Genomic DNA, 114,476 nt, shown 5'->3' on the forward strand with positions numbered 1-114,476 from the left:
GACACGAACATGTCGGTTCCGCCTGAACCATTCCGCGCTCCATGGCGTCGTATCCGGTAGCGCCGGCCTCCGAGTTGGGCTGGCTCGAGTCTAGGAGCAGCAAATGAAGAAGCACCTCAGCATTGGCTTGTCCGCGTTCGCTCTGGCCGTGCTGCTGTCCGGCTGCGGCGGCGGAACGACCACGACGCCGACGTCGGCGGCACCGGCCACGTCCGCCCCCGCAGAGACCGCCACCAGCGCGCCGGCCAGTTCCGCGCCGGCGTCCACGTCTGCCGCGGAGCTCTCGGTGGCCGAGTCCAAGGCGGGCCAGATCGTGGTGGGCGCCCAGGGACTGAGCGTCTATTACTTCACCAAGAACACGAAGGATTCCGGGAACAGCGTCTGCACCGGCGCGTGCCTGACGTCGTGGCCCCCTGTCACGTCGACGACAGCCACTCCCACAGTCAATGGCGTCACCGGCAAGGTCGGAACCATCCCAACGGCTGACGGAAAGATGCAGGTGACCATCAACGGGATGCCGATCTACTACTACTCCAAAGACCAGACCGCAGGGGACATCACCGGCCAGGGCGTCGGCGGCGTCTGGTACCTCGTGTCACCCTCCGGGGAAATGATCACCGCACCGCCGGCCGGGTAGGCTCGCCGGCCGCGGATCCGCCCGGTCCGGGTCGCCGGGCAGGAAAACTAAGCGCGGCGGGGCCGGGCCAGGTGTAGTAGGCACGGGTTATTAAGCACGGGCTATAAGCACGGTACGGCCGGCGCCTGCATTTGGGGGGCAGACGCCGGCCGTACCGGAAAAAACTGTCGGGTAGGGCCGCCTACGCGCGGGCCTCTTCGAACTCCGCTGACCCCTCGAACTCCTGATTCCCGAAGTCCTCGGCCTCCTCGAACTCCACAGCCGCGAGGATTTCCTGGGTCCGCGGATTGAGCATGAAGGCCTCGTCGTTGTCCTCCAGCATGAGGAATTCGCCCTGTTCCGTGGTGAAGTGCCAGGCCAGGGTGGTCTCCCCGTTGTGCTCGTAGTTGGGATCGCCCATGGTGATCCGTTCCAGGCTGTGGCCGGCAATCTCGCACAGCTCCCGGATGATCTGTTCGAACTCCGGCGCGTCACGGAGCGCTTCCTCGGCGGCTGCCGCCTGGCGTTCGGCGAGGTCGGAAAGCCGGGCCACCCGCCCGGCAATGTGGTCGTCGAGGTCGTCGTCGGAAAGGACCAGCAAGTCCTCTTGGCCGCGCAGCCAGGCGGCGTTCAGCGCCGCGATGTCCTCCGTTGCGAGGATCGACTCGAATTCCCCGTCCAGTTCTTCAATGTGCCGAACGGCGTCGGAGACTCCGTCCCCGGGTTCGCCTTCCTCTGCGCCGGCTCCGGCGGCCCAGCCGCTGCCGCCGTCGAGGTAGGCGTCGACGTCGGTGTCGGTCAGGGCGCCGAAGGCGGCCACCGTGCGGTTGAAGAGGTCCAGGTGCGCGCCGGCGCCCATGGCCGCCAGGCCTTCCCGGACATAGGGGTCGACTTCCTCGCGTTCGGGCGCGGTGAACACGTACTGCGCGAAGCCGCCGGCCAGCGCCTGCGTCAGGTAGAAGTCCACGTAATAACTGCGCAGCGCGGCCGGGGAGATCTCTTCCGTGTCCAGCAACTCCTCGAACATGGCGTTGACCACGTTCACGTTCGCGTCGACGACGTCGTCGTTTCCGCCTTTGAGGCTTTCCGTGGTCAGTACGGTGGGGTAGCTGTGGGCGGACTGGGTGGTGGGCTCGCCGTTGGTCATGCGGGATCCTTACTGCTGGCACTGCTGGTTCTCCGGACCCCTCCACGGTAGGTCCGTCTTCACGGCGGGCGGCCGAGCCCCAGTTGAACGTCAGGCGAAGTTTGAGTGGCGGTTGCGCGGGCGGCGGCGAAGTTCCTGGGGCCGGGCAGGCTCGGTAAGATGGGTCAGATGACCACCTGCCGAAAGTAGCGCGCACATGCCATCCCATCCGGACGAGAGTGCGGCACTGGCAATACAGACTCCCGCGATCAACGACCGTTCCCTCGCGGCCGGGCTCGCTTACGCCATGGGGAGCCGCGTTTCCGGGATCTCCTTCGACGCGGCCACAGGCCTGCTGCTGGGCAAGGTGCGGGGCGGTTCCGACGTGCCGTATTCCACGACGGCGAAGCTGGTCCGGAAGGCGGGCGGCTGGAGCTGCACGGTGGGCGTCTGCAGCTGCCCGGTCCGCAAGGACTGCAAGCACGTGGCGGCCCTGCTCTTCGCGGCCGAGGACAACCCGGCTACCCGGATGCAGCTGCTGGCCCCCGCCGAGGGCACCCGGCTCTCCCGCCAGAGCGCGCCGCCGGAAATGGCCGACTGGGAGCAGGCCCTCAGCCCCCTGATCGCCCATCCGGGGATCACGCCGTCCGCCAACGGCACCCCGCTGGCGCTCCAGTTCGACGTCGAGGAACCAGCCCCGCACTTTTCCTACACGGGCCGCCGCGATCCGCTCCGCAGCGTCCGCCAGCTCAAGGCACGCCCCGTCATCATGGGGGCCAAGGGCAAGTGGATCCGCGGCGACGTCTCCTGGAGCACGCTGAGCTACCTGAACTACCGGCGCGAATGCAACGAGGCGCACGTCGAGTGGATGCAGGAATTCCTCGCCTCGCACACCGCCGTGGCGAACCGCCAGCACTCCGGCACCGGACTGTGGCTGGGACTGAACACCTACGCCGGCAAGAACCTGTGGAGCCTGCTGTCCCAGGCCCAGAAAATCGGCGTCGCCCTGGTGCACAGCCGGGGCACGGAGCCGGTGCGGCTGGTCGAGCAGCCTGCCGCCGTCGGGCTGAACCTGGCGCGGTTCGGCACCGGCGGGGACGACGGCGGCCTCGAGCTCGCGCCGACCATCACGGTCGAAGGCGAGGTGGTGGATCCGGCGTCGGTCGGGACCATCGGCCGCCCGGCGCACGGAATCTTCCTGGCTTCCGACGGCGACGCCCTGCCCGGTATCGCCCCCACCGACCCCGTCATCACCCTTGCCCCGCTGGAGAGCGGTCTCAGCGAGGAACTGCTGACCTTCGTCACGGGCGGGACCACCCTGCACATCCCGGCCCGGGACGAAAGCCGCTTCCTGACCGGCTTTTACCCGAAGCTCAAGCAAACCGCCCGGGTTACCGCCTCCGACGAGTCGGTGGAACTGCCCACGCTGGCCGTCCCCACCCTGTCCCTGCTGGCCAACTACGGGGCGGACCACCGGGTCCGGCTGCATTGGGAATGGCACTACACCTCCGGAAACCTCGTCACGGCGCAGCCGCTGTGGCGGCACCCGGGCGATCACGGCTATCGGGACGACCCGGCAGAGGCCCGCATCCTTGAGGCGGTCGGGCAGCCCTGGGACGTCGTACCGGCCCTGGGCGAGTCTGCGACCGGCGGCTGGGGAACGCCGCGCCTGGCAGCCACGGCAGAACTGTCCGGGCTGGACACCCTCGCCTTCACCGAGGACGTGCTCCCGCGGCTCCGCGATCTCCCCGACGTCTCCGTGGATACCTCCGGCGAGATTGCGGACTACCGTGAAGCCGAAGAAGCCCCGGTGGTGGCGATCTCCACAAAGGCGACGGACAGCCGCGACTGGTTCGATCTGGGCATCGTCATCACCCTGGAGGGCCAGCCGGTTTCCTTTGCGGCATTGTTTTCCGCCCTCGCCGCAGGCCAGACCCGCATGCTGCTCCCCAGCGGGGCGTACTTCGCGCTGGACCTGCCGGAGCTGCACCAGCTGCGGGCGCTGATCGACGAGGCCCGCTCCCTGCAGGACAACCCCGGCGACAAAGATGCCCCGCTGCAGATCAGCCGCTTCCAGGCCGGGCTGTGGGACGAGCTGGCGCACCTGGGCATCGTGGATGAACAGGCCGCGGCGTGGCGCGAGTCCGTTGGCGGCCTGCTCGAAGGCGGCATCAAGGGCCTGCCCCTGCCCGGGTCGCTGAACGCCGAGCTGCGCCCGTACCAGCTGGAGGGCTTCAACTGGCTGAGCTTCCTGTACCGCCACGGCCTCGGCGGGGTGCTGGCCGACGACATGGGCCTGGGCAAGACCGTGCAGGCCCTGGCGCTGATCTGTGCCGCGAAGGACGCCGCCGCAGGCGATGAAGCCGGGACCGCCCCGTTCCTCGTCGTCGCCCCCACTTCAGTGGTGGGCAACTGGGAGGCGGAGACGGCACGGTTCGCGCCCGGGCTCAGCGTGCGCGCCATCGGCGAGACCTTCGCCAAGAGCGGCTCGCATCCGGCCGAGGCGATGGCCGGTGCGGACATCATCATCACCTCCTACGCCCTGTTCCGGATCGACTACGAGGCCTACGCCTCCCAGACGTGGGCCGGGCTGGTCCTGGACGAGGCGCAGTTCGTCAAGAACCACCAGTCCAAGGCCTACCAGTGCGCCCGCAAACTGCCCGCCGCCTTCAAGCTCGCCATCACCGGCACGCCGCTGGAGAACAACCTGATGGAATTCTGGGCACTGACCTCGATCGTGGCTCCCGGCCTCTTTTCCAGCCCCAAACGGTTCGCCGAGTATTACCAGAAGCCGGTGGAGAAGAACGGCGACAAGGGGCAGCTGGACAAGCTCCGGCGGCGCGTCCGGCCGCTCATGATGCGGCGCACCAAGGAACAGGTCATCAGTGACCTGCCGCCCAAGCAGGAGCAGATCCTGGAAGTCGTGCTGAACCCGCGGCACCAGAAGGTCTACCAGACCCACCTGCAGCGGGAGCGCCAGAAGATCCTTGGCCTGATCGAGGACGTCAACAAGAACCGGTTCACCATCTTCCAGTCGCTGACCCTGCTCCGGCAGCTGAGCCTGGATCCCTCGCTGATCGATCCCTCCCTGTCCGGGGTGCGTTCCAGCAAGCTCGATGTCCTGTTCGAGCAGCTCGCGGACCTGGTGGCCGAAGGGCACCGGGCCCTGATCTTCAGCCAGTTCACCGGTTTCCTGGGCAAGGTCCGGGAGCGGCTGGTCGAGGAGAACATCGAGTTCTGCTACCTCGACGGCGGCACACGCAACCGCACCGACGTCGTGAACGAGTTCAAGAACGGCGCCGCGCCGGTGTTCCTCATCAGCCTCAAGGCCGGCGGCTTCGGCCTGAACCTGACCGAGGCCGACTACGTGTTCCTGCTGGACCCGTGGTGGAACCCTGCATCTGAGGCCCAGGCCGTGGACCGGACCCACAGGATCGGCCAGGCCCGGAACGTCATGGTCTACCGGCTGGTCGCCAAGGACACGATCGAGGAGAAGGTCATGGCGCTCAAAGCGAAGAAGTCCCAGCTCTTCGCGGACGTCATGGAAGGCGACGCGCTCACCGGCGGCGCCCTGACGGCGGAGGACCTGGCGGGGCTGTTCAACGACTGACGCTGTCCCGGCCGGACTGATGCGTCAGCCGCGGGGCTGCGCGCGGAGCCGGGCCAGGAGCGTCGCGGCGAGCAGCGCCGTCGTCATTTCCAGCGCCATGACCGCCAGCAGCGCCCCGGAGCCCGACGGTGCCGCGCCGGCCGAAGCGGCGGCAGCGGTTCCATGGTGGCTGTGGCCCGCGCCGTCGGCCCCGGCGCCGAGAAGCAGGACCGCGTGCACGCCGGTCATCGCCAGCGCCGCGGCCATCACCTGGCGAAGGGCGCTGATGCGGCCGTGACGCAGGATGTGCACGGCGCACGGCAGGCATACCGCCACCATGGTGAGCATGAGCAGGTTCAGCCACGTCCCGTGCTGGTTCCCGGCGACCAGCCACAGATGCGCCAGGCACGACGCCGCCGTCACGGCCGCGCAGGTCCGGGAATGGAAGACGATGCCGGTGATGCCGGCCCGGCGGCCCAAGCTGGCGGCGACACTCACGACGTCGGCCTAGCTGTGGCAGTGTGCGCCGGGGTCGCCATCGCCATGGCAACCGGCGGACGGTTGAGCGTTGGCCGGCACATCCAGCACGGGGCTGCGGTCGAAGAAGCCCTCGGGACGGAGCTTGAAGCCGACCGTGTCCACCGGCATGATGGGCCAGTCCTCGATCCGGGGGAAGTGCGTCAGCCCGAACGTGTGCCACACCACGATGTCCCGGCCGTCGATGTCGCGGTCCTGGGCAATGTAGGCCGGCAGGCCTGCTCCCCCGGCGTGCTGGTTGACGAAGTCCCCGGTGGGGTACCGCTCCTCCTCCGCGAACCGGGTGACCCACAGGTCCTTCGTGGCAAAGGCCGCGCGCCGGGCGATGGAGGACTCCGGGTCTGCCAACAGAGTGGGCTGGCCCTGGGCATGCAGCTTGTAGCCCACGGGTTCGCCCAAGCGGTTGCGTGATTCCGGATTGGAAATGATCCAGGTCCGGCCGCTGCGCGCGTCGGCTTCCCGGACGGCTTCCGACTCGCGCGCCAGGACAGTCCGCTTCCGCGAGAAGGCGTTGCCGCGTTCGTTGCCCTCGCCCATTCCCTGGCGGACCACGTCCTCCTCCTCCACCCGGTTGGTGAGGCCGTCGATCGCCATGTCCAGGCGGGCGCTGAACAGGTGCTGATGGAACGGAGCGCCCAGGCCCGGGGCGAGCTGGGAGATGTTGGCCGAGCCGCCCTCCGGGTAGGCGCAGGTGAAGACGACGCCGGTGGCCTTGGCCTCGAACTCGATGGTGCCGTCGAGGTAGAGGTACCAGTAGAAGCCGTAGTCGTAGTTGCCGATCGTGGTGAAGAAGGAAATCACCAGGCGGCGGTTGCGGCGGGTGTAGTTGATGCCCGTCCAGAGGTCGCTGTGCTTGGCCAGGATGCCCCAGTCTTCCTCGTGCATGCAGATGCCGTTGCGGATCTCCCGGGGGTTGCCGAAGGCATCGCTGATGACGGGGCTGAGGTAGGTGATCTCGCCGAGGCAGTCGCAGCCCAGTTCCAGGGAGTTGGCGTACTGGCCCACGAGGTATTCGCCGGTGTCGAAGTAGTTCTGCCAGGACCGGATCGGCGACGGGTCCCCGTACGGGACCACCATTTCGGCGATGGATGCCCGGTTGATGATGGGACGCAAGCGGTCGCCGTCCTGGAAGGCAAGGTTGTGCAGCACCACCCCCTCGCGGACGTCGAAGCCGACGTCGACGCTCCACTTTTCCCATTCGACGTGGTTGCCGCCGGTGACCGTGAAGCTGGGTCCCTCGGGCTGGGTGATGGTGATGGGCTTCTGCGTGGTCCGCAGCGGGCCGGTGAGTTCCGGGTCGGTGTAGTTGCCGTGCTCCGCGGGAATCGGGACGACGCCGGTGTCCAGCACCTGCGTGACTTCCTTGCTGACGACGTCGACGTACGCCACGAGGCCGTCCACGGGGTGCGCCCAGGCGCTGTCCTCGGGGAAATTCTGCACGAAGGCCAGGCCGCGGAGGATCCGGTGGCCCTTTTCCTCCGGGTACTCGAACACCCCGGCAGACAGCGGGGCAACGCGGACCTTGCTCACGTCCAGGTCACGGTTGGCCAGCGCCTTAAGCCACCGCTCGTCCGTGGCCAGGAGCTCCTCGACGACCTCGAACTCCTCTTCCAGGACAGGAAGCTCGCCGGTCACCGCCGTGTCCAGTTCGACGACGGAAATCACCGCGCCGCTGGACACGGAGACGGTCACGTCGGCCGGTTTCCCCCCGGAGACGCCGTGCACGAAGACCCGGAACCGGCGGTCCACGGTTCCCGCCGGCGCGTTCCTGGCAGGGTCCACCAGGCCCAGGTACGCGATGCGCCTGGTCTCGCCCAGCAGGCCGGCCGCGCGCAGGATGCCCTGGACTGCGGTGATTTCGGCGTCCGCGGCCAGACTGTACGGGCTGTACGGACTCAACGAGGTGCGGGTCTCAGTGTGTGCGGTCATCATGACGGCCTTCGTTCGGGGACCCTGGCGGGTCAGAACTTTATTTTCTATAGTTGTAGAGAATACGGAAATGTAAGCTGTGCCACAAGAGTCCGACGCAAAATATTTGGGGAGCTGCCCGGTGCCAAAGATTGTCGACCACGACCAGCGGCGGCTTGAACTCGTCGACGCCACGTGGCGGATCATCGCCCGGCTCGGGATTGAAAGTGCCACCATGCGGGAAATCGCCCTCGAGGCAGGCTTTGCGAACGGCGCCCTCAAGCCCTACTTCCCCACCAAGGATGACCTGCTGACGTTCGCGTTCGGGCACGTCTTCAACCGCACCAACGAGCGCATCGCGGAAGTCACCGCCGGGCAGTCCGGCCTCGCGGCCCTGCGGTCCTTTTGCGTCGAGGTGTTGCCGCTGGATGAGGAGCGGATCAACGAGGCCCGGATTGTCATCCCGTTCTGGCAGAAAGCCATCAACGACCCCGGCAAGGCCCGGATCCACCGGGATTCGATGGAGCAGTGGCTCGCAGCGATGCGGCAGTACCTTGCCGAGGCGCGGCGGGCCGGCGCCGTCACCACCGCCGTCGACGACGCCGCCCTGTCCGGGCAACTGCTCAATCTTCTCCTCGGCGCGCAGATCGCGGCGGCACTCGCCCCGGAAGGCCAGGTGGAACTCGGGCTGAACGAGCAGCTGGAGGGGTTCCTGACCCTGCTGGCCTGCTAGGCCCGCTGGGCCTCAGGCAATCTTTTTTCGCCGAGTGTCGAAAAAAGATGACATCGGCGGGCTGCGGCGCTACCCTGAGAGGACTGTGTCCCATGACACAGTCCCAGAAGTACGACGGCGTCAGGATCTTCTATGACCGCAGTTGCAGCCCGCCCATCGCCCAGTCCCGCCGGACAGGATGTCCTCACCAGCACCGCGGAATCCTTCGACCACTGGCGGCACCTCGTCGCGGAGTCCTTCGTTCCCCTGGCCGCCTCGAGCGCCGATGCGGACAACTTCCGCGGCCGCATGCGGGCCCGCAGGCTGGACCGTGTGGCACTCGTCGAGGTCTCCTCAACGAGCCATGAGGTCCACCGCACGCCGGCGCTGATTGCACAGTCCAACCAGCGTTATTTCAAGCTCAATCTCCAGCTCCAGGGCACCGGGCTCCTCATCCAGGACAACCGCGAGGCAGTCCTGCATCCGGGTGATCTCTCCATCTATGACACCAGCCGCCCTTACACCCTTGCCTTCGAGGGCGACGCCCGGCTCATGGTGATGATGTTTCCATGGGACGCGCTGTCCCTGCCGCCGGACTGCATCGCGCAGCTTTCGGCCGTGCGGATGGCCTCCGACGGCGGCCTCGCCGCGATTGTCGGGCCGTTCATTGCCCACCTCGCGGAGAACCTGGATGCGCTGAGCGGCCCCAGCGGGTCCCGCCTCGCCACCAATGCCCTCGATCTCGTCTCCACGATGCTGCATTCGGAACTGGACATGTCCCCCGACCGCATGAGGCCGCAGGCCCTGCTGGCGGCCTCCGTCCGCGAGTATATCGACGCCCATCTGGCCGACCCCCTGCTCTCCCCGGCGTCCATCGCGGCGGCCCATTTCATTTCCACACGGCACCTGCACAACGTCTTCCATGAATCCGGAACCACCGTGGCGAGCTGGATCCGGACCCAGCGGCTGGAGGGGGCGCGCCGCGAACTGCGGGATCCGCTCCTGGCCGGAATGCCGGTGGGAACCGTTGCCGCGCGCTGGGGCTTCCTGGATGCGGCCCATTTCAGCCGCACCTTCCGTGATGCCTTCGGCGAATCCCCCAGCGACTGGCGGCGCGGCGCCTGAGCGTGGCCGGCGTCAGTTCGTGATGAGATCCGCGTGGTGGGCTGCGGCGACGTTCGGGTGGGCCCGGAGCCGGTAGCGAAGGGCGTTGTCCCCGTAGGTCTCCAGGATCGGGCTGTTGGTCGGGTCAACCGACAGTCCGCGGGCCTTGGACTGAAACTCCTGGCTCACCGCGAGCTGGGGCATCGTCGCGTCCAGCGCCGGGTTGTAGAAGAAGGGAAGCGAGATCCTGTCAGTGCCGCGAAGGGGCGAGATCACGCGGTGCAGAGTCGCCTTGAGGTAGCCGTTCGTGGCCAGCTCGAGCATCTCGCCGATGTTGACCACGAATGTTCCGGGCACCTGGGGTGCGTCGATCCACTTCCCCTGGTACTCGACCTGGAGTCCGCCCTTTCCGGGTTCGACCAGGAGGAGCGTCAGGACGCCGCCGTCGCGGTGGGACCCGACACCCTGCTTCGGCTCCGGATTGGACTCCCCTGGATAACGCACAATCTTGAGCAGTGGGAAAGCCCGTGCGGCAAACGCCGCGTCGAAGGTGTCCTCTGGCGCCCCGAGGGACACGGCAAGCGCCCGCAGGAGAGCGAGGGAAATGGCGCTCAGCCGCTCGGTCCACTCAGAGACAATCGCCCGCATTTCGGGCAGTGCATCCGGCCACAGATTGGCCCCCTCCAGGCGCCAGTAGTCAGCGACGCCGGCACCCGGCTCCACAGTGTCACGCTCGACGCCGATGTCGATCTGCTCGCGCCAGTCGACCGCGCCGTCCGTGAGTTCGCCGCCGACGCGGGTGTAGCCGCGGAACTGCGGGCTGTGAACGTTCTCGACGGCGAGTTTCTGCTCGTCGGGCAATTCGAAGAAGCGGCGTGAGACGTCGAGCATGGCGTCTATGAGCTCCTGCGGGATGCCATGGCCCGCCAGATAAAGGAACCCGACTTCATGCATGGCGTTACGCAGTTCGTTCCGAAACCGGGAGGCCTCCTCCGGCCCTGCGGTCAATCGAGAGAAGTCCAGGACGGGCAATGATTCGAGTGACAATGCGCTTAGTCCTTTACAGCGAATTTGGCAAGCCGAAGCCTCTATTGGCTCTAATGTTACGGACCGAACTGCCCCGAGGAAGATAAACGTGTCGAAATAAGACATCCGGAGCAGCGCAGCGCCCTCAGGCGGGCGCCCGTCGCCCGGCCCTCAGGCCGTGGCCCCTGCGCGCGCGGCCCTGCGTTCCACGGCAATTTCCACCAGCACACCGGCGGCAAACACAATGGGTACGGTCAGCAGCAGGCCCACGGCCGTTTCGGCACTGCCGCCGATCAGTGCGGTGAAGTTGCTGATGACGAGGGACAGGACCCAGCCGAGCAGCAGGGTGGCGAGCACCGGTGCCACCGCGGTCTGCCAGAGCTGGCCGGGCACCTTTTCCCGCCGGAAGTACGCGACGACGGCCAGCGAGCAGAGCATGTAGAGCACCAGGAGCGCCGCCACGGCCAGCCCGCTGAACCAGGAAAAGAGGGTCAGGACAGGATCCAGGGACAGCACCGCGAACGGCGCCACGAGCAGGAAGGCGACCACGGTCTGGATCCGCGCGGCGACGGCGGGTGCCTTGTGCCGGTTGGTCCGGGCCACTATGCGGGGCATCGACCCGCGCAGGGCCAGCGAATGGAGGTAGCGGTTGATGCCGTTGTGGAAGGCGATGATGCCGGCCAGCAGGGAGGTCACGAGCAGCATGCCGGTGACTGTTCCGGCCCACGGCCCGAACAGCTCCACCATCGGGGTCAGCACGAAGGAGGTGGAATCGCCCGATTCGAGGGCCGCGCCCGCGGCGTCGATGACGTGCGAGGGTCCGTAGTAGCTGACCAGCATCCAAGATATGAAGGAGAAGAAGACCGCGATGACGCCTACCGAAAGGTACGTGGCCCGGGCGACCGTGCGGTGGGCGTCCTTGGCCTCGGCCGAATAGATGGCCGTTGATTCGAAGCCAAACATGGAGGCGACGGCGAACATGATGGCAACGCCCGGGGCGCCCGCGCCGATCGCCGCGGGAGAGAAGGACGCCGCCAGGCTGATCCCCTCCGGTCCGCCGCCCCGCAACAGCACGGCGAACCCGAACATGAGCAGGATGGCGACCTCCAGGCCCACGAGCACCGCCAGGACCCGGGCCCCGAGTTCGATATTGAGGGAGCCCAGCACCTGCACGCCCGCCATGGTGATGACGGCCAGAAGCCACCAGGGGACCACGATCCCGGCGGATCCGAGGAGCCCCGAGAACGCCGCGCCGTACAGCCCGTACATCGCGGCCTGGACCGTGCTGTACGCGAGAAGCGCGAGCCACGCCGCTCCCGCGCCGACCCTCCGCCCGAAGGCGGCGGTGACATAGGCGTAGAAGGCGCCGTTGGCCTGGATCTTGCGGCTCATCGCGACGAACCCGACGGCAAAGATCACGATCACGATGCCCACCACCAGATACGCGCCGGGCGCACCGGGACCGTTGCCGAGGGCCGCCGCCAGCGGTGATGCCCCGACGATTCCAGTCAACGGCGCCTGGGCTGACAAGACAAAGAAGAGAATGCCCATGACGCCGACGCTGCCGGCACGCAGCGCGGTGGAGTGCTCCGTGCGGGGGCTGGATTCTGCGGTCCGGGAATCGGAATTTGAAATACTCATCGGATCCTTCTTAACGGTCATGAGTCTGGGAAATGGGGGTGCGTTGCACCGTGAAATCCAGCATGGCAGGTGGCGCTCGTCACGCTTTTGTCGATTAGCGACCGGTTGTTGTTCCTGAGCGTAGTCAGCACGTGCGCCGCCTGCATGGCGGGGAGGACGTCCGCCGGTCCGCAGCCTTGGGAATGCTTCCGGCGTTCCGTTCGCTCCCGCACAACAGCTCTTCGCGGATAGACAAGCCCCTCGGACCCTCGGCGGAGCACGCTTGAAGCAGCACTCTTAGGCCGCACCGGCCGCGTTCTCTGACCTACTCGATGTGGAGTACCCCTATGGAAACCTACGACGCCCTTCTCGCCGCGATCACGCCGGTGTCCGGTGAAACCCGCACGATCTTTGACCCGGCCACCGGCCAGCCGGTGGGCGAAGCGCCGGTCCACACGGTCCAGGACCTCGAAGCCGCCATCGCCGCCGCAGCCGCCGCGCAGCCGGCGTGGGCTGCGCTGGGCCACGACGCCCGGTCCGCCGCGCTGCTCAAGGCCGCCGACGCCGTCGAACGCTCCGCCGAGGAACTCGCCCGCCTGCTCTCCCGCGAGCAGGGCAAGCCGCTGAACGGCCCGAACGCCCGCTTTGAGGTCGGCGCCTGCGCCGCCTGGCTCCGCGTCGCCGCCGGCACTCCGCTGGCCGCCGAAACCGTGGTGGACGACGGCGAAACCCGCGCCGAACTGCACTACCGGCCCATCGGCGTCGTCGGCGCGATCGGCCCCTGGAACTGGCCCATGATGATCACCGTCTGGCAGCTCGCCCCCGCCCTGCGCATGGGCAACGCCGTCGTCATCAAGCCCTCCGAATACACCCCGCTGTCCGTCCTGGCCCTCGTCGAAATCCTCAACCAGGAACTCCCTGAGGGCCTCCTCACGGCGGTCGCCGGCGGCCGCGACGTCGGCGAGGCCCTGGCCGGACACCCCGCGATCGGCAAGATCATGTTCACCGGCTCCACCGCCACCGGCAAGGCCATCATCAAATCCTCCGCCGACACCGTCAAACGCCTCACCCTGGAACTCGGCGGCAACGACGCCGGCATCGTCCTGCCCGACGCCGACCCGAGGGCGATCGCCGAGGGCCTGTTCTGGGGCGCCTTCATCAACACCGGCCAGACCTGCGCGGCACTCAAACGCCTCTACGTCCACGACTCCATCTACGATGCCGTCTGCGAGGAACTCACCAATGTCGCCGCCGCCATGCCCATGGGCAACGGCCTGGACGAGGCCAACGTGCTCGGCCCGCTGCAGAACCGCCAGCAGTTCGACATTGTCGCGGCACTGGTCGACGCCGCCCGCGAATCCGGGGCCAGGATCCTCCTCGGCGGCAACCCGGAGAACGACCAGCCCGGGAACTTCTACCCCACCACCCTCGTCGCGGACATCGCCGACAGCAACCCCCTCGTCGCCGAGGAACAGTTCGGCCCCGCCCTGCCGATCATCCGGTACGGCACCGTGGACGAGGCAGTCGCCATGGCCAACGCCCTCGACGTCGGACTCGGCGCCTCGGTCTGGTCCTCCGACCCCGCCGAAGCCCGCAAGGTGGCGGCCCGGCTCGAGGCCGGCACCGTCTGGATCAACAAGCACGGGGCCGTGGACCCCCGCATCCCGTTCGGCGGCGCGAAGCAGTCCGGCTACGGACTCGAATTCGGCGTCGAAGGCCTCAAGGCCCTCGGCGTCCCGCAGGTCATCAACGGCTGACGCTGATCCCAGCAGGGGCCATCAGTGCAGCGCCTGCGGCACGGGTTCGTGCCGCAGGTAGCTGCGCCGGAACCGGCCGCTGCCGGCGGTCAGGGCCCGCAACTCCACCGCGTACCTCAACAGTTCCTGGTCCGGAACCTCGGCGCTGATCTCGGTGCCGTCGGCGCCGGCGGAGGTGGTCCCGGTCAGGCGTGCCCGCCGGGAGGACAAGTCGCTCATCACAGCACCCACGTGGTCCTCCGAAACGGAGATGGTCACGGACGAGACCGGTTCCAGGAACTGGATGCGGGTTGCCCCGGCCGCCTCCCGGAGGGCCAGCGCGCCGGCAGCCTGGAAGGCCGCATCGGAGGAATCCACGCTGTGCGTCTTGCCGCCGATCAGCGTCACCTTGATATCCACCACCGGGAACCCGGCCGAGACGCCCTTCTGCATCTGCGCCCGCACGCCCTTTTCCACCGAGGTGATGAACGGCCCGGGAATCACCCCGCCCACGGTCTTGTCGACAAACTCGAACCCTGCGCCGCGGTCGAGCGGTTCCACCTCGATGTCGCACACCGCGTACTGGCCGTGGCCGCCGGATTGTTTGACATAGCGCCCGTGCCCGGCGGCCGGGGCGGCAAACGTCTCCCGCAGCGGCGTGATCACCGGGACGCTCTGCAGGTTCACGCCCTGATCCCGCAGCCTGCCCAGGACGACGTCGGCGTGCGCCTCGCCCATGCACCACAGGATGAGCTGGTGGGTTTCGGAGTTGCGTTCCACCCGCAGCGTCGGGTCCCCGGCCGTGACCTTCCCCAGGTTCCTGGCCAGGGCATCCTCGTCGCCGTGCGTGGCGGCCTCGATGGCAACCGGCATGAGCGGGTCCGGCATGTCCCAGGCGGCCACCAGCAGCGGCAGCTCCTTGGCCGAAATCGTGTCGCCGGTCTCGGCGTTGCCCAGCTTGGTCAGCGCGCAGATATCCCCCGCAACGCAGAACGGCACCGGCCGCAGTCCTGATCCCAGCGGGGAGTACAGGTGGGTGACCCGCTCGTCGCTGTCGTGGTCCTCGTGGCCGCGGTCCGCCATTCCGCGGCCGCCAACATGGATCGCGGCGTCCTCCCGCACCGCGCCGGAGAAGACGCGCACCAGGCAGACGCGGCCAAGGAACGGGTCGATCGTCGTACGGACCACTTCACCGAGCAGCGGGCCGTCGGGGTGGCAGCCGAGCTCGCCGGCTGCCACCCCGTCGAGGTCCGTCGCTGCGGGGACGCCGCGCTCCGCCGGCGTCGGAAACGCGCGCACCAGGACCTCGAGCAGTTCCGCGAGGCCGAGCCCGGACTCCGCCGACGTTGGCAGCACCGGGTGGAACGACCCGCGGGCCACGGCCGTCTCAAGATCGGCGATCAGGACATCGGGGGCGATTTCCTCGCCTCCGAGGTAGCGGTCCATGAGTGACTCGTCTTCGCTCTCGGCAATGATCCCCTCGATAAGCGCGCCGCGTGCGGACTCCGCCGCGGCAAGTTCGACGCCGGTCGCGGCCCGGGTGGCCGGAACCGGTTCCCCCGTACCGTAGTCGGAGACCATCCCGGACAACAGTCCCAGCAGCCCGGTGGCGGCACCGTCCGCGGGGACCGGCAAATACAGCGGAACAATGGCGTCGCCAAATGCCAGGCGGCAGCGGGCGACGGCGGCGTCAAAATCCGCGCGCGGATGGTCCAGGCGGCTGATGACCACAGCCCGGGGCATCCCGAGCCGCTGGCACTCGCTCCAGAGCGCAGTGGTCGCTGCATCGACGTCGTCGGTGGCCGAGACGACAAACAGCACCGCATCCGCCGCACGGAGCCCTGCCCGCAGTTCGCCGATGAAATCCGTATAGCCCGGAGTGTCCAGCAGGTTCACCTTGATGTCCCCCACCATCACCGGCACGACCGCCAGCGCCACAGAGCGCTGCTGCGCGATGGCGGAAGGATCCGAGTCGCTCACCGTGGTGCCTTCGGCGATGGAGCCCTTGCGGGTGATGGCTCCGGTTGCGGCAAGCAGCGCCTCGGTGAGCATCGTTTTTCCGGAACCGGAATGCCCCACGAGTGCCACATTGCGGACCTTGTCCGGCTGCTCCGGCGGCGCGACGCCGTTGGCGTCCGCCCGCCGGAGGTCAGATGTACCCCGGACCGGTCCCCTTGACGGCGTCTTGGCGCCTTTCGACGGCATGAGAACCTCCCGGCGTCGCATCCACTCGTGCCCCGCAGGGCCTTGTGTTAAGGATTGGACACCCTGGGACGCCCGGACAGCAAGGCCTTTTTCAGGCCGTGGCCGGAGCAACCAGGGACCCGGAGGCTGCCCGGTTCCGGAGCCATCGGCCCAGGGCCTTGCCTTTGCCCTTCCACCAGCTGTCTTCGTCGCTGCCATGGTGCCACCGGAAGATCACAGCGACCAAGATGAACATCCCGGCGGCGACCTCGGGCCAAGAGCCGGAGGCGGCGTCGAGGAGCACGCTGAACGCCATGACCAGGATGGAAGGCAGCGCAAGTGTCCGGAACCAGGTGTTGGCGACGTACCGGCTGCGGGACCGCGGCACGGAGACCGCGCGGACGAAGTCGAAGCACAGGCAGACGACCACGAGGGCCTGCCCCAGGGACATCAGGATGTGCCCTGGCAGGGAGCCGGCAAACAGGGCGGCGGCCTGGAGCCCCGGGCTCACGGCGCGCGCCTCAGAGTAGCCGGCCGCGAAGAATCGGCAGTGGACGGATCTAGCTCGGCTGAATCATGCATGCGATGCCCCCCGGCGTCTACGCTGCTCCTGCGCTGGCTCAGCGCTCTGGCTTCCCGTGGGAGCTGTGAGCGTGTCACGCCAACCTTTTCTGACATTCCAATTCAACGCGCGACCCGGGCATGAAGTCACGCAAATCAGGTACCCGACTATCGAATGGCCGGTTACCTGTTTGCGTTCCGGTGTACTCAGTTCGCTCCTGTGGCTACTTGCCGGGCGTATTCGCCCTACAGCCTGCCGGCGGGCTGTTCGCGCAAAAAGCAGACTACTTGCTCCGTCGTTCCTGGCCTGGCCCGACTGCCCGGCACCAGCCGCAGGCAGGTAGTTTCGCCCCAATAACTACTCCGAAGTGCTTCCGGGCGGGTGTTTTCCGGCCGGATTCCAGAGGCTCTCCGCGCCGGAACACGAGTACTTTCCTCCGAGGCACGTAGTTCGGGAGCCAAAAGACGAGTACAACTACGCGTTGTCCCGTCCGCAGTTCGCCGCAACGATTGGGCCATCGATTCAGCGCGGCAACCGCAGGATTGGGGGAATGCGGCTCCGGCCTGATGACTCCTGTCCGGGTGCCACCCACACAAGGAGTCTCACAAATGCGCAAGCTCACCAAGAAGAGCAAGGTCATCGCCGTTGCAGCCTCGGTCGCCCTCGTGGCCGTCGGCGGCGGCACTGCCTACGCCTACTGGACCACCACAGGCAGCGGCACCGGTACGGCTGCCAACTCCGCCGGTGGCGGCACCGTGACCCTGCACGCCAGCTTCGCGGCCGGCCTGGCCCCGGGCAACTCGGTGCCCGTGACGTACACGGCCGACAACAGCACCACCACCGGCACGGTCGTCGGCGCCCTCAGTGCAAGCGTGACCACCAGCGTGCCCGAATGCCTGCCGGCATGGTTCACGGTCAGCGCCGCAACAACGAACACGCCCGTGGCAGCGAACAGCACGGGCACCCAGGTGGGGTCGGGAACGTTGGAGTTCCTCAACAGCACCGCCAACCAGGATGCCTGCAAGTCGGCCGTCGTCACGGTCACCGTCGGCAGCGTGTAGCTGGTGCCCCCGGGGGCCGGACGCACGGCCCCCGGGGCGGCCTTCGGGCCATCACGACAAACACCGCGCAACAACGCATCAGCAACCGTCGACACCCACCACCCGGGCAAAGCTGCCGGGTCCAAGGAGGATAGGGAATGCAGCATCCACTGCGGTTCGTCCGGCTCGCCAGGGAGAATGCGGGCCTCGCCGGCCGCGTCCTCATCATTGGCCTGTTGGCCATCTTCCTGCCCGCGGGCACGCTCTACGCGGCGGGGCAGCAGTCGGCCCCGCAAAAGCCAGGAATCCTGGTGCAGATCACACCGTCCACCAGGAACGTGGACCAGGGGCAGGCCACGAGCTATTCCGCGACCGTCAGCTCCACCGGCGGGTTTGCCGGCACGGTCGTGCTGGCTGTCACCGGCCTCCCCTCGGGGGCAACATCCGGTGTGGCGCCGTCGTCCGTCAAGCTGACGGCCGGGAGCACCGCCCAGCTGAGCATGAACGTATCCACGGCATCCAGCACCGCCGCTGGAGACTACGAGCTGACCCTGACGGGCCAGAGCGGGGCGGTCCAGTCGGCCGCCGTAAAGACCCAGTTGCGGGTCAAGGCGCCCCTGCGCGTGTTCGGACTCTCGGGCGATGTGTCCGGCTTGCTGGCGCCGGGTACGAGCCGGTCCATGGACTTAGGATTCACCAACCCGGACAAGGGCATCGACGTCAGCAACCTGACTGTCTCGATCACGGGTGTGATCCGCACGGCGAAGGCGATCGCGGCCAACCTGCCCTGCACGGCGCAGGACTATGCCGTGGTGCAGTACAGCGGGCGCTATCCGTTGACGGTTCCGTCCGGCAGCAGCTCGCTCTCACAACTTGGTGTCCCGTCCGCCCAATGGCCCCGGATCGCCATGCTCGACACTCCTCGCCTGCAGGACGGCTGCAAGGGCGCAGTCCTCCAGTTGGCCTACTCGGGATCAGGGCAGGGAAACTGACATGCACTCCACACGCTCCATGCTGCGCGGCACCAGAGTCGCCGGAACCGCCTCCGCCGCTGCCGCCGCGCTCTGCCTGCTGGCCGGCGGGGGCACGGCCTACGCCTATTGGGCCACCGCCGGCGCAGGTTCCGGCGCCGCAGCCGCCGCAACGATGAATGCTGTCACTGTCGATGCGTTTGTAGCGGGCGACTCGAACCGGACCAGCCTGGTCCCGGGCGGCACGGCGGACGTGATCCTCCGGAGCAGCAACCCCAACGCGTTCGCGGTCAGGATCCACGCGGTGGTCTCCGCCGGGCCGGTCACGGCCGATGCCGCCCATGCCGGATGCACCACCACCGGGGTTTCCTTCACGGCCCCCGCTGCCCCACTGGCACCAGCCGTCACCATTCCGGCGAACTCTTCCCTGCTGGTGACCCTGCCCGGCGCGGCAAGCATGTCCAGCCAGTCCCAGTCCGCCTGCCAGGGCGCGACCTTCAGGGTTCCCGTCACTGTGGAGGCACGACGATGAGTCACCGCAACAACCGCCGGGCTGGCGGGCGCATCCGGAGCCGCGTTGCCGTCATCGTTGCCGGCGCCGCCCTCCTCTCATGGGCCGGTCCGGGAGCCAACGCCTTCTGGACTGCTTCCTCCATTGGGGGCACCGCGGCGGCCGCCGCAGACGCCGTGGCCGCCGGCGCAACGCCGTCGACGTCGGTGTCCGCGGGCAATGTCACGCTGGCGTGGAACGCGAGCACCACCCTGGCCGGCCGTCCCGTCACCGGTTACACGGTGGCGCGCTATTCCTCCGCCTCGGGAGGCACGAAGATCCCCGCCGGGGGAAGCTGCGCGGCCCAACCTATCGCCGGGCTGGGCTGCACGGACCAGGGCGTCCCGACCGGCACCTGGTACTACACGGTCACCCCGGTGCTCGCACAGTGGACAGGAACCGAAAGCGCCCGGAGCGCCGGAGCCGCCGTAGACACCACCCCGCCGGGCGCCCCTGGGATCAGCGTCCCCCCCTTCGTCAACACGGGCAACGTCACTGCGGTCCCGGTCAGCGGCACCACCGAGCCCGGGGCATCCATTGCCCTGACCATCACGGACGCCGGCGCCGCGCACACCGTCACGAAAACAGTGACCGCGAACAGCTCCGGGGCCTGGAACACCACCCTCAGCCTGACAGGGCTGGACGCCGGAACGATAACCTACCGCGCCGTCGCCACCGACACCGCGGGCAACCCGGGCACGGTGCCTGGCATCGCGACCTCGACCAAGGACGTCACCGCCCCCACGGTGACAGCGGTAGCGCTGGCCGACAGCGCGGGCCCCGGAAAAGATGACGGCTTGATGGAGCCCAATGACACTGCCACCATTACGTTCTCGGAAGCCCTGGACGCCTCAACAATCTGCAGCGACTGGGCTGCCGGTGCCAGCGGCACCCTGAAGGGGAACAACGACGTGACGGTCACCATCAGCTCCCGCAACGTCCTGACGGTCGCAGTGAATAGCTCGGCCTGCGCGACGTCGAGAATCGGCACGGTCGGGCTGGGGGCTGGCACCGCCTACGGACCGGCGACGGGGACGGCAACGTACAAAGGCAACGGATCGAACGCCTCCACAGTCAGCTGGGATGCGAGCACCAAAAAGCTCACCATCACGCTCGGAGCCCTGGTCCAGGGCACACCCAACGGAACGGAACAGCTCGCGGCGGCCCCGTCCTACACGCCGCCGGACGGGATGAAGGACCGCGCCGGCAACTCTCTCGCCATAACCCCATTCACCAGCCCCACCACGTCACGCTTCTAACGGCCCCCACGGCAGCACCGCCGGACGCAACAACAGCCGTGCCCGGGACCAGTGGTCCCGGGCACAGCTGTATGTACTAGCCGATGAGTCTTAGCCGATGAGTTTTAGTCCATGCCCCGCGGCCGCCACACCACCAGCGCCTGCGACCGCGCCTGCGGACGCTTGCCGCGGGCCAAGCTGACGACGTCGCCGGCAGTTCCTGCGGCGAAGATCCGCGAATCGGCCCCCTGGCGACGCCGGCCCAGTTCCTCAGTCAGTTCGCTGACCCGGCGCTGCAGGGCGGCCACCTGGTTCTCCAGCTGCAGGATCCGCTTGATGCCCTCCAGCGATACCCCCTCCTGGGAGAGCCGCTGGACTTCGCGGAGCATGTTCACATCCCGCTGCGAGTAACGCCTCGACTTGCCCGGGGCACGGCTGGGCGAGACGATGCCCAGCCGGTCGTACTGGCGCAGTGTCTGCGGGTGCATGTCCGCCAGCTCCGCGGCAACGGAGATGACGAAGATCGGCTGGTCGAAGTCGATGGCCATGGCTGGATCCCGTTCCTAGAGCCGGGCCTTGGCTGCCAGGCCCGCGCGGACGTCCTCATTGGCGGTGGCCGCGGCGAAGGCCTTCACGGCCTCCTCCGCTTCCTTGTTCAGCTTCCGCGGAACAGCGACGTCGATTGTCACCAGCAGATCGCCCGTTGCCTTGGCGTGTTTGACGCCGCGGCCCTTGACGCGCAGCGTCCTGCCCGAGGGCGTGCCCGCGGGGACCCTGACCTTGACCTTGTCACCGTCGATCGTCGGAACCTCGATGTCCGCGCCCAGGGCCGCCTCGGGGAAGGAGACCGGAACGTGGATCCGGAGGTTGTCGCCGTCGCGGATGTAGAACTCGTGCGGCTTCACCGAGACGGTGACCATGAGGTCGCCGTTGCCGGCGGGAGCGTGCTGGCCCTTGCCGCGGACGCGGACCTTCTGTCCGTCCTTGATGCCGGCCGGGATACGGACGTCGATGACCTCGCCGTCCGGTTCGCGCAGGCCGATCGTGGTGCCGCGGATTGACCCGGCGAATGAGATCGAGGTGGACGCGGTCCGGTCGGCCCCCTTCTGCGGAGCCCGCTGGAAGGACTGGCCGCCGCCACCGAATCCGCCGCCGCCGAAGAGATCAGCGAACTCGGGCGGAATGCCGCCCGCCGTGCTGTAGCCGCCGGAATGGCGGCCCCCACCGCCGGTAAAGAGTCCGCCGAAGAGGTCCTCGAAGCCTGCTCCGCCGGCAGCCCCGCCGCTTCCGCCGGGGGCAAAGCGTGCGCCGCCGCCCATGGCCCGGATGGCGTCGTACTGCTGGCGCTCATCGGGATCCGAGAGCACGGAATAGGCCTCAGAGATGTCCTTGAACTTCTTCTCCGAGGCGACGTTCCCCGCGTTGGTGTCCGGGTGGTGCTGCCGGGCAAGTTTGCGGTAGGCCTTCTTGATGTCGGCGTCGGAAGCGTCCTTGGCAACACCAAGGATCTTATAGAAGTCCTTGTCCACCCAGTCCTGGCTAGCCAATGGCGTTTCCTTTCAAAAGTCGTGCAGAGTGCGCTTCGCAGATGATGGGCCCCCGCCCCTTCGCGTGGTGGCTTGGTCCTGACGGACCAAGCCACCACGCTCCGGCAGGCCCGATGCCACTCCCGGGGCCCATCATCTGCTTCGCGCTGTTTCTCAACTCACTTTAGGCGAGCAACACGCTGGCGCGGAGGCCGGATAGGGGGCGGCGGTGTGGAGGGCACCGCGAAGCGGGCACCGCCCCCTATCCGGCGGAGCGCCAGAGGCAACCTACGCCGGTACCGCCACGATCACCTGGGCCGCGCGGAGGACGCGGTCGCCGGACTTGTAGCCCGAGCGGAGCACCTGGCTGACGGTGTCGATTTCGATGTCCGTGCCCGGCTGCTGGATGAGGGCCTCGTGGATGGTCGGATCGAACTCCACGCCGGTCTCGTCGATGCGGACCAGTCCGTACGTCTTCAGCGCAGCCTCCAGCTTGGCGGCGATCGCGGCGAACGGGCCGTCCGCGAGGTCGCCGTGCTGGCGGGCGGCGTCGACGTCGTCCAGTACCGGCAGCAGTGCGTTCAGGACGCCGATGACGGCCATCTCCCCCGCCACGGCCCGGTCGCGCTCGACCCGCTTGCGGTAGTTGACGTACTCGGCCTGCAGGCGGCGGAGGTCATTCCTGAGCTCCTCCGCCTCGGCGGCGGGAGCGCCCTGGGCTACAGATTCCGCGGCGGGCACCTCAACACTGTTGAGGATGTCCTCCGCCTGGGACAGGGCATCCCCGGAGCCGGAGTCCGCCGGGGCGGCAGCGCGCTCCTGGTCAGGGTGGCGGGCCTGGCCGGTCTTCGGATCAACCTTGCGGTTGTCGTGGATCACCGGCTTCTGCGGGTCGTTCTCTTGCTCGTTTCCGCGGCTCGGGTTCCCGGAAGAACCGTGCTCTTCTTCGTTACCGTGGTGCGGCATGATTACTTCTTCTCGTCTTCGTCAACGATTTCGGCGTCGACGATGTCCTCGTCGGAGCCGGCTGCCGGCTCGCCTGCGGGGGCACCCTGAGCACCGGCGTGGCCGTCGGGGGAACCGGCCTGGGCGTAGATGGCTTCGCCGAGCTTGGTCTGGGAAGCCTGCAGCTTCTCGAACGCGGTCTTCACGGCGGCGTCATCGGTGCCTTCGAGGGCCTTCTTGAGGGCGTCGACGTCGGCCTTGACCTCGGTCTTGACCTCTTCGGGCAGCTTGTCGGCGTTGTCAGCGATCAGCTTGTCCACGGAGTAGGCGAGCTGCTCGGCCGTGTTGCGGGTGTCGGTTGCCTCGCGGCGGGCCTTGTCCTCGGCTGCGTGCTCTTCGGCGTCGCGGACCATGCGGTCGATGTCTTCCTTGGACAGCGCGGTGCCGCCGGTGATGGTCATGGACTGTTCCTTGCCGGTGCCCTTGTCCTTCGCCGAAACGTGCACGATGCCGTTGGCGTCGATGTCGAAGGTGACCTCGACCTGCGGAACGCCGCGGGGGGCCGGCGCGATGCCGGTCAGCTCGAACGTGCCCAGCGGCTTGTTGTCGCGGGTGAACTCACGCTCGCCCTGGAAGACCTGGATGGCCACGGACGGCTGGTTGTCATCCGCGGTGGTGAAGGTCTCGCTCCGCTTGGTGGGGATGGCGGTGTTGCGCTCGATCAGGTGCGTCATGATGCCGCCCTTGGTTTCGATGCCAAGGGACAACGGGGTGACGTCGATCAGGAGCACGTCCTTGCGCTCACCCTTGAGGACACCGGCCTGCAGGGCTGCGCCGACGGCGACGACCTCATCGGGGTTGACGCCCTTGTTGGGCTCCTTGCCGCCGGCCAGTTCCTTGACGAGGTCGTAGACGGCCGGCATGCGGGTGGAGCCGCCGACGAGCACGATGTGGTCAATCTCGGAGAGCTTGATGCCGGCTTCCTTGATGACGTCCTGGAACGGCTTCTTGGTGCGGTCCAGCAGGTCCTTGGTGAGGTCCTGGAACTTGGCGCGGGTCAGCTGCTCGTCCAGGTGGACCGGGCCGTCGGGGGTGACGGACAGGTACTGGAGGGAAACGTTGGTGCTGGAGGAGGAGGAGAGTTCCTTCTTGGCCTGCTCCGCGGCTTCGCGGAGACGCTGCAGGGCAATCTTGTCCTTCGTGAGGTCGATGCCCTTGACCTTGAGCTGGTTCAGCAGGTATTCCACGACGCGCTGGTCCCAGTCGTCGCCGCCGAGGTGGTTGTCACCGGCGGTGGCGCGGACCTGGATGGTGGAGAAGTTGTCCTCATCCTTGCCGACCTCGAGGAGGGAGACGTCGAAGGTTCCGCCACCCAGGTCGAAGACCAGGATGAGTTCGTCTTCCTTGCCCTTATCCAGGCCGTAGGCCAGGGCGGCCGCGGTGGGCTCGTTGACGATGCGCAGGACGTTCAGGCCGGCGATTTCTCCGGCTTCCTTGGTGGCCTGGCGCTGTGCGTCGTTGAAGTAGGCCGGCACGGTGACGACGGCGTCGGTGACCTTTTCACCAAGGTAGGACTCGGCGTCGTTCTTGAGCTTCATGAGGATACGGGCGGAAATTTCCTGCGCCGTGTACTTCTTGTCGTCAATGGCGACGGTCCAGTCAGTGCCCATGTGGCGCTTGACGGACGCGATGGTGCGGTCAATGTTGTTGACGGCCTGGCGCTTGGCGATCTCGCCGACCAGGACCTCGCCGGACTTGGAGAAGGCAACAACCGACGGCGTGGTGCGGCCACCCTCGGCGTTGGCAATTACGGTGGGCTCGCCACCTTCGAGAACGGAGACGACGGAGTTAGTGGTTCCGAGGTCGATACCTACTGCACGTGACATGGATTGCTTCCTTACTTCCTTGGAATCTTGCGGAGATGGCCGCGGACCCGCAGTGGCTCTCACCGCAACCGGTCCGACCGTTATTGAGCGATCTACACTCAACTTTACCCAGAGGCGGACATAAGTCAATTCAAAGTTGAGCGAGGTTGACTCAACTTTGTTTTCCCGCCCGGGCCGCGGCGACTCATCGCCGCCTAAATCCCCCGGATTCCAGCCCTTCCAGCGCCTCCCGGGCAGCGTTTCGCCCTGCGCGAACCTGCACCGTGGGCACCGGCGCGCAGACCCGGGCAGGGGACCAGCCGGCGCCCGCGCCGGCTGGTCCCGCCGTTTTCCTAGGCGTTAGTTGTCGTCCCGAGCGGCGTCGCCGTCGGCAGGCTCTCCCGTAGCCGGCCGGGCGGATCCCTCGGGACGGGACGTACCGGCGCTCCCGTAGTCGCCTTCGGGGTATTCACCTTCCTCGGCGACGTCGGCCGACTCACCGGCGACGCTGGCGGGCTCACCGGCGACGCTGGCGGGCTCAGCGGAGACCCCGCCCTCGCCGTAGTCGCCCTCGGGATAGTCGCCTTCCACGTCGCCGACGACGGCTGCTCCGGCCACGCCGGCCTCGCCGTAGTCCCCCGCCGCGTACTCCCCCTCGACGGCCGTGGGCGGGACTTGGCCCGCCGCGCCGGCGGAGCCGTAGTCGCCCTCGACATACTGCCCCTCGGGCGCCGCGGCCTCTGCTTCACGTTCCGCGGGACCGGCATCGACGTTCCGGGGCGCTGCTTTTCCGGGGACGTTCTCTTCAGGCGTGCTCTCAGCAGGCCTGTTCTCTTCAGGCCTGTTCTCTTCAGACATGGATGGATCCTTCCTGGACGCATCTGGCGCGCCCGTGCGGGCGCAGGGGCAGTCTATCGAGCGCCACGGCGGGGCAACAGGGGAAGCTCGCTTACGGGGCAGTACCGGCCGCCGGCAGCCCCGCGACGTCGGCCAGCACCGCGAGATGGTGACCGAAGAGCTCCTCCGGGGCAGTGAATGTGCCGGCGCCGTACTGGCCGAAAACTTCGAAGCTGACGGCGCCGAAGAGTGCGGTCCAGGCGAGCGCGCCGCGGGCCAGGAGGTCATCCGGCACCGCCAGGCCGAACTCGGCGCGGATCTTCGCCAGGTCCCCGGCCAGTCCGGCGGCCACGGCAGGGCCCGGCCGGCCGGCCGCGGCCAGCCGCCCGGCCCGGAAGGCGCCGTCGAGGATGCCGATGAGGGCCGTAATCACCCTGGTTCCCGGGCCGGTGGTCCGCTCCGCCGGGGCCTGGTAACCGGGCACCGGACTGCCAAAGAGCAGGGCGTAGCGCGATGGCTCGTGCAGCGCCCAGTCCCGCACCGCGCCCCCCAGCGCCGCGAAGCGCCCGCCGAAGTCATCCTCCGGCACGGCCCCGACGGCGGCATCCACCGCGTCGCCGAGGTCGTTGTACGCATCAATCAGCAGAAGGGTCAGCAGCTCCTCGCGGCTCTCCACGTAACGGTATACCGCCGACGAGACGACGCCGAGATCACGGGCCACGGCACGGAGGGACAGCGCGGCGGCCCCGTGCAGCGCCAGATGCTCCCGGCCCAGCCGGACAATATCGGCGACGGTCTGCGCCCGGGCACGCTCGCGTGGGGTGCGCGGCCGCATAGCCGCGGCGGCCGCTCCGGCCTGGCTGGCTGCAGCGCCCGCGCCTATCGCGCCCGCAGTCCTGTCCTCTGGCATGAGTCCAGCATTCCACATACAAGAGCACTGTCAACAAATGTGAGCACCGCTCTTGACTTGTTGGACCCGGCGTCACATCCTGAATGGGAGAGCACTGCTCTCGATAGTTCAAAGGAGATCGGAATGTCCCAACCTGCAGCCTCCGGGCACCAATCGTCCAGGCTCTATGTCGTCACAGGGGCCGGCCCGGTGGGCTGGACCGTCACGGAACAGCTGGCTGCGGCGGGCCACCGGGTGCGCCTCCTGACGAGGTCCGGCAGCGGACCAGCCCACCCGCTGGTGGAAAAACTGTCCATCGACGTTTCCGACCCCGCCCGGCTCGGCGAGGCCTTCCGGGGCGCCGCGGCCGTTTTTCACTGCATCCACGGCTCGCGGTACAACGCCGAAGTGTGGGCCAGGGAACTGCCGGACGCCGAGCTGAACGTGCTCGCTGCGGCGGGCGCGGCGGGCGCCGTCGTGGTCTTTCCGGAAAGCCTGTACTCCTACAGCACCCCGGAAAACATCATGACCGAGGACAGCCCCCGGCAGGCGCAGGGCGGCAAGCGCGGCGTCCGGACCGCGCTGCTCGCTGCCCGCGCGGCGTCCCCCACCGCTACCGTGAGCATGGTGGCCGGCGACTTCTTCGGCCCGCGGGTCCGCAACTCGCACGCCGGCGAGCGCATGGTCCGGCCCGTCGCGGCCGGCAAGCCAATGCAGGTGATCGGGCGGACGGACCAGCCGCATTCCTTCACGTACGTCCCGGACCTCGCGGCCGCCATGATTGCCGCGGCAGGCAGGGCTGAGGTGTGGAACCGGGTGTGGCATGCGCCCACCGGACCTGCGCTTACCCAGCGCGAGATCGCGGGGGCATTCGCCAAGGCGGCCGGCGCCCGGGCACCGCGGGTCACCGGCGTACCCGGGTGGGCAGTGAAGGCAATGGGCTTCTTTTCCCCGGATATGCGGGAACTGGCCGAGACCATGTACCAGTTCGAGCGCCCCTTCGTCATGGATTCCACGGCGAGCCAGGCCGCCCTGGGGCTGACACCAACCCCGCTGCATGAGGCAGCTGCCGCCACCGTCGCCTGGTGGGGTGACAGTGGACGGTGACCGGGGGACAGTGACGGCGGCCGCGGTGTTCGGTCCCGCCTAGCGGACCCCTGCCTCCTCATTTTCTGTCGGGTTTTCGGCGGACAGAGAGGACCGGTCGCCGTCGCGGGCCGCGGCTCCGCTCCCGGGCCGGCCGAGCTTGCCGGGCCACCAGAGCCGCGGGCCGATGTCGTAGGCCAGCGCGGGCACCAGCAGGGAGCGGACCAGCACCGTGTCCAGCAAGACGCCGAATGCGACGATGAAGGCGAGCTGGACCAGGAACATGATCGGAATGACGCCGAGGGCCGCGAAGGTGGCAGCCAGGACCACCCCGGCAGAGGTGATGACCCCGCCCGTCACGCCGAGGCCGCGCAGGATGCCGGCCCGGGTGCCGTGCTTGAGGGATTCCTCCCGGACCCGGCTCATCAGGAAGATGTTGTAGTCGACGCCGAGCGCCACGAGGAACACGAAGCCGAACAAGGGCACTGTTGCGTCCGCTCCGGGGAAGCCGAAGACGTTGTTGAACACGAAGGCGGAGACGCCCATCGCCGCGGCGTAGGACAGGACCACGGAGGCGACCAGCAGGACCGGCGCGAGCACCGAGCGCAGCAGCAGCATGAGGATGACCAGGATGACACCCAGGACCACCGGGATGATGGTGACGAGGTCACGCTGGGCCGTGGTGTTCGTATCCAGGGCCGTGGCTGTCACTCCGCCGACCAAAACCCCGGCGTCGATCTTCTTCAGTTCCTGGCGGAGCGATACCACGGCGTTTTCGGCGTCGGCGGAGTCGGCGGCGTGGTCCAGTGTCGCGTTGATCAGGACTTTCCCGTCCCTGACGGCCGGGGCAGCCGGCGCGCCCGGGGCGCCGGTGATGACTGGGGCGCCGCCGTCGGCCAGCAGATAGGCGTCCCCGACGCCGTCGCTGGCCTTGACCTTCGCCAGCACGTTCTGGGCCTTTGCCTCGTCGGCCACGATCACCGCTGGGCTGCCGGACCCGGCGTCGAAGTGCCGGCCCAGGGCTTCCTGGCCGTCCACGGCGTTGGAGGCGGTAAGGATGACGTCAGTCTGGGCCACGCCGTTGGCCTTGAGCTGCAGGAGGCCGGCACCGGCCACAAGGAGCAACAGGACGGAGGCGACCCAGACCGTGCGCGGCCGGCGGGCAACGAGCGATCCGGTGGCCCGCCACAGCCCCTTCTGGCCCTCCAGCCCGGTGACCAGTTCCGGCTCCCGCTGGGTTTCCGGCAGCAGCTTGGGCCGGAACGGCCAGAACGCCGCCCGGCCCAGCAGCGCCATCAGGGCCGGCAGCAGGGTCAGAGCCGCGAACAGCGCGCACAGGATGCCGGCCGCCGCCACCGGGCCGAGGGCCTTGTTGGAGTTGAGGTCGGAGAAGAGCAGGCAGAGCAGTGCGATGATCACGGTGGCGCCGGAGGCCAGGATCGGTTCCCAGGCGGCCTTCCACGCGGTGAGCGCAGCGGCCGTCCGGTCGGTGGTGTGGGTCAGGGCTTCGCGGAACCGTGCCACGTACAGCAGGGCGTAGTCGGTGGCGGCGCCGATCACCAGGATGGACAGGATGCCCTGGCTTTGGCCGTTCAGCTGGATCCAGCCGGCCTTGGCCATGCCGAATACCAGCAGGATCGCGGCGCACAGCGCGAAGACCGAGGTGAAGAGCACCATGACGGGCAGCAGCAGCGACCGGTAGACGATCAGCAGGATCAGGAACACGGCGCCGAGGGCCACGAGCAGCAGGATGCCGTCAATGCCGGCGAAGGCACTCACCAGGTCCGCTGTGAGCCCGGCCGGCCCGGTCACGAAGGTCCGCATTCCTGCCGGCGCGGACGCCTGGACCTCGTTCCGCAGTTCCTTAACTACCGTCTTCACTTCCGCCGAGGAATCGATGGGCACGACGAACTGGACCGCCTTGGCGTCCTCGGACGGGATGGGTCCGATCACCGTACTGCCGGCTTGCAGGGCCTCCAGCGTGCCCTTGAGGGCCGCGGCCTCGCGGAGCTGGGCCGGGGTGAAGGCGGAGTCGCTTTCCACCACGATCACGGCGGGGATCTCCTTGGAGTCCCTGAATTTGGCCTGCCAGTCCGCGGCTTCGGTGGCCTCGGCACCGGCGGGAAGGAATGATGCCTGGTCGTTGGATGACACCTCGCTCAGGCGGCCGAATGTCGGGCCGCCGATGCCGGCGATCGCCAGCCAGGCCAGGACGAGCACTGCGGGAACCAGCCAGCGCAGCCAGAGCGGGGCGCGCGTCGTAGCGGGCGAAGTGGTTTTCATGTTTCCTTCCAAGGGTGCGCTTCGGAGTAGGACCTGAGATAAACTCCATAGTAGACTATCTCCATCATAGAGATAAGACGGCGGCACGCGCTACCGGAGGAGAATGGGAGGACAACCGGCGTCGGGCCGCTCCGCAGACCCTGCAGTAGACTCCCGAAGGCGCCGTCGATAGCGCCGACCTGCCGCGGTCAGACCGCCGGGGCAGAATCAAGGGACGAAGGAGGTCTGCCGTGTCAGCCGAATCCCCGCACCTATCCGATAACGCAGGCCCATCCGAAGACGCGGTCCCGCCCAAGAACACAGTCCCGCCCGAAGCCGCCGGCCCGCCGCCCCTGGTCCGGCTCCTGCAGGAATTCACCCTCGAAGCCAACCGCTATGTGGACTCCGCCGGCGGCCGCAATGACATGCATCGCACAGATCTCAACGCCCTCGCCGTCATCATGCGGCACGCGGCGCGGGACCAGATTGTCACTCCAGGTGTGCTGAGGAAAGAGCTGAACCTCAGCTCCCCGGCCACTACGGCCCTGATCGACCGGCTCTACAGTTCCGGCCACGTGGTCCGTGAGCGCGAGGGCGCGGACCGCCGCCAGGTACAGCTGCGCATGACCCCCAAGGCCTACCGGGACGGCGGCGCAATGTTCCTCCCGCTGGCCCGCCACATGGGCGCAGCCATGGCGAACTTCACGCCGGAAGAACTGGAGATCGTCACCCGGTTCATGAACTCCATGATCGATGCCACCGTCCGGGCCGGAGAGGAAGCGGCCCGCGGGCCCGGGCCGGAGCAGGAGCCGGGGCAGCGCCCCGGCTGATTCGCGGCCCGTTGCGCCACGGATGGACGGCAGCGCGTTGCGTCACGGATGGGCGGCGGCCTGCGGCCGGCCACCGGGGACCGCCGCCAGTACGGGAGGCGCCGTCTCCGGCGTCGTCTCCGGTTCCGGGGTCCGGCCAAAGCGCCTGCCGACGCCGACGGCGGCCGCTGCCAGTGCCAGCGGGACCCCCAGCGCCCAGCCGCTGAAAAGCAGCACCGCCACCATGACCCCGGCCGCCACGATCACGCCGTACCAGGCCGCCGTGCGCGGCTGCAGCAGCCGGATGCCGGCAGCGAGCCCAAACGCGGTGACGGCCGTGAAACACGCCGAGGCGGCGCCGATCTGGAATTGCATGTCGGTGAGTCCGGCGATGGCCGCGGCGAAGGACAGCAGCGTCAGGACGGCCAGGGTTGCCAGGCTTCCGGCGGGCACCTGTCCCCGCCCGGCGCCGCGGGCAAGGGCGGGCGGCAGCACGCCGTCGGACGCCAGGGCGGCCCCAAGCCGGCTGGCTCCGGCCACAAAGGTGTTGATGGGGCCGAACGTCAACACGGCGGCGGCAACCGCGGTGAGCGGGGCCGCCAGTGAGCCCAACCCCTTCTCCAGCAACGCCGCGACGGGCACCGCCGTAGCGGGCAGCTCCGGGCCAAGGACGGCCACCGAGGCGGCCACAACGCCGATGTAGACCGCACCCACCACAATCAGCGTGAGCCACGTGGCCCGCCGGAGATCGCGCCCGGGATTCCGGAACTCCCCGGCAAGGTGGGAGACGGCTTCCCAGCCGGCGAAGCAGAAGAACAGCAGGCTCGCGGCGCCGCCGACCGACCAGTAGCCGTGCGGGGCGAAGGGCTGGAAATTCTCGGCTTTTGCGTGGGGCGCCGCGAGCACGACGGCGAGCGCGAGCAGTCCCACCAGCAGCACCATGAGCGCCAGCTGCACGCGGCTGGAAACCCTGATGCCGACGGCGTTGCTCGCGAATGCGGCCAACAGGATCACTGCCGCCGCGAGGACCGCGGTGTTCCTGCCGCCGCCGACCGCGTAGGCGATGTAGTTGCCGCCGATCACTGCCGTTGCCGGGGCGCCGAAGGGGATCGAAAAGTAGAAGAGGTACCCGGCCACCACCGAGGCGCGGCGCCCAAAGGCACGCTTGACGAAGTGGGCGATCCCCCCGGCGTCGGGCTGCTGGCGGCTCATCTCGGCGAAGCTGAAGGCAACCGGTATGCAGAACACCAGCAGGACGGCCCAGGCCAGGAGCGACGCCGGGCCGGCCTCCTTGGCTGCGATGGCGGGGAGCACCAGGACGCCCGAGCCGAGGATCGCCCCGACATAGATTCCGGTGGCCCGGAACAGGCCCAGTCCCTTGCCGGCGGCGCTGTTGCTGTTGCTGTTGCTGTTGTTGATCTCCACCCCTCCATTCATCCGCAGAATCCCCGGCACCGGAAGCGGCAAAACTGACGGCCAGCCGCAAAAAACTGCCTGCCGGCGCGAGCCTGCTGACCCGCAGTGGAGGGGTCCGCCCTTTTCCGGGCGCGGGAGGGTAGCGTTCCATTATGAGTGCGCAGCAGCCTGACGATGTGTACACGCACGGCCACCACGAGTCGGTGGTCCGTGCCCATGCCTCCCGTACGGCGGAAAACTCGGCAGCGTTCGTGATCCCGCATCTCACGCCCGGGACGTCCGTCCTCGACGTCGGCTGCGGGCCGGGAAGCATCACATGCGACTTCGCGGAGCTGGTGGCGCCGGGCAGGGTCACGGGCCTGGACCGCTCCCCCGACATCATCGCCCAGGCCGCGGCCCTCGCCGTCGAGCGCGGCGTGGACAATGTCAGCTTTGCCGCCGGCAACATCTACGACCTCGACTTCCCGGACGAATCCTTCGACGTCGTCCACGCCCATCAGGTCCTCCAGCACCTCACGGACCCGGTCGCGGCCCTGCGGGAGATGCGCCGGGCGGCCAAGGCCGGCGGGATCGTGGCGGTGCGCGACGCCGACTTCCACGGCATGAGCTGGTACCCGGCCATCCCCGAGCTCGACGACTGGATGGAGCTCTACCAGCGGATCGCCCGCCGCAACGGCGCCGAGCCCGACGCCGGCCGCCGCCTCGTGTCCTGGGCGCAGGCCGCCGGGTTCACGGACGTGGCGCCGTCCAGCAGCAACTGGCTCTACGCCACCGGACATGAGCGGCGCTGGCAGGCCCGGGTGTGGGGTGAGCGGGTACTGCATTCATCCTTTGCCGACCAGGCGCTCGAGTACGGCCTGGCCAGCGAGGCGGACCTGGCCCGGATATCCGCGGGCTGGCACCGGTGGGGCTCCACCGACGACGGCTGGTTCCTGATTCCCAACGGCGAGGTCATCGCCCGGGCGTGAGCGGCGGCCAGCGGTCACAGCACCGGCACAGCCTGCCGAAAGTGCAGCCATAACTCCGCGCCGGAGGCTGGGTACAGGCCGAAACCTCGGCCGGCCCGGAAGCCCGGGCCCCAGCAAAGGAGTTTCACCATGGCAAAGATCAACAAGACCACCGCGGGCATCATGCTCGCTGCGGTGATCGGCGGCGGCGCCATTGGCGCGTCGGCCATCCCCGCGATGGCTGCCGATTCCACCGGCAGCTCGTCCTCCGCCCAGGCCACCGACGGCTATGGCACCGGGGGCCAGCGCGGCCCGCACCAGGCCAACGGAAAGACGGAGGAGGTCCTCACCGGCGACACCGCCACGAAGGTCGAGGCGGCGGTAAAGGCCGCCCAGCCGGATGCGACGATCGAGCGGATGGAGACCGACGCCGACGGCGCCACCTACGAAGCCCACATCACGAAGGCGGACGGCACGCGCGCCACCGTCCTGCTGGATGCCAACTTCACGGTGACCGCAACCGAGGAAGGCCAGGGCGGACCCGGCGGCGGCCATGGCGGCCCCGGCGACACCGCCACGGATGGCTACACGTCCAACGGCTGACCCTTAGCGGGTCTTGGGCGCGCCCCGGGCACGCCCAAGACCCGTATCCTCGCGGCACAGCCGGCCTCCGGGGCGTTCGCCGTCGCGTTGCCGGCAGCCATTCCCTGCGGCCGGGTCTGCGGATAGGGTGCATTAGATACCTGCACCGGAGACCCACGGCAAGGAGAACCCCATGCGCAAATTGACGGCCGGCCTTTTCTGCTCTGTAGACGGCGTGGTTGAAGACCCGTTCAAGTGGCAATTCGACAGCTTCGACGAAGAACTGGGTGCCGGGATGGGCGAGATGATGGGCCGGATCGACACCGCACTCCTCGGCCGCGTGGGCTACCAGCAATGGGCAGACTACTGGCCCAACGCCGAAAGCGACGCCGACTTCGCCGGATTCATCAATCCGCTGCCGAAATTTGTCGCGTCCCGGACCCTGACCGGTGAGCTGGAATGGCAAAATTCGCGCCTGATCGAGGGCCCGCTGGAGGACTTCGTCGCGGCCCTGAAGAACAGCGACGGCGGAGAAATAGGGATCTTCAGCAGCATTTCCCTGGTCCACCAATTGCTGTTCGCCGGGCTGCTCGACACCCTGATGCTGATCGTTCATCCCGTAATCGCGGGCAGCGGGCGGCGGCTGTTCAACGACGGCGATCCCCTCACCCGGCTGGAGCTGCAGCGGTCCCAGCAGACCAGCAAAGGCAACATGATTCTCAGCTACGGCCTCCGCGGCGACTGACTCCCGTCATCAAACCGGGCCAGCCACGGCCGGGACCGTAAACTTACCTGGTGCAACCTTCCCTTTGGCTCGCCCTGGCCGGCGCCGGCGTCCTGATCAGCTTCACTCCCGGCGCGGGCGCCATCAACACCATGAGCAACTCCCTGAACTCGGGATTCCGCCGGTCCCTCTGGGGCATCCTGGGCCAGCAGGCCGCCCTCGTGGTGCACATCCTGATCGTGGCCCTCGGCGTCGGCGTGCTCGTGGCGAGCTCACCGGTCGCCTTCAACGTGATCCGCTACGCCGGCGCCGCCTACCTGGTCTACCTGGGCATCCGGCAGTTCCTGCACAAGCCGGACCTGGACCAGGAGAAGGCCGCCGCCCTGCGCAACGAGCCGGGCCTGTCCATGTTCCGCCGTGGCCTCTGGGTCAATCTGCTCAACCCCAAAGCCGTGGTCTTCTTCCTGGCCTTCATGCCGCAGTTCATCCGCCCGGAGCAGCCGCTGCTGCCGCAATACGTGGTCCTGGCTGCCACAGTGATCGTGATCGACATCCTGGTCATGTGGTTCTTCTTCGCGGCAGCGGCCAGGTCCTTCCAGCGCTTCACGCACGACGCCCGTGGACAAAAGGTCCTGAACCGGACGTTTGGCGGGCTCTTCGTCGGCGTCGGCGTCCTGCTGGCCGCAATCCACTAAGCGCCGCGGCCCCCGGCGTCCCGGCACCGGCGGCCGGCACCGGCGGCCGGCACCGGCAGCCGGTCAGAGCCCGGACGTCACCGAGAGGGCCTGCGCTGTTCCCGCCAGTTCGGGAGCTTCCCGGGCCACGATTTCCTCGACGTAGGCGGTGGCCGCGTCCGCGAGCCCGTCGTAGAGGCGGACAAGGAGTTCCCTGGCCTCCGTCCGCGGCCAGGCTTCCGGCAGGAGCTCGGCGGGAAGATCCGGGTCGCTCCACGGGAACGCCCGCCAGGCGTCCATCAGCTCGGTCCTGATCCTGAAGGCCTCAGCCGCGCTGACCGTTCCGGCGTCGAACCGTTCGGCCCAGGGCATGAATTTTTCGGTAAAGGGCCGGTATTGTTCCCTGAACTCCTGCGGTGACCAGGCGTCGACGAGCCGCTTGCCGCGGAGGCTCGATTCCGCGGTGCGGAAGATGACATAGTCGTCCACGCCGTAGCCCTTGCAGGTTTCTTCGAGTTCCTCGGAGTGGTCACGCGGAGAGACCCACAGCGCCCCGAACAGCGGCGCGAACCCGCGCCAACGCAAACGTGACCGGAACATTTCGCGGACATCCCGTGACGTCTCCGGAATGGAGAACGCGATGACGGTCCAGTTGCCGTCCCATTGACGGGACTGTTCGCCGAAGACGGAGACCTGCTCCAGGCCGTGGCGGAGCCGGTTGCGCGCTCCCGGAGAGATGCGGTAGCGCGACGTTCGCCCGGCACTGGACTGTTCGAGTACGCCCCGGGACGCCAGTCGGCTCAACGCCGTCGCTGACGCTGAGGCAGTGATTCCCAAGCCCGCGGCCAGGGCGGCGATGAGCCGGGACGGCAGCCATTCCTCGGTCTTGAACCAGTAGTCAACCAGCAAAGTGAGTAGCTGATGCTGGGTGGACGGCCCCTTCAAAGGCCGCGGAAAGTCGATGGCCAGGTCCGGGTCCATGCCGGGCAGGGAGGCCGGCCGCTCGCTCATCACGCCTCCATCATGCCAGTCACATCCGCCACTATTTTATTTTGCACTTAGATTGACGAGCGCCAATTTAAGTGCATACTATTGCACCAGAGTGACGGAGGCCACAGCCGACCCCGCCCGCCCTGCTCAGCATGCGAGCCCAAGATCTTCCCCCAGCCTCACCTTTCCCCTGCTAAATCCCTGCCCAACTAGGAGATCCGCAATGACCGCTGGTCCCATCGTTCCGCCGACGCCGTTGACGCCGCCCGCGGACCAGGCCCGCCCCGTTTCCCCCGAGGGAACCAATCATGCCCGCCGCGCCGCCACCGCCAGCTTTATCGGCAGCACCCTGGAGTACTACGGCTTCTTCATTTACGGCTCGGCATCCGCCCTGATCTTCAACAGGATCTTTTTCCCCGGCATCGATCCCGCCCTCGGCACCATCCTGTCCATGGCCACCATCGGCATCGGCTACGTCATCCGTCCCCTCGCGGCCAGCGTGATCGGCCATTTTGGCGACCGCATCGGACGGCGCCAGATGCTGGTCCTGACGCTTGTGGTGATGGGCGTTGCCACCTTCCTCATCGGCTGCCTGCCGCCGGCTTCCGCCATCGGCGCGGCCGCCCCGGTCCTCCTGGTCGTCCTGCGCGCACTCCAGGGCGCCTCCGCCGCAGGCGAATCCGTCGGCGCCGTCACCATGACTATGGAACACGCCCCCAGCAATAAGCGGGCCTTCTACAGCAGCTGGGTCAACACCGGAGCCGTCGCCGGGATCATGCTCGCCTCTTTGGCCTTCCTCGCGGTGTCCCTCCTCCCGCAGGAGGACCTGCTCAGCTGGGGATGGCGGCTGCCGTTCCTCGCCAGCATCCTGGTGGTCGCCGTCGGCCTCTACATCCGTCTCCGGCTGCCCGAATCCGAGGTCTTCGAAGCCGCGAAGGAAGCGGAATCCGAGAAGGAACTGCCCATCAAGGTGGTTCTCCGCGACCACTGGCGCACTATCGTCAAAGTCATCTTCTTTGGGCTCTGGAGCGTGGTGTCGTCAGTCTTCGCGGCCTTCGGGCTGGCCTACGCAACCGGAAAATTCGGAATCCCATCCGCTGCCATGCTCGGGGTCACCATCGCCACTGCCGCCTTGGGCATCATCGCCCAGCCCTACGCCGGCATCCTGGCCGACCGGATCGGCCGCAAGCCGGTCTTCATCACCGGCAACATCATTTGCTCCGTGGCCGCCTTCGCCTACTTCTGGTCCATCAGCACCGCATCCATACCGCTGATCTTCGCCAGCGGCATCCTGTTCATGACCGTGGGCTACGGGATGGTCAACCCGCTGGGCCCGGCCATGACGGCCGAAATGTTCCCGACGAAGATCCGCTACTCCGGCGCAGCCACAGCCTCGCAACTGGGCCTCGTTGTCACCGGCTTCGCCCCGGCCATCGCCGCGGCCATCGTCCAACCCGGCCCCACCGGGTGGATTCCCGTGGCCGCCTTCACCGCGGCCTGCTGCCTTGCTTCGGCAGCGGTGACCGCAATCTGGGTCAAGGAAACCTACAACGTCCCCACCGAGGCGCTGGGGACCAGGGAATCCGCCAACGCCTAAATCCTGAGTCCCGGACAGTGCGGAGGGGGCGGCCGGGCAGCATCTGGCCGCCCCCTTCCGCGCCGTCCTGATCAACCCACAGTCCTCAGACAAACCACACGCCCTGACCCACCAGTGAGGAACCTCCCATGACACCGAGCCCCGCGCTAAAACCCGTACTCATTGAACAAGACGTCGAAACCCGGATGCCGGATGGCGCCATCCTGCGGTCCACGGTGTACCGCCCTGCGGACGGGGAACCGTGCCCGGTGCTGCTGACCAGGACGCCCTACGGACGTGATCTCTCCGTCAACTCCGCCTACTTCAACCCCGCAACCGTCGCGGCTGCGGGTTACGTGGTCATCATGCAGGACTGCCGCGGGCGCTTCGGCTCCGAGGGGGTCTTCGACCCTTCCGCCAACGAAGCGGCCGACGGCGCCGCGACCGTCGAGTGGGCCGCACGGCTGCCGTACTGCAACGGTGCCGTGGGGATGTGGGGCCGGTCCTACTTCGCGGAGACCCAGTGGCGGGCGGCGGCCCTGGCCCCGAAGGGGCTCGCTGCCCTCTCCCCCGGCATTTCCGCCGGAGCCAATGCAAACAATGGCTCCCTTTACCGCGGCGGCGCCTACGAGCTCGGCAGCCGGCTGAGCTGGGGCCATGCCTCTATCTCAGCCAGCGAGCTCCTCCGCGAATATGCGGGCGACCCGGAACTGCAGGGCAAGGAATTCCAGGCGTGGCTGGATCTGGACCGCTCATTTTCCGACGGCAGCGCCTTCGACACCCTGCCGCTGCGGGAAATCTCGGCACAGCTTGGCACATTCATGAACCGTCATGTCCTTCCTTCGGCCGGAGAATCGCCGGGCAACAGCTTCACGTGCCTGTGGGACGAAGCATCCGTCAAGCCGGTGCCGTTGCCGACGCTGCACATCGGCGGCTGGTTCGACATCTTCTGCCCCAGCACCCTCTCCCAATACGCGATGCAGCTCGCACACAGCAAAACGGGAGCCGCGCCTGCGCCCCGGCTTATCGTGGGGCCCTGGGCCCACACGAACTTTTCCGCCGGTTACCCCGGTGTGAACTTCGGGCTGAATGCTGCCGGGGGCATGATGAACGGTCTCGGCGACCTTTCCGGGCTCCAGACGGCCTGGTTCGACGCCGTGCTCAAGGACGAGCCCGAACGTCTCCGCAAAGTCCCTGCCGTGCTGCTCTATTTCATGGGCGAAAACCAGTGGCGCGGTTTTGAGGAGCTGCCTTCGCCGGGCAGCCGCCGCTCCTGGTTCCTCGGCGCGGACGGGACGCTGCGGGACACGCCCGGATCCGGCGGTTCCGCCGGCTACGACTACGACCCCCTGGACCCGGTCCCCACCGCGGGCGGCGCAACCATGATCCACGGGGTGTACCCCGCGGGGCCAGCCGTGCAGCATGCCGTGGAGGCCCGAGCCGACGTCCTGACCTTTACGGCAGAGGCGTTCGAGGAGCCGGTCACGCTGTTCGGCGAGGTCAGCGCCACGTTCTTCGCGGCCTCCACCGCTGTGGACACAGACTTCGTGGTGCGGCTCTGCCGGGTCGCCCCGGATGGAACGTCCCTGGGCATTGCCGACGGCATAGTCCGCGCGTCCTGGCGGGACAGCTATGCGGGCACGGGGCTGTGGGAGGCCGGCCACGAGCCCACCCCGATCGAACCCGGCCGGCCGTACGAATACACCGTCAGTCTCTGGCAGACGGCCTGCACCTTCGCCCCCGGCGAGCGGCTCCGCGTCCAGGTCACTTCCAGCTGCCACCCGCGCTGGGACCGAAACCTCAACACGGGCAAGCTGGCCTATGACTCCGCCGAGACACTCGTAGCCCGGCAGTCCATCCTGTTCGGCGAGGACCACCCCAGCCGGCTGACGGCTGGAATTCTGTGAGCGCGCCCTCGCCTGATGCCCCGGCAGCACCGGGGCTGACCTACCTTGCGGAACTCTCCGTCACCGTCGCCGAGCCGATCGACATCGGGCCAACACCGGAGGGCCACCGGCGCGTCGTCCCGATCACCGGCGGAACGTTCAGCGGGCCGGTTCTGAACGGGCGGGTCCTCCCGGGCGGCGCGGACTACCAGCTCCTCCGGAGCGCCACGCTGACGGAGCTGGACGCCCGCTACGTCCTGGAAACCGACGACGGCGACCGGATCTTCGTGCACAATTCAGCACTGCGCCACGGAAGTGCCCGGGACATCGAACTGCTGAACTCCGGCGCCGCCGTCGACGGTTCACGGATCTATTTCCGCTGCTGGCCCCGGCTCACCACCGCGTCCCCCGCCCTGGACTGGCTGAACACCCGCCTCATGCTCGGGACGGGCGTTCGGCAGCCCGGCCGGGTGGTCATCAGGATCTTCACGGTCGATTAGCGGTGGCCCGGCCAGCCGGTCACAGGCAAGACCGGAGGCTGCTTCACCGCAGCCCCGGCCTCCTTGCGCTTCCTACGCTCGTCCCAAGGGCGTCCCCGCTCCCCCGTCAGACGTGGCCGGGCGTGAGCTTCCGCAGATCGGCCTTCCGGATCTTGCCGCTCGCGGTCCGGGGCATCTCGTCCACGAAGACGACGGATTTGGGGATCTTGTACCGCGCCAGCCGGCCCTCCAGGTGGGAGCGCAGCTGCTCTTCCGTGAGCCTGGCACCGTCCCGCAGCAGCACTACGGCGCGCGGCACCTCGCCCCACTTCTCGTCCGGCACGCCGATCACTGCGACGCTTCCGACGGCGTCGAGCTCGGCGACCGCCTGCTCCACCTCGGCCGGGTAGATATTCTCCCCGCCGGAGATGATCATGTCCTTGAGCCGGTCGGAGATGAACACGAAGCCGTCCGGGTCCTTGTAGCCCATGTCACCGGACTTGAACCAGCCGTCCCCTGTGTAGGAGTCCGCGGAGGCCTCGGGCCGGTTCCAGTACTGGTGTATGACGTTGGGACCCTTGATCTGGATCTCCCCCACCGTTCCGGGCGCGGCGGGCCCGGACGCCGGGTCGAGGGGATCGGCCACCCGGACATCGGTGAAGAAATGCGGCAGTCCCGAGGACCCGGCCTTGTCCCGGGACCGGGCCGCCGGCAGCGTCGTGGCGCCCGGGGCCGTCTCGGTCATGCCGTAGCCGTTGGAGAAGCGCAGCCCGCGGCGTTCGTAGGCTTCCAGGACCCGCATCGGCACCGCGGACCCGCCGCACGTCAGTTTGTTCAACGAACTCAGGTCCGTGGCGTCCCAGTCCGGGTGCTCGCACAGCATCTGGTAGGTGGTAGGCACCCCGCTGATGGTGGTTGCGCGGTGCTGCTGGATCAGCTCGAGCGTCCGGCGGGGATCGAACTTGGCCTCCAGCACCACGGTGCCGCCTTTGAGGAGCGTGGGCAGCACGCCCATGTCCAGGGAGGCGACATGGAACATCGGAGAGATCATGAGGGCCACGTCGGTGGAGGCGAAGTCGAAGTCGACCAGCACGTTGATGCAGTTCCACGTGATGTTGCCGTGGGTCAGGAGCGCGCCTTTGGGGTTTCCGGTGGTTCCGGAGGTGTAGAGGATCATGGCGCCGTCGTCCAGGCCCACGGGTTCGTCCGGCGGCAGGGCCGCGCCGGAGGCGATCACGGCCTCAAACGCCTCCACGGCGCTTCCCCGGCCGGCACCGCCGCCGTCGGGCACTGTTTTGGCTGGCGCTTGTGCTGTCGAATCGTCGACGACGATCCGCGACCCCACGGAGGTCTCCACCGAGCCGTGTTCGGCGAGCACCGCGAGCGCCGCCGAGTGGACCAGCACGACCGCGCCGCTGTCCCGGAGCTGGAACTGGATTTCGGGCGGGGCGAGCCGGGTGTTCAGTGGGACGAAGACCGCCCCGGCCAGGCCGGCGGCGAAGAGGGTCTCCAGGAAGGAGGGATCGTTTTCGCCCAGGTAGGCCACCCTGTCGCCTTTGACTACGCCGCGGTCCCGGAGGGCGTTGGCGAGCCGGGCGGAACGTTCCGAGAGCTCAATGTAGCTGAGCTCCTTCTCCCCTGCGATCACGGCGGTCTTGGTGCCCGACTTCGGGCGGCGCCGTTGCAGCCACGAGCCGATGCCAAAATTCTCCACGGAAAATCCTTTCTACTTAGACGGTAGCGCCAGCGGGCCGGGTTAGGACCCGACAGTCTGCAGATCGTTGTTCTTGGGCTCTCGGGTCAGCAGGATGAAGACGATCGACACGACGGACATGATGGCCAGGTACCAGACCACGGCGGCGGTGTCCTGTCCGGAGTCCTTGAAGATCTGCGCCACGATGCCCGGGGTGAACCCCGCGCCGAGAAGGGTGGCGAGCTGGTAGCCCAGTGAGGCGCCGGTGTAGCGCGAGGTGGTGCCGAACTGCTCGGACACGAACGCAGCGAGCGGGCCGAACAGGGTGGAGTGGATCATGAGGCCGATTGCGAAGGCCACGAAGATCAGCCCGATGTTGTTGGAGGACAGGAGCTGGAACATCGGCGTGAGGTAAAGGATGAAGAGCACGAGGCCGCCGATCATGACGGGCCGCCGGCCCAGCTTGTCGGAGAGCCGGCCGCCCATGATCACGAAGGCGATGGACACGAAGGAGGCTGCCGCGAAGGCGTAGAGCACGCCCTGCCGGTCCGCACCCTTGGACACGGCGTAGGTCACGGAGAACGTGGCCAGCACCACCTGGAGCGCAAACCCGGCCGCGCCGGCCAGCATGGTGAAGATCAGGGTCTTGGGCCGGCGCAGGACCTGCAGGAGGGGAATCCCGCGGCGCGCCGGCGCACTGCCCGGCACCGTCCGCCGGGTGTTGTCCCGTTCGGCCTGTTCCCGCTCGGCTTGCTCTTGTTCCAGTGCCGCCTTGAAGATGGGGCTTTCGGAGACCTTGAGCCGGACGAACATGCCGATGCCCAGGAGGACGAAGGACAGCAGGAAGGGCACGCGCCAGCCCCAGGCCAGGAACTGGTCGTTGGGCAGGGCCGCGAACGCGCCCATGACCAGGGTGCCCAGCACCGCTCCGGTGGGGGCGCCGGCGTTGACGAACGAGGCCGCGAAGCCGCGCTTGCCCGATTCGGAGTGTTCAAGCGCCATGAGGGCGGCGCCGCCCCACTCCCCGCCCACGGCAATGCCCTGGCAGACGCGAAGGGTCACCAGCATCACGGCGCCCCAGGCTCCGGCCACCGCGGCGCCGGGCACCAGCCCGATCAGGGTGGAGGCGATGCCCATGACCAGCATCGAGACAATCAGCATGTTCTTGCGTCCAAGCCTGTCGCCGAAGTGGCCGAAGATGATGCCGCCGAGGGGCCGCGCCACATAGCCGGCGGCGAATGTCCCGTACGCGGCCACCACCCCCACCCACTCGTCCGCGCCGGAGAAGAACACCTTGGGAAAGACCACGGCGGCGGCCGTTGCATAGAGCAGGAAGTCGTAATACTCGATGGTGCTGCCGAGATAGCTGGAGGCAATGACGGTCCGTGCTTCACGGCGACGCGTACCCGCGTCCATGGCCTGCAACTGCGAAATTTGGGACATCGTTGTTCCTTATGGCAGAAGGGATGGTGAAGGGGCTGTGGCGGTTTACTTGTAGAAGCGGGCGAGGAACTCGGCCACGACGGCGGGGCGTTCCTGGCCTTCGATCTCGATCGTGTTGGCCACCTTGATCTGGGCGCCGCCCTTGACCTCGGTGACCTCTGCAATGGTGGCCCGCATGCGGATGCGCGAACCCACTTTCACCGGGGACGTGAAACGGACCTTGTCGAGGCCGTAGTTGACCTTGGTGGTGACCCCGTCGACGTCGAACAGCTCGCCCCAGAACGGGATGATGAGCGAGAGGGTCAGGAAGCCGTGGGCGATCGGGGCGCCGAAAGGGCCGTCCTTGGCCCGTTCCGGGTCCACGTGGATCCACTGGTCATCGCCCGTGGCATCGGCGAATTTGTTGATCTGCTCCTGGGTGATTTCGCGGTAGTCGGTGACACCGAGATCGGTGCCCGCGAAGGTAAGCAGTTTGTCGAAGTCGACGACGAGGTTGGGCATCTTTGGCTCCTGGAGTGGTTGTGTTGGGTTGAACGACGACGGCGGCGCGCCGTTGTCAGTGGGTGAAGGGCGTCAGCGGGTGAAGGCGCTGTGGCCAGTGAGGTCCCGGCCGACGATCAGGGCATTGATCTCATGGGTGCCCTCGTAGGAGTAGACGGCCTCGGCATCGGCGTGGAACCGGGCGACGTCGGTGTCCAGCGTGATCCCGTTGCCGCCCACCACTTCGCGGGCCAGTGCGACGGTCTCGCGCATCAGCAGGGACGTCTGCATCTTGGCCAGGGCCGAGTCCTGGTCCCGGTAGATGCCCTTCTCCTGCTGCTCTGTCAGCCGGACCACCAGGGACAGCGCCGAGGTGACGTTCCCGAGCATCCGGGCCAGCTTTTCCTGGACAAGCTGGAAGGACGCGAGCGGGCGGCCGAACTGCTGCCGCCCGGTGACATACTTCAGCGCCGCCTCAAAGGCCCCGGCCGCGATGCCCGTGGCGATCCACGCGACGTCCGAGCGCATGGCCCGCAGCATCGCGGCCACGTCCCGGAACGAGTTCACGTTGTGGAGCCGCCGGGATTCCGGCACCCGGACGGCGTCGAGCGTGATGTGGGCATTCTGCATCATCCGCAGGGCCGTCTTGCCGTGGATCTTCGCCAGGGTCACGCCCGCGGCCTCACGGTCCACGAGGAAGGCCTTGACCTGCCCGTCGGCCGTGTCTCGGGCGAAGACGGCCAGGACGTCGGCCGTTGCCGCGCCGCCGATCCAGCGCTTTTCGCCGTCCAGGACCCAGGTGCCGCCGTCCGGGCCACCCTCACGCCCCTTTTCCCTGCGGGCGGTGGTGGACAGGCCGCCGGCGATGTCCGAGCCGGACTCGGGTTCGGTCAGCGAAAAAACGCCCTTGAGTGAGAAGTCGATGACCCTGGGCATCCACTCGGCCCGCTGTTCCGCGGAGGCCCCGACCCGGATGGCGGTCCGGAACAGTCCGGCCTGGGCCGTGTACCAGGTGGCCAGCGAGGCGTCCGTGCGGGCGAGTTCGAAGATCCGGAACCCCTGGTAGATGCCCCGGGCCGGCGCCTGGCCCGCACCCGGGAAGCCGGTCAGTTCCGCCGGTTCCATGAGGTCCAGATCGATCAGCGGCCGGGCGAGCTGGTCCGGGAACTCGCCACGCTCCCAGTAGTCGGCCAGGAGCGGGCGGGCCCGGGTGTCCAGGAACTCCCGCAGCCGCCCCAGCACCCTCCGCTCCCCGCCGGTGAGGAGGGACTCGGCGTCGTAGTAGTCGCAGACGCTGTAGAGGCGCTCCTGCGCTGCTTTTTGGGTCGCGGTTTCAACGCTCACCTCAGCCACCGAGCCCGAGCAGGCGGACGGCGTTGTCCTTGAGGATCTTGGGCCGGACTTCGTCCTTCAGCGGCAGGTCCGCGAAGGCGCCCAGCCATTTCTGCGGGGTGATGAGCGGGAAGTCCGTGCCGAACAGCACCTTGTCCTGCAGCACCGAGTTGGCCATCCGGACCAGGGACTCCGGGAAGTACTTCGGGGACCAGCCGGAGAGATCGATGAACACGTTGGACTTGTGCGTGGCGATCGAATTCGCCTCGTCCTGCCAGGGCACCGAGGGGTGGGCCATGATGATCTGCAGCTCCGGGAAGTCCGCGGCCACGGCGTCAAGCAGGAGCGGGTTGGAGTAGGCCAGCTTGATGCCGTACCCGCCGGGGAGCCCTGCCCCCATGCCGTTCTGTCCCGTGTGGAAGATGGCCGGCAGACCCAGGTCCTGCAGGGTTTCCCAGAGCGGGTAGAACTGCTCGCTGGAGGGGTCGAAGCCCTGCAGCGAGGGGTGGAACTTGAACCCGCGCGCGCCGAGGTCGATCGCCTGGTGCTTGGCCCCCTGGATGGCGTCGGCACCGGTGCGGGGGTCCACGCTCCCGAAGGGGATCAGTACGTCGTTGTTTCGCGCCGCCCCGGCAATGAGTTCCGGGATGCTGTTGGGCTCGTGCTTGAGCTGGGTCCGGGCGTCGACTGTGAAGACGACGGCGGCCATGTTCAGCTCCCGGTAGATCCCGGCGATCCGGTCCAGCGACGGGCGGCGGTCCTCGGCCTTGAAGTACTTGGCTGAGGCCTCGGTCAGCGCCGCCGGAAGGGACTCATGGCCGTGGCCGTCCACTTCGAGGTGGACGTGCATGTCGATCGCATCGAGCGAGGCGACGTCGATGCCGAGTTCGTAGCGCTGCGCGGACATGTCAGCGAACCTCCGCCGGTTCGGGCTGCAGTTCTTCCGGCAGCGGCAGGAAGTCCTCGCCTACACTTTGCAGCTTCTCCCCGAAGAGCGCGCCGAAGCCGTCCACGAGATCCTGGTAGCCCCAGCCGCCCTCGCGGTATTCGGTGGCGGCGGCCTCGGGGTGGGTCCAGAGCTGCAGCCGGTCACCGCCCGCGCCGATGGCCTGGCCGGTGACGCCGGCGGCAGCGTCGGAGGCGAGGAAGGCCACCAGTCCGGCGACGTCGCCGGCCGTACCAAAGCCGAGGTCGTGGCGGAAGAAGGCCGGCATGGCCTCGCCGCGCTCGTCGGCCTCGACGGCCTTCTGGAAGTACGGGACGGTCTTGGTCATGGCGGTGGCGGCCACGGGAATGACGGCGTTGGCGGTGACGCCGGCCTTCTTCATTTCCAGCGCCCAGGTGCGGACCATGCCCACGATTCCGGCCTTCGCGGCGGCGTAGTTGGTCTGGCCGAAGTTGCCGCGCTGGCCGGTCGGGGAGCCGATGGTGATGATGCGGCCGGCAATGCCGTGCTCCTTGAAGTAGCCGAAGGCCTCCCGTGCACAGGTGAAGGTGCCGCGCAGGTGGACGTTGATCACGGCGTCGAAGTCCTCGTCCGTCATCTTCAGCAGGCTCTTGTCCCGCAGGATGCCGGCGTTGGTGACCAGAATGTCCAGCCGGCCAAACTCCGTGACGGCTGCCTGCACGAGCTGCTTGGCGACGTCGGAGCTGCCCACCGGGGCAACGACGGCGGCTGCGCGGCCGCCGTCGGACTCAATCGTCCGGACGGCGTCTGCGGCGACCTCCGCGTCCACATCGTTGACGACGACGGCGGCGCCCTGCCGGGCCAGTTCCCGGGCGTAGGCCAGGCCGAGGCCCCGGCCGCTTCCAGTGACGATTGCTACTTTTCCTGACAGGCTCATTGCCGCTCCTTTGCTAGCTGCCGTGTGCATCCGTCCTTGCGGCATGGGATGCTGTTCTGCATCCATGAAAATATGGATAGTTGAAAAAGTCAATGATTTATTTTTCGGACTATTGGAGTTGGGCATGCCGACCGAAGCAGACGAACAGCTGGACATCGCGCCGACCGAGAAGCTTATGGCGGCGACCATCAGCCAGGACGCGGGCTTCCTGCTGGCCAAACTTCACGCCTCCGGCTCGGTCCTGAACAACCGCGCGCTGGCCGACTTTGGCCTCAAGGAGCGCTCCTATTCGGTGCTGGCCCTGGCCAACAGCGAGCTGGAGCCCACCCAGCGGGAGATGGCTGAATTCCTCAGCCTGGACCCCAGCCAGATCGTCGCCCTTATTGACGAGCTCGAGAAGCGCGGACTGGTGATCCGCGCGCCCGGGAAGCTGGATCGTCGCGCCAAGATCGTCTCGGCGACCGCCGAAGGGGCAGCCGTCTTCCGGCAGGCCGAGGCCGCGGCGCGGGAAGCGGAATCCACAGCGCTGGCAGGCCTTAACGGCACCGAAATCGCGGCCCTCAAAGGACTGCTGCGCAAGGCACTGTGGGGACCGGCGGCCTGAATGCGGGCCAGCCTGGCAATGGCCGTGGAATGGCCGCGGGAATTGGAGAAGGAGGAAGCGTGACCGTTCGGAGCGCCGGCATTCTGCTGTACCGCCTGGGGAGCGCATCCCCGCCCGACGGGGCGCCCCAGTCGGGCAGCACACCGCAGCTTGAGGTCTGGATAGCCCACATGGGCGGACCGTTCTGGGCCCGCAAGGACGCCCACGGCTGGTCCATCCCCAAGGGTGAATACGCCGCCGACGAGGACCCCCTGGCGGCCGCGCACCGGGAGTTCGCGGAGGAAATCGGCACGCCGGCACCGGCCGCCGAGTACCACCGGCTCGGCGACTTCCGCCAGCCCTCCGGGAAGATCATCACGGTCTTCACGGCCGAAGCGGACTTTCAGCCCGAACGAATCCTGAGCAACACCTTCGAGCTGGAGTGGCCGAGGGGATCCGGTGCGGTCAGCAGCTTCCCCGAGATCGACCGCGCCGAATGGACCGCCGAGCCCGCAGCCCGGTCCAGGCTGGTCAAGGGCCAGCTGCCCGTCCTCGACGCGCTGGTCCGGCACCTTGGGCTGGACCCGGCCGCACCCGAGCCCGGGCATGACAATAACTAAAAAACGGTTGACATCTTTTGTCATGCATCGCGGGGGTCAGCTAGCCAAGAGGCCCCGGATCGTTCATGCTTAGCTATGACCTCAATGTCGAGCCAGTACCGGATCATCGCGGTCTGCACCGGAAACATCTGCCGGTCGCCGATGGCCGAACTCATGCTGGCGGAGGCATTCCGGGCCGAGCGCCTGACCGGGGCCGTGATCGATTCCGCCGGCACCACCGCCTATGAGGCCGGCCGGCCCATCGATCCCCGGGCCGCGCGCAAACTCACGGCGCAGAACATCGCTTCGGACCGCCACGTGGCGCGCGAATGGCGGCCCGAATGGTTCGCCAGCCGGGAACTGATCCTGGCCCTCGACGTGGACCACTACGGCTGGCTCCGGCAGGCAGCACCGGACCGGGAATCCCTGGCCAAGATCCGCATGCTCCGCAGCTTCGACCCCGCCGTGGCGGACAAAGACCCGCTGGAGCAGGGCATCGAGGACCCGTGGTACGGCGGCCACACCGACTTCGACACCACCTGGAACCTCATCCGGGCCTCCCTTCCGGGGATTGTGCAGCACGTGCGCACCGAGCTTGAGCGGCAGGACGGGCAACATCACGGCAGTGACCAACCCAAGGCAGAGCAGCCGGTACGCTCTATTTCATGAGCCCCGCACCCGTCATCATCGCAATCGACGGGCGCTCCGGCTCCGGCAAGACCACCCTGGCCATCGAACTGGCGGCGCGGCTGAGGGAGCACCACAAAGTCTCGCTCTTCCACCTTGAGGACATCTATCCCGGCTGGAACGGGCTGGCGGCGGGGATCGAACGCTACGTCACCACCGTGCTTTCACCCTTGCGGCGCGGGGAGAATGCAGAATGGGTCAGCTGGGACTGGGAACGGCACTACGACGGCGAGGCCCGCACCACACGCCCGGCCGAAATCGTTCTGGTGGAGGGCGTCGGTGCCGCCGCGGCGGCCGCGGCACCCCTGCTGGACGCCGTGATCTGGGCGGACTCCTCCGACGCGGACCGCCGGGCCCGGGCGCTGGCCCGGGACGGCGACACCTACGAACCGTTTTGGGACCAGTGGGCTGCCCAGGAAGCGGAGTGGCTGGCGGCCGATGACGTCCCGGCCCGCGCGGATGTGCACGTGCTCAACCTGGCGGACGGCACCGCCCCGGACGACGTCCTGCAGGCCCTTCAGTACCTTCCCGCCGTCGCCCCGGCCCTGCTGCCCGAACTCGCCGCCCGGCGCGGGCTGCAATTGCTGGCAGAACGGATCCAGGCCCAGCCCGAGCCCGCGCAACTGTTTGCGGCGCTCTTTGGCGGTTCACCCAACGCTGTGTGGCTCGACTCCTCCCTGGACCCGGCAGGCCTGGCCCCGGAGGCTGCGGAGCGCAGCCGCTTCAGCATCCTGGCCGACGACGGCGGCCGCTTCGGCCAGGCCGTCCGGCACAGTTCCGGCCGGACCCGCGTCAGTACCGGCCAGGCCACTGTGACCACCGATGGGCCGTTCTTCCGCTGGCTCGACGGCGTGTGGGGCCGCCGCGCGCTCCGTGCACCCGAGGCCTACCCGTGCGAGTTCACCCTGGGCTGGCTCGGCTACCTCGGCTACGAACTCAAACGCGAAACCGGCGGCACCGACGTCACCGCCGCCACCCCGGACGCCTGCCTGATCTTCGCCGGCCGCGCCGTGGTCCTCGACCATGCCGAGGGCACAGCCTGGCTGCTGACCCTGGACGCGCCCGACGCCGGGGACTGGCTTGGGGCGGCCCGCACGGCCGTCACCGCGGCCGCGCCCGGGGCCGCGCCCGCTGCCCCGGCCCGGCGTGTCAGTGCCCCGCAGCCCGCCGCTCCGCGCTTCGCCGCCCGGGACACGGAAGCCGGCTACAAGGCCAAAGTCACCGAGGCGCAGCGTGAGATCGCGGAAGGAAACACCTATGAGGTCTGCCTGACCACGGTGCTCACGGCTGCCCCGCCCGCGGGGCCTCAGGGCATGGATCCGTGGCCGGCCTACCTGGACCTGCGGCGCCGCAACCCGGCCCCCTTCGCCAGTTTTCTGCGGTTCGGCGAGCTCGCCGTGGCGAGCACGTCGCCGGAGCGGTTCCTGCAGATTGCCGCGGACGGCAGGATGCGGGCAGAGCCGATCAAGGGCACCCGCCGCCGCGATCCGGAACCGGGGACGGATGCCGCCCTGCGGGAGGAGCTGGAATCGTCGGCCAAGGACCGCGCGGAAAACATCATGATCGTGGACCTGTTGCGCAATGACTTGAGCCATTTCGCCGTCCCGGGTTCGGTGGCCGTCAGCCGGCTGTGCGCGATCGAGAGCTACGCCACCGTGCACCAAATGGTGAGCACCATCGATGCCCGGTTGCGGCCCGGGATGCCGCGGGCCGAGGCCGTCGCGGCCTGCTTCCCCGCCGGTTCGATGACCGGCGCCCCAAAGGTCAGCACCATGGCCATCCTGGACCGGCTGGAGGCCGCACCGCGCGGCGTGTACTCCGGGGCGATCGGCTACTTCTCCCTGAACGGGGCCGCCGACCTCGCCGTGGCAATCCGGACCCTCGTGGTCAGGGCCCTGGGCGAGGGGGCCGCGGAGCTGAGCCTCGGCGTCGGCGGCGCCGTCACCGCCGACTCGACCCCGCAGGAGGAGTATGAGGAAATCCGGACCAAAGCGTTCGGCGTCCTCTCGGCGCTCGGCGCCGAGTTTCCCCAAGGCTGAGTTGGCTCCCCCGCCGGTGCCCCCGGCTACTGCAGGGTGGCCGTCAGCCGTGCGACGTTGTCCACGTATTTGACGCCCATCGGACGTTTCATCCAGTCCTCGAGCGTAAGTTCGCGCGAAATGCCCCGGTAGGTGTCTTCCACGGCGCTGATCCGCCGCACGATGTCCTCCCCCAGGAGCATCACCGAGACCTCCAGGTTCAGCGAGAAGGAGCGCATGTCCATGTTGCTGGAACCCAGCACGGCAACGTCGTCGTCGATCGTGAAGTGCTTGGCGTGCAGCACGAAGGGGGCCTTGTAGAGGTAGATCCGCACCCCGGCTTCAAGCAGAGCCTCATAGTAGGACTGCTGGGCGTGGTGGACCAGGAACTGGTCGCCCTTTTCCGAGACGAAGAGTTCGACGTCGACGCCGCGCTGCGCCGCCGTCGTCACCGCATACAGCAGCGAGTCGTCCGGGACGAAGTACGGGCTGCAGATCGAGATCTTGCGCTGCGCCGAGTAGATCAGCGTGTTGAAGAGCCGCAGATTGTTTTCGGTGATGAAGCCGGGGCCGCTGGGCACCACCTGGGCGGTGATGTTGCCGGCGTGCAGTTCGGGCCGGTGCGCGAGCTGTTCCTCAATGGATTCGTCGGTCTCGCTGAGCCAGTCGGTGGCGAACACGACGTTGAGCGTGGTGACGATCGGTCCACGCAGGCAGGCCATCAGCTCGACCCATTCGCGGCCGATCTTGCGGTGCTTGGGGTTGTTGTAGGAGGGCTCGATCAGGTTCTGCGATCCGGTGAAGGCGATCTCGCCGTCGATCACCATGATCTTTCGGTGGTTGCGCAGGTCCGGCCGGCGCCACTGCCCCTGCATCGGGTTGAGCGGCAGCATGGGCCGCCAGCGGATCTTGCTGGCCTTGAGCCGGGCGATCAGCTTGCGATAGCCCTTGATGCGAAGGGTGCCCAGGTGATCGAACAGGACGCGGACCTCGACGCCGCGCTCGGCGGCCTCTTCCAGCGCGGTCAGCAGATCGTCCGTGACGTGGTCCGAGCTCATGATGTAGAACTCGGCGTTGACGAAGGACTTTGCGCCGCGGACCGCCTTGGCCATCGCCTTGATGGAGTCGGGGTAGCCGGGCAGCAGTTCCACTTGGTTGCCGTCCACCATCGGCAGCGAGCCGAGTGTCTTGTTCAGTTCCGCGGCGGAAGCCACCCATTCGGGTCCGGCGTAGCGGCTCTCCAGCATCGCCAGTTCCGAGGTCCCGGCGCGAACCCGGGTATTGACCGCGTCCTGCTGCGCGCGGCGCTTGCGGGAGAGCCGGAAATTGCCGAACAGCAGGAACAAGGCCAGGCCGATGATGGGCACAATGAAGATGCCCAGCAGCCACGCCATCGCGGTGGTGGGCCGCCGGTTTCCGGGGATGATGCCCAGGGCCAGCACGCGGATGGCGAAGTCGATCACGGTCAAAATCAGAATCGCCCAGGACGGTAAAGTGTCCGCCAGCGGAAATGGCCACAGCACAGGCGAACCCCTCAAGCTACAGGCCCGCGGAACAGTTCCGGAACGGGCAACGTGCAAATCCTATCCCGGGACCGCCGAGACTAAGCTGTAGCCATGACCACTCCTGCCCCCGTTCCTGCGCCCGCGACCGTGCTGGTCTTCCTCGACCCGGCGTTCGACGGCGGCCGCGTTGCCGACGCGTCGCAGCCGCAACTGATGGCCACGGACCTGGGCGCCACCCGCGGCGACGGCGTATTCGAGTCCCTGCTGGCCGTCGGCGGCCGGCCCCGCAAGATCCAGGCGCACCTGACCCGGCTGGCCGGCTCGGCCCGGCTGCTGGAGCTGGACATCCCGGCCGAGGACGCATGGCGCCGGGCGGTGGAAACCGCCATTCGCGAGTTCCGGGGGCAGGAACTTGCCGAGGGTGCAGCGGGCGGCACGGGGCAGGATGAGGTGGTGGTGAAGCTGATTGTCACCCGCGGGCCGGAGGGCGCGGCTGCCCCCACGTGCTGGGTCCAGGCCTCCGCGCCGGCGGCCGCGGGCCGCCGGCAGCGCGAGACCGGGATCGACGTCATCCTGCTGGACCGCGGCTACGACAGTGAAGTCGGCGAGCGCGCCCCGTGGCTCCTGCTCGGCGCCAAGACCCTTTCGTACGCCGTGAACATGGCGGCGTTGCGCTACGCCCACCGGCAGGGCGCCGACGACGTCATCTTCACGTCCGCGGACGGCCGGGTGCTGGAGGGTCCGACGTCGACCGTTCTGCTGGCCCACCTGGAAACCTCGGACGACGGCGCCGGCGGCGTCCGCACCGTCCGGCGGCTCATCACTCCCCAGCTGGACAGCGGCATCCTGCCCGGCACGTCACAGGGCGCCCTGTTCACCGCCGCCAAGGCTGCCGGCTGGGAGCTGGGCTACGGCCCGCTGGAGCCGAAGGACCTGCTGGACGCCGACGCGGTCTGGCTGATCTCCAGCATCCGGCTCCTGGCCCCGGTGAACCACATCGACGGCCAGGAAATCGGCACCCCGGAACTGCGGCGCCAACTCACGGCCGAACTCAACGCCCTCTTCGCCACCATCGAATAGCAGCGCGGGATCACCCCAGGGCGTCCGCGGGCACTGCCGGGCACCGGCGGAACGAGGCTGGGTTGAACGCCGGGAGCGTGAACGTTGCCAGCACGGCGTCGAGCATTTCCGGGGCCCACGTGCTGTTCTCCCCCAGGGTCGCGCAGACACCCAGCACCACGGGCGTTCCGTCGGTACGGCGGCGGATCTGGACCTGGACCGGCCCGGTCAGCCCGAGCGTGCGGACGGCGGCCAGACCCAGCTTGCGCACATCCCCGGCCTGATCCGCCGGCACCCTCCGGCTGACTTCGTCGCTGCCGGCGCGTCCATACGGAGTCCTGGTCTTCTCGAGGACCACCGCCACCGGGGCCATCGCGTTGCGTGCCGGGGTGCCGAACACCAGGCACACGTAGTCGGCGCCCGGGATGAATTCCTGGACCAGTTGCCCCGCCGGCAGGTTCTTCCAGCTAACGGAGGCGGTTCCGGCCAGCAGGTGCACACCATGGGAGCCTTTGAAGACCCGCGGCTTGACCACCACGGGGCCGCTGAGGCCGGCGAGGGATGCCGGCGCGGCGGCGAGGTCGCCCGGAACCGCGAACCGGGGCACCGGAATGCCGGCTGCCTGCAGCGCCCAGGTGGTGAACAGCTGATCGTTGGCGAGGGCCACCGCGGCAGGATCACCCACGATGATCCGCACGTCCTGGGCGAATCCGGCGCGGGCCGCGGCCAGGACCGGGAGTTCCACGGTGAGGGTCGGAATGATGACGTTGATGGCTTCGCGGTCCACCAGCCGGCGCAGGTCAAGGATCATGTCCGGGTTCGTTGCCGGCAGGAGCCTGACCGCGGCGGCGGGGGCCTCCCCGCCCTGGCGGGTGTCGGCGCGGGTGTCGGCGCGGGCGTCGGAGCCGAGGTACGGGAGGCCCCGGGCTTCGAGCTGGGCCGCGACGGCCCGTCCGGCGGCGCTGGTAATCCCGGTAACGAGTATGCGCGGGCCCACGATTGCTCCATTCCGCCGTCACCGGCCGGACCGCGGCTGCGGCTCCGACCGTTCCAGCCACCGATTCTCAGACAGCCTGTTGATGGACAGACGAGTCGATTCACGGACTGCTCGATTCACATATGGCTCGAATCACCTGCAGCTCCGCCCGACTCGTCGGACCTAATCCCCCCAGTAGACGGCGAAACGTCCCGGCAGACACGAGTGGGCTGTACCCGAAACTGCAGCCCGCCACTACTCGCCCCGGCCACGGTCCGGTTACGGAACATGACGACGGCCGCGGTGCGGGCCGGCGTCGCAGGTGTTACGTTTTTGGGGAGTAATGAGAACCGGTGCCAAGCCCTGACTGGCCGGTCGGCAACCCTCCCTTTCGCGGCGGGGTGCCTCAGGTGAATACTCGGCATATCGACCATTCGAGCTGCAAGCGTGAAAGAGGAGATCCGTCGTGCCCGACACGTCAATACCCACAACAGCCACCAGTACAGTCCCGGCCGCAGCCTCCAGCGCGGCAACCGCCGGCGAGGAAAGGCTGGCCTACCGCCTGTTCACCGGCGCGGATGACCGCGCCTTTTGCGAGCGGGTGTCAGCCGCCCTGGCCGAGGGCTATGTGCTGCACGGAAGCCCCGCCGCCAGCTTCAACGGAAGCACCGTGATCGTGGCGCAGGCGCTGGTCCTGCCGGCCGCGATTGCAAGTGCGGACGCCGCCGTGGCCAATGCGGTTGATGAGCTCGACGCCGACGAGTTTGGCGCCGACGGGGTCTTCGCGGGCCACGCATGAGCTACGCCGGAGACCTCAGCCCGGATGAGGCATGGGCCAAGCTGGAGGCCGGGGCCATCCTGGTGGATGTCCGAACCGAGGGCGAATGGGCCCACATCGGTATCCCGGACACCGCGGCCGCGGGCGAAAGCCGCAACGATCCGCTCTTCATCCAGTGGAACCTCGCCGGCGGCACGCCGAACCCGCACTTCGTGGAACAGCTAAGGCAGCAGGCGCCGGAGGACACCGCCGTCGAACTTGTGTTCCTTTGCCGTTCCGGTGCCCGGTCGATCGCCGCCGCGACGGCCGCGACGGCAGCCGGCTTCACCTCCTATAACGTCCTTGAGGGCTTCGAAGGCGAGACCGACCGCTTCGGCGAACGCACCGTCAACGGCTGGAAGAACCGCGGCCTGCCCACCAACCTCGGAAAGATTTAAGTGACTTTCAATCCCGACGCCGCCGGCTGGGCGGCCGACACCCAGGCTGTCCGCGGCGGCCTTGACCGCACCGGCTTCCAGGAAACCACCGAGCCGATCTTCCTCAACTCAGGATTCGTCTACGAGTCCGCGGCCGCCGCCGAGCGCGCCTTCACCGGGGAGGACGAGCGGTTCGTCTATTCCCGCTACGGCAACCCCTCCGTCGCCACCTTCCAGGAGCGGCTCCGGCTGCTCGAAGGGACGGAAGCGTGTTTTGCGACGGCGTCCGGCATGTCCGCCGTCTTCACCGCCCTGGGCGCGCTGTTGGCGGCCGGGGACCGGGTGGTCGCGGCCCGCTCGCTGTTCGGCTCGTGCTTCGTGATCCTCAACGAGATCCTGCCGCGCTGGGGTGTCGAGACGGTCTTCGTGGACGGCCCGGACCTGGAGCAGTGGCAAGCCGCGCTGTCCGAGCCGACCACCGCGGTGTTCTTCGAGTCGCCGTCGAACCCCATGCAGGAAATCGTGGACATCGCCGCCGTGAGCAAACTGGCCCATGCCGCCGGTGCCACGGTGGTGGTAGACAACGTCTTCGCCACCCCGCTGCTGCAGCGCTGCGGCGACCTCGGCGCGGACGTAGTGGTCTACTCCGGCACCAAGCACATCGACGGCCAGGGCCGGGTCCTGGGCGGGGCCATCCTGGGCACCAGGGACTTCATCGACGGGCCCGTCAAACAGCTCATGCGGCACACCGGTCCGGCACTTTCGGCGTTCAATGCCTGGGTGCTCACCAAGGGCCTGGAAACCATGGCCCTACGCGTCAACCATTCCTCGGCCTCGGCGCTGCGGCTGGCCGAATGGCTCGAGGGACAGCCTGCGGTCGGCTGGGTAAAGTACCCGCTGCTGCCGTCCCACCCGCAGTACCGGCTGGCGGTGCAGCAGATGAAGGCCGGCGGGACGGTTCTCACCCTGGAGCTGCAGCCCTCCCCCGGCCGCACGGCGAAGCAGGCCGCGTTCGCACTCCTGGACGCGCTGCGGATCATCGACATCTCCAACAACCTCGGCGACGCCAAGACGCTCATCACGCACCCGGCCACCACCACGCACCGCGCGATGGGGCCGGAAGGCCGAGCGGCGATCGGGCTCAGCGACGGTGTGGTCCGGCTTTCGGTGGGCCTGGAGGACGTCGAGGACCTCATCCGCGACCTCGGCCAGGCACTCAAGCAGGTCTAGGGCTCAAGCAGTTTAAGGCTATTGCCGCTCAGGCCCACGCCGCCTTGAGCGCCCGCCAGGCGTCGTCGTCGAGCATGCTGGATGGTGTGACGGCGACGGCGGCCGCCCCGCCGGAGACAGCCGCTTCCAGCCCGACCGCCAGGTCCGCGGCGGAGATACGCCCCTCCTTGGCCCACATCCCGACCGAGATCGCGAACTTGCCGGACCGCTTCGCCATGGCCGCGGCCAGCTCGGCGGAGTAGGACGGAGCGGCGTCGTTGAGCCCAAAGTAGTCCCACAAGACCAGCCGGTCCGCGGCCGCGGCGAGCAGCCCGTAGTCATGGCCGCTCTCCGGCCGGTCGCCGGCAGGATCGTGCCACGGCGCCCGGACGTCCATGTCGAGCGTGGCACCGTTCGCGTGCGCGGCCGCCGCCGCCCTGGCCACGACGGCTGCCACCGCCTTCGACCGCCAGGCCCCAAGACTGGGATGTCCGACGTCGACGTCCCCGTTCGCGAGCCGCGGCCAGTCCGTCCCGCCGCTGGCCAGCATGTAGGAATCGCGGTCGTCGCCGCCGTAGGTGTTGTTGTCGAACATCAGTTCCGTCAAGGCCACGGCGTCCGGCTGGTACCGCCTGGTCACTTCGGCCACGAAGTCGACGAGCCGCTCCCCGACGGGTCCCGTTGTGAGTGCGGTGACGCTGGCGAAGTCCCTGGAGCGGGTGCCGTCGAAGTTGATGCCGGCCAGGCCCGGGTTGGTGCTGATCCAGCCGGGGATCAGCAGGTCGATGGTCAGTGTGATCCTGCGTTTCCTGCCATCGCCGCCGGTCCCCAGTGCCTTGACCGCCTCGGCCACGTGGTCGCGGCCCGGGACTGCCTCAATCCCGGGGTGGGCGTCCCAGGGGAACGCCGTCCAGTCCAGCCGCCCGACGCTGATGGTGACGCTGTTGGCGTGGACCTCATCGAGCCGTCTGGCCAGTTCCGGCAGCGTAGAGGCGGCGTCGACCACGGTTTCGTAGCCGACGCCGACTGTGCGCTCCGCGGCGGGCGCCGTGGGGCCCTGCGGCCCGCCGCACCCCGTGGCAGCAAGCGCCAGCACCGACAGGAACACCAGGGCAGGGAAGGCAGCCGGTCTGCGCCTCAAACGCTGGCCTCCGGGCGCACCGCCGGGGCAGTGACGCTGACCACACCGGTCCGCGTCAGCTTGTTCCAGTGCGCCTCCTTGCCGCGGAGTTCCTGCACCAGCGCGGCCACCATGGTCAGGCTCGTAAACACGGAATAGAGCGGGATGAGCGGGAGCGCCCAGAGGTGCCGCAGGTCCTTCCACGCCCTGTTCATGGCCAGGGCAAACACCGTGAGCAGCAAGGTGACGAACAGCCCCACCCAGCCAAGGAATGCCCAGATGTCCGCGCCGAACGGGCTGCGGCCCAGCGCCGCGAGGAAGACCAGATCCACGAGCACGAGAATCTGGAACACCGGGAGCACCACCATGGTGATGGTGTTGAACAGCAGGTACGCGCCGAACTGGCCGTGCCGGAGGTTGCCGATCATGCGCTTGTGCACACCCATGGTCTGCAGCAGCCCGCGGGCCCAGCGGACGCGCTGGCGCCAGAGCGCCCGGACGGTTGACGGCGACTCGGCATAGACCAGCGCCTCCGGGGCGAAGACCACCCGGTACCCTGCCTTATGCACCCGCCAGGTGAGTTCCAGGTCCTCGCCCACCGTGTCTTCGCGGAACGGCCCGATCTCCTCCAGGACCCGGCGGGGGAACGCCCCAATGTTGCCGGAGACGATCGGGAGGCAGCCGATCATGGTCAGGGCGCGCCTGACCATCCCGGTGCCGACATGGCTGATGAAGGCCAGCATCCGGGTCTGGACCCGGTCCAGGTTTACCGGCCGGTCATCGCCGCACACGGCCCCGGTGCGCTGGTCGGTGAAACCCTGGAGCATCCGCTTGACCGTGTTCTGGGAGAAGATCCCGTCCGCGTCGACAAACATGAGGACCTCGCCCGTGGCCTGCCGGATGCCCAGATTCAGGGCCGCCCCCTTGCCGGCATTGGCCTGGGTCAGGACCGTGATCCGGGGATCCGACGCGGCGAGAGCATGCATGAGCGCGGCCGTGTTGTCAGTGGAGCCGTCATCCACGAGCACCACCTCGTACCGGTCGTACTGGGTGAGCTGAATGGAGCGGACGCAGTTCTCGATGACGGTCGCCTCGTTGAAAGCCGGGACAATGATCGACACGCTGGGCCGGTCATCCAGCAGGGTGGGCGTTGCGCGGCGGCGGCGGCGCCCCGCCCGGAGTTCAAACCAGATGGACAGCGGCAGCACGAGCAGCTTCACGAGCCCGAACACCAGAATCGGCAGGCCGATGAGGAGCAGGAGGTACTCGGCCCCGGGGACGGCGGAGGCGGAGGCGGAACTAAACCAGGACATGGGCGTACGCTCCTGTGCTGTGCCGGAACGAGGCCGGGTTGAAGGAGGGAAGGGCAAACGACGCCAGGACGGCGTCGAGCAGTTCCGGGGCCCGCCCGCTGTTCGCGCCAAACCGTGCGTTCACTTCAAGGACCACCGGGGTCCCGTCGGCACGCCGGCGGACGTCGACGTCGACCGGGCCCGTGAGGCCCAGTGAGCGGACGGCCGCCATCGCCAGATTTCCGACGTCCATGGCCTCGCCGGCTTCGGCGCGGCGGGTGGTCACGGCGTTGCCCACGATGCCCTGCGCCAGTTCCGTCTTCTCCACGACGACGACGAACGGCGCGGCCCCGTTGTGCGCCGGGGTGCCGAAAACCATGGGGCCGTATTCGGTGCCCGGGATGAACTCCTGGACAATCTGGCCTTCCGGCAGGCGGTGCCAGTCCACCTGATTGCTTCCGTCGATGACCATCACGCCGCGTCCGCCGCGGGAGACCCGCGGCTTGAGAACTATGGGGCCGCCGAGCGCGGCCATGGCGGCGCCGGCATTGGCGAAGTCCCTGGGCACGCCGAACCTCGGCACGGGGACCCCGGCCGTCTGCAGCTGCCAGGCCGTGAAGAGCTTGTCGTTGGCGAGCGCCACCGGACCGGGATCGCCGATGATGACCCGGACGTCGGTCCCGAAGGCGGCACGGTATCCCGCCAGCTGCGGGAGTTCCTCGCTCACGGTGGGGATGACCAGGTTGATGCCCTCCTGGACGACGAGCCGGCGCAGCGCCGAGACCATATCGGGGTCCGAGGCCGGCGGCACCGGAACGACGGTGACGCCCGCCCCGGCGGGCAGCTCGCGGATGTCCGTGCCCAGGACGGGAACGCCACGGGACTTCAGCTGGGCCGCTATGGCGCGGCCCGCGGGGCCTCCGGCGCCGGTGACCAGCACGCGGGGCCTCACAGTTTTTCCATTTCCGTGCTCAGCAGACGGACGGGTTCGTAGGCTTCGGCGACCCGGCGCCTCGCCTGTCCGCCGCGGAACGAGGCGATGCCGCGGACCCGCTCGGGCGTCATGTACGGCTTGGCGCGCTGGTCGCTGTGCATCCTCACGGCCTGGACCTTGGCGTCAAGGTAGTCGTCGATGTCAATGAAGACGCTCGGGCTGAAGTCCCGGGTTGCCGACGGGCTCTCATAGCAGAGGATTGAGTGGTGCTGGCGGGCGGCCCGCAGCGTCGCCATGTGGACGGCCTGATGGTCCTGGTGCTGGTCGTGGTTGGAATGCGTGAGGATGATGTCCGGGTTGTACCGGGCAATCGCGGCTTCGATGACACCCACCATTTCCTGGCTGTGCCGGAACAGGTCCGTGTCTGTGAAGTTGTAGTGGGTCATTCCGGTGAGGCCCATGAACGCCGCGCCGCGCTGCGCGTCGAGGGAGCGTTCCAGGGGATCCCCGCCACGGGTGCCATCGCTCATGACGAGCCCCTGCACCTCATGTCCGGAGTCTACGAACTTCGCCAGGGTTCCGCCGCAAGCAAGTTCAAGGTCGTCGGGGTGGGCGCCGATGGCCAGCACTCTGCGGGGCTGGCGGGCCGGCGCTCCCCCGGTGCGCAGGGCCGTCAAAGCAACGCCCAGGGACGCGAGCCCGCCCAGCGTGAGCGTGAGGTCGGCCGTCCGCCACAACTCGGGCGCCTCGAGGAAAACGCTGGCCAGATTTGCCACCAGCAGCGTTGAGCCGGCAACAAGGCAAATCCTGCGGAGCAGTTCGGGGCGGCGCAAGCGGCGGTGGAACCAGGACCGGCCAAGGGCTGCGGCGACCACAAAAGTAATCAGGAAAACGATGAGCAAGACATAAATCGAGACCATATGAATTCAATTCCTATGTTGAAATTCGGCACCCCCGTGCCGGGCCGGATTAAGCGGTCTGATCTTCAGGCCCGCTCGCATAAGCGAACCGGGCTTTGGGAAGTGAGCGGGGCCATTTTCTGAATCTGCTCACGGCACCGCCCTGGCAGGGTGCCCGCCGGCGAAAGGCGCAGCCACTGCCGGCCGTGCGAGCACTGCAAGACGTTGACCAGCGCGTATGTGGCACAGCACAACCGCCCCCCGGCGTGTTACGTGACATGGTGAGACCTTCTGGAAACCTTTGGAAAACCTTGAACCTGCTCCTCCAGTAAAGTCGAGCGGCCTATCAGGGCGCCCGAGTAGGCACTACCCGAACCTCAGTGAACTGAATTAATGGCGGCTACAGGTAGTACTCATATTTCTTGTGTCGACTACCCGGATCAGGCTTTCGCGGTCCGAACGGGGGCGTGCCGGGCCGAACAGAAACAATTAGTTGGAAAAGGCGGGGAGGCAATCATTAAACAGCCGTGATTCCATATCAACGTTCGGCAAAGAATGCGGCGCCTCTTCGGCTCTTTTTGGCGCCCCGCGCCCGCAACTGATGCCGGCTCCCGGTCAGGCCGGGCGCAACCGGCCCAGGGGCGAACGACTGTCGGCCGGCCCTTCGGTGACGGGCCCCTCGGTGGTCAGTTCGATGGCCCGCTCGACGACGGCGGGCAGGCCGCCGGCCCGGAACGGGCCGCGCTGCAGCTGCGAACCGGTGCCCTCTGCCAGAATCCGCTCGACGCCCTCGCGCGCCAGCTCCAGCTCGCCCTGCTCCTCAAGCACCGGGGCCACGAAGTCCACGAGCGCCCTGACCACGTCCGCGGCCGGGGCCGGGGTGAAGGTTCCGAAGTCCAGGAGCTCCCCGCGCAGCCCGCAATTGCTGGCCTGCCAGGCGGCCATCCGCAGCAGCAGCGTGGGCACCGGAGCGGGATCGACGCCGTCGTTCCATTCCCGCGCCGCCGACTCCACGAGGGCGCGCACCAGCACGGCAATGAGGGCAGCGTCCTCGGCCCGCAGGCAGACATCCGCGACCCGGATCTCCACGGTGGGATGCTGACGGCACAGCCGCGCGTCGAAATAGACCATCCCCTCATCCATCAGGACGCCGCTTTCCACCAGCCGGGTGACCACGCGGCGGTAGACGGGGAGGCTGCCGAAGATCATCGTGGGACCCGAGCCCGGCCAGCGGTTCCAGGCCTGCGTGCGGTAGCTTTCGAATCCGGTCTCGGCCCCGTTCCAATAGGGGGAATTCGCGCTGAGTGCTATCAGCACGGCCAGTTTGTCGCGGATCCGGTCCATCACGGCCACGCCCTCTTCCGGGGACTCCACAAAGGTGTGGACGTGGAGGCCGCAGGTCAGCTGGTTCCGGACGGTGAGCCCGAAACGCTGCTGCATGGTCATATAGCGGGGATTCGGCGTCAGGTGCGTGGCGGAGCCCTGGGGCGACGTAGCCAGGGCTGCGACGCGGCCGCCATGCGCCCGGGCGGCCCGGTCCGCGAGGGCCCGGCCGCGCCTGAGCTGCCGGAGCAGTTCCGTGTACTCCAGGCACGGATGCGTCTGGGTCTCGATCTGTTCGAGCTTGAGTTCGTAGCTGAAATCGGCGCCCTCGTGGACCGGCTTCTGGGCCGGGAGAACCCTGGCGGCTTCCTGCTGCGGCGGCACCAGACTCGGCAGCATGAGGTCAGCGAGGGCAAGCAGCATCCCCGATTCGGGGTCCACTATCAGCAGTTCTTCCTCCACGCCGAAGGTGCGCATGAATCTATTGTGCGTCAGGATCCGCCGAAACGCCCCACACCAACGCGGGGTCACTTCGCGCCCGTGTCATCCCTTCGGATGGGCGCGGAGTGACCCCGCGTTGCTTGGATTCAGTCCTGGAAGTACTCGATCTTCGCGCCGATGGTGTTCAGCCGCTCAGCCAGGTCCTCATAGCCGCGCTCAATGACGTAGATGTTCCTCAGCTCCGAGACGCCTCGGGCCGCCAGCATGGCCAGCAGCAGGCAGGCGGCGGGGCGGAGCGCCGGCGGGCAGCCCACCTCGGCCGCACGCCATTTGCTGGGCCCGTTGACGTAGATGCGGTGCGGATCAAGCAGCTGGACCTGGGCGCCGAGCTTGTTGAGTTCGGTCAGGTAAATGGCCCGGTTCTCGTAGACCCAGTCATGGATCATGGTCTGGCCGTGGGCGTTGGCGGCGATCACCGCGAAGAAGGGCAGGTTGTCAATGTTCAGGCCGGGGAAGGGCATGGGGTGGATCTTGTCCTCCGGCGCCCGCAGCTCCGAAGGCTTGGTGGTGACGTCCACCAGGCGGGTGCGGCCGTTGCGGGCAAAGTACTCCCCGGAAACCTCGAGCCGCTGGCCCATCTGTTCGAGCGTGGCCAGTTCGATTTCCATGAACTCGATCGGGACGCGGCGGATGGTGACTTCCGAGTTCGTCACGATGCCGGCGGTGATGAGGCTCATCGCCTCGATCGGGTCCTCGGACGGGAAGTATTCGACGTCGGCGTCAATCGACGGGCGTCCGGTGATCTTCAGCGTGGTGGTGCCAACCCCCGCGATGTCGACGCCGAGCATCTGCAGGTAGAAGCACAGATCCTGCACCATGTAGTTCGGGCTGGCATTGCGAATGATGGTGGTGCCACGGCGGTGGGCTGCGGCCATGATGGCGTTCTCGGTGACGGTGTCGCCGCGTTCGCTGAGCACGAAGGAGCGGTCGTGACCGTCCGCCGGCGGCGCCTGCACCGCATAGAATCCGGACTTCGCCTCAACGCTGAGGCCGAACTGGCGCAGCGCCTGCATGTGCGGCTGCACGGTGCGGGTGCCGAGGTCGCAGCCGCCGGCGTAGGGCAGCCGGTAGGTGTCGGCCTCGTCCAGCAGCGGGCCCAGGAGCATGATGACGCTGCGGGTCCGGCGGGCCGCCTCCACATCCATGGATGCCAGGTCCAGGACCGCGGGGCGGCGGATCTGGAGGTCGTTCGCGTTGAGCCAGGTGCATTCGACGCCGATGCTGGTCAGCACCTCCACGATCCGGTTCACTTCCTCGATCCGGGCCAGCCGGCGCAGGGTGGTGGTGCCGCGGTTGATGAGGCTGGCGCACAACAGCGCGACGCCGGCATTCTTGCTGCTGTTGACGTCCACCGCGCCGGCGAGCGTGCGGCCGCCCTCGACGCGCAGGTGGGTCATCTGGGGCCGGCCCACCTTGACGATGCTGTGCCCGACGATCGCCTCCAGGCGCTGGATCATCTTCAGGCTCAGGTTCTGCTTGCCCTGTTCCATCCGGGCGATGGCGCTCTGGCTGGTGCCGAGCTCGGCGGCGAGTTGTCCCTGGGTCCAGCCCTTGGCCCCGCGCGCCTCGCGGAGCAGGATGCCTACGTGTTCAGCAGTCGGTTGAGTCATGCCCCGAAAATATCACGCATGATTTATCAATCACGGCAATTCCGGCCGGAATGGCGCCAATCTCACACGAATACCCGCACCATGCGATAACCGGGCGCGGCGCCGCAACTCCCCGGACCCTCGGCGGCGGCGCCGGTTACTGGCGGGTGAGGAAGACGAGGTTCCAGGTGCCCGCGGCGAGGGCCGCGGCGACGGCTGCAGCGGCGATGCCGAGTCCGCCCACCAGCACCCAGGCGTCGAGTCCGCTGAACGTGGACGGCCGGGCCCAGGTCCGCGCGGCGCCGCCGAACCCGCGGGCCTCCATGGTCACCGCGAGCCGCGAGGCGCTCCGGATCGCCTGCACCAGCAGGCCGAAACTCTGGCCCAGCATGGCGCGGAACCGCTGGTAGGGGCTGCCGCTTGAACCCACGCCGCGGGCCCGTCGGGCCATGCCGATGGTCTGCCATTGCTCGGCCATGATCCCGACGAGCCGCATGGCGGCCAGGGTTCCCAGGACGAACCGGTGCGGCAGTTTTGCGTTCTGGGCCAGGGCGTCGGCCAGGTCCGTGGGGTCGGTGCAGCTCATCAGCAGCACCGCAGGCAATGCGATCGCGAGCCCGCGGAGCATGAAGCCGATCCCCAGCTGCAGGGAACCGTCACTGATGGACCAGATCCCGGCATCGAGCAGGACGGATCCGGAATCAGGCGCAAGGATGGCCGTGCTCCAGCCGCCCAGCGCCGCCGCGAGGATCAGCGGCCAGCCGCGCTGCCACAGCAAGGCCACGGTCAGGCCCGCCAGCGGCAGGAGCAGCAGTTCGAAGGCGAGCGCCACCGACGCCGAAACCCAGTCAATGGACAGCGCCAGGACCAGGGTGATCAGGGTGACCGCCGTGAACTTGGCGAGCGGGTTGGCGCGGGTCAGCAGCGCATGGTTGCCGCGCAGGCTCAGTGCGTCCCTCATGGCGAGGCCCCCTCCGGCAGCTGAAGATCCGGGCCGGGAGCATCCGCGGCGGCGGTTTCCCGTGGCCGGAGGCGCAGTTCGGTGCCACCGAGGACGGCGCTGAATTCGGCGTCGTGCGTCACGGACACGACGGCGGTGCCGGCGTCGAGGAGCTCGGACAGGAACGAGGCGAGTTCGGCCCAGGTATTGGCATCCTGGCCGAAGGTGGGCTCGTCCAGGACCAGCACCTGGGGGTGCGCCGCCAGCACGGTGGCTACCGAAAGGCGCCGCTTCTCGCCGCCGGAGAGCGTGTAGGGGTTGGCGTCCACAAGCTCCGTCAGCCGCAGCCGCTCCAGCAGTTCGTCCACGCGGTCTTCGCCGTAGCCGAGGTGGCGCGGGCCGAACATGAGATCGTCGAGGACCTTGCCGGTGACGAACTGGTGCTCGGGTTCCTGGAAGACGGTTCCTATCCGGGCGATCAGCTGCTGGGCCTTCCACCGGTAGGGATCGGGTCCGGCGCCCCTGCTTAACCGATCAGCGGAGTGTCCACTGGAGTGACCAGGGGCGGGACTGCTCAGCTCCGCCGCGGCCGCGACCGTTCCCGCAACGGGCCGCAGGAGCCCGGCCAGCGTCAGCGCCAGGGTGGACTTCCCCGTGCCGTTCGCTCCGGTGATGGTCAGGGCCTCGCCGGCGCGGACCTGGACCGAGACCCCGGACTGGACCGGGCGCGGCGCGATGGTGCGGAACCCGTCGCGCAGCCCGGACCGCCGCGGCCGCTCGCGGGACACTGCGAGCCCTTCGGCCGCGAGCAGAACGTGTCCCGCGCCCCGCGCCGGCAGCCGCATCCGCGTCGCCGGAACGTGGCCCGGCACCCAGACGCCCGCGCCGATGAGCATGTCCCGCGCCTCGGCCAGGACCCGGTCCGGGGGCCCGTCGATGAGGACTGCGGAGTCCGTGACGGACCCTGGCTGCAGCACCACGATCCTGTCCACAAGGTCTTTCCAGACCCCCACCCGGTGCTCCACGACCAACAGCGTGGCGCCCGTCTTGTCCAGGCAGCGGCCGACGGCGTCGCGGACCTCCAGGACGCCGGCGGGGTCGAGGTTGGCGGTCGGCTCGTCCAGCAGCAGCAGCCCTGGCCGCATCGCGAGGATCCCGGCGAGCGCCAGCCGTTGCTTTTGTCCGCCGGAGAGGGCCGACGTCGGATGGTCCAGCGGCAGCCGGCCCAGCCCGACGTCGTCGAGCGCCTCGCGCACGCGCGGCCAGATCTCCGCTGCCGGGACGGCCAGGTTCTCCGCCCCGAAGGCGACGTCGTCGCCGAGACGGGACAGCACCACCTGTGTTTCCGGGTCCTGCTGCACCAGCCCGGCGCGGCCGCGCTGCGCCCGTGGCGCGGCGCCGTCGATCAGCAGGCTGCCGGTCTCGTCTGTGTTTTCGGCGTCGCCGGAGTCGCCGGCCGGCCCCGAGGCGCCGGCCGCGCCGTCGCCCAGCACGCCGGCTAGGGCGTGGAGCAGCGTCGACTTGCCGGCGCCGGAAGGCCCCAGCAGGAGCACGCGCTCCCCCGGCCGGATGTCCAGGTCAAGGCCGCTGACCGCGGGCCGGGTCCGTCCGGCGTGCCGCCAGCCCCAGCCGCGGGCCGCGACGGCGGCCGGCCGGACGCCCGGTGAAGATTTCATGGTTCTCTGCAGGATTCAGCGACGGGGCTCAGGAGAAGACGGGCTCCGTGGCGGCCTTGCGGGAGGCAAAGGAGCCCAGCACTCCGGTCTTCGCCAGGCCGCGGGTGGCGAGCCAGGCCAGTCCGCCGGCAATCACTGCGCCGGAGATCGTGGTGAAGACGATGTAGGCGAGCTTGTCGCCGGCTTCGTAGGCGATGTTCCAGCCCCACGGCAGGAAGGAATCGTTCAGGCCGCAGAAGAGGCCCGCGCCGGCGCCGGCCAGCAAGGACACAGGCAGGTTGAACTTCTTGTAGAGGAAGGCCGCGAAGACCAGTTCGGCGCCGAGGCCCTGCAGGATGCCGGAAATCAGCACCGTGGTGCCGTACTGCGAGCCCATGATGAGCTCGCCCGTGGCCGCGACGGTTTCGCAGAAGAGCGCGGCGCCGGGCTTGCGGATGATGAGCATGCCCAGCACCGCCGGGATCATCCACCCGCCGGCATAGAGTCCGCTCAGCGGCGGGTAGACCGCGTTGACCGGAGTCGAGATCAGGTTCGCGCCCTGGGACCAGGCCCAGAAAATGACGCCGCCGGCTACGGCGATCAACGCGGCCACCACTATGTCCACCACGCGCCAACTGAAGTTGCGCCGGGCGGATGAACGGCTGGCGGAACCATGCTGTGCTGAAATATCTGTCATGTCGTCCTCCTGAGGAACAGGAGGGGAGGGTGCTCCGGCCGGTCTCGGCTTCCGCCGCCGTCCGCGCACCCTGAGAACTCGACTCCCTTGCGCCGGTACTAACCGGATCAGGTTCGAGGGTCTGCGGCTGTCCGCACTCTCAGCGCCCACCAAAGGTTTCCCCGGATTTCTCCGGCGATGCCCGACGGCGGCGCTCCCCTGTCGTAATTGTTTTCGCCCTTGTGGGCTGGCTCAGTTTACACCCGGACGGCCGCGTTTTCAGTGGTATGCCGTCACAATCGTGGACCGGACTGCGGCGGTCCCGGCGGCCGGGAAAACCCTCTTGGTAGAGTCGTCCTGTCGGACACCCGGACCCGCCAGCGGGCGGCCTCGTCACCCACCGGAAAGCTGGAATATTTTGTCGCACTCACCGGCCACACAAGGTCCCTCCGGGGAATACGATCCCGATTCGAGCGAGCCGCAGCCGCAGGGTTCCCTGGCGGCGCTCATCGGCCGCGTGCTGGCCGAGATGGAGGCGCTCCAGTTCGCGTCGTTCAGCAAGGATGACGCCCTGGACCTGGGGCTCCTCCTTGTCGAGCTGGGCAGGCAACGCTCGCTGCCCATCGCCGTCGACATCACCAAAGGCGAGCAGGTGCTCTTCCACGCCGCGCTGGACGGCGCCACACCGGACAACGAACGCTGGATCAACGCCAAGAAGCGCACCGCCATGCGGTACGAGGTCCCGTCCCTGCTGGTGGGCCTCCGGGCCCGCGCTGCAGGCGGAAGGATCGAGGACAACGCCTGGTGGGACCAGTCGGAGTTCGCCGCCCACGGCGGGGCATTCCCCATCTACGTGCGCGGCACGGGTGCAGTTGCAGTCGTCACCGTCTCCGGCCTGCCCCAGAAGACGGATCACGAACTGGTGGTCGAGGCCCTGCGGATGGTCCTCACCCCGGAACGCTAGGCTAGGGGAAAACCGTTCCCGTCCAAGGAGACCGAAGAATGAACATCCTCATCAAGCTGCTCGGCACCGGCGTCAGCCTCCTCGCCGGCTTTGCCGGCACCAAGCTGGTGGACACCATGTGGGAGAAGTCCACGGGCAACAAGCCGCCCAAGGGCCAAGAGGACGACGTCCCCACCACCCTGCGCTCGGCCCTGACCTTCGCGCTGATCTCCGCATCGGTCAGCGCCATCATCCAGGTGCTCGCCAACCGCGGCACCCAGCGTGCGATCACCCGCTTCGCCAAGACCCAGGACATCGTCTGACCGGACCCGACTAGCCGCGGCCACCGCGGTCGAAGCGCCGGCTACGGCGCCGGCCAACGGGCTCAGCGGCCGGCTTCGTCGTCGGCCGCTCCGTCCGTTGCCGCCTGCCGGGCGGCCTTCTGGGCGGCCCTCTGGACTATGGCCTCAAGCTCGTCGGAGCTCAGCAGCTCCGGGTGCAGGTGCTTGGTCCGGTAGCCGGCCCGGCCCACCATGTGGGCGGACACGGGGACGGTGAGCAGCTGGAAGAGCCAGGCCACCAGCAGGACGGGCCACACCGACCAGGTGCGCATCTGCAGCCCGAGGGCCGCCAGCAGCAGGAAAAGGCCGAGGACCTGCGGTTTGGTAGCCGCGTGCATCCTGCTCATGAGGTCCGGGAACCGCAGCAGCCCGATGGCGGCGGCGAGGGACATCACGGCACCGGTCACCATGAACACGCCGGAGACGGCGTCGATCACTGTGTCAGGATTCACGGACGCCCTCCCGCCTGTCGGCCACGAACCGGGCCACGGTGACCGAGCCGACGAAGCCGATCAGGGAAATTGCAACGAGCAGCATCAGGTTGTTGAGGTGCCGGTTGGCGGCCATGTCGATGCACAGGGCTGCGCCGAAGATGGCCAGCAGCACGTCGGCGGCGAGAACCCGGTCCAGCAGCGAGGGCCCCCGCGCGATCCGGACGATCGCCCCCGCAGCGGCCAGGGACAGGACGACGGCGGTCACCGTCAGGACGGTCTGCATCATGCGGCGATCTCCTGTGTCAGTGCGGAAAGTTCGTCTTTGGTCCCCATGATCCGGATCAGCCCGGCCTCGGTGTCCCGGACCTCTTTGCGCAGCTTGGCCGCGTCCTCGGCATTGCGGACGTTGATGCCGTGGATGTAGAGCGTGGACGTTGACCTGTCCACCTCCACCACGAGGGACCCGGGAATCAGCGAGATCACATGCCCGGTGGCCGTGACCAGAAGGTCCGAATGGCTCCGGAGCGGCACGGCGACGATTGCGCTGACCACGTCCGGGCCGCGGACCACGGCCAGGTACATGACCTGGAAGCTTGCCGCGACGACTTTTCCAAGGAAGACGAGGGCGAAGGGCACGGCGCGGAGCACGTTGAAGCGGCCGCCGAGTTCCACCGGGGGCAGATAGAAAATGCGCGCCACGAGCACCGCGATGAGGGCTCCGAAGAGGAGATTGCCCGGGCTGAAGTTCTGCCAGAGTGCGCCCCAGACAAAGACGAGCCACACCAGCAGCGGCAGTTCCTGGCGCAGGGAGATCCTTTTCCGGTTCATTTCCCGCTGCCCTCCTGGACCTGCACCGGATGGGCTGACGGAGGCACCGGCGGCACGGGCGCGTCCTGGCCGAGCACAGCCTGGATGTACGAGGTCCGGTCCAGCATCTCCTGGGCGGACTGGTCTGCCACCCTGAACAGCGGCCCGGCAAAGACGGTCAGGGCCACGCCAAAAACCACCAGGCCCAGGGTGGAGCCCACCATGGTGCGGGGCAGCAGGGTCACATTCGTCTTGCCGGCCCGGTCACCTGTGGCGGAGTCGGCCGGCGCTGCCAGGAGCACCGGATCGGGATGTTCGGCGTCCTCGGGCTTGCGCCAGAACGCACGGTTCCAGACCCTCGCGATCGCCAGCAGGGTCAGCAGGCTCGTCAGCACGCCGCCGATCACCAGGGCGTAGGCCAGCGGCGTTCCCAGTTCCACGCCGGCCTGAAGCAGCCCCAGCTTGCCCAGGAAACCCGAGAACGGCGGGATTCCGGCGAGGTTCATGGCGGGAACGAAGAACAGGACCCCCAAGACCGGGGAGAGCTTGGCCAGCCCCGCCACGCGGTCCACGGACGAGCTGCCGCCACGGCGTTCAATCAGGCCGGTCACCAGGAACAGGCTGGTCTGGACGGTGATGTGGTGGGCCACGTAGAACACCGCGGCGCCCAGGCCGGCCACCGTGGACATGGCCAGGCCGAACACCATGTAGCCGATATGGCTGACCAGGGTGAAGGACAGGAGCCTCTTGATGTCGCTTTGGGCCAGGGCGCCGAGGATGCCCACCACCATGGTCAGCAGCGCGGCGACCATGAGCGGGCCGTTGAGCGCATCCCCCGGGAAGAGCAGCGTTTCCGTGCGGACCATCGCATAGACGCCCACCTTGGTCAGCAGCCCGGCAAACACCGCCGTGACTGGGGCCGGCGCGGTGGGGTACGAGTCAGGGAGCCAGAAGGACAGCGGGAACACGGCGGCCTTGATGCCGAAGGCCACCAGCAGCATGACGTGCAGCAGCGTCCGTGTGCCCTGGTCGAGTTCCCCGAGCTTGATGGCGAGGTCCGCCATGTTGATGGTTCCGGTGGCACCGTAGATCATGGCGATCGCGATCAGGAACAGCACTGAGGACACGACGGAGACCACCACGTAGGTCACGCCGGCCCGGATGCGCGGGCCTGTCCCGCCAAGGGTGATGAGCACGTAGCTGGCCGTCAGCAGGATCTCGAAGCCGACGTAGAGGTTGAACAGGTCCCCGGTGAGGAAGGCGTTGGACACCCCGGCTACGAGGATCAGGTAGGTCGGGTGGAAGATCGAGACCGGCGCGTCGCGGTCGCCGTCGGCCATGCCCTGTCCCGTTGCGTAGATCAGCACCGCGAGGCTCACGGCCGAGGACACCACGAGCATGAGGGAGGAGAACTGGTCCACCACCAGCACGACGCCCCAGGGCGGCAGCCAGCCGCCGACGTTCACCGCGGCCGTCCCGCCATCCCAGACGGAGGCCAGCAGCCAGCATTCCAGCAGCAGGGTCAGGGTCAGCACGGCGATGCTGACCGCGCGCTGGACCCGGGGGTGATGGATGAGCAGGAACGTCAGGGCGGCGCCCAGGATGGGGAGTACGACGGCGAGCGGGGCAAGGCTGGTGATGTTCACTCTCCGCCTCCTTCCGGGCTGGGGTCAACGTTGAGGGAACCGGGCTGTTCTTCAGAGGCGGCCTTGTCGGCCCGCACGGCGCGGTCACCGGACATGACCGTGGCCAGCGGGAACTCTGAAGTCTCGACCGGGATCACGGAGTCGTCCTCGGCATCGAAGCTTGGCGTCTGCGCGACGCGGCGGTCCTCGGCGTCGTCCTGGATTTCATCCTGGCGGGCCAGGACCCAGGTGCGGTAGATGATGCCCAGCATGAACGCCGTGACGGCGAAGGAGATCACGATCGAGGTCAGGATCAGGGCCTGCGGCAGGGGGTCGTTGTAATCCCCCGCCGCGGTGTCCTTGTCGAAGAGCGGCGCCAGGCCGGAGTAGCCGCCGGTGGCGAGGATCAGCAGGTTGGTGGCGTTGGCCAGCAGCATGAGGCCCAGCAGGACCCGGGTGAGGCTGCGTTCCAGCAGCAGGTAGATGCCACAGGCGTAGAGGGCGCCCATGACCGTCAGCAGGGTCAGGTTGACGCTCATGTTCTCCCCTTGGCGGTGGTTTCGGCGTCACTTGCCTCGGTGGGAACTCCGCCGGGGACTCCGCCGGGGACTCCGTTGTCGTCGTCTTCGGAACGCCCCTCTTCGGCGGGCACCTCTTCGGGCGGCTCGGGTTGTTCTTCGAAGTGCTCGTCGATCTCCGCACCGAGGCTGCGCAGCACGTCCAGGGCGAGCCCGACGACCACGATGTAGACACCGATGTCGAAGATGGTCGAGGTGACGAATTTGATGTCGCCGAAGACGGGGAGCCACAGCTCCACGATGGCGCTCTGGAACACCTGGCCGCCCAGCAGCAACGGCGTCATTCCGGCGGCCGCCGCCGTGGCCAGTCCGATCCCCAGCAAGGTGCCGGCGCCGACTGGTGTGGCTTCGCGGAGTTCGAAGCGGCCGCCGGCCAGGTAGCGGATGGTCAGGGCGAGGCCGGCGGTGAGGCCGCCGGCGAAGCCACCACCGGGCAGGTTGTGGCCGGCGAGCAGCAGATAGATGGAGAACACGATCATCGAGTGGAAGATGAGCCGGGTGACCACTTCGAAAATGATCGAGCGGCGTTCGGGGGCCAGGGTCCGGCCGGCCACCAGCCAGGCGTCACGCGTGGCGGCAGCGAACCGCCGGTTCATCGCCAGGGCGGCATCCTCCCTGTTGCTGCCCCTGGCCCCGGTCCGCCGGCCCACCGTGCCTTCCTCGACGGTCGCGGCGGTCCGGATGCGGTCGCCGCGGCCGCGGACGAAGATGAGGCTGGCCACGCCGGTGGCGGCCAGGGCCAGGACGGAGATCTCGCCAAAGGTGTCCCAGGCCCGGATGTCCACCAGGGTCACGTTGACGACGTTGAGGCCGCCGCCGCCCTCATAGGCCAGCTGAGGGAACTGCAGGGAGACCGGCGGTGCCACCCGGGCGCCGAGGGCGTGGATGGCCACGAAAATCATGGTGACGCCGAATGCCAGGCCGATCACCACGCGGATCACCCGGTATTTGCCGCCGGTGCGGTCCCGCAGCCCCGGCGGAAGGCTCCGCATGGCCAACACGAACGCCACCAGGATCATGGTTTCGACGAGCATCTGGGTCAGGGCAAGGTCCGGGGCTCCCTGCAGGGCGAACATCATGGCAATCCCGTAGCCGGTGACGGACACCATCAGGACGGCAAGGAACCGTTTGTTGGCGCGCACCGCTGCCAGCGCCCCGATCACGATCCCGGCGCCGGCCACCAACTGCAGCGGCGAGCCGGGATCGATGACATAGAGGCCGGGCGGCAGGGGTTTGTTGGCCAGCAGCAGCGCCGTCAGCGGCAGGACGAAGGCCACGGTCAGGATGACGGACAGGTAGAAGAACAGCGAACCCCGCTGGGTCCGGCCGGTGACCCAGACCGCGGTGTCGTCCAGGGCGCCGATGGTTTGCTGGTAGGCCCGGTCGCTGTCGATCCAGCCCGGCACCAGCGCCTGCAGCCGGGCCACCACATTGCGGCCGTAGAACATGGCCAGGCCCAGGACGAACGTCACTGCGGTCAGCCCGAGGGCAGGGGTGATGCCGTGCCACAGCGCCAGGTGCCCGGGCGGGGCCTCGGAGCCGTGCACAAAAAGCTCCGCATAGGGCTGGATCCAGGCATCAACGGGGGCCGGCCACAGTCCGTAAAGGATCGTGAGGAGGCTCAGGATCGCCGGTGCGGCGAGGAAGGCGGGTTTGACCGGTTTGAAGGTCGTGGGCTCCACACCGGGCTTGAGGGCGAAGGCGCCCCACATGAACCGGGCGCTGTAGGCGAAGGTCAGGATGGAGCCCAGGACCACCCCCGCCAGCAGCCAGGGCCCTGTCCCGGTCTCCGTCTTGTACTGAAGGAAGGCCTCGAACACCGATTCCTTGGCGACGAAGCCGGCCAGCGGGGGCACGCCCGCCATCGAGGCCGCGCCGATCGCCGCTACGACCGCCAGTGCCCTGGCCGAGCCGTAGACGCCGGAGAGCTCGCGGATGTCCCGGGTCCCGGACTGGTGGTCGATGATGCCCACCACCAGGAAGAGCGTGGCCTTGAACAGCCCGTGCGCCAGGAGCAGGGCTATACCGGCGAGTGCCGCGTCGGGGGTGCCGAGGCCCACCACCATGGTCATGAAGCCCAGCTGGCTCACGGTGCCATAGGCGAGGATGAGCTTGATGTCGGTCTGCCGGAGGGCCCGGTAGCCGCCGACCAGCATGGTGGCCAGGCCCAGGCCGAGCACGATCGGCAGCCACGGCGCGGTGTCCGCGAATCCGGGGGCCAGCCGTGCCACAAGGTAGATCCCGGCCTTCACCATGGCCGCGGCGTGCAGGTAGGCGCTCACGGGGGTGGGGGCAGCCATCGCGCCCGGGAGCCAGAAGTGGAAGGGCACCAGGGCGGATTTGGTGATCGCACCGATCAGGATGAGGACGACGGCGGCGTTCACGGCCCCTCCCGCGGGGCCGGCGACCAGGGTGGGAGCCAGGTCCATGATGGCCTGGATCCGGTAGGTTCCGGCCGTCGAACCGAGCATGATGAGCCCCACGAGCATGGCCAGGCCGCCGGCGGTGGTCACCACGAGTGCCTGCAACGCCGAGCGCCGCGCGGACAGCCGGGTGCGGGCGTAGCCGATCAGCAGGTAGGACAGCACCGTGGTCAGTTCCCAGAAGATGAACAGCAGCAGGAGGTCATCAGCGGTGACGAGGCCGAACATCGCCCCGGCGAAGGCCAGGAGCTGCGCGCCGAAACCGCCGAGGTAGTCGTCCTTGTCCTTGAAGTAGCGGGCGCAATAGAGAAGCACCAGCGCACCCACGCCCAGCACCAGCAGGGACATGACCCACGCCAGGGCGTCCATCCGGAACGCGAGTTCGAGCTGCAGCCCGGGAATCCAGGGGATCACTTCGGTAATCGCGCCGTCAGAACCTGAATAAACTGCATCGTGCTGCAGCAGCAGCCAGATAAAGGAGGCCGCGGGGACCGCGGCCAGGGCGAAGAAGGAATTCCTGCCAAACTTTCGGAACAGCAGCGGGGCCACAGCAGCCACCGCAAAGTGCACGGCAAGAACTGTGATCACTGGTATCTCCGCAACGTCAGAAAGTCGATTGTCAGCAAGTTGGAGCAGGCGGGTCATTTGTTAGGTTCGGTGCCGACAGTTTACCAAGCGTGTACAAATTCTTTTGGCTGGGACACCGGCCGCTGAACAAGTTCGACGCAAATGTGCAGCCGGGGCCAAACTCTGCCTGGCAAAACCCGAGGCCGGCTGCCCCTCGGAGGACCCCCGGGGCGGCTACGATTCTGGCTATGAACACTGCCGCCGCCCCAGAGGACATGCGCCCCTCGGAACTGGAATCGGGAAGTCCCGTCCCGCACCGGGGCTGGATCCTCGCGTGGGCCTCGTGGGACTGGGGCTCGTCAGCCTTCAACGCCGTCATGACAACGTTTGTTTTCACCGTCTACCTGACCTCCAAGGCATTCGGCGGGGAGGACCAGGCCTCGGCAGTCCTGGGCGCCGCGCTGGCCGTCGCCGGGTTGGCCGTTGCCCTCCTGGCCCCGGTCACCGGGCAGCGCTCGGACACGGGAGGCCGGCGGAAACTGTGGCTGGGGGTCAACACGGCCGCCGTCGTGGTCCTGACCGGGCTGTGCTTCTTTGTCTTCCCGCGGCCGGACTTCCTGATCCTGGGCGTCACGCTCATAGCGCTGGGCAACGTCTTCTTCGAGTTTGCCGGGGTCAACTACAACGCCATGCTCACCCAGATTTCCACCCCGCGGAACATCGGCAAAGTGAGCGGCTTCGGCTGGGGAATGGGGTATCTCGGTGGCATCGTGGCGTTGCTGGTGGTGCTCCAGCTCTTCGTCCAGCCCAGCCTGAACTGGTTTGGCGCCTCCACCGCGGACAGCCTGAACATCCGGCTGGTGGCCGTGTTTTCGGCGCTGTGGTTCCTCGTCTTTGCCTTGCCCGTGCTGTTCGCGGTCCCGGAGCTGCCACGCTCGGACCGGGGCGCGGGCCTGGGGTTCCTCGCCTCCTACGGCCTGCTCGTCCGGCGCATCAAGGCGATCTACCGGACCAGCCCGCACACGATCTACTTCCTCCTAGCGAGCGCCATCTTCCGGGACGGGCTGGCAGCGGTTTTCACCTTTGGCGGGGTGATCGCGGCCGGCACCTTTGGCTTCGAGCTCAAGGACGTCATCTTCTTCGCGATCTTCGGAAATGTCGTGGCGGCCGTCGGCGCCATCCTCGGCGGCTTCCTGGATGACCGGATCGGGCCGAAGACCGTGATTATCGGGTCCCTCGCCGGCCTGCTGGTCGCGGGTACCGCGATCCTGGTCCTCGGCAACGGGAACTACGAGTTCGTTGGGATGGCCTGGGCCGGGACCACCACGTTCTGGGTCTTCGGCCTGCTGCTGTGCCTCTTCGTGGGACCGGCCCAGTCGTCCTCCCGCGCCTACCTCGCCCGGCTCGCCCCGCACGGCGAATCCGGTGAGCTGTTCGGCCTCTACGCCACCACCGGCCGGGCCGTGAGCTTCCTCGCCCCCGCCCTCTTCACGCTGTGCATCGCCGTCGCCGCCCCCTTTGTGGCCACCGGCGAGGCCCAGCGCTGGGGCATCCTGGGCATCATGGTGGTGCTGCTCGTGGGCCTGCTCGTGCTCCTGCCGGTCAAGGCCCCCGACCAGACCGAAATCGCGGTCGTCCCCGAGTCCTGAGACGGCCGAATCACCGGTTCGCGCACTAGGCTGATGTTATGAACGTGGATGAGACGGACCTCCCCGGCCTCGGCCGGCGCAAGGACTTTATGACTGCCTCCGGGCGCCGGATCGGCGTGGTCGAATATCGCGAGGGCCAGACGGAACTCATCGTCTCGACCTGGGACGATCCTGACACCTGCCAGGCCTCCGTCCCGCTGACCGCGGACGAGGCCGCCGCCCTGGGCAACCTCTTGGGCGGCCAGCGCATCGCCATGCAGCTCTCGGAAGCCCACCGGGAAATCCCGGGCATTGTCACGCGCCAGTTTTCGATCAGCGCTGAGTCCCCCTTCCAGAACCAGCCGATGGGGAAGGCCTGCATCCGGACCCGCAGCGGGGTCTCGATCGTGGCCATCATGCGCGAAGGCGAGGTCCTGCCCTCCCCGGGACCCGACGTCGTCCTTCATCCCGGTGACCTGCTCGTTGCGGTGGGCACGCAAGAAGGCCTGGACACGGCGGCCGGCATCCTGCGCAACGGATAAGCGGCATGGATCCGCTCGCGCTGACCCTGATCGAGCTGGGGGCCGTCGTCTTCTGCCTCGGCCTGCTGGCCAGACTGGCCGGGCGGATCGGCATGTCCCCCATCCCGCTCTATCTGGTGGGCGGGCTGTTCTTCGGGGCCGGGGGCCTGGTCAAGCTCGAAGGCATGCACGAGTTCGCGCACCTTTCCGGCGAGATCGGCGTAATTCTCCTGCTGCTTATGCTTGGGCTGGAATATACGGCGTCCGAGCTCGTCACTGGCCTGCGGCGGTCCTGGCAGGCCGGCGTCCTGGACCTGCTGCTCAATTTCCTGCCCGGTGCCGGGCTCGCCCTGATGCTGGGATGGGGCGTCGTGGGGGCCATGGTGATGGGGGGCGTCACCTACATTTCTTCGTCCGGCATCGCCGCCAAGGTCATCACGGATCTTGGCCGGATCGGCAACCGGGAAACCCCGGTGGTCCTGTCCATCCTGGTCTTTGAGGACCTCGCCATGGCCGTGTACCTGCCGGTCCTGACCGCCACGCTGGCCGGCGTCAGCTTCCTGCTGGGGCTGCAGACGGTGGGGATCTCCCTGGCTGTCGTCAGCCTGGTCCTGGTGGTGGCCCTGCGGCATGGACACCACGTGTCCAAGGCCGTGCACAGCGAAAACTCCGAGGTTTTCCTGCTCAACCTGCTGGGCGCGGCGCTTCTGGTCGCGGGGCTCGCCGCAGCCATGCAGGTTTCAGCGGCCGTGGGCGCGTTCATGCTCGGCATCGCGATTTCCGGCGCCACGGCCCACAGCGCCACCCGTGTCCTGGAACCGCTCCGTGACCTCTTCGCGGCCCTCTTCTTTGTGGTTTTTGGCCTCAACACCGACCCCCGGTCCATCCCCCCGGTCCTGGGCTGGGCCCTGCTGCTGGCCCTGGTGACGGCAGCCACCAAGATGATCACCGGGTACTGGGCGGCAAAACGGGCCGGGATTGGCATTCCCGGCCGCTACCGCGCGGGCGCCGCCCTGATCGCACGCGGCGAGTTCTCGATTGTCATCGCCGGCCTGGCCGTTGCCTCCGGCGTGGTGCCCGCGGATCTGGCGGCCCTCGCCACCGCCTACGTTCTGATCATGGCGATCGCGGGGCCGCTGGCCGCCCGCTTCGTGGAGCCGCTGGTCCGGCTCCTGCGCCGTCCCGTGCGGCGGCCCGCGTTCCGGACCTCCGGCCCGGCGTAAGGCTGCCCCCGCTGCGAGTCAGCGCGCCGGATGCCTGGCCGGATGCCTGGTGTGGCTGCCTTGTGTGGCTGCCTGGCGTAGCCGTCTTGGGCTAGATGTTGGTGAGGTGGAAATTCAGGTGGCTGCGGCTGGCCGTGGGGCCGCGCTGGCCCTGGTAGCGGTTGCCGTATTCCCCCGAACCGTACGGGTGCTCCGCCGCCGAGGACAGCCGGAAGAAGCACAGCTGGCCGATCTTCATGCCGGGCCAGAGCTTGATGGGCAGCGTGGCCATGTTGGACAGTTCCAGCGTGACGTGGCCGGAGAACCCGGGGTCGATGAAACCCGCCGTCGAGTGCGTCAGCAGGCCGAGCCGGCCGAGCGAGGACTTGCCCTCGAGGCGGGCCGCGATGTCATCCGGCAGCGTCACGGTCTCGTAGGTGGAGCCAAGGACGAACTCCCCCGGGTGCAGGATAAACGGCTCGCCGGACTCCACTTCCACCAGGCGGGTCAGCTCGGGCTGCTCCTCGGCCGGGTCAATGTGGGCGTATTTGTGGTTGTCGAACAGCCGGAAGAACTTATCGATCCTGACGTCCACCGAGGACGGCTGGACCATGTCGGGGTCGAAGGGCTCAAGGACAATCCGCTGGGAGTCAATTTCGGTTCGAATGTCGCGGTCAGAGATCAGCACGGGTTCAAAAATACCGCACGGCGCCCTGCCAGGCTTCATGGGCGGGTGCAGCCACCCAGTGTTACTTCACTGGTCCGTCTATTCCGTGGCGGGCATATCTTCGAGGAGGGACTTGAGCCGCTCGAGCTGGCAGACCTCGGCCTTCATCCGCCGGCGGAAGGGGTTCCTCATCCGGACCACGAACCCCCTGGGCTCGTACTTCAGGGCGAACCGGACGCGGGTACTGGGACCCTCAGTGCTCAGGTAGTAGCCGCCGTGCGGCCGGGCCGGCCCGACGATGACCTGGTACTGGATCTCCGCCCCCGTCCGGGCTTCGACGATTTCGAAGTCCGCGGCTACGGGTCGTCCGCCGGGTCCGGCGACCGTCTGCCGGTACACGGCACCTTTGGCACCGGCGGCACCGGAGAGGAGCTCCACGCTCCGGACCCCTTCCCGCCAGAGCGGCAGGTGGGCGGGGTCCAGGAGGAAGTTGTACACGCTCATGGCGTCACGGTGGATGACGACGTCGTACTCTGCGAATGCCACAAAAATCCTTGCTCGGCGGACGGCGATAGGCGTAGCCCGCTTCCCCCGAACTGCAGCTAACCACTTCAGGATATTCGCCGGGGCCACCAGTACCGCGGCGGCTCCAGGTCCTTTACCGAACAGTTACGGAGACCACCGAAGGCGGTCGTCGCTGGCCGCCCCGCCAAGGAGCCCCGCCAAGGGCAGGGCTCCGGAAAACCTGGCAGTCATCTTTACGTTTCCACACTCGCGAACTTGCCGCGGCGAACGTGGGCGGGGCGGAAGGAACCGTCGTCGCGGTTGTCGACGGGAGGGATGCGATCGGGATGTTCGGCGCCGTATCCGGCAACGTATGCCGTGTTGGCGTCGGGGCCCCGCCGGGGGATCCTGTTTTGGACAACGCCCAGAATATTGGCGTCGACGAAATTGAGCTGGTCAATTGCCTTGGCCAAGCTGTGTTGGCTCACCCTCTTCGTTCCGACCACCAGCAACACGCTGTCGGTGCTCTTGGTCAGCACACTGGCGTCGGTGACGGGGAGGATCGGCGGGGAATCAACGATGATCACGTCGAACTTCTTCTGGAGCTCCTCCAGAAGACGGCTCATGGCTGCCGAACCGAGCAGTTCACTGGGATTGGGCGGCAGAGGTCCCGAGGCCAGCAATGCCAGGCCGTCGTCGGACCAGTACTGGATGCTGTCTTCGAGGGTGGATGTTCCGACAAGGACGGTGGTGAGGCCGATTCCCCCTTCGATGCCAGTCGCTGAAGCAACTGAAGGAAGACGAAGATCCGCATCGACGAGAATGACCTTCTGGCCGCCCTTGGCGATGGTGACGGCAAGGTTCAGCGCGACCGTGCTCTTCCCTTCCCCGGCTGACGCCGAAGTGACAACGATCGAGCGCATCGGCCGGTTCACACCTGCGAACTGGAGGTTCGTTCGGAGCTTGCGGAACGCCTCCGCGCCCGAACCGCCCAGGACCGACGGAGCCGCACCGGGCAGACGGCCGGCAGTCTGTTCGGTGATTCCTGCCAGGAGCGGCAGATCAGTCATTTTGCGCAAATCCGATTCGGTCCGGATGTTGCGGTCCAGGACATGGCGCAGTACGGCCGCCGCGATTCCGGCTGCGAGCCCGTACAGAAGGCCCAGGGCAAGGTCCAGCTTCGCGTTGGGGCTCGACGGCTCGGTCGGCGTGGTGGCGTGATCCACCGGGCTGAGCCGGACCGGGGTCGGCGTTCCGTTCGTGGGCCGCTCCAGGTCAGCGACAGCCGTGATGAGGCTGGCAGCGACGGCGTTGGCAATGTCGGCGCTCCGCTGGGCGGAGCCGTCCCTGGCTTCGATTTCGATGATCACCGTGTTGCGGGCGGTGGATGTCTTGATCTTGGCGGCCAAGGCCTCCGGGGTCATGCCGAGATTGAGCTTGTCGATGACAGGTTGGAGAACGGTCGGTTTCGAGGTGACGTCCACATACGATTGGACGCGCGCCAGTGCGAAGACGCTGCCCTGTTGCAATTCCGCGGACGTTTCCGAGTTCTGCGTCGAGACGAAAAGGCTCGTCGACGCCGTGTAGGACGTGGGAGTAAGCAAGGACGCCACGCCCGCGAGAATCGTTCCCAGCAACGCCAGGACAGTGATCAGGCGCCAGCTTCGGCGCAATATGAGCAATTGTTCACGGACGTCCATTGCGGGTCCTTTCACGGGCGGTGGTTGCTGCATTCCAGACGAAGCGGCGCGGTTTCATGCGGCCAGCCAGGTGTAGCAACCATCCGACACGACGCGGGCCGTGCCGGCCGGGATGGTGAAGGCCGACGTACCGTTCGATTGCGCAATCGCCCCGCCTGCTGCATCGTAGGCCACCAGTGTGCAGCTCGGAGAGGGATTCCATGCCTCGTACTTACCCGCGGAGATTGACCCGCCGCCTTCCTTGGGAGCTGCCGCACCGATGGTGAAGTCGCCGTCGGTGAAGCCGCGGCGGGCGGCATCGAGCTCAGGCTGGAGCCCGGGACAGAGATCAGTAATGGCAGCGACCACCTCCGCGTCCACCTTCTCGATCAGGTGGGACACCACGGCCTTCTGGTCCGTGGCTTTCACGTTTTCCAATTGGGTGCAGCTTTCCTGTCCGACTTGAAGGACCGCGTTTGGGTCGGTGCCCTGGGGGACCCGTGATGAGAGATACCGCTGCTCGGGAGGCGCGAAGGTGGGCTCCGGTGCAGCCTGCGGGGCTGGCGCCTCGCCGGAGGAGGTGGGCGTAGCCGCAGGTGCCGCTGTCTTGGCTCCCGTGGCGGGAGCCGAGGGGGAAGACCCCCGGGGAGCGGCCGCAGCCTCAGAAGCTGAGGCGGCCGGGGAGGATGAGTTGGCGGACGTGGACGTGGCGTTTGGGTTTCCGGGGGAGGTGCAACCGGCGGCTGCGAAGACCGCAGCCGCCAGAAGCACCGTTCCCAGGGATTTCGAGAGACCGTTATACATGGGATGTTTTCTTTCGAGAGCTTTTCTTACCTAGGGATTCGGCTCGAAGTTCAGGACCAGGGCCGGACGTTTGACAGCAGTGGCTTCCCGCGAGAAGAACCACATGTTGTCGGTTCCTGCGCTCTGCATCGAGAAGTTGATGTCACCTGCGAGTGCTGCCGAGATTGCGGCCGCGTCCAGTGAAATGGAGTACGACGCATTCGGTGCCGTCGGACCGTCCAGCGTTCCCAGCAAGGTGCTGCTGGTTTGCGGGCGGTTGTTGTAGGTCGTCGTCGCCTCGGACCAGTCACCGGCCATCGCCACCGTCTGCTGCGGATCGGCGGACCCTGCGAATGAATCCGCGGTAGTTGAGAACCTCAAGGTCGCCGACACGAGGTGCTGGCCCGCAGGAACCTGCGAAGACGCATTGAACCTCATGTAGGTGATGTAGGCCAACGTACCCCTGGTGGCCAGGGTCGTGAAGGACCCTGTTGCGGTATTCGGCGCTCCCGCGTTCACGTAGGTGTCGGCGGTCGGTGTCAGCGTGAGCGAGACCGGCTGCGGTAACGGAACCACCGTTGCGGAGGCTTCGTTGGACGGGCCGCTTACGTTGGCGGCCTCGTCGGCGGCGAGAACCTGATAGTACGACGTTCCGGCCGGGCGGCCCGCGTCGGTCCAGCTGAGCGTGCTCCCGTTCACCGTGGCGACGAGGCTGGCCGCTGACGGGGTGAACCCGCTGGTATCGGAACGGTGGACCTGGTACTCAGTAACCCCGACGTTGTCAGTGGTTTCGTTCCAGGAAACCGCCACATCACTGGCATGTACCGCGGCCGCAACTCCTGTCACGGCCGCGGGAGCTTGTGTGTCGGGGATCGGCTGTCCTATTCCCTTGCCGATGTTGAAGTGGTCGGTGACCTGCGCTGCCGAAAGTACCGTCGGGTACACGGCGAACTCGTCGATGGAGCCGGCGAAGTAGTTGCTCGAGGGCCGCAACGGCCAGCTGTTCAGCTGGTCTCCGCCAATCTTCCACGAACCCCAGTAGCTTTGCGCTGCAGTCTGATTCGGCAGCGCGCCGATCTGGGTTCCGTCAACGTACAGCCGCATGCCGTCGCTGCCCTGCGTCGCCACCGCGTGGTGCCAGGCGTTGTCGTTGTAGGGCAGAGCCGTGCTGACCGTCCTTGTGCCGTTGACATAGACACCGAAGATCAGCGTGCCCGCGTTCGTCATGTAGAGGTTCCGGTCGTAACTGCTGCTGAGTCCGGGATTGGTACCGTGCCGGTTCGGCTGGCCATTGCCGAAGCCGAAGATCTTCCCGCCCCGGGTCGTGTTCGTCTTGAACCAGACCTCCGCGCTGTAGACGGTGGGCGCATTGCCCCGATTCTGGCCGTAGGCGTATGCGCTCGTGCCGTTGAACGTCGTCGAGCGGCTGGTGTCATTGGCAATGGCTCCTGTGTCGCCGGCAAATGCCGGTCCGCCATAGCTCAGTTCCAGGTTGTTGCCCGCAGAGCTGTCGGCGCCGACCGTCGGACCGTTGCCGTCAAGCCGCCAGTACGTGCTGGCACCTGCCCCAAGGACAGCGGCCGGGTAGGCTGCGGTGTTCCGTGCTGTTGTGACGGCCACCGAGGCCGAGAGCGGACCGGTATTGGTGCCGTCAGTCGCCCGGACGCGGTAGCTGTACTGCGTTCCGGGTACGGCTGTCTTGTCCGTGAAGGACACCTGGCCGGTCGACCACCACAGCGAGTTGGCGTTGACAGTTCCCAGCGGTGTCGTCGAGCCGTTCCGGTAGACGCTGTAGGTCAGCGCCGAGTCATCGTTGTCGAGGCTGGCCCGCCACCGGATCTGGTTTTCACCGGCCTTGACGCTTTCCGCGCTGACGTTGCTGGGCGAGGACGGTGCCACAGTTCCCGGGCCGGGGCCGAACCTGGTCAGGCCCTGCTGGGCGGCGCCGTTAGTAGTGGTGAATTCGCCGGCGACCCAAAGCATGTCGCCCGAACCCCGATTCGTGTGGACGATGGCCCTCGGACCAATGCCCTCACCAATGCCGTCGTTGGTGTCAGGGCTCCACCCCAGTTGGGGTGCCGGGGCGTTTACGCTCTGCGCCGTCAGGTGCTGCCGGACGCCGTCTGCCATTTCATTCATGGTCGAGCAGTCGTGCTCGTGGCTGGCGGCGTAGAGGACACCGCCGTAGACGTCCACCGCCTGGGTGGCTCCGAGGCAGGTGTCCCTCCACACCTGGTCATACGTATCAAGGCTAAATCGTGCCCGCCCGTCGAAGACGCCGCCCCCGGTGCCCTCGTTGCCGATGTAGAAGTTCTGCCCATCGTTGACAATGGACTTCGTGAACGACGTGCGTGAAATGAACGAGCTGCCGTAAGTCCGCACGTTCGCGCCGGTGGTTGCGTCGACGACGGCGATCGACTGCGAGGCAACGCCGTTCACAGTTGCGAAATCGCCGCCCAGAACGACGACGTTGCGGCCGGCGGGAACAGTCAGCGCGCGAGCCGACGCGTTCACGGCCGGCGCCCACGGCAGGAGCCCGCCGTTTGAGTCCATGGCCGCGTAGCGGCTACGGGCCTCGGACCCGACCGTTTGGAAGTCGCCACCGAAATAGACGGCAGTGTTCGTGGCCTCGATTGTCCGGACCGTCGCCGAGACGATTGCCGGCCGGAAGGTCGTGTCTACCGTGCAGCCAGGAAGCTTAACGGCAGCGATGCGGGTGGTGTTGACGCCGTTGATGGCCCCAAACAGACCGCCTACATAGAGCCGGCTGCCGTCCGGCGTTACCGCCAGGGCCCGAACGGTTGTACCTGTACCGCCCGTCACGGACAAGGCGCAGGAAGTTGGGTTGCCGGTGAACGCGTCGAAGGCCGCGAAGTTCACTGCATTTCTTGACTGGGTGCTACCGGCGGCGGTGCCAGGAGGCCGGATCTGGGTGAAGGTTCCGCCGGCGTAGACAACACCGTTTGACTGGGCCATGGTCCAGGCAACGCCGTTTGTCTGCCAAGTCGGGAGGGCGTTGGCGGAAAACGCAACTCCCGGAGATAGAGCGAGCGCGGAGCTGCTGGTGGCAATTAACGGTGCCACCGCTAGCGCAATACCCGCTAGAACAGCTGGGATTTTTTGACGCATGGAGTCCCCCCCGGTTACGTAATCATGAACTTCAGGGCTGAAGCTACCAAGATCAAATCAGCAAAGACCAAGGGCGGGAACGGTTGCTCCTACTAGCTTTTCCACCCCTCCTACTTGTCTTACTAGCACCGCTACCTGCTTTAGCCGCCCGCCCACGCGTTTCTCCCTAAAGTGCTTTGCGTCAGGCAATAACACCCTCAGCATGGAATTGGGGGGACCAGCCCAGCGCCTCGACGGCCGGCCGGTGCCTATGACCTATTCGGCATTCGTGAAGAATCGAGTTCGTTGTGACTGTTCGTATCGGCTATGCATCGGGTGTCTACGATCTTTTCCATGTCGGGCACCTCAACCTGCTCAAACATGCGCGGTTGCACTGCGACTATCTGGTCGCCGGAGTGGTCTCCACCGAAGCGACACTGCTCATGAAGAACAAAGAGCCTGTCGTGCCCCTTCATGAACGGCTCGAGATCGTCCGGAACATCCGGCTTGTCGATGAGGTGGTCGTAGACAACTACCCGGACAAAGTCGATGCCTGGCGTGCCGTTGGATTCCATGTAATTTTCAAAGGCGATGATTGGCGCGGAACAGAAAAGGGAAACCGCCTCGAAGCCGGCATGCTGGCGCTCGGCGTCGACGTCGTGTATTTCCCCTACACCGTTCACACCTCCAGCACCCTGCTGCGGCGCGCCCTGAATCTGCTTGAAAGCGGCGTTGAAGACAACGAGTCATTGCAGGCGTGAAATGCATGCAAATCAAAGTGCAGGGAAAGTACGAACCAGCACTGGGAATATTCCAGAAAATTGCGGACCTCTCTCCCGGCGCCAGGCCATCCTCCTTGGAGCCTCGGGATTATTTCTGGCCGGATGCACTCCCGCCCGTCCGCCTGTTGAAACCCCGGAAATTCACACGGTAGCCACGCTATTTGAAACGAATCGCTTCTTTGTGGCTCACCGCGGCTCAGGAGATAACTGGCCGGAACACACTATGCAGGCGTACGTGCAGTCGGTAAATTTCGGTGTTCCGGCCCTCGAGGTTTCGGTGAACGCCACGAAGGACGGCGTGCTGGTGTGCCATCACGATCAAAGTGCGCTCAGGGTGACCGGGCAGGACCGCAAGGTCGCGGACCTTACCTATGCCGAGCTCAGCGGCCTCCGGGTCGATGCCCGCGCTTGGCTTGGCCCGTCGACGGCTCTTGAGCCTATTCCGAAGTTACGGGACGTCCTGGACCGGTTCGCGGCTTCGCATGTCATTTTCATCGAAGACAAACAAGGCACGAACACGAGAACGCTTCTTGACTTGATGGACAGCTACCCAAATTCCACCGAGCACTTCATCTGGAAGCAGCCGGCCCCCGCCCTCCAGGTAGCGGCAGCCGCCAAGCGCGGCTACAAAACGTGGGGGTACTTCATGCCGGATGCCATTCCGCGTTTGGACGAGCTCGCCGCCGGGTTCGACTATCTTGGCGTCTACCACACCGCCGATGACGCGACGGTCAGCAAGGTCGTGGCCTACGGCAAGCCCGTTATTTGCTGGGAAATCCATACCCGTTCCGCTGCCAACCGCATAACCAGTCTGGGCGTTCAGGGCCTGATGTGCTCAAACATCCCATACGTGACGTCGGCGTCTGCGGAACCCAAGGACTCGTTCTCGACCGGCTCCCGGGCCGCCGGCGATCTTCCTTGGACTGTCGACCAAGGCTGGGGAGCCCAACCGGTGATCGATGCGGCATCGGCATCGGTGGTGCTGGATAAGAGCGAGAACTTCAGCTACCGCCTTGGTTCGATGGGTCCTGTCACGAAAGAAATCCACAGCATTTCGTTCGAAATGTGTTGGCCACAGGAACTCCCGTCGAACCTTCAGCACGCCGGAATCGCGTTCGGGCAACAGGATGACACCCCCTACCGGGTGTTGGTGCCAAGCAGCGTCGGGGGCTATCACCTGATCATTCGGCCGGCCGGAGAGCTGGTCCTGTACCGGCGCGACCCGGGGAATCCAGCCGGCACACGGCTGCAGACGATCGCGACCTCACCCATAAAGCCCGGGGAATGGCTGCACTTCAAAATCGACGTCACGCCGTCCTCCATCCGGTTCTCCAGGGTGGACGGGGTCGGATGGTCAGGAGAGACGATGGACCGGGAGTACCGCGGCGGCTATATCAGTCTCTGCAAGGATTACCCAGCTCCGGTCCCCGTCCAGTTCAGGGGCGTCTCGGTCACCTAGACCGGGTGCCCGGCGCCGGCCACCCGGCGTGTTGCTCCACGCTCACCGGGCGTCAGCAGCCCGCCGGAGCTCGACTTCCGCCGGATCCGGCCGATGCGACGACGATTCTGTCCGCGAACGGGACCGCGATCTCGACACAACGGTGGCGGCCCCCCCGACGACCACTGCGGCCGCCACTGCCAGCGCAAATGCCCAGGCGGCGCCGACGGTACCGCCCGCATACGCCAGGGCGAGCGGCAGCACAAGCGTCAGCAGGGCCAGAACTGCCCGCATGAGCGTCGACAGCCTGTTCGCCTGGACGGACCTGTAGTAGGCCAGCAGGACGGTGTAGGGAACCATCGCCAGGTATTGCACCAAGTAGGGAAGTCGCAGTCCGGACGCAGCCTCCCAGGATGCGCCGAGCACGAGGGCTCCTATGGAGCCCGGCAGCAGCATGACGGCAGCACCCCACAGCCCCGCCATGGCTGCTACGACCACGAACGTCTCGATCAGCCGCGCTCGAAAGACGGTGGTGCCTTTGGTGCGTACGAGCTCGGGAATGACAGCCATCTTGATAGCGGAAAAGGCGGTGTTGAGGGGCGAGAACAGCAATTGCGCTGCGCGCAGCGCACCCACGCCAGCAGCGCCCAGAGGCAGCGCCAAGAGATACAGTACGACGAAGTTGGACGCGTTGAGCGCTGAAAACTCCCCGAGATAGCGGAGACCGGGGTTACGGTTGACGCCCAGCCAGCGCCTGCCATCGCGCACCGAAGGCAGCACCCGCCCCAACAGAAGTCCCAGGACCAGTGCAGCCGCTGCGCCGCCGCCCCAGCAGAGAACGACGGCCCACACGGCTCCGGAGGTGGCCGCGACAGCCGCCATGGACGTGATCGACAATGCGGCCCACACAGCGTCGATGAGCAGCGCCCGCCATGGCCGGTGCTCGCAGATGAACAAATACCGGAGCGTGTCTTGGAGGAGCACGAAGGGCAGGCTGGCGGCGATGACAAACCAGATGAGACGGGCCGATTGGTCAGCCAGGACGGCGCCTGCCAGCAGCAAGGGAACGGTGACGGCTGCAACCAGCACGCTGGCACCCAAAACGCCTCTCCTCACCGAGGCCTTCAGGGAGCCCGCGGCGGAGTATTTGACCAGCAGCGTCTCTCCGATGAGTGCGCGCTGGGCGCCCAGGAACAGGAGCAAACCGGCATAGCCCAAGGAGAACTGACCGAACTGGCCAGCGGTCGCAACATTGGCTGTAATGGCTACCGCGACGAAGTTCGAGATGCTGGATACGGCCTGATCGCCGAAGGCAACGTACCTGCTCATACGGGCCATCTAGTCCATCCTTGCCAGGGCACGGGAAAACTTCGCCACGTAGGCGGCGCAGAAGACGCAATGGAAGATCGCCAACACCGCATAGCAGGGCAGGAATATGCTGCTCCACGGCACTGTCATCAGGGCGAGGCACGTCATGCCGTAGTCGACAGGCAACGTGAGAATCGATCGCTTTATGGAAGGCGGGGCATCGCGGCCGGGATGTGATGGGCGCTGTCCGGGCTGACGGGTCAGCTGATCGAATAGTGCCCCGGCGAAGAAAATTGTGGAGTTAGCGAAAAGGAACACGCCGCACAGAGCGGCCAGCTGCAGCGCCGGGATGGAAGTTGTGCGCAGGAGGAAGCAGAAGACGGCTCCGTGCAGGACGACGATCCGCCCGCTGTCCAGCACATGGTCGAGCCACTCACCCAATTTTGAGCTGCGTCCCTGGAGTCTTGCCAGCTGCCCGTCCGCAGAGTCGAGCACGAACCCGGCGGCGAGCACCACCCCCACCAGAGCGGAACCTGCCCCGGTTCCTGCACCGAAGGCCAGCCACAGCAACGCCCCATAGGTCAGGAACGCCCCCGCGAAAGTCACGTGGTTGGGGCCGAATCGGGTGTTCCTGAGCGCGGCTGCGACCACCCGGCCAGCCGGTCGGTTGACGTACAGGCAGTACAGAGGCACCCCCTTCTTGCCCTTCTGCGCCAAGCTGAGCTCCCTGAAAGACTGAGCAAAACCGGGCCCCGCGGCATGTGGACGCTCGAGCTTGTCCGTACTCATTTCGTGTCACCTGGCTTTCGTTTGGCGCCCACGCTCAGAACCGCGATGGCCAGGGCGAGGATCAGCAGCCTCCCCATCGACTGCAGCAGAGAGCCGCGGAGCAGGATAAACATGTACCCGGAGAAGATGGAGACGCCCAGGTAGCCCACCGATCCGGCGGACAACGCACCCGCGCCGAAGCCGACATCGAGCCTTCTGCTCAGCAGCCCGAGCAGGGCGAATGTGACTGCCACCCCGACTACTCCAAAGTTGATCCAGGCCTCTGCCCACAGCGGGGACGACAGGTTGACGTTGGCACTGCTCATCCACTGGCCGACTTCAACACCGCTGTCCAGCGGTTTGGTCGGCCAGACGACGCGCGGCACCCAAAACAGCAAGGCGCCAAGGAACTGGTAGCCCCAGGTCAGCCCCTCATCCCGGGTGAACCCCAGGGTATTCGCGAGCATGCTGAACTGGTCGTAGTCCTTGGTCGAGATCATCCGCCATACCGAGTCCGTTTGGAGCATGACGCCGGTCCCCGCTGCCCGGCGGGTGATGTCGCTTAACGGAAAAAGGAAGATCGCCGCCACTACCCCGCCGACGATCGCGACGTTGAAGAGGGCTTTGCGGGACCCGATAAGAGGCATGACCAGGCCGAAAAGCACAGCCAGCGTCCAGTAACGCGAGTTGGAGATCGGGTTGTTGACGACGACGTTGAGCACCACCAGGCCGACTATTAGGACAGCGTCAAGCATGTTGAGGGAGCTTCGGAGTTTCCGGAATACGTGGATGTAGAAAATGAGCGCCACCAGGCAGGTTACGGAACCGAAGGCGGAGATGATTGCCCGGGCAGCTTGTCCGCTGTCGGGGCTCACCTGGTCCAGCGCCTGGCTCGCCTCCTGCCGGCTGGCAAAGAACACGCTGATTCCGCCGACCTGAGCCACGTAGATCAACCCGCCCAGGATCGCGGCTGCCGCAAAGATCCTCAGGGCATCCATGCTCCGCAGCTTGCGCACGGGCGCCGGGCCGCCCAAGTTCCGGAAGAGTCTAAGGTGATAGGCCAGATCGAAGCTGATGCAGCCGAGAAGAGTGATGGCGGTCGTCGCGTACAAAGTCGAATCGTCGACCTGGACGGCCAGTACGGTTGACGCGCCGGTTGACAATTGGGCCAGTGGAACAACGCCGAGGCAGATATAGACGAACATCCAGAAAACGCCGGCTACCGGTCGCACCTGGTCCTTCCACAGAATGACGCTCATGCGGAAGGCTGCATAGAGGAGCACCGAGTATCGGATGAGGAAGTCAGTATCGCTGTAGGAGGCTTCCGACGTCGACCGCAGGATGAGCGGTATCGCCACGGCAAAACACAGAAAAGTCAGGATCGCCAGCGCCGCACCGATTCCGGACTTCCTCTCGCCCGGCAGGCTGACCGGGCTTCGGAAGTCACTGCCGGCCAGCATTTATCGCCTCCGCATACAGTCCCAGGAGACTCTCCGCGAGGGATTCGGCAGACCATAGACCCAGGTGCAGCTCACGGGCCCGCGCACTCAGCCGGCACCGCAGATCCTTGTTGGCCGCCACTGTGGCCATGGCTGCGTGGAAGGCATCGGCCGTGGGCGCAGCGACAATCGCCGCACCCGCTTTCTGCAAGGCCGCGGCCAGTCCGCATTCCGAGGTCAGAATGATGGGCGTACCCACAGCCGCGGCCTCGATGATCACCATCGGGTAAGGCTCGTGGCGGGCCGGCAAAACGACGGCGGTCGCCTGGGACAGTGCCTCCAGCACCTGAGGTTCCGTCAACTCCCCCGGGAGATCGAACCGGTCCCGGAAGCCTGAAGCGTCGATCAAACGGCGCACGGTCTCCAGTTCGCCCTGATCAGGTCCTGCAACCACGAATCGGGCTTCCGATCCGTCCCGCAGGAGGGCAATCGCTGCCTCGACGAACACCGCGGGCTGCTTGCGCGCCGCAAGCCGTGAAACAAACAGAAAGGTGGGAGTCTGCGGGTCTTCCCACACGGTGCCCGGGTCGGCTGTCGCGTTCACCACCCGGCGCATCTTCGTCCTCGGCACGCCGAGGGACTCAAGGTTCCTTTCCTCGGCCTCCGTCAGGGTCAGCCATAGTTGTGGCGTCCGCATCGCCCGTCGGAAGATCAGCGCATCGAACACGCGCAACCCGCGCGAACGCGGCGCTGCAAGCATGCCGTGTGCCTGGGCGATGACGGGAATGGCGGCACCGCGCAGCACGAGGGCGCTGGACGTTGTGATGAAGTCGCGGCAGAGGTGCAGCTGGACGACGTCGACCTGGCGGCTCCGGTCCCAAACATGCCTGACGAGACCGACCCCAATCAGGCCCCTGAGACGGGCGCCCCGGAACGGGCGCCGGACCGGAAAAATACTTTCATGCGGTTCCGGTCGAGTGGCCGGCCGGCCGCCGAGCCAGCCCCCGACGAGTTCAACAGCGGCGCCATGGCGCACCAGCGCTGCACTCTGCATGCGCGCGACCGCCCAGACGCCGCCCGCGACGGCGCCCGGTCCGGCCAGACCGCCGATCTGCAGCACGCTCAGGGGCGGCCTCGACGATGCGCGTTTTTCAGGCATGTTCAGCCAGCCGACGGCCGTTTTGCTGTAGTTCGCGGGTCTTCAGGCCGATCTGCCAGTAGTACGAAGCCAGGGCGACGGCGTAGTCAAGGCCGGCCCGTCCGTCCAGGAAGCCGGCCCGGACAATGTAGCTGTAGACCCAGAAGGCAAAGGGTTTGAACGGGACGACATCAAAGCGCTGCCCCTGCAGGCTTTTCGACGAGCGCACCGAGCGCCGCATGGCCGGGTCGGCATGGATATAGGCTTCCCAGTCGGAGTACTTGTTGTGCCGGTCGAACCAGGTGCGGACCGGGTCAAGGTCGTGGTGTGCCAGCAGGCCCGAAGTGCGTCCCACCTCGCCCGTCGCCTCTGGCTGGTAGTGCACTTCCAGCTCCGTCATCACCGGAAGATTCACCAAACCAGTGTCCTCATAGCGGTTGAAGCCCCGCTTCAACAGCGAACGCTTGACCACCCGGTGGCCGTGTTTGAGAACCTTGCCAGCGAAGTGATAGGAGATGGGAATGTCGAAAGCCACGCGGCGTTCCAGCGGATCCGAGACGATGACGGCGATTTCCTCGATCAGTTCCTTACTCGGAAATTCGTCGGCGTCAAGAAACAGAATCCAGGGGTGGCGGGTCGGCGCATGTTCAAGCTGCCACTGCTTCTTCTGGGGGTACGCCCCGTTCCAGGTGAAGTTGATGACGGTCGCACCGCCGGCGGCGGCAAGTTCCGCGGTCCGATCGGTGCTGTTTGAATCGACCACGATGATCTCGTCGAAGTCGCCCAGTGCCGCCAAGCACCTCTCGATGCTCGCCTCTTCATTCTTCGTCTGAATCAGGATCGAAGCTGGTATCTTACGCATTCACTTCCCCCTCAAGAGTGGATTGCCGATAGTCTTTGCGAATGGATTTTCTGAAGAGCACTAACAGGACCAGATCATCCTTCCGGTTCCGTCACCTGAAGGAACTTGGTTTTGGCCTGCTGGCCGTGGTGGCGGTCATCATTGCTGTGCTGGCGTTCACCGCGCGGGGCAACGGGGCCGGCCCCTCGCCGGCTCCAGCTGCCAGTACGCCGGAATCCAGCCGTGCTGCGGTCCCTAACGTTGACATCATCGGCGACTCCTACGTTGTCGGCTCCGACCAGGGTGGCTACGGAGCAGCCAACTGGGCAAAGATCGTGGGGTCCCGCTTTTACTCGGAGTCCCATCCGGTCGACATGAACGTCATCGGCCATCCCGGCGCCGGGTACATCGTCAGGGGAACCGAGAAAGTCACTTTCGCCGAAGCCGCCACCACCAGCTTGCGCTCGACGGCTGATCTGGTCCTTGTCTTCGGGAGCAGGAACGACGGCAAGCAGGACCCTGCGGCCATGGCCGCGGCTGCGACTGATCTCTACACAAAGATCCACGAGCGGGCGCCCCGCGCGAAGCTGATAGTCGTCGGGCCGGCCTGGGTCGACGAGCGGGTGCCGGACTTCATCCTCAGTGACAGCAAAGCGATCTCCGAGGCAGCGACTGCCGGCGGCATTCAGTTCGTCAACCCGCTGAGCGAGCGCTGGTTCTTCGGCGCCGATTCCAAGCTCATCGGCGCCGACGGCGTCCACCCGACCGACGCCGGCCATCAGTACCTCGCCGAAAAAATGTACGAGTTGATTTCCAAGACCCTGGCCACCATGGCTACCCCCTAGGCTGCATTGTGCCATCACAGGACATCATTGTCCCGGAACCGTTCCCTGATCACTGAGGGGCCAGGCACCCGCCCGTAGACAGCATTCGGTGGAATGTCACCGCGGACCACGGTGAGCGGCTCCACGACAGCTGACCGGCCAATGTGGGCTCCGCCGAGCACCATGCAGCGCGAGGTGACCCATGCACCATCGTCTATATACACCGGGCTGGTTATGAGGCCCATGTCGCTGCGCGCGCGGTGGCTTCCCGTCGTGATGAAGCATTCCTGTGAAACCACAACGTTGGCGCCGATGTAGACATCGTCCTGGTTGTGGAACCAGACGCCCTCCCCAATCCAGCAGCCGGCCCCGATGTGCAGCTTCCAAGGAAACTTGATGCGGGTGCGCGGCCGGAATGTGACGCCCGGACCGATCTCCGCGCCGAAGGCCCGCAGCACGGCGACCCGGAGCCGTGAACTTATCTGCCAGGGGTTGCTCACGAACAACAGCTCGCAGGCCCCCCACAGATAGACAATTGCCCGTGGCCTGTCCCAGGCTTCACCCGCGCCCGGTGCCTGGGCCAGATCAATGACGGGCGTCTGCCGCCCTGGTCCGGCGTCCGGCGATGATTGCGCTGGCATCAGGACACCGCCTCGGCAGTCTGCGCGAACCCTTGAGGTGCCAGCGGGCGGTCCGCAACGGCTTTGGCCAGCACTTCTTCGAAGCGGGTAGCGATCGGACCAATTCCAAACCGCTCGACGGAAAGCTGGCGGCTTCGCTCTCCGGCGGACACAAGCGCCGCCGGCGACTGCGCCATCCCTTGGAGCCAGTCGGCGGCACCCACCACGCCCTGCGTGTCCGGAGTCCCGACGTACCCGCCGGCTGCCTTGATGTCCAGGGCCGCTGGATTGTCCCGTGGCATGAGTCCCAGGACCGGACGGCCGGCCGCCAAGGACGAAAGCACCTTGCTGGGTATCGAAAACTTTGACGCCCCGGGTTCAAGGAGGGCAAGGAGCACATCGGCGGAGCCGAGCATGTCAGAGAGTTCGGAGGCCGGCTGGAACGGCAGCAGGGTAATCGGCAATTCCGGTTGCCGCTCCGCGATCTCACGCACGGCTTCAATCCCTTCCCCCTCCGAGGCGACCACGAGGCGCGCCGGGATGCCCCTGTCCAGGGCGCCGCGCAGGAGATCAATCAGCAGCAGCGGGTTATGCTTCCGGCCCAGCGTTCCGGCATAGAGAAGACGTATCTCCCGGGCCTGCGGGAGATGGGCGCGCGCCCACCCGTTGTCCCTTGGACCGGGCAGGATCTCACCGAGCGGCGCCCAGTTTGGAATGACAGAAACGTGGCGCACATCGAGGCCCCAGCGCCGGTAAGCCCGGCGGAATTCCTCGCCAATTGCGACGACCTGGCTGGCGCTGCGGACCAGGTTCTTCTCCGTGCGCGTGACCCAGCGCTGCGCTGCCGGACTGACAGCCGCAGGCAGCCGCTTCCTGATCTCTTCTCCGATTGCCCTGCTGAAGAGGTCCTGATGCCACAACACCCAGGGCTGCCCCGACTTTGCCATCGTTGAACTGAATCTGTTCAGGACGAACAACGGAACGTTGCATGCGACGACGCAGTCGGGACGGGTCTGCTGGAGGTGGCTGACCCAGGCCCGGGCAAATGACTTCTCGAACCGCATTCGTCCCAGCGGCGAATACTTCTCGAATGTCCTAACGGCGGTGATTCCGCGGAAAGTCAACGCGTCCGGGTCACCGTCCAGGCGCTCGAGCTTTCCCTTGCCACTGGGGTACTGGGTCGCGTAGGCGTGTTCGACGCGGTGTCCCCGCGCGGCGAGTTCCCGGGACAGCTCTGCCTGGAACGGGTGCCCGGCGAAGTCGTGAATATGGATGCGCACGGGGGTTCACCCTTGCGCCTTGAGCTGGTCGAAGATCCACTCGTAGGTCTTTTCCAGTCCTGTCCTGAGCGTGATGGACGGTTCCCAGCCGTAGGTGGCATGGAAGAGCGTGTTGTCGCTGTTCCGCCCACGAACTCCCTGCGGGGCGTCGAGCTTGTAGTGCCTGGTCACCACGGTGCCGGAGATCTGCTCGAGGAGATCCACCATCTGGTTGATCGAGACCAACTCAGAGGATCCCAGGTTTACCGGTTCGGTCAGGTCGCCGTGCAGGATGTCCTTCGTGCCCTGGACGCAGTCGTCAATGTACATGAAGCTGCGGGTCTGTTCCCCGTCGCCCCAGATCTCAAGATTGGTGTCGCCCGTCAGGGCCGCCCGCGCGAACTTGCGCGAGAGTGCGGCCGGCGCCTTCTCGCGCCCACCGTCCCAAGTGCCGTGTGGGCCGTAGACGTTGTGATACCGGGCGATCCTGGTCTGCAGCCCGAAATCCTCCCGGTAATGCCGGGCCATACGCTCGGTGAACAGCTTCTCCCATCCGTAACCGTCTTCCGGCTGTGCGGGGTAGGCGTCTTCCTCACGCAGTGCGATGACGTTGGCGGACGTTTGATGTCCCGCAGCGTAAACGCAAGCTGAGCTGGAGTAGAAGAACCGCTCAACGCCAGCTTCCTGCGCGGCCATGAGCATGTGGGTGCTGGTGAGCACAGTCAGCATGCAGGCTGCCTTGTTGTTCTCGATGAAGCCCATGCCGCCCATGTCCGCGGCGAGGTTGTAGACGTACTGCACACCCCGGTTGACCTCCCGGGCCGTCTCGAGCAGCGAGCAGTCGCCCTGCACGTTCTCCGCCTCCGGGTGCACCTGGTACCACTCTGCAAAAGGCTTGCGGTCTACTGCCCGGACAGATTGTCCGTCTTTGAGGAGTTGGGCCACCAAATGGCCTCCGATGAATCCACCAGCCCCCGAAACAAGTGTGGTCATTGTTTTGCCTTTCTCAATTTTGTAGAACAGAAACCCTCGGTTTGTCAGTAGGCGCCGACCGGATTGATGAGCATCTTTGCTGTGCGCCAAAGGATGATCAGGTCTCCGGCCAGCGACCAGTTTTCGACGTAGTACAAATCCAGTCGGACGCTGTCACGCCAGTTCAGCTCCGACCTGCCATTGATCTGCCACATGCCTGTCAGCCCAGGTTTGATGTAGAGACGCCGGAGCACCTTGTGGTGGTAGTTGTCGACCTCGCGCTGCAGCGGGGGCCGTGGACCTACCAGGCTCATGTCGCCCTTAAGGACGTTCCAGAACTGCGGCAGTTCATCGAGGGAGTGCTTCCGCATCCAGCGGCCGACCCCGGTGACCCGCGGATCGTTCTGCATCTTGAAGAGCACCCCCGCGCCCTCGTTGTGTTCCAGGAGCCCGGCGAGATCGTCCTCCGCGGTTTCGACCATCGAGCGAAATTTCAGCATGTTGAATTTCTCACCGCCGCGACCTACCCGTTCCTGCCTGAAGATCACGGGCCCGGGGCTGTCCCGCTTGATCATCACCGCGAGGACAAGAAACACAGGGATGAGCGCCACTAGCGCCGCTGCAGCCAACGTGATGTCGAACAGCCTCTTGAGAGCATGCTTGGCGCCGGCGTACTGCGGCAGTTCCACGTGCATGAGGGGCAGTCCCTCCACGGGACGGGAATGGATCCGGGGACCGGCGACGTTGGTCAGTCCGGTGGTGAGGATCAACTGGGTGGACGACTGCTCCAGCTTCCATCCGAGTCTTTGGATGTAACGGCTGCCGCCCTTCATGGGTCCCGCCACGATGACAGCATCGGCGTCCACGGAAGCCACAGCTTCCACGACGGTCCGTTCGTCTCCAACGACGTTGAGGACATGGCTGCCGTGGGTGAAGGTGCCGGCGCCGGCGGACCCGGAAAGTGCGACACCCACGACCTTGTACGCCGCACCTGACTTCTTTTCTATCTGGCTGACAACGTACCGGACGTCATTCGGCCGGCCCAGCACGACTACACGCGAAAGGTAATGGCCGTGAACCCGCTGCCTGGACAGCCACTGACGCATGCTCCAGCGGGCCGCCAGCAGGCCTGTCAGCCCGGCGGGCAGGGCGAGCGCGAAGAATCCGCGGGCTACGTCGACATTTAGAACAAAGCAAGCCAGAGCGATGAGGCCCAGCAGCATTGCGCTTGCGCTGACGACCCGCCTGTATTCGTCGATTCCGATGCCGACGATCCGCGCATCCCTGCTCTTGTACAGCCCCAACGCAACCATCCAGGCGGCCGCGATGATTACGGAAATGTAAAGGTAATCAACCCGGAACTCGCCCACTTGCACCGAACTCACGGTGTTCAACCCGAACCGGGTGATGTGGGCGGCCGCAGTCACCGCCGCAATTACCAGGGCGTCTGCGGCTATCAGCAGGTGCCGATAGCGGTTTGCCCAACGGATGCCCTCTCGCCGGGAACTGCTCGCAAGCCGGAGTTTCGCCGACCTGAAGTCGGGAAATGGGACGGACGGCGGGGCTAAAGCTGCCGCGCCGGCAACAGACGCCGGTGAATCCTGCGCTCGTGGGGTGACCCGGACATGATTCGGAGCCCGATACCCCGTATGGACCGGAACGCGCTGCTTGAGCTCACTCATGCCTGCCGCCAATATCGCCCAGCTGACTACTTAGCCCGGCCGTCCGGCGTTCCCGATGTCGCGCCAATTGACTGGCCCGCGAGCGGTTTTGATCCGGCACGTTCGGCTGGGCAAGCCCACCCGTTGGCAACAAAGGACGGGCCACCATCAACTTCTGGTCGTACATGTGAGACCTTCTAGCGACTCGGTTGGCTGTGGTCCCCTCCAGTAAATTCGATGGCTTTCTGCTGCACACGAGTGTGGCCTACCCCTCTTGAGGTGGGGGACCACTCGTCAAATACGCCGCCATGGGCGGACTACTTGCGCTCATTACCCGGATTCGAGATAGCACTACCCATTTCGGTGTGCGGTTTCGGCCGCCATGCTTTGCAGATGAACGCGGCGTTCCCACAGCGTTTCGAGGAAATGACGGGCCCCGGGTGCTGGGATCAGCGATCTTCAGCGCAAGGGACATCGCAAGCGCGCCATCCGGTCACAGTCGCGCCGACCAGGCTTTACCGGCCCGGCGACAGCGGGGTGTACAACCTCTAACTCAGACTGAGGTAATGTAAACCTCGTTGATCGGGACTCACGGCTGGAATTCTGGCCGGTCCCACTGCGGCTGTAGCTCAATGGTAGAGCGCTAGCTTCCCAAGCTTGATACGCGGGTTCGATTCCCGTCAGCCGCTCCAATTGCCTCCACAGCTTCCAGCGCTCCCTGCTTTCCGCAGCCCTTCCGGTTCTCCGCTACGAAGAAGGACGCCGGCGCCGTGGATCCGCGGTGCCGCCGTCGGAAACCGTCGCGGAAAGCCCTGTGCGCCGAGATGTCCCGAGATGTCCCCCGGGCTCCCATTAGGTTGCTACCTGTATCGTCGGAAGTCAGGAACCTCTTCGGTTCCGCTACAGGAGCAATCATGGCTGACAAATCCCCCCGTCAAGCAGCATCCAAAAAATCCGGCAAATCCATCAAGGAAAAGCGCGCTGACAAGAGGGCCGCTTCAGCGCCGGCCAGCTCCCTCGATAAAGTGACCGCCGCAAAGACGGCGAGCCCCAAAAAGAAGTGACCGGCACACCGCATTACCTCACTCTCGGCATCCTCGCCTCCACGCGCAAACCGGACGAGCGGCGCCTCCCGATCCACCCCCTGCACCTGGACCGCATCGCGCCGGATATCCGGGGCCGGATAATCCTCGAGGAAGGCTACGGCGAGCGCTTCGGCCTTTCCGACGCCGAGCTCGCGCCGCTCGTGGGGCGCATCGCACCGCGGCAGCAGCTGCTGGCCGACGCCGACGTCGTCCTCCTGCCCAAGCCGCAGCCCGAGGACCTGGCCGAGCTCCGCGACGGGCAGGTCCTCTGGGGCTGGCCGCACTGTGTGCAGGACCGGGCCATCACCCAGCTGGCAATCGACAAGAAACTGACGCTGATCGCTTTTGAGGCGATGAACCACTGGGCCAGCGACGGCGGCTTCGGCCTCCACGTCTTCCACAAGAACAACGAGCTCGCCGGCTACTGCTCCGTGCTGCACTCCCTCGCACTGACGGGGTCCACCGGCGACTACGGCCGCCGGCTAAGCGCCGTCGTGATCGGCTTCGGGGCCACCGCCCGCGGGGCCGTGACCGCGTTGAACGCCCACGGCGTCCACGACGTGCAGGTGCTGACCAACCGCGGGGTTGCCGCGGTGGGCTCGCCCATCCACTCGGTCCGGATCGCGCAGTTCGACCACGATAACGAAGCGCCGTTCCTCAGCGAGGTCATTACCGAGCGCGGGCGGGTGCCGCTGGCGCCGTTCCTCGCCGAGCGTGACATCGTGGTCAACTGCACGCTGCAGGACCCCAACGCGCCGCTGACCTATCTGCGCACCGAGGACCTGTCCGCTTTCCGGCCCGGCAGCCTGATCGTCGACGTGTCCTGCGACGAGGGCATGGGCTTCAGCTGGGCGAAAACCACCACTTTCGCCGAACCGATGTTCAAAGTCGGGGACCACATCGACTACTACGCCGTGGACCACAGCCCGTCCTACCTCTGGAATTCCTCCAGCTGGGAAATCAGCGAGGCGCTGCTTCCGTTCCTCAATACTGTGGTCTCGGGCCCCGAGGCCTGGGCGGAGAACGAGACCATCCGCCGAGCGATCGAAGTCCGCGACGGCGTGGTCCTCAACCCGGATGTGCTGCAGTTCCAGCAGCGGGAGGCAGAGTTCCCGCACCGCCCCCGGGCGGTCTAGGGAGTTCTCGTACAAAAGAGGGCGGCTGTTGCGTGAATCCACGCAACAGCCGCCCTTTTTTGGACAGCTATGGTGTCGCGGCTGTCTCACGGCCGCCCTGGGTCGGGACGATCCGCAGCAGCCGGCGCCGGTCCTTCAGGTCCACCTTGAGCATGAGCTGTCCGCGCCGGGCGAGGACGACGGCGACGGTCGCGGCGGCCAGCACCGGCACGCCGCCGGCAACGAGGACGGCGGTGTGCGGGTCCGCGTGCTCGGCCAGCCAGCCCATCATCGGGCCGCCGATCGCCTGGCCGCCGATCAGCACCATGATGTACAGGCTCATCACCCGCCCGCGGATGGCCAGGTTGGCGCTGACCTGGACCAGCTGGTTCGCGGCGGTCAGGAACATCAGGCACCAGAAGCCGGCCAGCACCATGGCCACGCCGAACCACGCCATCGACGGCGCCAGGGAAGCCAGGCACAGCATGAGCCCGTACATTCCGGCGCCCAGCACCACGGAGCGCAGCCGCAGGGCACGCCGCCGGGCCGAGGTGATGGCGCCGGCCAGGGCCCCGAGGGCCACGAGCGTGTTGAGCAGCCCGTAGCCGCCGGCACCGGCGTCGTACACGTGGTCCGCGAACGCGGCCAGCAGCACCGGCAGGCTCATCGCGAACACCGCGATGAACCCGGCCATCAGCCAGGGCCAGTAGATGGTGGGCTTGCTGAGCGCGTAGTCCAGCCCTTCCCGCAGCATGCCCCGGCGCTTGGCGGCCGGGGTGCTGACATGCAGCTGGTCCTTGCGCAGGCTCAGGAGCATGGCCACTGTGAAGCAGCAGGCCACCGCGTTGGCGGCAAAGGCCCAGCCTGCGCCCACGGCGGTCAGCAGGAGCCCGGCGATCGCAGGACCGATCAGGCCGCCCAGCTGGAAGATCGTGGAGTTCACACTGATCGCGTTTCGCAGGTAGCCGGGGCCCACGAGCTCGTTGACGAACACCTGGCGGGCCGGCTGGTCCAGCACGGTCACGAGGCCCAGGACCAGCGCGATCGCGTAGACGTGCCCCACTTCGATCCGCTGGCTGAGCGCCAGGACTGCAAGGACCGCGGCCAGCGCGGCGGCCACCGACTGGCACAGCATGAGGATCTTCCGCTTCGCGAAGCGGTCCGCCATCATGCCGGCCCACGGGCCCAGGAACAGGGACGGCAGGAACTGCAGGGCCACGGTGATGCCGACTGCGGTGACGGAACCGGAGAGCTGGAGCACCAGCCAGTCCTGCGCGATCCGCTGCATCCAGAGCGCAATGACGGCGACGAAGTGTCCGATCGCGAAGATGCGGAAGTTGCGGACCTTCAGCGAAATAAAGGTGTGGCGCCAGGGCAGGCGCTCGTTGACGACGGCGAGTGGTTGGGTGATGGTGTCCGGCAGGGAAGCTGCGTTCGCCTCTAGCGGCGGAGGGGGTGCCACGGAAAAGTCCTCAAAAGAGCGGGTGAGTGGGATGGACTTAACGCTAGGCTGGCCCCAAGAGATTATGGAAGCCTATCCCGCGCATAACTCGCATTACAGAACGCAATGCAGGGTTGGCGGCGACCTTTCCGGAGACCCCCATGTTTGAACCCGCCCAGCTCCGCTCGTTCCTGGCCGTGGCCGAAACCTTGAGCTTCACCAAGGCCGCGGAGCGCCTCGGCCTGGCCCAACCCACCGTCAGCCAGCACGTCCGCAAGCTGGAGACCGCCGCCAAGCGGGTGCTGATTGCCCGGGATACCCGGGATGTACGCCTGACCGACAATGGCGACGCGATGGCCGGGTTCGCCCGCAGCATCCTCGCCGCGCACGACTCCGCCGCCCGCTATTTCTCCGGCTCCGCCATGCGCGGCCGCCTGCGCTTCGGCACGGCCGATGACCTCGCGATCACGGGTCTGCCGCGCATCCTCCGGGAGTTCCGGCAGATTTATCCACAGATCAACCTCGAGCTGACGGTGGGGCAGAGCGACCAGCTCTACAAGCGCCTCAATGCAGGGCAGCTGGACCTGGTCTTTGTGAAATGGGTGGCCGGGGCCAAGGACGGGACCGTGGTCCAGCAGGACGCCTTCGCCTGGGTCGGCTTGGAGCAGACCGTGCTGGAACCGTCTGATCCTGTCCCGCTGATCGCCTACCCCTCCCCCAGCCTGAGCCGGAAGCTTGCGATCGACGCCCTGGAGGCCACCGGGCGCACGTGGCGGATCACCTGCACCACGCGTCAGATCAGCGGCGTGCTGGCCGCCGTCCGGGCCGGCATCGGGGTGGCGGTGATGCCTTCCTCCCTGGTGCCGGAGGACCTGAAAATCATCACCCGCCGCTTCGATTTGCCGCCGGTAGGCGACGTCGATTTCACGCTCATCCGCAATCCGCTGGCCAATACCGAGGTGATCGACGCCCTCACGCAGGCGATCGTGGGCCGAACCCTGAAGCGACCGGCCTGACGCACGGGCGGTCCCGCAGCCAGCGCTGATCCGGTCTCGGCGCATACGGGGCGGACTACCCGGACGTGAGCAGTACTTACTTGACCATACTTACTTGACCATTGAACGGTGCACGTACTTCCTCTATCCTGACACTACTTAAGATCAACCGTTCGAGGTCAAGCAGTGGCCCACGACAACGATTCGAAATACGAACGCTGTCCGTCGCTGACGCCCTATGGCTGGCGTCGGGGCGTTCGGGATAGGCCGCCATTGATGCCAGCCATTAATCATCCCCGACTGTCCGCCCCCGCCACCCACGCGCCAAAGCCTGCCCGTCCGGTAACCGCGCCGCCCCATCCCGCGGCGGCCATGCACCACTCGACCGCCGGAATGCAGCACTCAGCCGCCGCCCAGCACGCGACTGCCCCGGGCCAACTGGGAGTCCGCCCGGCTACCCTCGCAGACTCCGATTATGTGGCCAGCCCGTACTGCGAACGCTGCGGCACGGACGAGTTCATTTTCCTTGAGACCTTCGTCCCGGCCACGCACCGGAGGGACGGCTCGGTCAGCAGGCTCGGCGAGGTCACCTACTTCTGCTCGGGCTGCGACGATTTCTCCGCCCACGCGGTCCCGGCTTCCTGGGTCCCGCCGGGCTGGTACTTCGGCTAACCCGGACTCCGCTTATCGCCTTCGCCGTTAAACGCCGTCGCCGCCGTGCCGCACCATATGGTGCCTGCACAGCGGCGACGGTGTTTTAGGGTTCCAGCACGCCCGAGCCGGGGTTTTAGCAGCCCCGGGCTAGATCAGGTCGTCCGAGATGTGGTTGGGCGTACCGAAGCGGTGCGCCGTGATGCTGATGGCCTGCTCATGCAGGAAAGGCAGCAGTTCCACGCGTCCGGCTTCCGTGACGGGGTGGACATACACCGCCAGGTCCGGGCGTCCGCCCGTGGCCTCGGACAACGCCTTGGCGTCCCCGCCAATCAGCCGGATCCGTGCGCCGGAGAGCTTGCCCGCCGCGGCGAGGGTGCCGGCGGAAGCGAGCCATTCGGCGTCGTTCTCAACAGTCGCGGCGACGCCAAGCCCGGACAGGACGGCACGCAGCTGTGCGGGCAGTTCGACGGCGGTGGAGACCGTCAGGGCGGACCCGGCCAGGACGCCGGCGGCGACGGTCCGGACGAGGCCGGCAAGGGCCTCGCCTTCCGCGAGGCGGACCGTGACGGGCAGCGGACGGTAACGGAAGACGTTGCGCTCCGCGCTCAGGCCGGAGACGTCCTTCGCGGTGCCGAACTCTTCGGCCCAGGCGCGGGCGTCGGAGGCGAGCGCGCGCTGCAGCGGTGCGAGTTCGTCGGCGGTCAGGAAGCCCTTGGCCGCGTCCTCGATCCGGCGGACGCCGGCGTGGGCGGGAGCAGCGCCCGGGGTGCCGGCGGCGGTGCTGGGCTTGCTGACCCATTCGCCGAGGCCGACGAGGTAGTTCGGACCGCCGGCCTTGGTGCCGGCGCCGACGGCGGATTTCTTCCAGCCGCCGAAGGGCTGGCGCTGGACTATCGCGCCGGTGATGCCGCGGTTGACGTAGAGGTTGCCGGCCTGGATGGTGTCCAGCCAGATTCCAAGTTCCTCGGTGTTCAGCGAGTGCAGGCCCGCGGTGAGGCCGTATTCGATCTGGTTCTGGATCGCGATGGCTTCCTCGAGGGTCTCCGCGGTCATGACGCCCAGGACCGGGCCGAAGAACTCGGTGAGGTGGAAGTAGGATCCGCGGCGGACACCGGAGCGCACGCCGGGGCTCCAGAGCTTGCCCGAATCATCGAGCTTCCGCGGCTCGACGGCCCAGGTCTCGCCCTCGCCGAGGGTGGTGAGGGCGTTCAGGAGCTTGCCGTTGGCGGGCTCGATGATCGGGCCCATCTGGCTCGCCGGGTCCTGCGGGTAGCCGACCTTCAGCGAGGTGACGGCGTCGATCAGCTGGTTGTGGAAGCGCTTCGACTTCGCCACGGAGCCGACGAGGATCACCAGCGAGGCGGCGGAGCACTTCTGGCCGGCGTGGCCGAACGCTGAGTACGCGACATCCTTGGCCGCGAGGTCCAGGTCCGCGCTCGGGGTGACGATGATGGCGTTCTTGCCGCTGGTCTCGGCCAGCAGGGGCAGGTCCTTGCGGAACGAGCGGAACAGCTCGGCGGTCTCGTAGCCGCCGGTCAGGATGACGCGGTCCACGGCCGGGTGGGAAATGAGCTGCTGGCCCAGTTCCCGCTCGCCCAGCTGGACCATGGTGAGCACGTCGCGCGGAACGCCGGCCTCCCAGAGGGCCTCGATCATGACGGCGCCGCTGCGGCGGGCCTGCTTGGCGGGCTTGACCACGACGGCGGAGCCGGCGGCGAGGGCCGCGAGGGTGGAGCCGGCCGGGATGGCGACCGGGAAGTTCCACGGCGGCGTCACGACGGTGAGCTTGGCCGGGACGAAGGTGGCGCCGTCGACGTCGTCGAGCTTGCGGGCGGACTCGGCGTAGTAGTGCGCGAAGTCGACCGCCTCGCTGATCTCCGGATCGCCCTGGTCGATCGTCTTGCCGGTCTCGGAGGCCATGACCTCCAGGAGGTCCGCGCGGCGGGCCTCGAGGACGTCACCGGCGCGGTGCAGGATTTCGGCGCGCTCGGCGCCGGAGAGTGCACCCCAGGCCTTGCCCTTCTCGACGGCGGTGTCGATCACGGCGTTCAGGGTCGCGGCATCGTTGATCGTGGCGGCCTCGACGGAGGCGTTGCCCAGTGTCGACGTCGTCACGCGGCCCAGGATGGCGCGGCCCCAGTCGCGGTTCGCGGGCAGCGACGGATCCGTGTCAGCGGTGTTCTCAAACGAGTCGTGCGGCAGCGGCGCGGCCGGAAGGGCACGGTTCTGCAGCCGGTTCGGGCCCGGGACCTCGTCGTCGAGCTTGGCGAGCGAGGCGAGGAAGCGCTGCTTCTCGCGCTCAAACAACGTTTCGTTTTCGCTGAGCTCGAAAACGGCGGACATGAAGTTGTCCTGGCTGGCGCCCTCTTCGAGGCGGCGGATCAGGTAGGCGATCGCGACGTCGAACTCGGCCGGGTGGACCACCGGGGTGTAGAGCAGGAGGGAGCCGACGTCTTGTCTGACGGCTTCGGCCTGGCCCTGGGCCATGCCGAGAAGCATTTCGAATTCGATGCCCTGCTGTGCGGTATCCGCGATGCCGCGCTGCTTGGCCAGGAGCCAGGCGAAGGCGATGTCGAAGAGGTTGTGGCCGGCGACGCCGATCCGGATGTTGCGGATCCGGTCCGGGTGCAGCGAGTAGTTGATGACCCGCTTGTAGTTGGTGTCCGAGTCCTGCTTGGTGCCCCAGGTGGCGAGCGGCCAGCCATGCAGGGAGGCCTCGACCTGCTCCATCGGCAGGTTGGCGCCCTTGACGACGCGGACCTTGATGGCGGCGCCGCCGTCGGCGCGGCGGGCGGCGGCCCAGTCCTGCAGGCGGATCATGGCGGACAGGGCATCCGGGAGGTAGGCCTGGAGCACGATGCCGGCCTCGAGGTTCTTGAACTCGGGCTTGTCCAGGATCCGGGTGAAGACCGCGATGGTCATGTCCAGGTCCTTGTATTCCTCCATGTCCAGGTTGATGAACTTGGCTTTCTGCCCGGCGGACGCGTAGGAGGCGGCGCGGGCGAAGAGCGGGGTGAGCTTCTCCACAACATGCTCCACGGCCTCGTCGAAGGCCCATGCCGAGTGCGGGGCCACCGTGGAGGAGACCTTGATCGAGACGTAGTCGACGTCGGGCCGGGACAGCAGGGTATGCGTGCCCTCGAGCCGGCGGGAGGCCTCGTGTTCGCCGAGCACGGCCTCGCCGAGGAGGTTGACGTTGAGCTTGATGCCGTCCTTGCGGATCTTGGCGATGGCCGGGCCGAGCTTGGCGTCGGTGGCGTCGACAATGAGGTGGCCGACCATTTCACGCAGCACCCGGCGGGCAACCGGGATGACCACCTGGGGCAGGACCGGGGCCATGGTGCCGCCGAGGCGGACCGCGCTGCGCATGTACCAGGGCAGGAACGCCGGGACCTTGGGGGCCAGGGCGGCGAGGTTGCGGGCGGCGACCTGCAGGTCTTCGGGACGGACGACGCCGTCGACGAACCCGACCGTGAAGTCCAGGCCGTTGGGGTCCTTCAGGACCCCGGCGAGCTGCTCGGCCGAGGCGTCGACGGGGACCTTAGCGGCCTCGGTGAGCCAGTGGCGCACCAGCGCGATGGTGTCCTCGGCGAGGGCTGCGGCCTCAAGGACCGTGGAGCCTTCCGAAACGGCGGCGTGCGTGGCGTCGTTGCCTGCGGCGTTTCCGGTGGTGGCGCCGGGCTCCGTGGAGATGTTGGTCATGGCTGAAACACGTTCTTTCTCAAAATGTGGACCTCTTAGGAAACAGTATGCGACCGGATTTTCATAAGATAAAGCGAAGTTTTCTGAGCAATACCGGTTAGAAAAACCGAAGCTTCGTTTTCCCGCCCGAACGTTCGGAAACCACCCCGGACCCTTAAAAACCCGTTGCGCTATCACTTCTGGGCCTTAAGGCCGGGGAAGACCCGGGAATGGGAGCCAGAAGTGATAGCGCAACGGGGGTGGGGTGGCTAGGTCAGGGGGCGGTGCATCTCCACGATCTCCTCGTGCCGCGGGCTGTCCGGGTTCATCAGCGAGTTCTTGCGGCCGTACGTGAAGTAAATGATCAGCCCGATCACGAGCCAGACGCCGAACCGCAGCCAGGTCTCCCAGTGCAGCTGGAACATCAGGAAGAGCGAGGCAAACACACCGAACGCCGGAACCAGGGGCATCAGCGGCAGGCGGAAGGTCCGCGGGGCGTCGGGCTTCTTGTAGCGGAACACGATCACCGACACACAGACCACGACGAACGCGGCCAGGATGCCGATGTTGGTCAGGTCCGCCACAGCCTTGATCGGGAGGATGCCGGCCAGGATCGCGGCCCCGAGGCCGGCGATCCAGGTTACGCGCTGCGGCGTACCGTGCCGGTCCGTCTTCGAGAACCAGCCGGGCAGCAGGCCGTCGCGGCTCATCGAGAACCAGACGCGGGTGACGCCGAGGAGGAAGGTCAGCATCACGGTGAGGATGGACAGCACGGCGAACACGGAGATGATCGTCGCGATCACCGGCAAGCCGACGCTGTTGAAGGCGGACGCGAAGCCGGCCTTGGGGTCGATTTCCGTGAAGTTCTGCATGCCGGTCAGCACCAGGGTGGCGGCGGCATAGAGCAGCATGGCGATGACCAGCGAGAGGATGATCGCCTTCGGCATGTGCTTCTTGCCGTCGGTGGCCTCCTCCGCCGCGGTACTCATGGCGTCGTAGCCGAACACCGCGAAGAACACCGTGGCGGAACCGGCCACTACCGGACCGAAGCCGCTGGGGAAGAACGGGTTGTAGTTGTTGGTGTTCACGTAGAAAACGCCCAGACCGATGATGAACAGGATCAGCAGCACCTTGATGCCGACGGCGATCAGCTCGAAGCGTCCAAAGGTCTTGGTGCCGCGGGAGAGGATCCAGGTCACCAGCAGGCAGACCAGGATCGCGGGAAGGTTGATGATTCCGCCCGTGCCCTCATCCGGCGTCGAGGTCATCCACGCGGGCATGTGGATGCCGATGCCGGAGAGGAAGGCATCGAAGTAGCCCGAGATGCCGATGGCCACCACAGCCACGATGGCGATGTACTCCAGCAGCAGGTCCCAGCCGATAAACCAGCCGATGATCTCGCCGAGGGCAACGTAGCCGTAGGTGTAGGCCGAGCCTGCCCGCGGGATCATGCCGGCGAACTCCGCGTAGGACAGCGCCGCGGCGGCGGATGCCAGGCCGGCGATCAGGAACGAGATGAGAACGGCCGGCCCGACGCCGGGCTCGGTCTCGCTGCCGTGGGCCACGAGGCCCGCCAAAGAGAAGATGCCGACGCCGATAATGCCGCCGACGCCGATGGCCGTCAGCTGCCAGAGCCCCAGGCTCTTGTGCAGTCCGCTGTGTTTGTTTTCTTCCTCGATGTCGTCGATGGGCTTGCGCCGCATGATCGACTGTGACAAATCCCTTGTAGCCATGAGGGCCTCCTGCTTAGGTGCGGTGCCCATCACTCCACCCTGTGATGGGGATTATCGAGTGAGAACAGTATGCAAGCCCGATTGCATTAGATAAAGTGAATTCTCTTAATGAATAACCGTCAGAATTCACAAAGGAATGGCGATGCTCGACGTCCGGCGTTTGCGGCTGTTGCGCGAACTGAAGATCCGGGGAACTTTGGCCGAAGTGGCGGAAGCGCTCCAGTACAGCCCGTCGTCAGTCTCGCAGCAGCTGGCGCTCCTTGAGAAAGAGGCCGGGGTGGAGCTCCTGCGCAAGACCGGGCGCCGGGTGCAGCTGACCCCGCAGGCCGAAGTCCTGGTGGCCCACACCTCCCAGCTTCTCGAGACCCTCGAGCAGGCGGAGGCGGATTTGGCCGCGTCGCTGACCACGGTCACCGGCACCGTGCGGATTGCGGTCTTCCAGTCCGCCGCGCTGGCGCTCATGCCGGACACCCTGACCAGGATGACCGCCAGCTACCCGGAAGTCCGGGTGGAAATGACCCAGCGGGAACCGGAGACGGCCCTTCACGAGACGTGGGCCCGCGACTTCGACCTCGTGATCGCCGAGCAGTACCCGGGCCATGCCGCCCCGCACTATGCCGAACTGGACCGGGTGGCCCTGACCCGCGACGCCATCCGGCTCGCCGTTCCGCCGCCCTCGCCCGAGCGTGAGCCCATCAGGACGCTGGCCGATACAGCGGGGCTGCCCTGGGTGATGGAACCGCGCGGGGCGGCCTCCCGGCACTGGGCCGAGCAGGCCTGCCGGAGCGCCGGGTTCGAGCCCGATGTCCGCTTTGAAACCGCCGACCTGCAGGCCCAGATCCGGCTGATCGAATCCGGTAATGCGGTGGCCCTGATGCCCGACCTCGTGTGGACCGGCCGCGGCACCAGCGCGCAGCTCCTGGACCTGCCCGGGGACCCGCACCGGACGGTGTTCACCTCGGTGCGGCGCTCTAGCGCCAGGCGGCCCGCACTGCTGGCGGCCCGGGAAATCCTGGCGGTGACGGCGGCATCCATCGTGCCGGCGGCGGCCGCCGGCGCTCTTGATCCGGCCCCCGCGGACCGGCCCGCGTGACTGCCGGTCTTGTGGGACGGCGCGCGTGACGGGCCTGCACCGTGTGCAGTGGGCCACAGCGCGGACGGTGGCCCCGCGTTAGACTGATGTCGTTATGAATCGCACAATATTCAAATCCAAGATCCACCGCGCGACGGTCACGCACGCGGACCTTCACTATGTCGGATCCGTCACCGTGGACCTGGATCTGCTGGAGGCGGCCGACATCCTGCCCGGGGAGCTCGTGGCGATTGTCGACGTCACGAACGGCGCCCGGCTCGAGACGTACACGATTGCCGGCGAGCGCGGTTCCGGCGTGATCGGCATCAACGGCGCCGCCGCCCACCTGATGCACGAGAACGACATCGTCATCCTCATCACCTACGCCCAGATGACCACGGAAGAGGCCAGGGCGTACAACCCCAAGGTGGTCCACGTTGACCAGGACAACAAGATTGTCCAGATCGGCAACGACCCCGCGGAGGGCATGACACCCGGCCTCATGCGTCCGCCGCACTCGCTGAACAACGCCACGCTCAACTAGTGGCAGCGCGCCGTCGGGCGTAATAGGACAGCCCGCGGAATAAAGCTGATTACTCTGGACGGGTGACCCTCACCCGCCGCCCGCCCGCCCCGCCGGGGAGAACCGCGTGCTAGGGGTACTGGCGGGATTCTTTGTCGTCTGGGTCATCATCCTGGTCGGCATGTTCGTGGGCCGGCGCAATATCCTGGGCGAGAACGCCCGCCCCGTCCTGAGCGCCCTGACGTTCTTTGTGGCCAGCCCCGCCCTGCTGTTCGAGACCCTCAGCAAGGCGAAGCTGCACGACGTCTTTGCCGCGCCGCTTCTCGTGACGGCCGTCGGGGCCGTGACGACGGCGGTCCTGTTCTTCGGCATAGTGCGCTTCGCGCTCAAGCGGTCCCTGCCGGAAGCCCTCATCTCCTCCATGAGCTCGTCGCTGGCCAACTCGGCCAACCTCGGCATTCCCATCGCCGTCTTCGTGCTCGGTGACGCCAGCTATGTGGCGCCCCTGCTGATTTTCCAGCTGGCCTTCTTCACCCCCTTGTTCCTCATGGCGCTGGACGCCACCACCAGCTCGCACCGCACCACGCCCCTGAGTTTCGTGCTCATGATCCTGCGCAACCCGATGATCGTGGGCACCGGACTAGGGCTTCTGGTGGCAGCAACCGGCTGGACGGTGCCGCCGCTGGTCCTGGAGCCCATCCACTTGATCGGCGGGGCCGCCATCCCTGCCATGCTGATCGCCTTCGGCATGAGCCTGAACGGTTCCAAGCCGCTGCAGGCGGCCGCCGGACGCCGGCTGGACGCCCTGCTGGCGAGCTTCTTCAAACTCGTGGTCCACCCGCTGGTGGCGTACTTGTTCGCCCACTTTGTCCTCGGCATGCAGGAGCAGGCGCTCTTTGCCGCCGTCGTCACCGCCGCCCTGCCCACCGCCCAGAACGTGTTTGTCGCGGCCAGCCGCTACCGCACCGGCGTCACGGTAGCAAGGGACACCGTGCTGATCACTACTGTGGTAGCTGTGCCCGCCATGATCGGTGTGGCCCTGCTGCTGGCCTGACCCGCCGGCGGACCGGCACCCAACCCGGAGGAGGACCCTTGAGAACAACCCTGGACACCGTGGTCATCGGCGGCGGCGCGATGGGCTCCGCCGCCGCGTGGGCGCTGGCCCGGCGCGGCCGGGACGTGACCCTGCTGGAGCAGTTCGGGCCCGGCCACCGCAACGGCGCCTCCCACGGCACCACCCGGAACTTCAACCCCGGCTACGCGGATCCGGACTACGTCGCCATGCTGGCCGAGGCGGCGCGGCTGTGGGGCGAGCTCGAAACGGACGCCGGCGAGCGCCTGCTGGCGCGCACCGGCCTCGTCAACCACGGCCCCGATCCGCGGCTGCCGGAGGTCCGGAACGCGCTGCTCGCCGCCGGGCTCCGGGCGGAGTTCCTCTCCGCCGAGGAAGCCGCCGAGCGCTGGCGGGGCATCCGGTTCGAGACGCGCGTGCTGCACATGGCGGACGGCGGCCAGTTGAACCCCGACGCCGCACTGCCGGCGCTGCAGCGCCTCGCCGCCGGGCTCGGCGCCGAGATCCGCCATCATGTGAAGGTCCTCGAGCTGAAAGTCCTCGACGACGGCGTGCGGCTCACGCTTGAGGCCGGCGGCCGCACCGAGGTCCTCGCCGCCAGGCGGGCGGTAGTCACCGCCGGCGGCTGGACCACGAAACTGCTGGCCGGAGTGGCGCCCCTGCCCCGGCTGACGGTCACGCAGGAACAACCCGCACACTTCGCCATCACGGACGGCGGAGCCCAGTGGCCGGGGTTCAACCACATGCCCGGCCACGGCGATGCGTACGGGTACTGGCGTTCGCCGGTTTACGGCATGCAAACGCCGGGCGAGGGGATCAAGGCCGGATGGCACGGGGTGGGCCCGGTGGTGGACCCGGACCGGCGGAGCTTCGCGGCGGAGCCCGAACAGCGGGCGGCTCTGCAGCGCTACGCCCGGGACTGGCTGCCCGGGGTCGACGCCGACTCGCTCACCGACATCAGCTGCACCTACACGACCACCGTGGATGAGAACTTTGTCCTGGACCGGATCGGCCCGGTTGTCATCGGCGCCGGCTTCTCCGGGCACGGATTCAAGTTCACGCCGGCCGTGGGCAGGATCCTGGCCGACCTCGCGACCGGCGACGGCGGAGCGCCGGCCATCTTCTCAGCCTCCCGGCCCGGGGTCCGCTGACTCCGCCGGAGCAAACGGTAGGCTGGGGCCGGTCTTAAGCGCCCCGCGGGTACCCGGGGCAACAGCATGAGGTGGGGGAAGAATTGCTCAGCACGCGATCAGGCAGCACCCGGTCCAGCGACATCCAGTCCAGCAGCGCCCAAACTACAGGTGCCCGCAGCCCGCGAATCGGCGCGGTTGACTGGGTCGTCCGCGGGGTGGCGGGCTTGCTGCTGGTGGCGACGTCGGCGTGCGCCGGCCCCGGGGCAGTCCCCCCGGCCGCCGGTACCGGCGTCCGGCCCGTCGTCACGGCTGCCCCCGCCACTGCGTCAGCCGGCACGGACGGCGCTCCGCTGGATCCGGACGCCACCCCCGGCGCCGGGGTTCCCGGCGCCGATGCGGCCGGTGTCGATGTTGCCGGCGCCGATGTTGCGGCCGCCGCGCCCCAGCAGCCGGCCCTTGCGGGCAAAGCCCTGACAGTACTGGCCACGCTGCCCGTCAAGGGCCGCGCCCCCAAGACGGGTTATTCCCGCGACCAGTTCGGCCCGGCCTGGTCCGACGTCGACCACAACGGCTGCGATACCCGCAATGACGTGCTCCGCCGCGACCTCACTTCCGTCGCGTTCCGGCCCGGGACACGGAACTGCGTGGTGCTCTCCGGCGTCCTGGCCGATCCCTACACGGCCGCCGCCATCCACTTCCTGCGCGGCAACGCCACCAGCGCCGCGGTCCAGATCGACCACGTCGTGGCCCTCAGCGACGCCTGGCAGAAGGGCGCCCAGCAGCTCAGCCCGGCACGGCGGCTGGCCTTCGCCAACGATCCGCTGAACCTGCTGGCGGTGGACGGTCCGGCCAACCAGGGCAAGAGCGACGGCGACGCCGCCACCTGGCTGCCGCCGAACAAGTCCTACCGCTGCGACTACGTCGCCCGCCAGATTTCGGTGAAATCCAGCTACGGGCTCTGGGTGACCCAGGCCGAGCACGACGCCATGGCCCGGGTCCTGGCGAGCTGCCCGGCCGCCCTCGCCCCCGCCAACCAGCCGGCAGCCGCCCCAGCACCTGCCCCGCGTCCCGCACCCGCGCCAGCACCCGCCCCTGCGCCTGCACCGGTGTCCGGGGTGGCTTACGCGAACTGCGCCGCGGTCCGTGCGGCCGGCGCGGCGCCCATCCACGTCGGCCAGCCGGGGTACAACCGCAGGCTGGACCGGGACGGGGACGGCGTCGGCTGCGAGTAGCGGCGGCCGGCCCGTCCTCGGGCCGGGTGGTCAGTTCTTCTGGTGCTCGTGCAGGAGCCGGGCGCAGCGGATAAAGCCCAGGTGCGAATAGGCCTGCGGATGGTTGCCCAGGTGGGTTTCCGTGCCGGGGTCGTATTCCTCGGGCAGCAGCCCGGTGGGACCGAACAGGTTCACCAGCTGGTCAAAGAGGTCCCAGGCCTCCTCAATCCGGCCGACGGCGATGTAGGCCTCGATCAGCCAGGTGGTGCAGATGTGGAAGCCGCCCTCCAGGCCCGGCAGGCCGTCGTCGTACCTGTAGCGGAAAACGGTGGGCCCCA

At 67.3% G+C, this 114,476-nt stretch carries 100 protein-coding genes, 1 tRNA gene and 2 riboswitches (1 of these 103 cut by a window edge); of the genes, 44 read left to right on the forward strand and 57 right to left on the reverse strand.

The window, feature by feature from the left end; all coding sequences use genetic code 11:
• Nucleotides 1–103: 103 nt before the first annotated feature.
• A complete protein-coding gene (locus C560_RS0110360; protein ID WP_018774101.1) occupies nt 104–637 on the forward strand; it encodes a COG4315 family predicted lipoprotein in 534 nt (177 codons plus the stop codon).
• 181 nt (nt 638–818) lie between these two features.
• On the opposite strand, the gene C560_RS0110365 is transcribed toward C560_RS0110360, so the two are convergent.
• The gene (locus tag C560_RS0110365) at nt 819–1,763 is read right to left on the reverse strand and encodes a DMP19 family protein (RefSeq protein ID WP_026538161.1); all 945 of its coding nucleotides are present in this window, start codon (nt 1,761–1,763) and stop codon (nt 819–821) included.
• A 196-nt stretch (nt 1,764–1,959) separates the two neighbouring features.
• Between C560_RS0110365 and C560_RS0110370 the strand changes: the two genes are divergently transcribed.
• Nucleotides 1,960–5,352, forward strand: coding sequence for a DEAD/DEAH box helicase (locus C560_RS0110370; RefSeq protein ID WP_026538162.1), 3,393 nt, complete (start codon nt 1,960–1,962; stop codon nt 5,350–5,352).
• Between the two features lie 24 nt (nt 5,353–5,376).
• Here C560_RS0110370 and C560_RS0110375 read toward each other — a convergent pair whose 3' ends face one another.
• The gene (locus tag C560_RS0110375; RefSeq protein WP_081801671.1) at nt 5,377–5,829 is read right to left on the reverse strand and encodes a hypothetical protein; all 453 of its coding nucleotides are present in this window, start codon (nt 5,827–5,829) and stop codon (nt 5,377–5,379) included.
• Nucleotides 5,830–5,838: 9 nt separating this feature from the next.
• Nucleotides 5,839–7,800, reverse strand: coding sequence for a primary-amine oxidase (locus C560_RS0110380; protein ID WP_026538164.1), 1,962 nt, complete (start codon nt 7,798–7,800; stop codon nt 5,839–5,841).
• 118 nt (nt 7,801–7,918) lie between these two features.
• Here C560_RS0110380 and C560_RS0110385 point away from each other — a divergent pair, with 118 nt between their 5' ends.
• Together C560_RS0110385 and C560_RS0110390 are read left to right on the forward strand one after the other, a co-directional pair.
• The gene (locus C560_RS0110385; RefSeq protein WP_018774096.1) at nt 7,919–8,509 is read left to right on the forward strand and encodes a TetR/AcrR family transcriptional regulator; all 591 of its coding nucleotides are present in this window, start codon (nt 7,919–7,921) and stop codon (nt 8,507–8,509) included.
• 132 nt (nt 8,510–8,641) lie between these two features.
• A complete protein-coding gene (locus tag C560_RS0110390) occupies nt 8,642–9,613 on the forward strand; it encodes a helix-turn-helix domain-containing protein (protein WP_018774095.1) in 972 nt (323 codons plus the stop codon).
• Nucleotides 9,614–9,625: 12 nt separating this feature from the next.
• Here C560_RS0110390 and C560_RS0110395 read toward each other — a convergent pair whose 3' ends face one another.
• Together C560_RS0110395 and C560_RS0110400 are read right to left on the reverse strand one after the other, a co-directional pair.
• On the reverse strand, nt 9,626–10,639 hold the full coding sequence (locus C560_RS0110395) for an isopenicillin N synthase family dioxygenase (protein ID WP_026538165.1): 1,014 nt from the start codon (nt 10,637–10,639) through the stop codon (nt 9,626–9,628).
• 150 nt (nt 10,640–10,789) lie between these two features.
• Nucleotides 10,790–12,259, reverse strand: coding sequence for an APC family permease (locus C560_RS0110400; protein ID WP_018774093.1), 1,470 nt, complete (start codon nt 12,257–12,259; stop codon nt 10,790–10,792).
• Between the two features lie 326 nt (nt 12,260–12,585).
• Between C560_RS0110400 and C560_RS0110405 the strand changes: the two genes are divergently transcribed.
• Nucleotides 12,586–13,995: an aldehyde dehydrogenase family protein gene (locus C560_RS0110405; protein ID WP_026538166.1), complete on the forward strand. Its 1,410-nt coding sequence runs from the start codon at nt 12,586–12,588 to the stop codon at nt 13,993–13,995.
• A 21-nt stretch (nt 13,996–14,016) separates the two neighbouring features.
• Here C560_RS0110405 and C560_RS0110410 read toward each other — a convergent pair whose 3' ends face one another.
• Both C560_RS0110410 and C560_RS0110415 read right to left on the reverse strand, forming a co-directional pair.
• Nucleotides 14,017–16,179 (reverse strand): elongation factor G-like protein EF-G2, encoded by a 2,163-nt coding sequence (locus tag C560_RS0110410; RefSeq protein ID WP_026538167.1) that lies wholly within the window; start codon nt 16,177–16,179, stop codon nt 14,017–14,019.
• Between the two features lie 91 nt (nt 16,180–16,270).
• A complete protein-coding gene (locus C560_RS0110415; RefSeq protein ID WP_026538168.1) occupies nt 16,271–16,669 on the reverse strand; it encodes a hypothetical protein in 399 nt (132 codons plus the stop codon).
• A 659-nt stretch (nt 16,670–17,328) separates the two neighbouring features.
• Between C560_RS0110415 and C560_RS0110420 the strand changes: the two genes are divergently transcribed.
• From C560_RS0110420 to C560_RS0110435, 4 genes are all read left to right on the forward strand, one after another.
• On the forward strand, nt 17,329–17,781 hold the full coding sequence (locus C560_RS0110420; protein WP_026538169.1) for a hypothetical protein: 453 nt from the start codon (nt 17,329–17,331) through the stop codon (nt 17,779–17,781).
• Nucleotides 17,782–17,918: 137 nt separating this feature from the next.
• Complete coding sequence (locus C560_RS0110425) at nt 17,919–18,752, forward strand: COG1470 family protein (RefSeq protein ID WP_026538170.1); 834 nt, start codon at nt 17,919–17,921, stop codon at nt 18,750–18,752.
• Between the two features lies 1 nt (nt 18,753).
• A complete protein-coding gene (locus tag C560_RS0110430; protein WP_231494315.1) occupies nt 18,754–19,263 on the forward strand; it encodes a hypothetical protein in 510 nt (169 codons plus the stop codon).
• The gene (locus tag C560_RS0110435) at nt 19,260–20,540 is read left to right on the forward strand and encodes a hypothetical protein (protein ID WP_026538172.1); all 1,281 of its coding nucleotides are present in this window, start codon (nt 19,260–19,262) and stop codon (nt 20,538–20,540) included. Before C560_RS0110430 ends, C560_RS0110435 begins: the two co-directional genes overlap by 4 nt.
• Before the next feature lie 104 nt (nt 20,541–20,644).
• On the opposite strand, the gene C560_RS0110440 is transcribed toward C560_RS0110435, so the two are convergent.
• The 6 genes from C560_RS0110440 to C560_RS0110465 all read right to left on the reverse strand — a co-directional run bounded on the left by C560_RS0110440 (nt 20,645) and on the right by C560_RS0110465 (nt 26,602).
• Complete coding sequence (locus C560_RS0110440) at nt 20,645–21,067, reverse strand: heat shock protein transcriptional repressor HspR (RefSeq protein WP_018774085.1); 423 nt, start codon at nt 21,065–21,067, stop codon at nt 20,645–20,647.
• 15 nt (nt 21,068–21,082) lie between these two features.
• Complete coding sequence (locus C560_RS0110445; protein WP_026538173.1) at nt 21,083–22,066, reverse strand: DnaJ C-terminal domain-containing protein; 984 nt, start codon at nt 22,064–22,066, stop codon at nt 21,083–21,085.
• Between the two features lie 267 nt (nt 22,067–22,333).
• Complete coding sequence (locus tag C560_RS0110450) at nt 22,334–23,011, reverse strand: nucleotide exchange factor GrpE (RefSeq protein WP_026538174.1); 678 nt, start codon at nt 23,009–23,011, stop codon at nt 22,334–22,336.
• Nucleotides 23,012–23,013: 2 nt separating this feature from the next.
• Nucleotides 23,014–24,876, reverse strand: coding sequence for a molecular chaperone DnaK (dnaK, locus tag C560_RS0110455; protein ID WP_018774082.1), 1,863 nt, complete (start codon nt 24,874–24,876; stop codon nt 23,014–23,016).
• 339 nt (nt 24,877–25,215) lie between these two features.
• Nucleotides 25,216–25,713 (reverse strand): hypothetical protein, encoded by a 498-nt coding sequence (locus C560_RS21555; protein ID WP_043422928.1) that lies wholly within the window; start codon nt 25,711–25,713, stop codon nt 25,216–25,218.
• 91 nt (nt 25,714–25,804) lie between these two features.
• Complete coding sequence (locus tag C560_RS0110465) at nt 25,805–26,602, reverse strand: TetR/AcrR family transcriptional regulator (RefSeq protein ID WP_442853154.1); 798 nt, start codon at nt 26,600–26,602, stop codon at nt 25,805–25,807.
• Nucleotides 26,603–26,725: 123 nt separating this feature from the next.
• On the opposite strand from C560_RS0110465, the gene C560_RS0110470 reads away from it, so the two are divergent.
• Complete coding sequence (locus tag C560_RS0110470; RefSeq protein ID WP_026538176.1) at nt 26,726–27,688, forward strand: NAD-dependent epimerase/dehydratase family protein; 963 nt, start codon at nt 26,726–26,728, stop codon at nt 27,686–27,688.
• Nucleotides 27,689–27,727: 39 nt separating this feature from the next.
• On the opposite strand, the gene C560_RS0110475 is transcribed toward C560_RS0110470, so the two are convergent.
• Nucleotides 27,728–29,950 (reverse strand): MMPL family transporter, encoded by a 2,223-nt coding sequence (locus C560_RS0110475; RefSeq protein WP_026538177.1) that lies wholly within the window; start codon nt 29,948–29,950, stop codon nt 27,728–27,730.
• A gap of 230 nt (nt 29,951–30,180) precedes the next feature.
• Between C560_RS0110475 and C560_RS0110480 the strand changes: the two genes are divergently transcribed.
• Nucleotides 30,181–30,759 (forward strand): MarR family winged helix-turn-helix transcriptional regulator, encoded by a 579-nt coding sequence (locus tag C560_RS0110480; protein WP_026538178.1) that lies wholly within the window; start codon nt 30,181–30,183, stop codon nt 30,757–30,759.
• A gap of 42 nt (nt 30,760–30,801) precedes the next feature.
• Here the strand turns inward: C560_RS0110480 and C560_RS21560 are convergent, their stop codons facing one another.
• Nucleotides 30,802–32,163, reverse strand: a complete 1,362-nt coding sequence (locus tag C560_RS21560; RefSeq protein WP_231494316.1) for an APC family permease — start codon at nt 32,161–32,163, stop codon at nt 30,802–30,804.
• 143 nt (nt 32,164–32,306) lie between these two features.
• On the opposite strand from C560_RS21560, the gene C560_RS0110490 reads away from it, so the two are divergent.
• The 4 genes from C560_RS0110490 to C560_RS0110505 all read left to right on the forward strand — a co-directional run bounded on the left by C560_RS0110490 (nt 32,307) and on the right by C560_RS0110505 (nt 35,102).
• A complete protein-coding gene (locus C560_RS0110490; protein WP_026538179.1) occupies nt 32,307–33,122 on the forward strand; it encodes a methyltransferase domain-containing protein in 816 nt (271 codons plus the stop codon).
• Between the two features lie 129 nt (nt 33,123–33,251).
• Nucleotides 33,252–33,704 (forward strand): hypothetical protein, encoded by a 453-nt coding sequence (locus C560_RS0110495; protein WP_026538180.1) that lies wholly within the window; start codon nt 33,252–33,254, stop codon nt 33,702–33,704.
• A 172-nt stretch (nt 33,705–33,876) separates the two neighbouring features.
• A complete protein-coding gene (locus tag C560_RS0110500) occupies nt 33,877–34,428 on the forward strand; it encodes a dihydrofolate reductase family protein (protein WP_018774073.1) in 552 nt (183 codons plus the stop codon).
• Between the two features lie 50 nt (nt 34,429–34,478).
• The gene (locus tag C560_RS0110505; protein ID WP_026538181.1) at nt 34,479–35,102 is read left to right on the forward strand and encodes a LysE family transporter; all 624 of its coding nucleotides are present in this window, start codon (nt 34,479–34,481) and stop codon (nt 35,100–35,102) included.
• 63 nt (nt 35,103–35,165) lie between these two features.
• On the opposite strand, the gene C560_RS0110510 is transcribed toward C560_RS0110505, so the two are convergent.
• Entirely contained in the window at nt 35,166–36,092 is a 927-nt protein-coding gene (locus C560_RS0110510) for a PaaX family transcriptional regulator (RefSeq protein ID WP_026538182.1), read from the reverse strand.
• Between the two features lie 202 nt (nt 36,093–36,294).
• Between C560_RS0110510 and C560_RS0110515 the strand changes: the two genes are divergently transcribed.
• From C560_RS0110515 to C560_RS0110525, 3 genes are all read left to right on the forward strand, one after another.
• Nucleotides 36,295–37,668, forward strand: a complete 1,374-nt coding sequence (locus C560_RS0110515; protein ID WP_026538183.1) for an MFS transporter — start codon at nt 36,295–36,297, stop codon at nt 37,666–37,668.
• Between the two features lie 128 nt (nt 37,669–37,796).
• On the forward strand, nt 37,797–39,554 hold the full coding sequence (locus tag C560_RS0110520) for a CocE/NonD family hydrolase (protein WP_026538184.1): 1,758 nt from the start codon (nt 37,797–37,799) through the stop codon (nt 39,552–39,554).
• A complete protein-coding gene (locus C560_RS0110525; RefSeq protein WP_026538185.1) occupies nt 39,551–40,033 on the forward strand; it encodes a DUF3237 domain-containing protein in 483 nt (160 codons plus the stop codon). The genes C560_RS0110520 and C560_RS0110525 overlap by 4 nt, the downstream gene beginning before the upstream one ends.
• A 106-nt stretch (nt 40,034–40,139) precedes the next feature.
• Here the strand turns inward: C560_RS0110525 and C560_RS0110530 are convergent, their stop codons facing one another.
• From C560_RS0110530 to C560_RS0110555, 6 genes are all read right to left on the reverse strand, one after another.
• Nucleotides 40,140–41,726: an acyl-CoA synthetase gene (locus tag C560_RS0110530; protein ID WP_026538186.1), complete on the reverse strand. Its 1,587-nt coding sequence runs from the start codon at nt 41,724–41,726 to the stop codon at nt 40,140–40,142.
• 42 nt (nt 41,727–41,768) lie between these two features.
• Nucleotides 41,769–43,148: an MFS transporter gene (locus C560_RS0110535; protein WP_026538187.1), complete on the reverse strand. Its 1,380-nt coding sequence runs from the start codon at nt 43,146–43,148 to the stop codon at nt 41,769–41,771.
• Nucleotides 43,149–43,193: 45 nt separating this feature from the next.
• A complete protein-coding gene (locus C560_RS0110540) occupies nt 43,194–43,649 on the reverse strand; it encodes a MaoC family dehydratase (protein WP_026538188.1) in 456 nt (151 codons plus the stop codon).
• Between the two features lie 72 nt (nt 43,650–43,721).
• Nucleotides 43,722–44,981, reverse strand: coding sequence for an acyl-CoA dehydrogenase family protein (locus C560_RS0110545; RefSeq protein ID WP_051533095.1), 1,260 nt, complete (start codon nt 44,979–44,981; stop codon nt 43,722–43,724).
• Nucleotides 44,974–45,867, reverse strand: a complete 894-nt coding sequence (locus C560_RS0110550; protein WP_026538190.1) for an amidohydrolase family protein — start codon at nt 45,865–45,867, stop codon at nt 44,974–44,976. Before C560_RS0110550 ends, C560_RS0110545 begins: the two co-directional genes overlap by 8 nt.
• A 1-nt stretch (nt 45,868) precedes the next feature.
• Complete coding sequence (locus tag C560_RS0110555; RefSeq protein ID WP_026538191.1) at nt 45,869–46,804, reverse strand: SDR family NAD(P)-dependent oxidoreductase; 936 nt, start codon at nt 46,802–46,804, stop codon at nt 45,869–45,871.
• A gap of 124 nt (nt 46,805–46,928) precedes the next feature.
• Here C560_RS0110555 and C560_RS0110560 point away from each other — a divergent pair, with 124 nt between their 5' ends.
• The 4 genes from C560_RS0110560 to pabB all read left to right on the forward strand — a co-directional run bounded on the left by C560_RS0110560 (nt 46,929) and on the right by pabB (nt 50,712).
• Entirely contained in the window at nt 46,929–47,408 is a 480-nt protein-coding gene (locus C560_RS0110560; RefSeq protein WP_051533096.1) for a MarR family winged helix-turn-helix transcriptional regulator, read from the forward strand.
• Nucleotides 47,409–47,467: 59 nt separating this feature from the next.
• Nucleotides 47,468–48,007, forward strand: a complete 540-nt coding sequence (locus C560_RS21565) for an NUDIX domain-containing protein (RefSeq protein ID WP_043422930.1) — start codon at nt 47,468–47,470, stop codon at nt 48,005–48,007.
• 75 nt (nt 48,008–48,082) lie between these two features.
• A complete protein-coding gene (locus C560_RS0110570) occupies nt 48,083–48,655 on the forward strand; it encodes a low molecular weight protein-tyrosine-phosphatase (RefSeq protein WP_026538193.1) in 573 nt (190 codons plus the stop codon).
• Nucleotides 48,652–50,712 (forward strand): aminodeoxychorismate synthase component I, encoded by a 2,061-nt coding sequence (gene pabB / locus C560_RS0110575; RefSeq protein WP_026538194.1) that lies wholly within the window; start codon nt 48,652–48,654, stop codon nt 50,710–50,712. The genes C560_RS0110570 and pabB overlap by 4 nt, the downstream gene beginning before the upstream one ends.
• A gap of 26 nt (nt 50,713–50,738) precedes the next feature.
• Here pabB and cls read toward each other — a convergent pair whose 3' ends face one another.
• Nucleotides 50,739–52,214, reverse strand: coding sequence for a cardiolipin synthase (cls, locus tag C560_RS0110580; protein ID WP_026538195.1), 1,476 nt, complete (start codon nt 52,212–52,214; stop codon nt 50,739–50,741).
• Between the two features lie 93 nt (nt 52,215–52,307).
• Between cls and C560_RS0110585 the strand changes: the two genes are divergently transcribed.
• On the forward strand, nt 52,308–53,276 hold the full coding sequence (locus C560_RS0110585) for an aminodeoxychorismate lyase (protein WP_026538196.1): 969 nt from the start codon (nt 52,308–52,310) through the stop codon (nt 53,274–53,276).
• A gap of 10 nt (nt 53,277–53,286) precedes the next feature.
• Here C560_RS0110585 and C560_RS21570 read toward each other — a convergent pair whose 3' ends face one another.
• On the reverse strand, nt 53,287–54,252 hold the full coding sequence (locus C560_RS21570; protein WP_051533097.1) for a hypothetical protein: 966 nt from the start codon (nt 54,250–54,252) through the stop codon (nt 53,287–53,289).
• Nucleotides 54,253–54,570: 318 nt separating this feature from the next.
• Nucleotides 54,571–54,685: riboswitch (SAM riboswitch) on the forward strand.
• A 12-nt stretch (nt 54,686–54,697) separates the two neighbouring features.
• On the opposite strand from C560_RS21570, the gene C560_RS0110595 reads away from it, so the two are divergent.
• From C560_RS0110595 to C560_RS0110605, 3 genes are read left to right on the forward strand one after another with little or no spacing between them, the layout of a single operon-like run.
• Complete coding sequence (locus tag C560_RS0110595; protein WP_442853155.1) at nt 54,698–55,030, forward strand: DUF1737 domain-containing protein; 333 nt, start codon at nt 54,698–54,700, stop codon at nt 55,028–55,030.
• Nucleotides 55,027–55,446 (forward strand): rhodanese-like domain-containing protein, encoded by a 420-nt coding sequence (locus C560_RS0110600; RefSeq protein ID WP_026538198.1) that lies wholly within the window; start codon nt 55,027–55,029, stop codon nt 55,444–55,446. Before C560_RS0110595 ends, C560_RS0110600 begins: the two co-directional genes overlap by 4 nt.
• Nucleotides 55,447–56,655, forward strand: a complete 1,209-nt coding sequence (locus C560_RS0110605; protein ID WP_026538199.1) for an O-succinylhomoserine sulfhydrylase — start codon at nt 55,447–55,449, stop codon at nt 56,653–56,655.
• A gap of 28 nt (nt 56,656–56,683) precedes the next feature.
• Here the strand turns inward: C560_RS0110605 and C560_RS21575 are convergent, their stop codons facing one another.
• From C560_RS21575 to C560_RS0110650, 9 genes are all read right to left on the reverse strand, one after another.
• Complete coding sequence (locus C560_RS21575) at nt 56,684–57,775, reverse strand: hypothetical protein (protein ID WP_155855769.1); 1,092 nt, start codon at nt 57,773–57,775, stop codon at nt 56,684–56,686.
• Complete coding sequence (locus C560_RS0110615) at nt 57,772–59,067, reverse strand: glycosyltransferase (RefSeq protein WP_051533099.1); 1,296 nt, start codon at nt 59,065–59,067, stop codon at nt 57,772–57,774. The genes C560_RS21575 and C560_RS0110615 overlap by 4 nt, the downstream gene beginning before the upstream one ends.
• Nucleotides 59,054–59,998 carry an ATP-grasp domain-containing protein gene (locus C560_RS21580; RefSeq protein ID WP_231494317.1) on the reverse strand — a complete coding sequence of 315 codons (945 nt, stop codon included), beginning with the start codon at nt 59,996–59,998 and terminating at the stop codon, nt 59,054–59,056. The genes C560_RS0110615 and C560_RS21580 overlap by 14 nt, the downstream gene beginning before the upstream one ends.
• Nucleotides 59,995–60,900, reverse strand: a complete 906-nt coding sequence (locus C560_RS0110625; RefSeq protein WP_018774052.1) for a PIG-L deacetylase family protein — start codon at nt 60,898–60,900, stop codon at nt 59,995–59,997. The genes C560_RS21580 and C560_RS0110625 overlap by 4 nt, the downstream gene beginning before the upstream one ends.
• A gap of 594 nt (nt 60,901–61,494) precedes the next feature.
• Entirely contained in the window at nt 61,495–62,679 is a 1,185-nt protein-coding gene (locus C560_RS0110630) for a glutamate--cysteine ligase (RefSeq protein ID WP_026538201.1), read from the reverse strand.
• Nucleotides 62,680–62,789: 110 nt separating this feature from the next.
• Nucleotides 62,790–64,313, reverse strand: coding sequence for a UDP-N-acetylglucosamine 1-carboxyvinyltransferase (locus C560_RS0110635; RefSeq protein WP_018774050.1), 1,524 nt, complete (start codon nt 64,311–64,313; stop codon nt 62,790–62,792).
• Between the two features lie 136 nt (nt 64,314–64,449).
• On the reverse strand, nt 64,450–65,253 hold the full coding sequence (locus C560_RS0110640; protein WP_026538202.1) for an energy-coupling factor transporter transmembrane component T family protein: 804 nt from the start codon (nt 65,251–65,253) through the stop codon (nt 64,450–64,452).
• On the reverse strand, nt 65,250–66,908 hold the full coding sequence (locus C560_RS0110645) for an ABC transporter ATP-binding protein (RefSeq protein WP_026538203.1): 1,659 nt from the start codon (nt 66,906–66,908) through the stop codon (nt 65,250–65,252). Before C560_RS0110645 ends, C560_RS0110640 begins: the two co-directional genes overlap by 4 nt.
• 28 nt (nt 66,909–66,936) lie before the next feature.
• Nucleotides 66,937–67,584 (reverse strand): ECF transporter S component, encoded by a 648-nt coding sequence (locus C560_RS0110650; RefSeq protein ID WP_026538204.1) that lies wholly within the window; start codon nt 67,582–67,584, stop codon nt 66,937–66,939.
• Nucleotides 67,585–67,650: 66 nt separating this feature from the next.
• Nucleotides 67,651–67,794, reverse strand: a riboswitch (TPP riboswitch).
• A gap of 187 nt (nt 67,795–67,981) precedes the next feature.
• Here C560_RS0110650 and C560_RS0110655 point away from each other — a divergent pair.
• On the forward strand, nt 67,982–68,527 hold the full coding sequence (locus C560_RS0110655; RefSeq protein ID WP_018774046.1) for a heme-degrading domain-containing protein: 546 nt from the start codon (nt 67,982–67,984) through the stop codon (nt 68,525–68,527).
• Between the two features lie 38 nt (nt 68,528–68,565).
• Nucleotides 68,566–68,829, forward strand: a complete 264-nt coding sequence (locus C560_RS0110660) for a DUF4235 domain-containing protein (RefSeq protein WP_018774045.1) — start codon at nt 68,566–68,568, stop codon at nt 68,827–68,829.
• A 62-nt stretch (nt 68,830–68,891) separates the two neighbouring features.
• Here C560_RS0110660 and mnhG read toward each other — a convergent pair whose 3' ends face one another.
• From mnhG to C560_RS0110690, 6 genes are read right to left on the reverse strand one after another with little or no spacing between them, the layout of a single operon-like run.
• Complete coding sequence (mnhG, locus tag C560_RS0110665; RefSeq protein ID WP_269320026.1) at nt 68,892–69,299, reverse strand: monovalent cation/H(+) antiporter subunit G; 408 nt, start codon at nt 69,297–69,299, stop codon at nt 68,892–68,894.
• Nucleotides 69,289–69,567 (reverse strand): monovalent cation/H+ antiporter complex subunit F, encoded by a 279-nt coding sequence (locus C560_RS0110670; RefSeq protein ID WP_018774043.1) that lies wholly within the window; start codon nt 69,565–69,567, stop codon nt 69,289–69,291. Before C560_RS0110670 ends, mnhG begins: the two co-directional genes overlap by 11 nt.
• Nucleotides 69,564–70,109: a Na+/H+ antiporter subunit E gene (locus C560_RS0110675; RefSeq protein ID WP_026538206.1), complete on the reverse strand. Its 546-nt coding sequence runs from the start codon at nt 70,107–70,109 to the stop codon at nt 69,564–69,566. Before C560_RS0110675 ends, C560_RS0110670 begins: the two co-directional genes overlap by 4 nt.
• Complete coding sequence (locus C560_RS0110680; RefSeq protein ID WP_026538207.1) at nt 70,106–71,734, reverse strand: Na+/H+ antiporter subunit D; 1,629 nt, start codon at nt 71,732–71,734, stop codon at nt 70,106–70,108. The genes C560_RS0110675 and C560_RS0110680 overlap by 4 nt, the downstream gene beginning before the upstream one ends.
• On the reverse strand, nt 71,731–72,252 hold the full coding sequence (locus C560_RS0110685) for a Na(+)/H(+) antiporter subunit C (RefSeq protein WP_018774040.1): 522 nt from the start codon (nt 72,250–72,252) through the stop codon (nt 71,731–71,733). The genes C560_RS0110680 and C560_RS0110685 overlap by 4 nt, the downstream gene beginning before the upstream one ends.
• Nucleotides 72,249–75,302, reverse strand: a complete 3,054-nt coding sequence (locus C560_RS0110690) for a Na+/H+ antiporter subunit A (RefSeq protein ID WP_026538208.1) — start codon at nt 75,300–75,302, stop codon at nt 72,249–72,251. The genes C560_RS0110685 and C560_RS0110690 overlap by 4 nt, the downstream gene beginning before the upstream one ends.
• Before the next feature lie 227 nt (nt 75,303–75,529).
• Here C560_RS0110690 and C560_RS0110695 point away from each other — a divergent pair, with 227 nt between their 5' ends.
• Genes C560_RS0110695 through C560_RS0110705 form a run of 3 tightly spaced genes read left to right on the forward strand, consistent with a single transcriptional unit; the run spans nt 75,530 to nt 78,653 of the window.
• Nucleotides 75,530–76,930: an MFS transporter gene (locus C560_RS0110695; protein WP_026538209.1), complete on the forward strand. Its 1,401-nt coding sequence runs from the start codon at nt 75,530–75,532 to the stop codon at nt 76,928–76,930.
• Nucleotides 76,931–76,968: 38 nt separating this feature from the next.
• The gene (locus C560_RS0110700; RefSeq protein WP_018774037.1) at nt 76,969–77,451 is read left to right on the forward strand and encodes a cation:proton antiporter regulatory subunit; all 483 of its coding nucleotides are present in this window, start codon (nt 76,969–76,971) and stop codon (nt 77,449–77,451) included.
• A gap of 5 nt (nt 77,452–77,456) precedes the next feature.
• Complete coding sequence (locus C560_RS0110705; RefSeq protein ID WP_026538210.1) at nt 77,457–78,653, forward strand: cation:proton antiporter; 1,197 nt, start codon at nt 77,457–77,459, stop codon at nt 78,651–78,653.
• Between the two features lie 91 nt (nt 78,654–78,744).
• Here C560_RS0110705 and dcd read toward each other — a convergent pair whose 3' ends face one another.
• From dcd to C560_RS0110730, 5 genes are all read right to left on the reverse strand, one after another.
• Nucleotides 78,745–79,320: a dCTP deaminase gene (gene dcd, locus C560_RS0110710; RefSeq protein ID WP_026538211.1), complete on the reverse strand. Its 576-nt coding sequence runs from the start codon at nt 79,318–79,320 to the stop codon at nt 78,745–78,747.
• Between the two features lie 78 nt (nt 79,321–79,398).
• The gene (locus C560_RS0110715; protein ID WP_018774034.1) at nt 79,399–79,845 is read right to left on the reverse strand and encodes an SRPBCC family protein; all 447 of its coding nucleotides are present in this window, start codon (nt 79,843–79,845) and stop codon (nt 79,399–79,401) included.
• A gap of 212 nt (nt 79,846–80,057) precedes the next feature.
• Entirely contained in the window at nt 80,058–81,518 is a 1,461-nt protein-coding gene (locus C560_RS21585; protein ID WP_197026137.1) for a polysaccharide biosynthesis tyrosine autokinase, read from the reverse strand.
• Between the two features lie 39 nt (nt 81,519–81,557).
• Nucleotides 81,558–81,920 (reverse strand): hypothetical protein, encoded by a 363-nt coding sequence (locus C560_RS0110725; RefSeq protein WP_018774032.1) that lies wholly within the window; start codon nt 81,918–81,920, stop codon nt 81,558–81,560.
• A gap of 396 nt (nt 81,921–82,316) precedes the next feature.
• Complete coding sequence (locus tag C560_RS0110730) at nt 82,317–85,241, reverse strand: CBM96 family carbohydrate-binding protein (protein ID WP_197026138.1); 2,925 nt, start codon at nt 85,239–85,241, stop codon at nt 82,317–82,319.
• Nucleotides 85,242–85,681: 440 nt separating this feature from the next.
• On the opposite strand from C560_RS0110730, the gene C560_RS21590 reads away from it, so the two are divergent.
• Both C560_RS21590 and C560_RS0110740 read left to right on the forward strand, forming a co-directional pair.
• Nucleotides 85,682–86,134, forward strand: coding sequence for an adenylyltransferase/cytidyltransferase family protein (locus C560_RS21590; RefSeq protein WP_197026139.1), 453 nt, complete (start codon nt 85,682–85,684; stop codon nt 86,132–86,134).
• A 1-nt stretch (nt 86,135) separates the two neighbouring features.
• Nucleotides 86,136–87,614 (forward strand): glycerophosphodiester phosphodiesterase, encoded by a 1,479-nt coding sequence (locus tag C560_RS0110740; RefSeq protein ID WP_081801674.1) that lies wholly within the window; start codon nt 86,136–86,138, stop codon nt 87,612–87,614.
• A 42-nt stretch (nt 87,615–87,656) separates the two neighbouring features.
• On the opposite strand, the gene C560_RS0110745 is transcribed toward C560_RS0110740, so the two are convergent.
• Genes C560_RS0110745 through C560_RS0110765 form a run of 5 tightly spaced genes read right to left on the reverse strand, consistent with a single transcriptional unit; the run spans nt 87,657 to nt 93,108 of the window.
• Entirely contained in the window at nt 87,657–88,931 is a 1,275-nt protein-coding gene (locus C560_RS0110745; protein WP_026538214.1) for a hypothetical protein, read from the reverse strand.
• Nucleotides 88,932–89,690: a CDP-alcohol phosphatidyltransferase family protein gene (locus tag C560_RS0110750; protein ID WP_051533101.1), complete on the reverse strand. Its 759-nt coding sequence runs from the start codon at nt 89,688–89,690 to the stop codon at nt 88,932–88,934.
• A complete protein-coding gene (locus C560_RS0110755; protein WP_026538216.1) occupies nt 89,687–91,129 on the reverse strand; it encodes a hypothetical protein in 1,443 nt (480 codons plus the stop codon). Before C560_RS0110755 ends, C560_RS0110750 begins: the two co-directional genes overlap by 4 nt.
• Nucleotides 91,113–92,267: a glycosyltransferase family 4 protein gene (locus tag C560_RS22635; RefSeq protein ID WP_081801675.1), complete on the reverse strand. Its 1,155-nt coding sequence runs from the start codon at nt 92,265–92,267 to the stop codon at nt 91,113–91,115. The genes C560_RS0110755 and C560_RS22635 overlap by 17 nt, the downstream gene beginning before the upstream one ends.
• The gene (locus C560_RS0110765) at nt 92,260–93,108 is read right to left on the reverse strand and encodes a glycosyltransferase family 2 protein (RefSeq protein WP_026538217.1); all 849 of its coding nucleotides are present in this window, start codon (nt 93,106–93,108) and stop codon (nt 92,260–92,262) included. The genes C560_RS22635 and C560_RS0110765 overlap by 8 nt, the downstream gene beginning before the upstream one ends.
• A gap of 41 nt (nt 93,109–93,149) precedes the next feature.
• On the opposite strand from C560_RS0110765, the gene C560_RS21600 reads away from it, so the two are divergent.
• On the forward strand, nt 93,150–93,932 hold the full coding sequence (locus C560_RS21600; protein WP_051533103.1) for an SGNH/GDSL hydrolase family protein: 783 nt from the start codon (nt 93,150–93,152) through the stop codon (nt 93,930–93,932).
• Between the two features lie 14 nt (nt 93,933–93,946).
• On the opposite strand, the gene C560_RS21605 is transcribed toward C560_RS21600, so the two are convergent.
• The 4 genes from C560_RS21605 to C560_RS0110790 are packed head-to-tail and all read right to left on the reverse strand — an operon-like array spanning nt 93,947 to nt 98,444.
• Nucleotides 93,947–94,552, reverse strand: coding sequence for an acetyltransferase (locus C560_RS21605; RefSeq protein ID WP_051533104.1), 606 nt, complete (start codon nt 94,550–94,552; stop codon nt 93,947–93,949).
• The gene (locus tag C560_RS21610) at nt 94,552–95,811 is read right to left on the reverse strand and encodes a glycosyltransferase family 4 protein (protein ID WP_051533105.1); all 1,260 of its coding nucleotides are present in this window, start codon (nt 95,809–95,811) and stop codon (nt 94,552–94,554) included. The genes C560_RS21605 and C560_RS21610 overlap by 1 nt, the downstream gene beginning before the upstream one ends.
• Before the next feature lie 6 nt (nt 95,812–95,817).
• Nucleotides 95,818–96,783: an NAD-dependent epimerase/dehydratase family protein gene (locus C560_RS0110785; RefSeq protein ID WP_026266531.1), complete on the reverse strand. Its 966-nt coding sequence runs from the start codon at nt 96,781–96,783 to the stop codon at nt 95,818–95,820.
• 44 nt (nt 96,784–96,827) lie between these two features.
• A complete protein-coding gene (locus tag C560_RS0110790) occupies nt 96,828–98,444 on the reverse strand; it encodes a sugar transferase (RefSeq protein ID WP_269320027.1) in 1,617 nt (538 codons plus the stop codon).
• 597 nt (nt 98,445–99,041) lie between these two features.
• On the opposite strand from C560_RS0110790, the gene C560_RS0110795 reads away from it, so the two are divergent.
• The 3 genes from C560_RS0110795 (at nt 99,042) to C560_RS0110805 (ending at nt 100,644) form a co-directional block, all read left to right on the forward strand.
• A tRNA-Gly gene (locus C560_RS0110795) sits at nt 99,042–99,115 on the forward strand.
• A gap of 222 nt (nt 99,116–99,337) precedes the next feature.
• Entirely contained in the window at nt 99,338–99,487 is a 150-nt protein-coding gene (locus C560_RS23580; RefSeq protein ID WP_018774018.1) for a hypothetical protein, read from the forward strand.
• The gene (locus tag C560_RS0110805) at nt 99,484–100,644 is read left to right on the forward strand and encodes a N(5)-(carboxyethyl)ornithine synthase (protein WP_026538219.1); all 1,161 of its coding nucleotides are present in this window, start codon (nt 99,484–99,486) and stop codon (nt 100,642–100,644) included. Before C560_RS23580 ends, C560_RS0110805 begins: the two co-directional genes overlap by 4 nt.
• A 67-nt stretch (nt 100,645–100,711) precedes the next feature.
• On the opposite strand, the gene C560_RS0110810 is transcribed toward C560_RS0110805, so the two are convergent.
• Nucleotides 100,712–102,085 carry an MFS transporter gene (locus C560_RS0110810; protein WP_026538220.1) on the reverse strand — a complete coding sequence of 458 codons (1,374 nt, stop codon included), beginning with the start codon at nt 102,083–102,085 and terminating at the stop codon, nt 100,712–100,714.
• Nucleotides 102,086–102,225: 140 nt separating this feature from the next.
• Between C560_RS0110810 and C560_RS0110815 the strand changes: the two genes are divergently transcribed.
• Together C560_RS0110815 and C560_RS0110820 are read left to right on the forward strand one after the other, a co-directional pair.
• Nucleotides 102,226–103,080: a LysR substrate-binding domain-containing protein gene (locus C560_RS0110815; protein WP_018774015.1), complete on the forward strand. Its 855-nt coding sequence runs from the start codon at nt 102,226–102,228 to the stop codon at nt 103,078–103,080.
• A 372-nt stretch (nt 103,081–103,452) separates the two neighbouring features.
• Nucleotides 103,453–103,731 carry a hypothetical protein gene (locus C560_RS0110820; RefSeq protein WP_231494318.1) on the forward strand — a complete coding sequence of 93 codons (279 nt, stop codon included), beginning with the start codon at nt 103,453–103,455 and terminating at the stop codon, nt 103,729–103,731.
• 129 nt (nt 103,732–103,860) lie between these two features.
• Here the strand turns inward: C560_RS0110820 and C560_RS0110825 are convergent, their stop codons facing one another.
• Nucleotides 103,861–107,415 (reverse strand): proline dehydrogenase family protein, encoded by a 3,555-nt coding sequence (locus tag C560_RS0110825; protein ID WP_026538222.1) that lies wholly within the window; start codon nt 107,413–107,415, stop codon nt 103,861–103,863.
• Between the two features lie 248 nt (nt 107,416–107,663).
• A complete protein-coding gene (locus tag C560_RS0110830) occupies nt 107,664–109,127 on the reverse strand; it encodes an amino acid permease (RefSeq protein WP_026538223.1) in 1,464 nt (487 codons plus the stop codon).
• Between the two features lie 142 nt (nt 109,128–109,269).
• Between C560_RS0110830 and C560_RS21615 the strand changes: the two genes are divergently transcribed.
• The 5 genes from C560_RS21615 (at nt 109,270) to C560_RS0110855 (ending at nt 114,159) form a co-directional block, all read left to right on the forward strand.
• Complete coding sequence (locus C560_RS21615; RefSeq protein ID WP_043422937.1) at nt 109,270–110,220, forward strand: LysR family transcriptional regulator; 951 nt, start codon at nt 109,270–109,272, stop codon at nt 110,218–110,220.
• 94 nt (nt 110,221–110,314) lie between these two features.
• Complete coding sequence (gene panD, locus C560_RS0110840) at nt 110,315–110,743, forward strand: aspartate 1-decarboxylase (protein WP_018774010.1); 429 nt, start codon at nt 110,315–110,317, stop codon at nt 110,741–110,743.
• Nucleotides 110,744–110,849: 106 nt separating this feature from the next.
• The gene (locus C560_RS0110845; RefSeq protein ID WP_026538224.1) at nt 110,850–111,776 is read left to right on the forward strand and encodes an AEC family transporter; all 927 of its coding nucleotides are present in this window, start codon (nt 110,850–110,852) and stop codon (nt 111,774–111,776) included.
• 38 nt (nt 111,777–111,814) lie between these two features.
• Entirely contained in the window at nt 111,815–112,945 is a 1,131-nt protein-coding gene (locus C560_RS0110850) for an FAD-dependent oxidoreductase (RefSeq protein WP_026538225.1), read from the forward strand.
• Between the two features lie 83 nt (nt 112,946–113,028).
• Nucleotides 113,029–114,159, forward strand: coding sequence for a GmrSD restriction endonuclease domain-containing protein (locus C560_RS0110855; protein ID WP_026538226.1), 1,131 nt, complete (start codon nt 113,029–113,031; stop codon nt 114,157–114,159).
• A 30-nt stretch (nt 114,160–114,189) separates the two neighbouring features.
• On the opposite strand, the gene C560_RS0110860 is transcribed toward C560_RS0110855, so the two are convergent.
• Nucleotides 114,190–114,476: the final stretch of a trehalase-like domain-containing protein gene (locus C560_RS0110860; protein WP_018774006.1), read on the reverse strand. It continues 2,341 nt past the right edge of the window; only the last 287 of its 2,628 coding nucleotides appear in the window; its start codon lies off the right edge, out of view; its stop codon occupies nt 114,190–114,192.

Origin of the sequence: Arthrobacter sp. 9MFCol3.1, assembly GCF_000620385.1 — a bacterium.
GTDB lineage: Bacteria > Actinomycetota > Actinomycetes > Actinomycetales > Micrococcaceae > Arthrobacter.

What these genes read in the sequence shown, in the direction of transcription:
- pabB (WP_026538194.1), top strand. Translation starts at nt 48,652, where the DNA reads ATGAGCCCCGCACCCGTCATCATCGCAATCGACGGGCGCTCCGGCTCC.
- C560_RS0110640 (WP_026538202.1), bottom strand. Translation starts at nt 65,253, where the DNA reads ATGAGGGACGCACTGAGCCTGCGCGGCAACCATGCGCTGCTGACCCGC.
- C560_RS0110560 (WP_051533096.1), top strand. Translation starts at nt 46,929, where the DNA reads ATGCCGACCGAAGCAGACGAACAGCTGGACATCGCGCCGACCGAGAAG.
- C560_RS0110555 (WP_026538191.1), bottom strand. Translation starts at nt 46,804, where the DNA reads ATGAGCCTGTCAGGAAAAGTAGCAATCGTCACTGGAAGCGGCCGGGGC.
- C560_RS21600 (WP_051533103.1), top strand. Translation starts at nt 93,150, where the DNA reads ATGGATTTTCTGAAGAGCACTAACAGGACCAGATCATCCTTCCGGTTC.
- C560_RS0110785 (WP_026266531.1), bottom strand. Translation starts at nt 96,783, where the DNA reads ATGACCACACTTGTTTCGGGGGCTGGTGGATTCATCGGAGGCCATTTG.
- C560_RS0110490 (WP_026538179.1), top strand. Translation starts at nt 32,307, where the DNA reads ATGAGTGCGCAGCAGCCTGACGATGTGTACACGCACGGCCACCACGAG.
- panD (WP_018774010.1), top strand. Translation starts at nt 110,315, where the DNA reads ATGAATCGCACAATATTCAAATCCAAGATCCACCGCGCGACGGTCACG.
- C560_RS0110660 (WP_018774045.1), top strand. Translation starts at nt 68,566, where the DNA reads ATGAACATCCTCATCAAGCTGCTCGGCACCGGCGTCAGCCTCCTCGCC.
- C560_RS0110820 (WP_231494318.1), top strand. Translation starts at nt 103,453, where the DNA reads ATGCAGCACTCAGCCGCCGCCCAGCACGCGACTGCCCCGGGCCAACTG.
- C560_RS0110700 (WP_018774037.1), top strand. Translation starts at nt 76,969, where the DNA reads ATGAACGTGGATGAGACGGACCTCCCCGGCCTCGGCCGGCGCAAGGAC.
- C560_RS0110815 (WP_018774015.1), top strand. Translation starts at nt 102,226, where the DNA reads ATGTTTGAACCCGCCCAGCTCCGCTCGTTCCTGGCCGTGGCCGAAACC.
- C560_RS0110645 (WP_026538203.1), bottom strand. Translation starts at nt 66,908, where the DNA reads ATGAAATCTTCACCGGGCGTCCGGCCGGCCGCCGTCGCGGCCCGCGGC.
- C560_RS0110465 (WP_442853154.1), bottom strand. Translation starts at nt 26,602, where the DNA reads ATGCCAGAGGACAGGACTGCGGGCGCGATAGGCGCGGGCGCTGCAGCC.
- C560_RS0110635 (WP_018774050.1), bottom strand. Translation starts at nt 64,313, where the DNA reads ATGACTCAACCGACTGCTGAACACGTAGGCATCCTGCTCCGCGAGGCG.
- C560_RS0110790 (WP_269320027.1), bottom strand. Translation starts at nt 98,444, where the DNA reads ATGAGTGAGCTCAAGCAGCGCGTTCCGGTCCATACGGGGTATCGGGCT.
- C560_RS21615 (WP_043422937.1), top strand. Translation starts at nt 109,270, where the DNA reads ATGCTCGACGTCCGGCGTTTGCGGCTGTTGCGCGAACTGAAGATCCGG.
- C560_RS0110830 (WP_026538223.1), bottom strand. Translation starts at nt 109,127, where the DNA reads ATGGCTACAAGGGATTTGTCACAGTCGATCATGCGGCGCAAGCCCATC.
- C560_RS21605 (WP_051533104.1), bottom strand. Translation starts at nt 94,552, where the DNA reads ATGCCAGCGCAATCATCGCCGGACGCCGGACCAGGGCGGCAGACGCCC.
- C560_RS23580 (WP_018774018.1), top strand. Translation starts at nt 99,338, where the DNA reads ATGGCTGACAAATCCCCCCGTCAAGCAGCATCCAAAAAATCCGGCAAA.
- C560_RS0110495 (WP_026538180.1), top strand. Translation starts at nt 33,252, where the DNA reads ATGGCAAAGATCAACAAGACCACCGCGGGCATCATGCTCGCTGCGGTG.
- C560_RS0110550 (WP_026538190.1), bottom strand. Translation starts at nt 45,867, where the DNA reads ATGTCCGCGCAGCGCTACGAACTCGGCATCGACGTCGCCTCGCTCGAT.
- C560_RS0110670 (WP_018774043.1), bottom strand. Translation starts at nt 69,567, where the DNA reads ATGATGCAGACCGTCCTGACGGTGACCGCCGTCGTCCTGTCCCTGGCC.
- C560_RS0110650 (WP_026538204.1), bottom strand. Translation starts at nt 67,584, where the DNA reads ATGACAGATATTTCAGCACAGCATGGTTCCGCCAGCCGTTCATCCGCC.
- C560_RS0110365 (WP_026538161.1), bottom strand. Translation starts at nt 1,763, where the DNA reads ATGACCAACGGCGAGCCCACCACCCAGTCCGCCCACAGCTACCCCACC.
- C560_RS0110755 (WP_026538216.1), bottom strand. Translation starts at nt 91,129, where the DNA reads ATGCTGGCCGGCAGTGACTTCCGAAGCCCGGTCAGCCTGCCGGGCGAG.
- C560_RS0110370 (WP_026538162.1), top strand. Translation starts at nt 1,960, where the DNA reads ATGCCATCCCATCCGGACGAGAGTGCGGCACTGGCAATACAGACTCCC.
- C560_RS0110425 (WP_026538170.1), top strand. Translation starts at nt 17,919, where the DNA reads ATGCAGCATCCACTGCGGTTCGTCCGGCTCGCCAGGGAGAATGCGGGC.
- C560_RS0110625 (WP_018774052.1), bottom strand. Translation starts at nt 60,900, where the DNA reads ATGGTCTCGATTTATGTCTTGCTCATCGTTTTCCTGATTACTTTTGTG.
- C560_RS21555 (WP_043422928.1), bottom strand. Translation starts at nt 25,713, where the DNA reads ATGTCTGAAGAGAACAGGCCTGAAGAGAACAGGCCTGCTGAGAGCACG.
- C560_RS0110405 (WP_026538166.1), top strand. Translation starts at nt 12,586, where the DNA reads ATGGAAACCTACGACGCCCTTCTCGCCGCGATCACGCCGGTGTCCGGT.
- C560_RS0110695 (WP_026538209.1), top strand. Translation starts at nt 75,530, where the DNA reads ATGAACACTGCCGCCGCCCCAGAGGACATGCGCCCCTCGGAACTGGAA.
- C560_RS0110475 (WP_026538177.1), bottom strand. Translation starts at nt 29,950, where the DNA reads ATGAAAACCACTTCGCCCGCTACGACGCGCGCCCCGCTCTGGCTGCGC.
- C560_RS0110520 (WP_026538184.1), top strand. Translation starts at nt 37,797, where the DNA reads ATGACACCGAGCCCCGCGCTAAAACCCGTACTCATTGAACAAGACGTC.
- C560_RS0110745 (WP_026538214.1), bottom strand. Translation starts at nt 88,931, where the DNA reads ATGGCCCGTATGAGCAGGTACGTTGCCTTCGGCGATCAGGCCGTATCC.
- C560_RS0110630 (WP_026538201.1), bottom strand. Translation starts at nt 62,679, where the DNA reads ATGCGCACCTTCGGCGTGGAGGAAGAACTGCTGATAGTGGACCCCGAA.
- C560_RS0110360 (WP_018774101.1), top strand. Translation starts at nt 104, where the DNA reads ATGAAGAAGCACCTCAGCATTGGCTTGTCCGCGTTCGCTCTGGCCGTG.
- C560_RS0110500 (WP_018774073.1), top strand. Translation starts at nt 33,877, where the DNA reads ATGCGCAAATTGACGGCCGGCCTTTTCTGCTCTGTAGACGGCGTGGTT.
- C560_RS0110450 (WP_026538174.1), bottom strand. Translation starts at nt 23,011, where the DNA reads ATGCCGCACCACGGTAACGAAGAAGAGCACGGTTCTTCCGGGAACCCG.
- C560_RS22635 (WP_081801675.1), bottom strand. Translation starts at nt 92,267, where the DNA reads ATGCCTGAAAAACGCGCATCGTCGAGGCCGCCCCTGAGCGTGCTGCAG.
- C560_RS0110410 (WP_026538167.1), bottom strand. Translation starts at nt 16,179, where the DNA reads ATGCCGTCGAAAGGCGCCAAGACGCCGTCAAGGGGACCGGTCCGGGGT.
- C560_RS0110420 (WP_026538169.1), top strand. Translation starts at nt 17,329, where the DNA reads ATGCGCAAGCTCACCAAGAAGAGCAAGGTCATCGCCGTTGCAGCCTCG.
- C560_RS0110600 (WP_026538198.1), top strand. Translation starts at nt 55,027, where the DNA reads ATGAGCTACGCCGGAGACCTCAGCCCGGATGAGGCATGGGCCAAGCTG.
- C560_RS0110585 (WP_026538196.1), top strand. Translation starts at nt 52,308, where the DNA reads ATGACCACTCCTGCCCCCGTTCCTGCGCCCGCGACCGTGCTGGTCTTC.
- C560_RS0110380 (WP_026538164.1), bottom strand. Translation starts at nt 7,800, where the DNA reads ATGATGACCGCACACACTGAGACCCGCACCTCGTTGAGTCCGTACAGC.
- C560_RS0110675 (WP_026538206.1), bottom strand. Translation starts at nt 70,109, where the DNA reads ATGAACCGGAAAAGGATCTCCCTGCGCCAGGAACTGCCGCTGCTGGTG.
- C560_RS0110750 (WP_051533101.1), bottom strand. Translation starts at nt 89,690, where the DNA reads ATGAGTACGGACAAGCTCGAGCGTCCACATGCCGCGGGGCCCGGTTTT.
- C560_RS0110535 (WP_026538187.1), bottom strand. Translation starts at nt 43,148, where the DNA reads ATGTCCCAAATTTCGCAGTTGCAGGCCATGGACGCGGGTACGCGTCGC.
- C560_RS0110470 (WP_026538176.1), top strand. Translation starts at nt 26,726, where the DNA reads ATGTCCCAACCTGCAGCCTCCGGGCACCAATCGTCCAGGCTCTATGTC.
- C560_RS0110825 (WP_026538222.1), bottom strand. Translation starts at nt 107,415, where the DNA reads ATGACCAACATCTCCACGGAGCCCGGCGCCACCACCGGAAACGCCGCA.
- C560_RS0110705 (WP_026538210.1), top strand. Translation starts at nt 77,457, where the DNA reads ATGGATCCGCTCGCGCTGACCCTGATCGAGCTGGGGGCCGTCGTCTTC.
- C560_RS0110615 (WP_051533099.1), bottom strand. Translation starts at nt 59,067, where the DNA reads ATGTCCTGGTTTAGTTCCGCCTCCGCCTCCGCCGTCCCCGGGGCCGAG.
- C560_RS0110515 (WP_026538183.1), top strand. Translation starts at nt 36,295, where the DNA reads ATGACCGCTGGTCCCATCGTTCCGCCGACGCCGTTGACGCCGCCCGCG.
- C560_RS0110430 (WP_231494315.1), top strand. Translation starts at nt 18,754, where the DNA reads ATGCACTCCACACGCTCCATGCTGCGCGGCACCAGAGTCGCCGGAACC.
- C560_RS0110570 (WP_026538193.1), top strand. Translation starts at nt 48,083, where the DNA reads ATGACCTCAATGTCGAGCCAGTACCGGATCATCGCGGTCTGCACCGGA.
- C560_RS0110390 (WP_018774095.1), top strand. Translation starts at nt 8,642, where the DNA reads ATGACCGCAGTTGCAGCCCGCCCATCGCCCAGTCCCGCCGGACAGGAT.
- C560_RS0110765 (WP_026538217.1), bottom strand. Translation starts at nt 93,108, where the DNA reads ATGCGTAAGATACCAGCTTCGATCCTGATTCAGACGAAGAATGAAGAG.
- dnaK (WP_018774082.1), bottom strand. Translation starts at nt 24,876, where the DNA reads ATGTCACGTGCAGTAGGTATCGACCTCGGAACCACTAACTCCGTCGTC.
- C560_RS0110510 (WP_026538182.1), bottom strand. Translation starts at nt 36,092, where the DNA reads ATGAGCGAGCGGCCGGCCTCCCTGCCCGGCATGGACCCGGACCTGGCC.
- C560_RS0110540 (WP_026538188.1), bottom strand. Translation starts at nt 43,649, where the DNA reads ATGCCCAACCTCGTCGTCGACTTCGACAAACTGCTTACCTTCGCGGGC.
- C560_RS0110440 (WP_018774085.1), bottom strand. Translation starts at nt 21,067, where the DNA reads ATGGCCATCGACTTCGACCAGCCGATCTTCGTCATCTCCGTTGCCGCG.
- C560_RS0110685 (WP_018774040.1), bottom strand. Translation starts at nt 72,252, where the DNA reads ATGAGCGTCAACCTGACCCTGCTGACGGTCATGGGCGCCCTCTACGCC.
- C560_RS0110400 (WP_018774093.1), bottom strand. Translation starts at nt 12,259, where the DNA reads ATGAGTATTTCAAATTCCGATTCCCGGACCGCAGAATCCAGCCCCCGC.
- C560_RS0110730 (WP_197026138.1), bottom strand. Translation starts at nt 85,241, where the DNA reads ATGGCCCAGTCAAACGGTGTTGTCTACGCCGGCGGAACCTTCACCCAG.
- C560_RS0110740 (WP_081801674.1), top strand. Translation starts at nt 86,136, where the DNA reads ATGCATGCAAATCAAAGTGCAGGGAAAGTACGAACCAGCACTGGGAAT.
- C560_RS0110435 (WP_026538172.1), top strand. Translation starts at nt 19,260, where the DNA reads ATGAGTCACCGCAACAACCGCCGGGCTGGCGGGCGCATCCGGAGCCGC.